Annotated in this window: 118 protein-coding genes, 3 tRNA genes, 1 pseudogene and 2 riboswitches; of the genes and pseudogenes, 74 read left to right on the plus strand and 48 right to left on the minus strand. The window is 44.3% G+C overall.

Annotated elements, in window-relative coordinates:
• Positions 1–29: 29 nt before the first annotated feature.
• The 7 genes and pseudogenes from BM056_RS10910 (at position 30) to panB (ending at position 6,635) form a co-directional block, all read left to right on the plus strand.
• On the plus strand, positions 30–1,019 hold the full coding sequence (locus BM056_RS10910; protein WP_092471443.1) for a tripartite tricarboxylate transporter substrate binding protein: 990 nt from the start codon (positions 30–32) through the stop codon (positions 1,017–1,019).
• Between the two features lie 107 nt (positions 1,020–1,126).
• Complete coding sequence (locus BM056_RS10915; protein WP_092471444.1) at positions 1,127–1,567, plus strand: tripartite tricarboxylate transporter TctB family protein; 441 nt, start codon at positions 1,127–1,129, stop codon at positions 1,565–1,567.
• A 111-nt stretch (positions 1,568–1,678) separates the two neighbouring features.
• Positions 1,679–3,093: pseudogene (locus tag BM056_RS10920) on the plus strand (tripartite tricarboxylate transporter permease).
• A gap of 87 nt (positions 3,094–3,180) precedes the next feature.
• Positions 3,181–3,903, plus strand: coding sequence for a DUF362 domain-containing protein (locus BM056_RS10925; protein WP_092471445.1), 723 nt, complete (start codon positions 3,181–3,183; stop codon positions 3,901–3,903).
• Between the two features lie 4 nt (positions 3,904–3,907).
• Entirely contained in the window at positions 3,908–4,543 is a 636-nt protein-coding gene (locus BM056_RS10930; RefSeq protein WP_092471446.1) for a hypothetical protein, read from the plus strand.
• Between the two features lie 109 nt (positions 4,544–4,652).
• Positions 4,653–5,600, plus strand: coding sequence for an AbrB family transcriptional regulator (locus BM056_RS10935; protein ID WP_092471447.1), 948 nt, complete (start codon positions 4,653–4,655; stop codon positions 5,598–5,600).
• A 180-nt stretch (positions 5,601–5,780) separates the two neighbouring features.
• A complete protein-coding gene (gene panB, locus BM056_RS10940) occupies positions 5,781–6,635 on the plus strand; it encodes a 3-methyl-2-oxobutanoate hydroxymethyltransferase (protein WP_092471448.1) in 855 nt (284 codons plus the stop codon).
• A gap of 125 nt (positions 6,636–6,760) precedes the next feature.
• Here panB and BM056_RS10945 read toward each other — a convergent pair whose 3' ends face one another.
• Entirely contained in the window at positions 6,761–7,900 is a 1,140-nt protein-coding gene (locus tag BM056_RS10945; protein ID WP_092471449.1) for an acyl-CoA dehydrogenase family protein, read from the minus strand.
• Positions 7,901–8,109: 209 nt separating this feature from the next.
• On the opposite strand from BM056_RS10945, the gene BM056_RS10950 reads away from it, so the two are divergent.
• The 12 genes from BM056_RS10950 to BM056_RS11005 all read left to right on the plus strand — a co-directional run bounded on the left by BM056_RS10950 (position 8,110) and on the right by BM056_RS11005 (position 20,161).
• Complete coding sequence (locus tag BM056_RS10950; protein ID WP_165613477.1) at positions 8,110–9,600, plus strand: sigma-54 interaction domain-containing protein; 1,491 nt, start codon at positions 8,110–8,112, stop codon at positions 9,598–9,600.
• Between the two features lie 392 nt (positions 9,601–9,992).
• Positions 9,993–10,175, plus strand: coding sequence for a hypothetical protein (locus BM056_RS10955; protein ID WP_092471451.1), 183 nt, complete (start codon positions 9,993–9,995; stop codon positions 10,173–10,175).
• Entirely contained in the window at positions 10,172–11,719 is a 1,548-nt protein-coding gene (locus tag BM056_RS10960; protein ID WP_092471452.1) for a sodium:solute symporter family protein, read from the plus strand. The genes BM056_RS10955 and BM056_RS10960 overlap by 4 nt, the downstream gene beginning before the upstream one ends.
• 124 nt (positions 11,720–11,843) lie before the next feature.
• A complete protein-coding gene (locus tag BM056_RS10965) occupies positions 11,844–12,635 on the plus strand; it encodes an enoyl-CoA hydratase-related protein (protein ID WP_238456419.1) in 792 nt (263 codons plus the stop codon).
• A 22-nt stretch (positions 12,636–12,657) separates the two neighbouring features.
• Positions 12,658–13,509 (plus strand): 3-hydroxyacyl-CoA dehydrogenase family protein, encoded by an 852-nt coding sequence (locus tag BM056_RS10970; RefSeq protein WP_092471453.1) that lies wholly within the window; start codon positions 12,658–12,660, stop codon positions 13,507–13,509.
• Between the two features lie 17 nt (positions 13,510–13,526).
• Positions 13,527–14,747 carry a thiolase family protein gene (locus tag BM056_RS10975; protein ID WP_092471454.1) on the plus strand — a complete coding sequence of 407 codons (1,221 nt, stop codon included), beginning with the start codon at positions 13,527–13,529 and terminating at the stop codon, positions 14,745–14,747.
• 43 nt (positions 14,748–14,790) lie between these two features.
• The gene (locus tag BM056_RS10980; RefSeq protein WP_092471455.1) at positions 14,791–15,552 is read left to right on the plus strand and encodes an SDR family NAD(P)-dependent oxidoreductase; all 762 of its coding nucleotides are present in this window, start codon (positions 14,791–14,793) and stop codon (positions 15,550–15,552) included.
• Positions 15,553–15,718: 166 nt separating this feature from the next.
• Positions 15,719–17,299: a long-chain-fatty-acid--CoA ligase gene (locus tag BM056_RS10985; protein ID WP_092471456.1), complete on the plus strand. Its 1,581-nt coding sequence runs from the start codon at positions 15,719–15,721 to the stop codon at positions 17,297–17,299.
• Between the two features lie 25 nt (positions 17,300–17,324).
• On the plus strand, positions 17,325–17,756 hold the full coding sequence (locus tag BM056_RS10990; RefSeq protein WP_092471457.1) for a MaoC family dehydratase: 432 nt from the start codon (positions 17,325–17,327) through the stop codon (positions 17,754–17,756).
• Positions 17,757–18,237: 481 nt separating this feature from the next.
• Complete coding sequence (locus BM056_RS10995) at positions 18,238–18,420, plus strand: hypothetical protein (RefSeq protein WP_092471458.1); 183 nt, start codon at positions 18,238–18,240, stop codon at positions 18,418–18,420.
• 5 nt (positions 18,421–18,425) lie between these two features.
• Entirely contained in the window at positions 18,426–18,923 is a 498-nt protein-coding gene (locus BM056_RS11000) for a cation:proton antiporter regulatory subunit (RefSeq protein ID WP_092471459.1), read from the plus strand.
• Positions 18,924–18,928: 5 nt separating this feature from the next.
• Positions 18,929–20,161: a cation:proton antiporter gene (locus tag BM056_RS11005; protein WP_092471460.1), complete on the plus strand. Its 1,233-nt coding sequence runs from the start codon at positions 18,929–18,931 to the stop codon at positions 20,159–20,161.
• Positions 20,162–20,235: 74 nt separating this feature from the next.
• On the opposite strand, the gene BM056_RS11010 is transcribed toward BM056_RS11005, so the two are convergent.
• The 3 genes from BM056_RS11010 to BM056_RS11020 are packed head-to-tail and all read right to left on the minus strand — an operon-like array spanning position 20,236 to position 22,095.
• Entirely contained in the window at positions 20,236–21,099 is an 864-nt protein-coding gene (locus tag BM056_RS11010) for a GGDEF domain-containing protein (protein WP_092471461.1), read from the minus strand.
• A complete protein-coding gene (locus tag BM056_RS11015) occupies positions 21,092–21,457 on the minus strand; it encodes a hypothetical protein (RefSeq protein WP_092471462.1) in 366 nt (121 codons plus the stop codon). Before BM056_RS11015 ends, BM056_RS11010 begins: the two co-directional genes overlap by 8 nt.
• Positions 21,458–21,483: 26 nt before the next feature.
• Positions 21,484–22,095: an HD-GYP domain-containing protein gene (locus BM056_RS11020; RefSeq protein ID WP_092471463.1), complete on the minus strand. Its 612-nt coding sequence runs from the start codon at positions 22,093–22,095 to the stop codon at positions 21,484–21,486.
• Positions 22,096–22,167: 72 nt separating this feature from the next.
• Positions 22,168–22,273, minus strand: a riboswitch (cyclic di-GMP riboswitch).
• A 94-nt stretch (positions 22,274–22,367) separates the two neighbouring features.
• On the opposite strand from BM056_RS11020, the gene BM056_RS11025 reads away from it, so the two are divergent.
• Positions 22,368–22,700, plus strand: coding sequence for a helix-turn-helix domain-containing protein (locus BM056_RS11025; protein ID WP_092471464.1), 333 nt, complete (start codon positions 22,368–22,370; stop codon positions 22,698–22,700).
• Between the two features lie 85 nt (positions 22,701–22,785).
• Here the strand turns inward: BM056_RS11025 and ribB are convergent, their stop codons facing one another.
• Positions 22,786–23,439: a 3,4-dihydroxy-2-butanone-4-phosphate synthase gene (gene ribB / locus BM056_RS11030; RefSeq protein WP_092471465.1), complete on the minus strand. Its 654-nt coding sequence runs from the start codon at positions 23,437–23,439 to the stop codon at positions 22,786–22,788.
• 119 nt (positions 23,440–23,558) lie between these two features.
• Positions 23,559–23,711: riboswitch (FMN riboswitch) on the minus strand.
• A gap of 127 nt (positions 23,712–23,838) precedes the next feature.
• Positions 23,839–24,963 (minus strand): FUSC family protein, encoded by a 1,125-nt coding sequence (locus BM056_RS11035; RefSeq protein WP_092471466.1) that lies wholly within the window; start codon positions 24,961–24,963, stop codon positions 23,839–23,841.
• A 176-nt stretch (positions 24,964–25,139) separates the two neighbouring features.
• Here BM056_RS11035 and BM056_RS11040 point away from each other — a divergent pair, with 176 nt between their 5' ends.
• The 4 genes from BM056_RS11040 to BM056_RS11055 all read left to right on the plus strand — a co-directional run bounded on the left by BM056_RS11040 (position 25,140) and on the right by BM056_RS11055 (position 27,318).
• Complete coding sequence (locus BM056_RS11040; RefSeq protein ID WP_131820757.1) at positions 25,140–25,616, plus strand: LysM peptidoglycan-binding domain-containing protein; 477 nt, start codon at positions 25,140–25,142, stop codon at positions 25,614–25,616.
• Between the two features lie 170 nt (positions 25,617–25,786).
• Positions 25,787–26,650, plus strand: coding sequence for a uroporphyrinogen decarboxylase family protein (locus BM056_RS11045; RefSeq protein WP_092471468.1), 864 nt, complete (start codon positions 25,787–25,789; stop codon positions 26,648–26,650).
• A 64-nt stretch (positions 26,651–26,714) separates the two neighbouring features.
• The gene (locus tag BM056_RS27245) at positions 26,715–26,963 is read left to right on the plus strand and encodes a YigZ family protein (protein ID WP_092471469.1); all 249 of its coding nucleotides are present in this window, start codon (positions 26,715–26,717) and stop codon (positions 26,961–26,963) included.
• A 4-nt stretch (positions 26,964–26,967) separates the two neighbouring features.
• Entirely contained in the window at positions 26,968–27,318 is a 351-nt protein-coding gene (locus tag BM056_RS11055; RefSeq protein WP_165613478.1) for a YigZ family protein, read from the plus strand.
• 122 nt (positions 27,319–27,440) lie between these two features.
• On the opposite strand, the gene BM056_RS11060 is transcribed toward BM056_RS11055, so the two are convergent.
• Together BM056_RS11060 and BM056_RS11065 are read right to left on the minus strand one after the other, a co-directional pair.
• Complete coding sequence (locus BM056_RS11060) at positions 27,441–28,607, minus strand: THUMP domain-containing class I SAM-dependent RNA methyltransferase (protein ID WP_092471471.1); 1,167 nt, start codon at positions 28,605–28,607, stop codon at positions 27,441–27,443.
• Positions 28,608–28,733: 126 nt separating this feature from the next.
• Positions 28,734–29,405: a glycoside hydrolase family 25 protein gene (locus BM056_RS11065; RefSeq protein ID WP_092471472.1), complete on the minus strand. Its 672-nt coding sequence runs from the start codon at positions 29,403–29,405 to the stop codon at positions 28,734–28,736.
• Between the two features lie 300 nt (positions 29,406–29,705).
• Between BM056_RS11065 and BM056_RS11070 the strand changes: the two genes are divergently transcribed.
• Entirely contained in the window at positions 29,706–31,556 is a 1,851-nt protein-coding gene (locus BM056_RS11070) for a [Fe-Fe] hydrogenase large subunit C-terminal domain-containing protein (RefSeq protein WP_165613479.1), read from the plus strand.
• A 23-nt stretch (positions 31,557–31,579) separates the two neighbouring features.
• Here the strand turns inward: BM056_RS11070 and BM056_RS11075 are convergent, their stop codons facing one another.
• The 4 genes from BM056_RS11075 to BM056_RS11090 all read right to left on the minus strand — a co-directional run bounded on the left by BM056_RS11075 (position 31,580) and on the right by BM056_RS11090 (position 35,121).
• Positions 31,580–32,332, minus strand: a complete 753-nt coding sequence (locus BM056_RS11075; RefSeq protein ID WP_238456420.1) for an ABC transporter permease — start codon at positions 32,330–32,332, stop codon at positions 31,580–31,582.
• A gap of 103 nt (positions 32,333–32,435) precedes the next feature.
• Positions 32,436–33,203, minus strand: a complete 768-nt coding sequence (locus BM056_RS11080) for an ABC transporter ATP-binding protein (protein ID WP_092471475.1) — start codon at positions 33,201–33,203, stop codon at positions 32,436–32,438.
• Positions 33,200–34,174 (minus strand): ABC transporter substrate-binding protein, encoded by a 975-nt coding sequence (locus BM056_RS11085; protein WP_238456421.1) that lies wholly within the window; start codon positions 34,172–34,174, stop codon positions 33,200–33,202. Before BM056_RS11085 ends, BM056_RS11080 begins: the two co-directional genes overlap by 4 nt.
• A gap of 89 nt (positions 34,175–34,263) precedes the next feature.
• Positions 34,264–35,121, minus strand: coding sequence for a damage-control phosphatase ARMT1 family protein (locus BM056_RS11090; protein ID WP_092471560.1), 858 nt, complete (start codon positions 35,119–35,121; stop codon positions 34,264–34,266).
• Between the two features lie 357 nt (positions 35,122–35,478).
• Here BM056_RS11090 and tnpA point away from each other — a divergent pair, with 357 nt between their 5' ends.
• Together tnpA and BM056_RS11100 are read left to right on the plus strand one after the other, a co-directional pair.
• Complete coding sequence (gene tnpA / locus BM056_RS11095) at positions 35,479–35,880, plus strand: IS200/IS605 family transposase (RefSeq protein ID WP_114319285.1); 402 nt, start codon at positions 35,479–35,481, stop codon at positions 35,878–35,880.
• Positions 35,877–36,947, plus strand: coding sequence for an RNA-guided endonuclease InsQ/TnpB family protein (locus BM056_RS11100; protein WP_092471477.1), 1,071 nt, complete (start codon positions 35,877–35,879; stop codon positions 36,945–36,947). Before tnpA ends, BM056_RS11100 begins: the two co-directional genes overlap by 4 nt.
• A 128-nt stretch (positions 36,948–37,075) precedes the next feature.
• On the opposite strand, the gene BM056_RS27500 is transcribed toward BM056_RS11100, so the two are convergent.
• From BM056_RS27500 to BM056_RS11120, 5 genes are read right to left on the minus strand one after another with little or no spacing between them, the layout of a single operon-like run.
• The gene (locus BM056_RS27500; protein ID WP_207648175.1) at positions 37,076–37,372 is read right to left on the minus strand and encodes a M20/M25/M40 family metallo-hydrolase; all 297 of its coding nucleotides are present in this window, start codon (positions 37,370–37,372) and stop codon (positions 37,076–37,078) included.
• Positions 37,338–37,835, minus strand: a complete 498-nt coding sequence (locus BM056_RS27505; protein ID WP_207648176.1) for a M20/M25/M40 family metallo-hydrolase — start codon at positions 37,833–37,835, stop codon at positions 37,338–37,340. Before BM056_RS27505 ends, BM056_RS27500 begins: the two co-directional genes overlap by 35 nt.
• 42 nt (positions 37,836–37,877) lie before the next feature.
• Complete coding sequence (locus BM056_RS11110; RefSeq protein ID WP_092471478.1) at positions 37,878–38,537, minus strand: 3-oxoacid CoA-transferase subunit B; 660 nt, start codon at positions 38,535–38,537, stop codon at positions 37,878–37,880.
• Complete coding sequence (locus BM056_RS11115) at positions 38,504–39,220, minus strand: CoA transferase subunit A (RefSeq protein ID WP_092471479.1); 717 nt, start codon at positions 39,218–39,220, stop codon at positions 38,504–38,506. The genes BM056_RS11110 and BM056_RS11115 overlap by 34 nt, the downstream gene beginning before the upstream one ends.
• Positions 39,221–39,239: 19 nt before the next feature.
• Positions 39,240–40,607 carry an aspartate aminotransferase family protein gene (locus tag BM056_RS11120; RefSeq protein ID WP_092471480.1) on the minus strand — a complete coding sequence of 456 codons (1,368 nt, stop codon included), beginning with the start codon at positions 40,605–40,607 and terminating at the stop codon, positions 39,240–39,242.
• Between the two features lie 477 nt (positions 40,608–41,084).
• Here BM056_RS11120 and BM056_RS11125 point away from each other — a divergent pair, with 477 nt between their 5' ends.
• The 21 genes from BM056_RS11125 (at position 41,085) to BM056_RS11225 (ending at position 61,353) form a co-directional block, all read left to right on the plus strand.
• On the plus strand, positions 41,085–42,731 hold the full coding sequence (locus BM056_RS11125) for a PucR family transcriptional regulator (RefSeq protein WP_165613480.1): 1,647 nt from the start codon (positions 41,085–41,087) through the stop codon (positions 42,729–42,731).
• Between the two features lie 197 nt (positions 42,732–42,928).
• Positions 42,929–43,543, plus strand: a complete 615-nt coding sequence (locus tag BM056_RS11130; protein ID WP_092471482.1) for a DUF47 domain-containing protein — start codon at positions 42,929–42,931, stop codon at positions 43,541–43,543.
• 13 nt (positions 43,544–43,556) lie between these two features.
• The gene (locus BM056_RS11135) at positions 43,557–44,552 is read left to right on the plus strand and encodes an inorganic phosphate transporter (RefSeq protein WP_092471483.1); all 996 of its coding nucleotides are present in this window, start codon (positions 43,557–43,559) and stop codon (positions 44,550–44,552) included.
• 89 nt (positions 44,553–44,641) lie between these two features.
• The gene (locus BM056_RS11140; protein ID WP_092471484.1) at positions 44,642–45,319 is read left to right on the plus strand and encodes a hypothetical protein; all 678 of its coding nucleotides are present in this window, start codon (positions 44,642–44,644) and stop codon (positions 45,317–45,319) included.
• A gap of 104 nt (positions 45,320–45,423) precedes the next feature.
• Positions 45,424–45,930, plus strand: a complete 507-nt coding sequence (locus BM056_RS11145; protein ID WP_092471485.1) for a mismatch-specific DNA-glycosylase — start codon at positions 45,424–45,426, stop codon at positions 45,928–45,930.
• 94 nt (positions 45,931–46,024) lie between these two features.
• Positions 46,025–48,193 (plus strand): SF1B family DNA helicase RecD2, encoded by a 2,169-nt coding sequence (gene recD2 / locus BM056_RS11150; protein WP_092471486.1) that lies wholly within the window; start codon positions 46,025–46,027, stop codon positions 48,191–48,193.
• 154 nt (positions 48,194–48,347) lie between these two features.
• On the plus strand, positions 48,348–48,542 hold the full coding sequence (locus BM056_RS11155) for a hypothetical protein (protein ID WP_092471487.1): 195 nt from the start codon (positions 48,348–48,350) through the stop codon (positions 48,540–48,542).
• A 167-nt stretch (positions 48,543–48,709) separates the two neighbouring features.
• Positions 48,710–49,045 (plus strand): cupin domain-containing protein, encoded by a 336-nt coding sequence (locus BM056_RS11160; RefSeq protein WP_092471488.1) that lies wholly within the window; start codon positions 48,710–48,712, stop codon positions 49,043–49,045.
• Positions 49,046–49,377: 332 nt separating this feature from the next.
• Positions 49,378–49,857: a 3D domain-containing protein gene (locus tag BM056_RS11165; RefSeq protein WP_092471489.1), complete on the plus strand. Its 480-nt coding sequence runs from the start codon at positions 49,378–49,380 to the stop codon at positions 49,855–49,857.
• A 220-nt stretch (positions 49,858–50,077) separates the two neighbouring features.
• Complete coding sequence (locus BM056_RS11170) at positions 50,078–50,317, plus strand: hypothetical protein (protein ID WP_092471490.1); 240 nt, start codon at positions 50,078–50,080, stop codon at positions 50,315–50,317.
• 185 nt (positions 50,318–50,502) lie between these two features.
• Positions 50,503–52,290: an adenine deaminase gene (gene ade / locus BM056_RS11175; RefSeq protein ID WP_092471491.1), complete on the plus strand. Its 1,788-nt coding sequence runs from the start codon at positions 50,503–50,505 to the stop codon at positions 52,288–52,290.
• A gap of 238 nt (positions 52,291–52,528) precedes the next feature.
• Positions 52,529–53,524 carry an HD domain-containing phosphohydrolase gene (locus tag BM056_RS11180; protein WP_092471492.1) on the plus strand — a complete coding sequence of 332 codons (996 nt, stop codon included), beginning with the start codon at positions 52,529–52,531 and terminating at the stop codon, positions 53,522–53,524.
• 80 nt (positions 53,525–53,604) lie between these two features.
• Positions 53,605–53,766, plus strand: a complete 162-nt coding sequence (locus BM056_RS26205; RefSeq protein WP_165613481.1) for a hypothetical protein — start codon at positions 53,605–53,607, stop codon at positions 53,764–53,766.
• Positions 53,767–53,790: 24 nt separating this feature from the next.
• Positions 53,791–54,051, plus strand: a complete 261-nt coding sequence (locus BM056_RS11185) for a hypothetical protein (RefSeq protein WP_092471493.1) — start codon at positions 53,791–53,793, stop codon at positions 54,049–54,051.
• 88 nt (positions 54,052–54,139) lie between these two features.
• Positions 54,140–54,967, plus strand: a complete 828-nt coding sequence (locus tag BM056_RS11190) for a YkgJ family cysteine cluster protein (protein WP_092471494.1) — start codon at positions 54,140–54,142, stop codon at positions 54,965–54,967.
• Positions 54,968–55,395: 428 nt separating this feature from the next.
• Entirely contained in the window at positions 55,396–55,659 is a 264-nt protein-coding gene (locus tag BM056_RS11200; RefSeq protein WP_092471496.1) for a hypothetical protein, read from the plus strand.
• Positions 55,660–55,663: 4 nt separating this feature from the next.
• Positions 55,664–56,767, plus strand: a complete 1,104-nt coding sequence (locus BM056_RS11205) for a sulfite exporter TauE/SafE family protein (protein ID WP_092471497.1) — start codon at positions 55,664–55,666, stop codon at positions 56,765–56,767.
• 264 nt (positions 56,768–57,031) lie between these two features.
• Positions 57,032–58,855, plus strand: a complete 1,824-nt coding sequence (atoS, locus tag BM056_RS11210; RefSeq protein WP_238456422.1) for a two-component system sensor histidine kinase AtoS — start codon at positions 57,032–57,034, stop codon at positions 58,853–58,855.
• A complete protein-coding gene (locus tag BM056_RS11215; RefSeq protein ID WP_092471498.1) occupies positions 58,848–60,218 on the plus strand; it encodes a sigma-54-dependent transcriptional regulator in 1,371 nt (456 codons plus the stop codon). Before atoS ends, BM056_RS11215 begins: the two co-directional genes overlap by 8 nt.
• A gap of 13 nt (positions 60,219–60,231) precedes the next feature.
• Positions 60,232–60,720, plus strand: a complete 489-nt coding sequence (locus tag BM056_RS11220) for a CBS domain-containing protein (protein WP_092471499.1) — start codon at positions 60,232–60,234, stop codon at positions 60,718–60,720.
• A 138-nt stretch (positions 60,721–60,858) separates the two neighbouring features.
• Positions 60,859–61,353, plus strand: coding sequence for a CBS domain-containing protein (locus BM056_RS11225; RefSeq protein WP_092471500.1), 495 nt, complete (start codon positions 60,859–60,861; stop codon positions 61,351–61,353).
• On the opposite strand, the gene BM056_RS11230 is transcribed toward BM056_RS11225, so the two are convergent.
• Together BM056_RS11230 and BM056_RS11235 are read right to left on the minus strand one after the other, a co-directional pair.
• Positions 61,350–61,991: a hypothetical protein gene (locus BM056_RS11230; protein WP_092471501.1), complete on the minus strand. Its 642-nt coding sequence runs from the start codon at positions 61,989–61,991 to the stop codon at positions 61,350–61,352. The two genes, BM056_RS11225 and BM056_RS11230, sit on opposite strands and share 4 nt — an antisense overlap.
• Positions 61,992–62,029: 38 nt before the next feature.
• A complete protein-coding gene (locus tag BM056_RS11235; protein WP_092471502.1) occupies positions 62,030–62,218 on the minus strand; it encodes a hypothetical protein in 189 nt (62 codons plus the stop codon).
• Between the two features lie 605 nt (positions 62,219–62,823).
• Here BM056_RS11235 and BM056_RS26210 point away from each other — a divergent pair.
• The 5 genes from BM056_RS26210 (at position 62,824) to BM056_RS11255 (ending at position 67,981) form a co-directional block, all read left to right on the plus strand.
• Positions 62,824–62,985 (plus strand): hypothetical protein, encoded by a 162-nt coding sequence (locus BM056_RS26210; RefSeq protein WP_165613482.1) that lies wholly within the window; start codon positions 62,824–62,826, stop codon positions 62,983–62,985.
• Positions 62,986–63,634: 649 nt separating this feature from the next.
• Complete coding sequence (locus BM056_RS11240) at positions 63,635–65,182, plus strand: acyl-CoA carboxylase subunit beta (RefSeq protein ID WP_092471503.1); 1,548 nt, start codon at positions 63,635–63,637, stop codon at positions 65,180–65,182.
• A 79-nt stretch (positions 65,183–65,261) separates the two neighbouring features.
• Positions 65,262–66,044 (plus strand): enoyl-CoA hydratase-related protein, encoded by a 783-nt coding sequence (locus BM056_RS11245; RefSeq protein ID WP_092471504.1) that lies wholly within the window; start codon positions 65,262–65,264, stop codon positions 66,042–66,044.
• 26 nt (positions 66,045–66,070) lie between these two features.
• On the plus strand, positions 66,071–67,087 hold the full coding sequence (locus tag BM056_RS11250; protein ID WP_092471505.1) for a hydroxymethylglutaryl-CoA lyase-like TIM-barrel protein: 1,017 nt from the start codon (positions 66,071–66,073) through the stop codon (positions 67,085–67,087).
• Between the two features lie 24 nt (positions 67,088–67,111).
• Positions 67,112–67,981 (plus strand): hydroxymethylglutaryl-CoA lyase, encoded by an 870-nt coding sequence (locus BM056_RS11255; RefSeq protein WP_092471506.1) that lies wholly within the window; start codon positions 67,112–67,114, stop codon positions 67,979–67,981.
• On the opposite strand, the gene BM056_RS11260 is transcribed toward BM056_RS11255, so the two are convergent.
• The 8 genes from BM056_RS11260 to BM056_RS11295 form a co-directional block, all read right to left on the minus strand.
• On the minus strand, positions 67,959–68,648 hold the full coding sequence (locus tag BM056_RS11260) for a response regulator (RefSeq protein ID WP_092471507.1): 690 nt from the start codon (positions 68,646–68,648) through the stop codon (positions 67,959–67,961). The genes BM056_RS11255 and BM056_RS11260 overlap by 23 nt on opposite strands.
• Positions 68,645–69,940 carry a sensor histidine kinase gene (locus BM056_RS11265; RefSeq protein WP_165613483.1) on the minus strand — a complete coding sequence of 432 codons (1,296 nt, stop codon included), beginning with the start codon at positions 69,938–69,940 and terminating at the stop codon, positions 68,645–68,647. The genes BM056_RS11260 and BM056_RS11265 overlap by 4 nt, the downstream gene beginning before the upstream one ends.
• Positions 69,941–70,014: 74 nt before the next feature.
• Positions 70,015–70,614, minus strand: coding sequence for a DUF6305 family protein (locus tag BM056_RS11270; protein WP_092471509.1), 600 nt, complete (start codon positions 70,612–70,614; stop codon positions 70,015–70,017).
• A gap of 233 nt (positions 70,615–70,847) precedes the next feature.
• Entirely contained in the window at positions 70,848–71,756 is a 909-nt protein-coding gene (gene nikC / locus BM056_RS11275; protein ID WP_207648177.1) for a nickel transporter permease, read from the minus strand.
• 10 nt (positions 71,757–71,766) lie between these two features.
• A complete protein-coding gene (locus tag BM056_RS11280; RefSeq protein WP_092471510.1) occupies positions 71,767–72,771 on the minus strand; it encodes an ABC transporter permease in 1,005 nt (334 codons plus the stop codon).
• Between the two features lie 83 nt (positions 72,772–72,854).
• Entirely contained in the window at positions 72,855–74,477 is a 1,623-nt protein-coding gene (locus BM056_RS11285; RefSeq protein WP_238456423.1) for an ABC transporter substrate-binding protein, read from the minus strand.
• Positions 74,478–74,565: 88 nt separating this feature from the next.
• Entirely contained in the window at positions 74,566–75,537 is a 972-nt protein-coding gene (locus BM056_RS11290; protein WP_092471511.1) for an ABC transporter ATP-binding protein, read from the minus strand.
• A gap of 373 nt (positions 75,538–75,910) precedes the next feature.
• Positions 75,911–76,882 carry an ABC transporter ATP-binding protein gene (locus BM056_RS11295; RefSeq protein WP_092471512.1) on the minus strand — a complete coding sequence of 324 codons (972 nt, stop codon included), beginning with the start codon at positions 76,880–76,882 and terminating at the stop codon, positions 75,911–75,913.
• 361 nt (positions 76,883–77,243) lie between these two features.
• On the opposite strand from BM056_RS11295, the gene BM056_RS11300 reads away from it, so the two are divergent.
• The 7 genes from BM056_RS11300 to BM056_RS11330 all read left to right on the plus strand — a co-directional run bounded on the left by BM056_RS11300 (position 77,244) and on the right by BM056_RS11330 (position 79,616).
• On the plus strand, positions 77,244–77,411 hold the full coding sequence (locus BM056_RS11300) for an alpha/beta-type small acid-soluble spore protein (protein ID WP_092471513.1): 168 nt from the start codon (positions 77,244–77,246) through the stop codon (positions 77,409–77,411).
• Positions 77,412–77,623: 212 nt separating this feature from the next.
• On the plus strand, positions 77,624–77,812 hold the full coding sequence (locus BM056_RS11305; protein WP_092471514.1) for a ferredoxin family protein: 189 nt from the start codon (positions 77,624–77,626) through the stop codon (positions 77,810–77,812).
• A 196-nt stretch (positions 77,813–78,008) separates the two neighbouring features.
• Complete coding sequence (locus BM056_RS11310) at positions 78,009–78,686, plus strand: hypothetical protein (RefSeq protein ID WP_092471515.1); 678 nt, start codon at positions 78,009–78,011, stop codon at positions 78,684–78,686.
• Between the two features lie 85 nt (positions 78,687–78,771).
• Positions 78,772–79,260 (plus strand): HIT family protein, encoded by a 489-nt coding sequence (locus tag BM056_RS11315; RefSeq protein WP_092471516.1) that lies wholly within the window; start codon positions 78,772–78,774, stop codon positions 79,258–79,260.
• 85 nt (positions 79,261–79,345) lie between these two features.
• Positions 79,346–79,422, plus strand: a tRNA-His gene (locus BM056_RS11320).
• Positions 79,423–79,428: 6 nt separating this feature from the next.
• Positions 79,429–79,503: transfer RNA gene (locus BM056_RS11325), tRNA-Gln, on the plus strand.
• A gap of 37 nt (positions 79,504–79,540) precedes the next feature.
• Positions 79,541–79,616 (plus strand) — tRNA-Lys (locus tag BM056_RS11330).
• A gap of 47 nt (positions 79,617–79,663) precedes the next feature.
• On the opposite strand, the gene BM056_RS11335 is transcribed toward BM056_RS11330, so the two are convergent.
• Both BM056_RS11335 and BM056_RS11340 read right to left on the minus strand, forming a co-directional pair.
• Complete coding sequence (locus tag BM056_RS11335; protein ID WP_165613484.1) at positions 79,664–80,116, minus strand: pyridoxamine 5'-phosphate oxidase family protein; 453 nt, start codon at positions 80,114–80,116, stop codon at positions 79,664–79,666.
• A 25-nt stretch (positions 80,117–80,141) separates the two neighbouring features.
• Positions 80,142–81,353, minus strand: a complete 1,212-nt coding sequence (locus tag BM056_RS11340; RefSeq protein ID WP_092471564.1) for a stalk domain-containing protein — start codon at positions 81,351–81,353, stop codon at positions 80,142–80,144.
• Positions 81,354–81,673: 320 nt separating this feature from the next.
• Here BM056_RS11340 and BM056_RS11345 point away from each other — a divergent pair, with 320 nt between their 5' ends.
• The 4 genes from BM056_RS11345 to pyrE all read left to right on the plus strand — a co-directional run bounded on the left by BM056_RS11345 (position 81,674) and on the right by pyrE (position 84,384).
• Positions 81,674–81,928, plus strand: a complete 255-nt coding sequence (locus tag BM056_RS11345; RefSeq protein ID WP_092471518.1) for an alpha/beta-type small acid-soluble spore protein — start codon at positions 81,674–81,676, stop codon at positions 81,926–81,928.
• Positions 81,929–82,307: 379 nt separating this feature from the next.
• On the plus strand, positions 82,308–82,619 hold the full coding sequence (locus BM056_RS11350) for a hypothetical protein (RefSeq protein WP_092471519.1): 312 nt from the start codon (positions 82,308–82,310) through the stop codon (positions 82,617–82,619).
• 107 nt (positions 82,620–82,726) lie between these two features.
• Positions 82,727–83,803: a DUF763 domain-containing protein gene (locus BM056_RS11355; RefSeq protein ID WP_435050962.1), complete on the plus strand. Its 1,077-nt coding sequence runs from the start codon at positions 82,727–82,729 to the stop codon at positions 83,801–83,803.
• A gap of 47 nt (positions 83,804–83,850) precedes the next feature.
• On the plus strand, positions 83,851–84,384 hold the full coding sequence (pyrE, locus tag BM056_RS11360; RefSeq protein WP_238456424.1) for an orotate phosphoribosyltransferase: 534 nt from the start codon (positions 83,851–83,853) through the stop codon (positions 84,382–84,384).
• Positions 84,385–84,580: 196 nt separating this feature from the next.
• Here pyrE and BM056_RS11365 read toward each other — a convergent pair whose 3' ends face one another.
• Positions 84,581–84,874 carry an AMP-binding enzyme gene (locus tag BM056_RS11365; RefSeq protein ID WP_092471522.1) on the minus strand — a complete coding sequence of 98 codons (294 nt, stop codon included), beginning with the start codon at positions 84,872–84,874 and terminating at the stop codon, positions 84,581–84,583.
• Positions 84,875–85,108: 234 nt separating this feature from the next.
• On the opposite strand from BM056_RS11365, the gene BM056_RS11370 reads away from it, so the two are divergent.
• Positions 85,109–86,800 (plus strand): nucleoside kinase, encoded by a 1,692-nt coding sequence (locus BM056_RS11370; RefSeq protein ID WP_092471523.1) that lies wholly within the window; start codon positions 85,109–85,111, stop codon positions 86,798–86,800.
• Between the two features lie 18 nt (positions 86,801–86,818).
• Entirely contained in the window at positions 86,819–87,172 is a 354-nt protein-coding gene (locus BM056_RS11375) for a hypothetical protein (RefSeq protein WP_092471524.1), read from the plus strand.
• 8 nt (positions 87,173–87,180) lie between these two features.
• On the opposite strand, the gene BM056_RS11380 is transcribed toward BM056_RS11375, so the two are convergent.
• Positions 87,181–87,492, minus strand: coding sequence for a hypothetical protein (locus tag BM056_RS11380; RefSeq protein WP_092471525.1), 312 nt, complete (start codon positions 87,490–87,492; stop codon positions 87,181–87,183).
• A 188-nt stretch (positions 87,493–87,680) separates the two neighbouring features.
• Positions 87,681–87,854: an FmdB family zinc ribbon protein gene (locus BM056_RS26215; protein WP_165613485.1), complete on the minus strand. Its 174-nt coding sequence runs from the start codon at positions 87,852–87,854 to the stop codon at positions 87,681–87,683.
• Positions 87,855–87,970: 116 nt separating this feature from the next.
• On the opposite strand from BM056_RS26215, the gene BM056_RS11385 reads away from it, so the two are divergent.
• From BM056_RS11385 to BM056_RS11395, 3 genes are all read left to right on the plus strand, one after another.
• Positions 87,971–88,225: a GIY-YIG nuclease family protein gene (locus BM056_RS11385; RefSeq protein ID WP_092471526.1), complete on the plus strand. Its 255-nt coding sequence runs from the start codon at positions 87,971–87,973 to the stop codon at positions 88,223–88,225.
• A 100-nt stretch (positions 88,226–88,325) separates the two neighbouring features.
• Complete coding sequence (locus tag BM056_RS11390; RefSeq protein WP_092471527.1) at positions 88,326–88,790, plus strand: 2-thiouracil desulfurase family protein; 465 nt, start codon at positions 88,326–88,328, stop codon at positions 88,788–88,790.
• Between the two features lie 209 nt (positions 88,791–88,999).
• Positions 89,000–89,209: a hypothetical protein gene (locus BM056_RS11395; protein WP_092471528.1), complete on the plus strand. Its 210-nt coding sequence runs from the start codon at positions 89,000–89,002 to the stop codon at positions 89,207–89,209.
• A gap of 1 nt (position 89,210) precedes the next feature.
• On the opposite strand, the gene BM056_RS11400 is transcribed toward BM056_RS11395, so the two are convergent.
• Positions 89,211–90,671: an amino acid permease gene (locus BM056_RS11400; RefSeq protein WP_238456425.1), complete on the minus strand. Its 1,461-nt coding sequence runs from the start codon at positions 90,669–90,671 to the stop codon at positions 89,211–89,213.
• 161 nt (positions 90,672–90,832) lie between these two features.
• Between BM056_RS11400 and BM056_RS11405 the strand changes: the two genes are divergently transcribed.
• A complete protein-coding gene (locus BM056_RS11405; RefSeq protein ID WP_092471530.1) occupies positions 90,833–91,579 on the plus strand; it encodes a hypothetical protein in 747 nt (248 codons plus the stop codon).
• Between the two features lie 226 nt (positions 91,580–91,805).
• On the opposite strand, the gene spoVT (BM056_RS11410) is transcribed toward BM056_RS11405, so the two are convergent.
• On the minus strand, positions 91,806–92,345 hold the full coding sequence (gene spoVT / locus BM056_RS11410; protein WP_092471531.1) for a stage V sporulation protein T: 540 nt from the start codon (positions 92,343–92,345) through the stop codon (positions 91,806–91,808).
• A gap of 213 nt (positions 92,346–92,558) precedes the next feature.
• On the opposite strand from spoVT (BM056_RS11410), the gene BM056_RS11415 reads away from it, so the two are divergent.
• The gene (locus tag BM056_RS11415; protein ID WP_092471532.1) at positions 92,559–93,896 is read left to right on the plus strand and encodes an aminotransferase family protein; all 1,338 of its coding nucleotides are present in this window, start codon (positions 92,559–92,561) and stop codon (positions 93,894–93,896) included.
• Between the two features lie 302 nt (positions 93,897–94,198).
• On the plus strand, positions 94,199–94,795 hold the full coding sequence (gene lexA, locus BM056_RS11420; protein ID WP_092471533.1) for a transcriptional repressor LexA: 597 nt from the start codon (positions 94,199–94,201) through the stop codon (positions 94,793–94,795).
• On the opposite strand, the gene rarD is transcribed toward lexA, so the two are convergent.
• The 9 genes from rarD to BM056_RS11465 form a co-directional block, all read right to left on the minus strand.
• Entirely contained in the window at positions 94,792–95,745 is a 954-nt protein-coding gene (gene rarD, locus BM056_RS11425; protein ID WP_092471534.1) for an EamA family transporter RarD, read from the minus strand. The genes lexA and rarD overlap by 4 nt on opposite strands.
• A gap of 17 nt (positions 95,746–95,762) precedes the next feature.
• Complete coding sequence (locus BM056_RS11430) at positions 95,763–96,068, minus strand: AzlD domain-containing protein (protein ID WP_092471535.1); 306 nt, start codon at positions 96,066–96,068, stop codon at positions 95,763–95,765.
• Positions 96,068–96,805: an AzlC family ABC transporter permease gene (locus tag BM056_RS11435; protein ID WP_092471536.1), complete on the minus strand. Its 738-nt coding sequence runs from the start codon at positions 96,803–96,805 to the stop codon at positions 96,068–96,070. The genes BM056_RS11430 and BM056_RS11435 overlap by 1 nt, the downstream gene beginning before the upstream one ends.
• A 118-nt stretch (positions 96,806–96,923) precedes the next feature.
• Positions 96,924–99,044 (minus strand): beta-propeller domain-containing protein, encoded by a 2,121-nt coding sequence (locus tag BM056_RS11440; RefSeq protein ID WP_092471537.1) that lies wholly within the window; start codon positions 99,042–99,044, stop codon positions 96,924–96,926.
• Between the two features lie 199 nt (positions 99,045–99,243).
• Positions 99,244–99,894, minus strand: coding sequence for a spore coat protein (locus tag BM056_RS11445; RefSeq protein ID WP_238456426.1), 651 nt, complete (start codon positions 99,892–99,894; stop codon positions 99,244–99,246).
• A 79-nt stretch (positions 99,895–99,973) separates the two neighbouring features.
• Entirely contained in the window at positions 99,974–100,309 is a 336-nt protein-coding gene (locus tag BM056_RS11450) for a hypothetical protein (protein ID WP_092471538.1), read from the minus strand.
• Positions 100,310–100,721: 412 nt separating this feature from the next.
• Positions 100,722–101,477 (minus strand): fumarate reductase iron-sulfur subunit, encoded by a 756-nt coding sequence (locus tag BM056_RS11455; protein ID WP_092471539.1) that lies wholly within the window; start codon positions 101,475–101,477, stop codon positions 100,722–100,724.
• Positions 101,477–103,300, minus strand: a complete 1,824-nt coding sequence (locus tag BM056_RS11460; protein ID WP_092471540.1) for a fumarate reductase flavoprotein subunit — start codon at positions 103,298–103,300, stop codon at positions 101,477–101,479. The genes BM056_RS11455 and BM056_RS11460 overlap by 1 nt, the downstream gene beginning before the upstream one ends.
• Positions 103,297–103,932 (minus strand): succinate dehydrogenase/fumarate reductase transmembrane subunit, encoded by a 636-nt coding sequence (locus BM056_RS11465; RefSeq protein WP_092471541.1) that lies wholly within the window; start codon positions 103,930–103,932, stop codon positions 103,297–103,299. The genes BM056_RS11460 and BM056_RS11465 overlap by 4 nt, the downstream gene beginning before the upstream one ends.
• A 698-nt stretch (positions 103,933–104,630) precedes the next feature.
• On the opposite strand from BM056_RS11465, the gene spoVT (BM056_RS11475) reads away from it, so the two are divergent.
• Positions 104,631–105,164 carry a stage V sporulation protein T gene (spoVT, locus tag BM056_RS11475; RefSeq protein WP_092471543.1) on the plus strand — a complete coding sequence of 178 codons (534 nt, stop codon included), beginning with the start codon at positions 104,631–104,633 and terminating at the stop codon, positions 105,162–105,164.
• Positions 105,165–105,563: 399 nt separating this feature from the next.
• Here spoVT (BM056_RS11475) and BM056_RS25870 read toward each other — a convergent pair whose 3' ends face one another.
• Positions 105,564–105,743, minus strand: coding sequence for a hypothetical protein (locus BM056_RS25870; protein ID WP_131820758.1), 180 nt, complete (start codon positions 105,741–105,743; stop codon positions 105,564–105,566).
• 124 nt (positions 105,744–105,867) lie between these two features.
• Here BM056_RS25870 and BM056_RS11480 point away from each other — a divergent pair, with 124 nt between their 5' ends.
• On the plus strand, positions 105,868–106,455 hold the full coding sequence (locus BM056_RS11480) for a uracil-DNA glycosylase (protein WP_092471544.1): 588 nt from the start codon (positions 105,868–105,870) through the stop codon (positions 106,453–106,455).
• On the opposite strand, the gene BM056_RS11485 is transcribed toward BM056_RS11480, so the two are convergent.
• From BM056_RS11485 to BM056_RS11500, 4 genes are all read right to left on the minus strand, one after another.
• A complete protein-coding gene (locus tag BM056_RS11485; RefSeq protein ID WP_092471545.1) occupies positions 106,445–107,200 on the minus strand; it encodes an acyl-CoA dehydratase activase in 756 nt (251 codons plus the stop codon). The two genes, BM056_RS11480 and BM056_RS11485, sit on opposite strands and share 11 nt — an antisense overlap.
• A 13-nt stretch (positions 107,201–107,213) precedes the next feature.
• The gene (locus BM056_RS11490; RefSeq protein ID WP_092471546.1) at positions 107,214–108,485 is read right to left on the minus strand and encodes a double-cubane-cluster-containing anaerobic reductase; all 1,272 of its coding nucleotides are present in this window, start codon (positions 108,483–108,485) and stop codon (positions 107,214–107,216) included.
• A gap of 292 nt (positions 108,486–108,777) precedes the next feature.
• Complete coding sequence (locus BM056_RS11495; RefSeq protein WP_092471547.1) at positions 108,778–109,191, minus strand: putative ABC transporter permease; 414 nt, start codon at positions 109,189–109,191, stop codon at positions 108,778–108,780.
• 135 nt (positions 109,192–109,326) lie between these two features.
• Entirely contained in the window at positions 109,327–109,509 is a 183-nt protein-coding gene (locus BM056_RS11500; protein ID WP_092471548.1) for a hypothetical protein, read from the minus strand.
• Positions 109,510–110,091 lie beyond the last annotated feature (582 nt).

A 110,091-nucleotide genomic window follows, 5' to 3' on the forward strand; every position in this document is an offset into this window, starting at 1 on the left:
AAAACATCTTAGGGGAGGTAGGTTAATTAATGGGCAAAAGACTTATGGTAGTACTGGTTTCCTTGCTGGCCCTTGTTTTAGCGGCGGGATGCGGCAAAACTACCGGCAACGAAAGCGAGCAAGTAAATTATCCGGAGAAACCAATTAATTTCGTGGTGCCCTGGAGCGCCGGCGGGGGCAGTGACCGGATGGCGCGCATGGTGGCAGATGTTATTCAGTCCGAGAAAATTTTACCCCAGCCTTTGGTTGTAGTAAACAAACCGGGCGGTAGTGCTGCTGTTGGCATGAACGAAGTAGCTACGAAGAAAGGCGACCCTTACACCATTATAGGCATTGTATCGGCTCAGATTAGCAACCCGCTTACTACCGGTGCTGAAGTAAAAGCTTCAACTTTTAAACCTATTGCCGCACTGGCTCTGGACGAGTACATGCTTTTTACCAAAGCTGATTCTGATCTGCAGAGTTTAAATGATGTTGTTGAATACGCCAAAGCCAATCCCGGCAAATTGACCGTGGGTGGTACGGGAACCGGAGCAGAAGACCAGATTTGTTTGGGACTGCTGCAAAAATCCGCCGGGATTAAAACAGAATATGTTCCTTTTGATAGCGGCGGCGAAGTAATGAGTTCTCTCTTGGGCGGACATATCCAGTTGGCCTGGGCCAACCCTTCGGAAGCAGCTTCTCAGCTCAAAGCAGGTATGGTTAAAGCGATAGGCATCATGGCTCCTGAACGCATCAGTGCTTACCCTGATGTACCTACTTTTAAAGAACAGGGAGTCGACGCGGAGTTTCGTCAAATCCGCGGTATCTCGGGAACTCCTGATATGCCGGATTACGCTGTAAAAGCACTGGCCGATGCAATGAAAAAAGTTTCAGAATCCGAGCGCTGGCAAACAGAATATATTGAGAAAAACGGCTTAACTTCCCAGTACATGGGGCCTGATGAGTTTGCGCAGGCTATCAACGATGCCGAGCAGGAGTACAAGGAAGTCCTTACCGATCTGGGACAAATTAAGTAAAAAAAGCTTTATATAAATCCTTCTGTTTTAAACCGCCTATGTCTAGGAGGGTGCTCTTAAATATCGTGTTCCCTCCTTGACACAGTTGCTGGAGGTGAAAATCAAGTATGTCGGGTGACAGAATTGCATCGCTTGTTGGCATTCCCGTTGGTCTCTACTGGGCTGCGATGGGATTTGTATATGGCTTTTGGAAAGATTTTGGCCCTGGAAGCGGCTTTATACCAGTAATCTTTGGTTTGCTTACTACTGTCTTGTGTTTAATCTTGTTCAGGCAATCTTTGCTCAAAAAAGATGGCGAAGGTTTCGACAGCAAAGAGCTGCGCACCGTTGGCTTGGTTATGGTAACAGTGGCGGCAGCCTTAATAGCCCTTAACATTCTTGGCACCATATTAACATTAACTGTCCTAATAATTGCCTGGCTCAGGGTTTTAGAACGTTATTCCTGGTTTTCAGCAGCTAAAGTTAGTGTAGGGACTGTTATTATTGCTTACTTGGTATTTGTGCAATGGCTCCGGGTGCCGCTACCCACAGGCTTACTAGGTTTTTAACGAAAGGTTGGATATTATATGGACATTTTTGGCCACTTAATGCAGGGTTTTAGCCAGGCATTATTACCTTTCAATATTTTGATGGCCTTTTTGGGAGGCGCCATGGGCGTCATGGTAGGTGCTTTGCCCGGGCTGGGCTCTGTAGCCGGGGTGGCGCTGCTGCTGCCGCTTACTTTTAAAATGGATCCTACGGCAGCAATCATTATGCTTGCCGGTATTTATTACGGTAACATGTTTGGTGGGTCCATCAGCGCTATTCTAATTAATATTCCTGGGGATTCGCCTTGCGTAATGACTGCTCTGGATGGAAACCAGTTAGCGAAAAAAGGTAGAGCGGGACATGCGTTATTCATGTCTTTTACCGCTTCATTTTTAGGAGGTTTACTGGGTATAATCACCCTTACCGTGGTTGGTCCCGCGCTGGCTAATCTTGGTCTGAAATTCGGACCGGCCGAGTTTACCGCCTTAATTATAATGGCTCTGACCAGCATTGGCTGGCTTCTTGGTGACAACCCCATAAAAGGTGTGATTTCCGCTACCATGGGACTGCTGATTGCCACGATCGGAACAGACTTAATTGATGGGGCGCCCCGGTTTACTTTCGGTCGGCTAATTTGGCCTCCGGAGTCCCGTTTATTCCAATGGTTATCGGGTTGTTTGGTCTTTCCCAGGTAATGATGATGATTGCCAAGCCAAATGAATTCCCTATTGAAAAAGCTCCTAAAGTGTCTTTGTTCAGCAGTATCCCTCCTGTTGGTGAATACTTGCGTGGCCTTTGGACTGCCATCCGCAGTGGTATATTAGGTTTTTATATCGGCCTGCTGCCCGGTTCGGGCGCAACCACAGCGGCATTTTTATCTTATATAGCGGAGAAGCGGCTAAACAGGCACCCCGAGAGACTTGGTAAAGGCGCTCTTGAAGGGGTGGCAGCCTCTGAAGCAGCCAATAACGCCGCCAGCATTGGTTCTTTCGCGCCATTGCTATCTCTAGGCATACCCGGTTCCGGTACGTCGGCTTTGCTGCTCGGCGGCTTGATGATGTTTGGTTTAATGCCGGGGCCACTGCTGTTTACTGAAGCGCCTGAATTCGTCTGGGGTCTTATAGCCAGTATGTATGTTGGTAATTTACTTGTTGCTCTAACCTGTATTTTAGCCATACCGTTGTTTGCATATATTTTAAAAGTGCCTCGCGCCGCTATGGCGCCGGTGATTGTAACTATCTGCATACTTGGCTCCTATAGTGTTAACAACAATATATTTGACCTTTGGGTAATGCTGTTTTTCGGCTTTATCGGGTATTTTATGAACCGTTTTCAATTTCCCATTCCGGCTTTAATTTTGTCGGTAGTGCTTGGACCGCGATTAATGACATCGATGCGTCAGGCTTTTATGATTTCCCATGGTAAGATTAGTATCTTTTTTACCAGTTCAATATCGCTCACCCTGATTCTTATTACGGTGGCGTTAATAGCGTATCCAACTGTAAGAGCCATGATCAAAAAGAGAAAAGCCGCAGCGATCGATTAGAATTTACTTGTTTCTATTTCTAATTGTCATTAAATAGTTGATTGGATAAATGATATTGGACATTGCAGAAGGAGAGGAAAAGGCAGTATGTTAATTAATAAAGAAACATGCAAAAACTGCGGTATCTGCGTAAATAGGTGCCCTGTCGGAGCAATTAAAAAAGACGCCGATAAAAAGGTCTACATTGAATTTGATGAGTGCGTTGAATGCGGAGTTTGTTTGCGTTGGAGAGTGTGCTCCACTGACTCCATTTACCAACAAGAACTGACCTGGCCGCGTACCATTCGCAGTATTATGAGTGACGTGTTAACAATCGCTGAAGAATCACAAATATCCGGTCGTGGTACGGAAGAAATGAAAACCAATGAAGTGACCGGGCGCTTCAAGCGTGGCTGGGTCGGTTTAGCCATGGAATTGGGTCGTCCCGGAGTTGCCACCAGGATGTATGACGTAGAAAAGGTAGCTATGGCGGTAGCTAAAGAAGACGTTGTGTTTGAAAAAGAAAACCCTGTTACAAGTATGATGTCCGATCCTAAGACGGGCAAGTTTAAGGAAGAACTGCTCAATGAGCGGGTATTGTCTGCCATCGTCGAGTTTGCTGTCCCCCTGGAAAAGGTGTCGATGATTATCAAACGATTGGAAGAAGTCGCCCCCACACTGGATACAGTATTTAGTTTGGATATTTGCTCCAAGGTTGAACCGGACGGAACAATTCCACACGTCAGGTTAGTAGAAGACCTGGGGCTTTGGATTTCGCCCAATGCAAAAACTAATGTAGGCCTGGGAAGGCCGCTGGCAAAGGAGGACTAAACTGATGACACACACATTGCACAGAATGGGCAACAGGGAAAGTCTGCGTGGTGACTGGGTATTTCTATGCATGCCAAGTAAGGACATTAATCACGAAGGTTCAGGACCTAAATTAAGAAGATTCTTGGAAATATGTTTGGAAAACGGCTGTGTTACTCTCGGTGATTGCCGCAAAGGAAACGCTTACCATCAGGGAAGTATGGAAAATATGTTGGCTAACGTGGAAGACCGGGCGGTAGTGACAGCTACTTTTAACAATAAGGATGCAGTTGTCAAAATGTTGAAAGCATTGAAGGATGAAGATCTGGGGCTTTCCATTGTGGTATCCGGGCTTGCGGATGAAGTGGCGGAGTGCTGTTCAAAAACCGGTTTAAAGCCCCATACTGTTGAGCATTCTTTGGGCCGGTGGGGTAAACAAGAAAAACTTCCTCCCAAAGAATATATGGAAATAGCCACCATGTGCGGACATGCCATGGTTTCCGTTAATTTTATACAAGAGATGATCGATAAAGTTAAAAGAGGCAAATTAACTCCTGAAAAAGCCGCTGAGGAACTTTTCAAACCATGTATGTGCGGGATCTTTAATACCGATCGTGCCGCCAAGCTAATAGCTGAAATTGTTAACAGTGAAAGTAATTAAAATGATAACTGGCGTGTAAGCATTATCATGGCCAATACTTCAGCTTTAGCGACTTGCAAGCACATGGTATTTATGCGTGTCGGGTAACTAAAAAAGAGGTGACCGGAATATGGCCCTTTTTATTGAAACGTTAATAGTTTCTTTAATTGGTGGATTTACTTTTAACTTTCTAAAGATTCCTTTACCGTGGCTGCTTGGGCCTTTGGTTTTTATTATGCTTTGGAAGTCGACAACAAAAAGGGCTTTATTTTGGCCGGTTTGGCTGCGTAATATCGGGTTGGTTGTTCTTGGTTTGACCATTGGAATTTCATTTACTGTGGAGACAGGATGGCAAATTCTGAAACAGCTTCCATCAATCGTGCTGGCCACAGTTTTTACCTTGTCATTTAGCTTGTTGGTTGGCTATTTTACTAGCCGTAAGACAGGTTTAACCCTTGCTACCAGTATTATGGGAAGCATACCGGGTGGCCTTCCCCAGATGGTTGCTCTTAGCGAAGAGATTAAGGATACAGATGTTACGGTCATTACTTTCATGCAAACAGTTAGGATTATGTCGGTCATTTTTATTGTGCCGTTTATTGTTATCCATGGATTGGCAAAGGATATTAGTCCAACAACCGGAGTCGGCAGCATAGCTGAGAGTGTTGGTTTATTATTAACCGGTATTTCGTGGCATACCTTATTATTTTTATCATTGATATTGATGGCTGTGTGGTTTTCGCTGCGTGTAAATCTACCTACTCCATACCTGATTGGTCCGATTCTGGGGTCTATTATTCTTGTTTTGGCCGGCTACCAGGTACCAACAGTACCGACGATGTTTGTCGTTGCCTCCCAGATATGTATAGGCTCATATATGGGCTTGACTACAAATATAAGAACTCTTGCGCATATGAGAAAAGTATTGTTATACGTTCTTGGTGGAAATCTGGCCATTGTTTTGTTTTCCTTTTCCATAGGCTATATTCTTACCTGTTTGTACCCCTTGAACTTAATTGATGCGTTTTTAGGCACGGCGCCCGGGGGCATAGCGGAAATGGGGATAACAGCACTGTAGGTCCATGCGGATATTTCGTTAATCACAGCTTATCAGATGTTCCGTTTGTTATTAATACTATTCTTAGTGCCCGTAGTACTGAAAAAATGGTTTGGCAGTGTTCCAAGAATTGTAAAGGGCAGTGATATTAACCCAAATTAGGTAGCCCTACAAAAAAAATTATAAGGAGATGTACTATTAGTGAATAAGAAAAATATTGGTGACTTTAATCGTATGGTCGAAGCCGGAGAAAAAATTGTTTATTTAACTGCCTATGACTATCTAACAGCAAAAATGCAGGAAAAAGCCGGAGTGGACATGATCCTTGTAGGAGACTCGCTTGGCATGGTATCCCTTGGCTACGACACCACTTTCCCCGTTACTTTGGATGATATGGTTCGCCATTGCCAGGCAGTACGACGGGGAGCCCCAAATACATTTATTATTGGAGATATGCCGTACATGTCTTATCAGGTATCCGATGAACAGGCTGTGGAAAGTGCCGGTAGATTAGTAAAAGAGGCTTTAGTTGATGCGGTTAAACTGGAAGGTGGCGGTCGGCGTATGCAAAGTCGGATAAAAGCTATCAATGAGGCAGGTATTCTAGTGATGGGCCACATTGGACTGACTCCGCAGTTTATGGGGCAGATCGGTGGCTATAAGGCGCAGGGGAAAAGCGCCAAAGCCGCTATGCAACTGATTGAACAGGCCAGACTTATTGAAGAAGCCGGTGCATTTTCCATCCTGGTAGAGGGCGTTCCGTCAGCGGTGGGACAGGCCATTACGGAAAGGGCCAACATTCCCATACTGGGTATCGGCGCTGGCCCCTATACTCACGGGCAACTGCTTATTTACGCTGACATGGTGGGTCTATATGATAACTTTACTCCCAAATTCGTTAAAAAGTATGCCAATGTCGGTCAGGTTCTGGTAAATGCTTTTGAAGAATATGCCCGGGAAGTGCGCGAAAATAAATTCCCCGTGGAGGCGGAACATACCTATAAGATGAGTGAAGAAGAGATTAAGGAACTGCAAAACCTGCTGCAAGAAGTATAATAGGTCTATAGCCCAAACGATACTTCTCCATATTTAAAACTTGAATGCAGTATGGGAGCCATTTTGGTGGCTCCCATACTGCATTTAAACCGGCAGCGCTTTCCCAGGAATATTGTGTGAGCTTCTTATTTTAACAGTTGACTGGCGATTACTATACGCTGAATTTGATTAGTACCTTCGTAAATCTGTGTGATTTTGGCATCTCGCATAAGCTTTTCCATAGGGTATTCCTTCATGTAGCCATAACCGCCGAATACCTGTAATGCATCGATTGTTACTTTCATTGCCGTGTCGCTGGCCTTACATTTTGCCGCTGCGCTGAGCATTGTATCAGGTTCCCCTTTTTCTATTTTAGCAGCTGCTTGCCATACAAGTGCTCTCGATGACATTATCTCCATCGCCATATCAGCTAGCATGAATTGGATTGCCTGCTGATCGGCAATGGGTTTACCAAATTGGATGCGCTCCTTGGCGTAATTCTTAGCTTCGTCCAGTGCGCGCCGGGCAACACCTACTGCACCAGCGGCGATGGTGGGTCGGGTAATATCCAATGTTTTCATAGCAATTTTAAAGCCTTCTCCTTCTCTACCCAATAAATTGTCAAGCGGCACTCTTACGTTTTCTAATATTACCTCTCCTATATGGGAAGCTCGGTCTCCCATTTTGTCTTCCTTTTTACCCATAGTCAATCCAGGAGTATCTCCTGGTACTAAAAATGCAGATAAACCTTTTATCCCCTTGCTGCGATCAGTGCTAGCAAAAACTGTGTAGAGGTTCGCGATACCACCGTGGGTAATGAAGCACTTTGTTCCATTAAGAATGTAGCCATTACTATCTTTTTTTGCAGTAGTTGAGACATTACTTGCATCAGAACCGGCATTTGGCTCGGTTAAGGCAAATGCAGCTAATTTTGGTTTCTCGCTAAATGGTTCAAGAAACTTTTTTTTCTGCTGGTCGGTACCGGCTATAAGCAAGGGTGTTAGTGCCAGACTGTTCCCTGCGAATGAGCCAAATATTCCCAAGCACCCGTATGCTAATTCTTCGTATATGAGTATTTCTGAAACTTGGTCTAAACCGGGTCCACCATACTCCTCCGGGATATTCAGGTTCCAAAGTCCAATTTCAAAGGCCTTTTTAATTATTGGCCAGGGCATTTCTGCTTTGGTATCATATTCTGCTGCAACTGGTATAATTTCGTTTTTAGTGAATTTACATGCTAATTCCATAATTTGTTTTTGTTCTTGACTGATTTCAAAGGAAATCATTAGTTAAAAACCTCCCTTAACAAAAATTTTGCTTGCTAGTACTAAACCTAACTTGGAGTAATAATTCGCAATATTTGTGCCTAAGATTTAAAATTTTGAGATTTTAAATGTAATAATGAGGAATTGAAACTTAATTTTAGAAAGGCGTTTTTGCATGAATGTGGAATCAATACGATGAAAAACTTAAATGCATAAGGAGAGAAAAACTTATGTCAGATCAATATCAAAAGTTTAAGAGGATTCTTGATAATAATAGTAAATTGCTGGATGAGGTGCAAGAAAAGGACTCATTTGGTTACAGGTATGATTTTACTAAAATTATAAACTTATTGCTTTATATCTTGGACCATTCATTTGACGGTTATCTTTTATCTGACGGTAAAGGAATCGTCTTTTATGGTAACAAAGCAGTAGAAAGAATCTCGGGGATACCGTTAAAACTAATAATTGGTAAAACCTCAAAAGATATGTTGGCGGAAGGTATAATTCTGACCAATTCTATTAAAATTTTAGGTAAAAATCCTTTGTCAATTATCCAGAAAGTTAAAACGGGTGTGGAAGTTTTTATTACAAGTATTCCCATATATGATATTCAAGGTAATGTGGTATTCTACATTGCCAATTACCGTGACATGCGTGAGCTGAATAAGTTAAAGAAGATCGTAGATGAGAATGCCCACTACAAACTTCCAGAAGCATTTTTAACTGAATTAAAAGAACTAAGGAATAGATTATTAGAAACAGATGACATTATTGTTAGAAGCCATGATATGAAGAAGACCCTCGAAAGTATGATTAAAGTTTCACAAGTAGATGTAAATGTATTGCTGACAGGTGAATCCGGTGTGGGTAAAGAAGTTCTCACTAAATTAATACATAAGTACAGCAGTAGAAAAGATGGGCCATTTATACAAATTAATTGTGGCGCTATACCCGAAAGTCTTTTGGAATCGGAATTATTTGGATATGAAAAGGGTGCATTTTCTGGAGCGCAAAAAGGGAAAATGGGTTTATTGGAAGTTGCAAACAAAGGCACCATTCTCTTGGACGAAATTGGTGACTTACCATTAAATCTTCAGGTTAAATTTTTAAGAGCCATTGAAAATCAGGAGTTTTATCGCTTGGGGGGAGTTAAACCAACTAAGTTGGATGTACGAATAATCTCAGCAACTCATAAGGATTTACAAGCAATGGTTGAAGCAGGGACCTTTCGTAGAGATCTTTTCTATCGTCTGCATGTTGTTAACATTTCAATTCCTAGTCTCAGGGATCGAAGGGATGATATAGTTCCGTTAGCTAGCCATTTCTTAAAGATCTTTAATAAAAAATATGGTACAAACAAAATTTTTGCCTCTGATGTATGTAATGCTTTAGAGAATTATAAATGGCCCGGCAATGTTCGAGAACTAAAAAATACAATTGAAAATTTGGTAATATTCAATGAAGACAGGATGATTAACAATAAATGCCTACCGAAGCACATCTTTCAGCATGAGAGTGAGTGTCATCAAGTGACTGGTAAAAGATCAATGGGATTAAAAGAGTCGATGGAAAACCTGGAAAAACAATTAATTATAAAATCTCTGAAGAAGCATGGTACTATTAGAAAAGCAGCTAGTGCTTTAAAAGTAAATCACTCAACCATTGTTCGAAAAATTAAGAAATACAACATTGGACTTCCTGATGTTCAAGATGATTAATGGAACCTCCCCTGGTGCAGTTTTAAACCAGGGGAGGTTTGATATTATTGAGGCTGGTGCAAAAACGAAACAAGAATGGTGCGTAAGCGCACCATTCTTGTAAGAATTTTCTGCAAACACCTTATATGTGCTAGCATGGTTCTCAAAAGTAATAATAATCTGACATCATTATTATGCCGTAAGAAACCTCCATAAGCTATAAAAATTAAAAATAATACTCAATTTTAAAATTCATGAAAAAAATAATCAATTATTTATTCAGAAAATATAAAATTGGCAAAAATATTGCACTAGTATAAAAACTAAAAAAACTTAAAAGGAGGTTTGACCACTTTTTAGAATTGGAGCTATTTTTCACACAAATTTAATTGTAATTAAAGGAGGAAGTGGTAATGCCAACTGGTGCACTAGTGTTTTGGTTATTAACGGGCGGGCTATGTTTTGTGATTGGTATTTTCTTAATGTGGCAGGTTGAACAATCAGGGGTAGAACGGTGGGGTGCTTGTGGCCACCTATTCAAGCTAGGTAATACAGTAGGTGATCTAAAAAAAGAAGATGGAGGTGCTAGTGTATGAACATGACAGTTTTAACCGCCGTACTTATTATTTATCTTATATTTTTGTATTGGTTTGGCCGCATGGGTTATAAGGTTTCAAAGACTCTTTCAGACTTTGTTGCCGGTGGTTGGAATATGAACCTGATGCTTTTGATCGGTACTTTTTCTGCTACCTGGGTGAGCGCTGTTTCAATTATGGGTTTCCCCGGAATGCTCTTTGGTATGGGACTAGCTGCATTGACGGCGGTTTATGGAGGCTATTTTATGGCCAATACACTGATGCCGTTTCTTGCTTTCAAAATACGTAGACCGGAAAACCCACCTTCTACAATACCTGAATATTTGCGTTTACGATTTGAACCTCACGCTGAAAAAAGTGGCCTTCAGGTGTTGGGTGGCCTTTCTATGGTTATCGGTTATGCGGTGTATGTAATGATTCAAGTCAGTGCTTTTGGGTATCTATTTTCTACAATTACTGGTTTGCCGTATGTAGTCTGCATATTTCTCTTTGGTGCGTTTATTTTATATGTTGCTGCCGGTGGAACTCTTTCAGTTGCTATCTCAGATCTTTTTAATACGGCCGTAATAGTAGTTGCTGTCTTTTTTGGCGCGTTAATTATCTATAACCAGGTAGGTGGCTGGAACGTAATGTGGGATCAGTACAGCACTATTACAGCCCCCGCCTTAGCTGGTGGCGAAAACATAAAAGAAGGTGCGTTATTATCCCTGTTAGGACCGTACCCATTATCAACAATTATTGGTTTATTTATTGCTTCGGCTATAGGCGGTTCTTTAGCACCACATTGGCCTTCACGAATGTTGTACGCTAAAAATACCAAGACAGCAATTGCTTTACCAATGGTATCCCAGTTGATTATCGCTTTTTTGGTATTTGGCTGCTTGCTTATTATGGGGGTAGGCGGTCGAGTTTTAGTAGGCACTCTTGATGCTAAAAGCACAGATTGGATTATGCCATATCTATTTATGAATACAATCCCTGGACTACTAGGCGCAGTTGGTATTGCTGGACTGTTAGCCGCTGCTATGTCAACTGCAAATTCAATGCTTTTCCATGGAGCTTTGGCATTAGTTTATGATGTTTTCCGTAATATGTCCAATAAACATTATAATGATGAATCATTGCGGAAATGGAGCAGAATTACTGTAGTTGTGCTGGGCGCTACTTCAATAATTTTGGCAATTAATCCACCTGTTTTTATTGGAATTGTGTCCGCTAAAGTATTTGGCTTTTGGGCGGCCTCATTTTTTGTTCCTCTATACGTGGGGCTTTACTGGAAACGACTTAACAAGCAATCGGTTTACTGGTCTATGGTAGTTGCCCCTATAACGTACATTCTTTTTGATTACCTAATAACAAAAGGGTTAATGTGGGGCACTATCCCTGCCATGGTTTGGGCATTATTAGTGGGGGTAGTTGGGGGATTTGTACTTTCATATGTTTACCCGTCTGCACCGAAAGAAGGATGGGAACCGTTCTTTGAACCGGAGATCAGTGCAGAAACACGACGGGTATGGGCTGATGCCAGACAGGAAATGGTTTAAATTAACTTAAGGGGGTGTGTTACGCCCCCTTTTTTACCGATAGCACCGTTAATTGGCATATATATTGCAAAATTTAATTGTACAAAATTCCTTGCATTTAAACGGTTACAAAGGAGGGATTCATTTGAGCTCCATATATGAAACATTATTGTATGAGGTTAAAGACAGGGTTGGTATTATTACCATTAATCGTCCCAAGCAGTTGAATGCTCTAAATAGCCAGGTTTACCGTGATTTGTATTGTATTTTAAAGCAAATTGAGAGAGATGATCAAGTAAGTGCGGTGATTATTACTGGAAGTGGGGAAAAAGCTTTTATTGCCGGGGCAGACATTACGGAAATGAAAAATATGACGGCAAATGAAGCTCGCTCCTTTGCGATATTGGGGAAAAAAGTCGGTATTGCTATTAAAGAGATGCCCCAACCGGTTATTGCGGCTGTAAATGGTTTTGCCTTGGGTGGTGGCTTAGAACTGGCTCTATCATGTGATCTAATACTGGCTGTTGAAAAGGCTAAGTTTGGTTTACCGGAAATCAACCTGGGGATCATTCCTGGTAACGGTGGTACTCAGCGGGTAACACGATTAACTAATATCATTATTGCAAAAGAACTGATCCTTTTCGGTGGAAGAATTAATGCCCAAAGAGCGTGCGAACTAGGATTAATAAATAAAGTAGTAACCAGTGAAGAGGGGTTGTTGGCAGAAGCAATGGAATGGGCTGGCAAGCTAGTGCAAAAAAGTGTTATTGCATTGAGTCTGGCAAAGAGTGCTATAAACAATGGTATTGATGCTAGCCTTGAAACTGCATTGAGCTATGAGTTGCAGTGCTTTGCCCAATGTTTTGCCAGTCGAGATCAAGAGGAAGGCATGACGGCTTTTTTAGAAAGACGTATACCGGTTTTTAAGGGACAATAAAAAATCTGCGGGGGGTAACTTCATGGAATTCAAAAAAATTGCTGTTATTGGGGCTGGAGTAATGGGTGCTGGTATTGCTCAGGTTTGCGCCCAAAAAGGTTGTTCCGTTTGGCTGCAAGATATATCTAAACCTGCTTTGGATAAGGCCCTTGAAAGTATCATCAAAAGCCTAAAAAAAGGGGTGGAAAAGAAAAAGTTAACACCGGCACAGAAGGAAGACACTTTGACCAGAATAGTAACTACAACTCATCTTCCTGAGGCTGTAGAGAGTGTTGACTTGATAATTGAAGCTGTATTTGAAAACCTGGAAGTTAAAAAGGATATTTTTAGGTTAGTTGATCAATATGCACTGCCTAATGCGGTGATTGCGTCAAATACATCGGCACTGCCTATTACCGCTATGGGAGCAGTGACAAACCGCCCTGAACGAGTTTTGGGATTACACTTTATGAATCCTGTTCCATTGATGAAAGGTGTTGAAGTAATTCCAGGACTGGATACAGCTAAGGAGGTATTAGAGGCTGGCGTTAAGTTTATTGAGGATTTGGGTAAGGAGCCGGTCAAGGCTGTGGATTATGCCGGGTTTATAGTGACTAGAATACTCGATGCTATGTTAAATGAGGCTGTCAATTGTGTTGCTGATGGTAATGACCCTGGTGAAGTTGATAGGGCTATGAAAATTTGCACTAATTTCCCAATGGGTCCTTGTGAACTTATTGATTTAGCAGGAGCCGATATTGTCTATCACGGGCTTAATACGTTGAAGGATGAGTTTGGAGAGCGTTTTCATGCTTCGCCTTTGCTGAAAAAGATGGTCCGGGCAGGGCATGTGGGTAGGAAGTCAGGTCAAGGCTTTTACGATTATAGCAAGTAATAGGGGGTTCAGACACAATGAACAACGATTTAGTAATAGTAAGTAGCGTCCGTACTCCTTTTGGGCGTTTTGGTGGTTCACTAAAGGAGTGGGACTGTATTGACCTCAGTGCCATTGTAATGAAAGAAGCAGTTAAAAGGGCCGGGGTTGAGTCTGGTATAGTGGATGAAGTTTTATGGGGAGTAGGCGATACAGCCTCCAGTAAGGATGTTTATACACCCGTAATAGCCAGACAGGCTTTGCTCAAAGCTGGGTTGCCACCAGAAACACCATCCTGTTCTTTTGATAAAGCATGTGTCTCGGGTATTTCTGCAATTCAATTAGGGATGCGTGCAATAAAATCGGGGGAAGCATCAGTGATAATGGCCGGAGGTGTTACTACCTTTAGCAAGATGCCTCTGTTACTTCGTGATATGCGCTGGAGTGGAAGCAGACTGGGATCAATTGAAATGGAGGACCCTCTCTTTGCACTTGGCTATAAGGATTATAACCCGGTTGCGGTGGATGCTGGAGAGGTCGCATTGGAAAACGGGATATCTAGGGAAGAACAGGATGAATGGGCATATCGCAGTCACCAACGTTATGGGCAAGCTCACCAAGAAGGAAAATTTAAAGATGAGATGTTGCCTTTGACTATAGAGAAAAAACTAGGTAAGAAAGTGACAAGCTTTGAATTGGATATAGACGAACAATATAGATCGCAGATAAGTATTGAAGGCTTAGCGAAACTAAAATGTATCTATGGCAGTCCAACAGTTACTGCCGGTAATTCACCGGGCCTAAATGATGGCGCTGCGGCAATGCTTGTGACTACTAGACAAAAAGCTAAGGAATTAGGGCTTATCCCTATTGCTAAGATAGAGACTGTGGTTTCCACTGCTATGGAGGCACGTTTATTGGCCATAGGCCCGTCCAAAGCTATGCAAATGGCATTACAGAAGGTCAATCTGACTGTTGATGATATAAGTTTATTTGAAATTAACGAGGCTTTTGCTGCAGTAACCTTGACCAGTAGTAAAATTCTAGCCAATAATGATGCTGCTAAGTGGGATGGAATAAAGAAAAAGTTAAATGTCAATGGGGGAGCAATTGCTATTGGCCATGCTAATACCTGTAGCGGTACACGGATTATAATGACTCTTATCCATGAATTGCAACGCCGGGGAGGCGGTTACGGGATAGCATCTATTTGTGGCGGTCTTGCCCAGGCTGACGCATGTATAGTTAAGGTTGATTGAAAAAATTGTTTTAGAATTTTTCTTGAGATATGGGGGTTAAGTTGTGAGTAAGTTTAACCTGAACAATAAGGTTGCCATTGTGACCGGTGCAGGAAGAGGAATTGGGAAAGCGATTGCATTGGGACTGGCAGAGGCGGGAGCCAATGTTGTCTTGGCAAGCAGGACCCGCGAACAGTTAGAAGAATTGGCAGAAGAGATTAAATATGTAAAAACTTTGGTTGTTCCTGCTGATGTTACCAAGGTAGCAGATGTCAAAAACTTATTGAATAAAACCTTGGAGGCATTTAGAAAAGTTGATATCCTTATTAACAATGCCGGAATTACCATTAAAAAGCCTGCCCTGGAAATGCAGGAGGAGGATTGGCAGAAAATTATGGATATTAATCTTAAAGGTGAGTTCCTTTGTGCTCGAATAATCGGGGAGCAAATGGTTAAACAGAAAAGCGGTAGTATTATTAATATGGCTTCGGTGGGGGGGCACTTGGGGTTAATTGGATCTCTAGGATACTGTGCTACTAAAGGTGGTATTCTGCAGATGACCCGTGTATTGGCTTCTGAATGGGCTAAAGATAACGTACGGGTAAATGCAGTTTCCCCAGGTTATGTAGAGACGGAATTAGTAGAAGGGGCTATGTCAGCAAGGCCGGAATTAAGAGAAAAAATAATTAACCGTACACCCATGGGGCGCTTGGCTAAACCCGAGGAGATAGTGGGGGCAAGTATATTTCTGGCATCTGACGCTTCGACTTATGTTACAGGGATATCATTAATAGTAGACGGGGGCATGTCTGCTTTTGGTGTTTGAATTATTGTTAATATTCTAGCTAGTGTGTATAAGATACAGAATTTATCCTGTTTATCCCAAAATTTATTAGCTAATTGCTTTTGTGTTTGTGAGAAGTACTACCTTACTAAAAACAGGCATTTTTAATGTTCTTGCTCCTTATAACGAATAGTGGAGGGATTCAGATATGTTTGTGCCGCTCTTTGTAAACCAAATAATTCGAAGAGCTGAAAAATTATATTATGATAAGCTGGCGGTGGTAGACGGAGAAAAACGTTATAATTATAAAGAATATGGACAAAGGGTAAATCGTCTATCCAATGCCCTGTTAGACTTTGGTATCAAACCTCAGGAGAAAGTAGCTATTCTCTGTTACAATACGCACCAACTTCTTGAAGCTTATTATGGCGTACCGCAAATTGGAGCAGTACTGACTACTATAAACATACGTTTTAGTCCCCAAGAAATAAGCTACGTGTTAAATGATTCTCAGGCAAGGGTTCTACTTTTCCATAAAGACTTTTTACCTACAATTAAGGAAATTAGCCCCCAATTAAGTGTGGAGAAATTTATTGTTATTGAAGGCGAAGCAGACCAAAAGTTTATGGATTACGAATCATTTATTTCATTAGGTTCAACAAAAACGCTTACCGACCCGCCTATCAAAGAGACTGATATTGCTGAATTATTTTATACTAGCGGTACTACAGGAAATCCAAAGGGCGTAACACTTTCACACAGAGGGCTTGTTATACACGCTTTGGGTTTTCTAGCGCATTATCATTATGATGACAGTGATGTTCAACTTCATGCTATACCGCTGTTCCATGTTAATGGATGGGGTACTCCGCAATTTTTAACATGGGTGGGCGGTACTCACGTGATGATGCGAAAGTTTGAACCAGAAACAGTATTAAGCACTATACAAACCTATAAAGTTACAAGAATATTTTTGGTTCCGACTATGATTAACATGTTGCTGAAATATCCTAAATTTGATAAGTACAACATTAGTTCATTGAAACTAATAATTATCGGTGGCGCACCTACCATACCGGAAAAGGTTAAGGAAGTTGAAGAAAGGTTTGGCTGTCGGGCTATTTCTGCTTATGGTATGACTGAAACATCACCGGTTATGCTTAATTCCCTTCCTAAGGCACACAAACACAAGAGGGAAGAAGATCGATTGACCTATCAGTCTAAGACTGGTCTTGAAATGATTGGTGTACAAATCAGAGTGGTGGACCCTGATGGCAATGATATAGATCAGGACGGTATACAGGTAGGAGAAATTATTTGTAGGGCGAACAGTGTATTAGAAGGTTACTTAAATTTACCCGAAGAAACGGGAAAATCCATAGTGGATGGATGGTTTCACACAGGAGATATGGCAGTTATTGATAATGACTATTATATAACTATTGTTGATCGAAAAAAAGACGTAATAATCAGTGGTGGGGAAAACATTGCTTCGGTGGAAGTAGAAAATACCATAAATTCTTGTCCGGTGGTTTTGGAAAGTGCTGTAATTGGCATCCCAGATGAAAGATGGGGGGAAATACCCAAGGCATATGTTGTACTAAAGCAAAACGCTAACCTTACAGATGAAGAGTTGATAAAATATTGTAAGGAGAAAATTGCTGGTTATAAAGTGCCGAGAAAAATTGAGTTTGTGGAAAATTTACCAAAGAGTGGGACTGGTAAGATACTCAAACGTAAATTAAGAGATAAGTATTGGGTAAGTAAAGAAAAAATGGTTCAGGGATGATTAGCTTTTTTGGAGGTGAATATAATTGGATACCGTTGGAAAAACAGTTTATGAATTAGAGCTTGGCGAAAAAGCTAGTTTTAGTAAAACTATCAGTGAAAGTGATGTATACTTATTTGCAGGAATTACCGGTGACCTGAACCCAATGCACGTGAATAGGGAATACGTTGCAAAGACATTTTTTAAAAAGCCAATAGCACATGGACCTCTAATTACGGGCTTGGTTGCTCCGGTTTTAGGAATGAAACTACCTGGTCTGGGTACTGTGTTGGTGGAATTACAGACCCGTTACTTGGCTCCAGTTTACTTTGGCGACACTGTATCCGTAAAAATCGAACTAGTAGCTAAAGATGAAAAGAAAAACCGTGCTAATTTTGATTGTCAGTGGGTAAATCAAGCCGGAAAGGTAATAGCTGATGGTAAAGCGATTGTTTCCCCACCAGTACGTAAAAAATAGAAATACTTTGAAAATTCCGAACTGAATCTTCTCTTATGTCGGCATAAGTGTCAGGGTGCGGATGCCAAACTACCTGTCTAAGTCAGGTGGGTCGGTCCGCACCTATTTTACGTGTGGTACACTGTCGTATTGGTATAATATATCCTGCTTGATCCTTAAAAATACGGGGTTGTATGGGATTGTAATAGTATATAATTAGTAGTAAAATAGTAGCTACAGAGATAAAAGGAAAATTCAGGAAAAGATGAAGCAAAATGGGAAAGCCCAATATTTCTAAAGTTGAAAAGGGAGATCCTGACATAAATACATTGTATGAACTTTTTACTTTACGCTATCTTAGCAAAAAAGAAATTAAGTATCGCTTACCTACTGGGATACAAATCAATGCAATGCCTTCCAGACACCAAGGATTACGACTATTACCGGGGTGGGTATGGTCTTTAGGACCATGCCCATTATTTATTTCGGGAGGTTACAACCTATGTCAGCAATCTTTTTCTTCAAAATGATGCATGACCGTCAGAAAAGAAAAGAGCATCAAGGACAAGGGTACTTAAGTTTAAATGATTTCAAAAAAGGAAAAAGACGTTCGATGGTCAAAAGAAGTATTAATTCCTTAAAAACTTTTTTTAGCTCAAAGAAAGATATTAAGTCAAGGAGTTGAGTTTTATGAGCACTATACGGGAAACAGACCTGCCGGGAATAGGAAGAAAGTTTCAAATTGATACACGGGGCGGAGATAAACTGGTAATTATAGTCCATGACGATGGAAAACGTGAAATGCACCACTTTGACTATAATGACCCGGACGAAAGCATATCTATGGTTACTCTTGATGATTCCGAGGCCCGCCGTGTGGGAGCTATCCTTGGGGGCATGGTTTATATGCCGAAAGCTTTGGAAAAGGTGGATGTGGCTTTTGATGAAATGGTTATTGAATGGTTCAAGGTTGAGCCTGAGGCTAGGAGTATTGGAAAAACGATAGGTGATCTTCATATCCGAAAGAGAACCGGGGCGGCTATAATCGCGGTTATTTTGAAGAATCAGGCGAAAGTTGTAAACCCCGGGCCCGAGCAGATTATTCATAAAGGGGCCACTCTTGTGGTTCTGGGCGAAAGGGGACAGGTTAAGGCGTGTAAACGACTGATCAACGATGGGAGTATGTGAATTAAATGGAACAGAATATTCTCTTTGAAATTGGGCTGGCAATTTGTATTATTGCCGCCGCGGGGCTTCTAGCTTCTCGCCTGCGGTTTTCCATAGTCCCATTGCTGATACTGGCCGGATTGGCCGTGGGACCGCATATGCCGCAATTGGGAATGATAGATTTAAGGTTTATCAAAAGTGCCTCTTTAATAGACTTTATGGGGCGGCTCGGTGTTCTTTACCTAATGTTTTACCTGGGCCTGGAATTTTCAGTCGGGAGGCTGTTAAAGGCAAGCCGTGCCATTCTGAAGACCGGATTAATATATATGGCCATCAACTTCACCATAGGAGTTATGTTTCCTTTTATATTGGGTTGGCCAATTAAAGAAATATTGGTTGTTGCCGGGATAATGACAATATCATCCAGCGCCATAGTAGCTAAGGTTCTGGTGGAACTGAAACGGGCTGTCAGACCAGAAACAGAAATGATTTTAGGCCTGATGATGTTTCAGGATGTTTTTGTAGCCATATACCTTTCTATAGTTTCCGGGCTCGTTTTAACCGGATCGACATCGCCCGTATTGGTGTTGAAGTCTGCACTGGTGGCTTTGGGGTTTATGATCGGGGTATTGCTTTTAGGTCGTAAATTAATAGCTTTGTTAAATCGCCTGCTTAATATTCCTTCGGATGAAGTGTTTATGCTGGCTTTATTTGGGGCTTTAATTTTAGTGGCAGGATTCTCTGAATCAATACATGTTGCCGAGGCCATAGGAGCATTACTGGTGGGACTTGTCCTGGCTGAAACTGAACATGTTGAACGGATAGCGCATTTGGTTGTACCTTTTAGGGATTTTTTTGGTGCCCTCTTTTTCTTTAGCTTTGGATTAAGCATCGACCCGCTAGCATTACCCGGTGCCGTATGGCCTGCAGTAATAGCTGTAATTTTGACGGTTATTGGCAATTTTGTTTCCGGGATGATTTCGGGTCGTATGTCGGGGTATTCACATCGGGCTTCGGTAAATATCGGGTTAACAATTACCTCCAGGGGAGAGTTCTCGATTATTTTGGCCGGTCTGGCCAAGGCTGGGGCTTTGTTACCTATTTTACAATCCTTTGCCGCCCTTTATGTATTGATATTAGCGGTATTGGGGCCGTTATTAACAAAAGAGTCCAAGTGGATTTATGCCAAATTAGGCCGTTTGTTTAAATGGCCTCCCATAGCAGGGAAAAGTAAAGGAAAACCAAGCTCTATTGCTTAATCTGCCCCGGGTAAATCAGCCCGGGGTATTTTTTAACAAACTCCCTATGGGCGAGAGAATAAATATGCTGCCAACTAATTTTTAATCTGCTGCGGATAACCTGCTTCTACAATATACCTTTGATGTGCTGTTTTTGCTTTTGTGGAGGCTAAGCTGGCCTTATTGATAAGATTTTCAATAACTTCATAACATTTTACTTCATTTCTGGCATACTTTCTTTGCCCACCACAGATACCGGCCGATACGGTAACGGGAACTCCAGTTTTAGAAGTCTCAATAATTATTGAATCAATGATATTTTTTACCATTTTTTCAGTGGTACCTATTTTTTTTAAAGATACGAGAACAAATTCATCACCACCATATCTGCAAACAAAATCACAGTCAACTTCTGAGTTATCTTTTAAAATTTTGGCTATTTGCTTTAAACAACGATCACCATATATATGACCATATTTTTTATTTAATTGCCCAAAGTTATCTATGTCAAATAAAACAACAGAAATTTCATGCCCTTCGGAAAGCAGCTTTGAAGCAACCTGGTAGATATAACCGGAATTATATATACCGGTTAATGAATCATATAGTTGGCCGATGCTTTTCATTAATGTGGATTTGGTTATCATCCCTACCACTTTGCCGTGTTCCATTACCGGCATGCGTTCTATTTTATACTCTTGTAATAGCTCCGCTGCTTCCCAAATTGTATCATCGGGTTCACAAGAAATAACCGGACTCGTCATTGAATCGGCCACAATCCGGTTGGGGTGGTGAAAACGTACATCTTTGGAGGTAATAATGCCAACTAAACTTTCACCTTCAATAACCGGCAGGCCGCCCACTTGGTGTTCTTGCATGTATTCAGCGGCCTGTGAAACACTTTTACCGGAGGTAATCGAAAAAACAGGACTACTCATGATGTATTTGACATTATACATTTATATCAACTTCTTTAAATACAGAAACTGAGATTTCCAATTTAGCCTTAATCAAAGATTGCGCGCTGGTAAATTTCATACCTTCTTCAAGTATGGTTTTGATCAGCATATCGCGCGGCATCCAATTAAATAAGCTGGTTTTTACTGCGATGGCCTCAATATCGCTATTTTCAATTAAAATAACCTCATATTGGCCCGGGGCAAGAGCCTCAATCATCCTGCGGGTGGCCTCGGGGCCGATAGGCGCGCGTCTGCCTATAATCAATAAATCCTGCATCGGGGGGAGATCAAATTCGGAAAAGCGTATTTGCAGATTGGCTGTTCGGTTGCTAAAACTTTTGTTATTTTCTGTAGTCATAGGTATAAACCTCTTTTTAAAATTGTTTAGACAATATTGCTAAATGCCTTATGCCAAAAGTCAATTTCAGACTTTTGGGAAGGCATTTTAATTAATTCCAACATACATAATTCAAAAATTTGGACCAAATCAGGAGCAAATTGAAGGCCTTTATTCATGTTTAGCTCAAGGAGAGCATCGTGTAAGGTTTTAGGTTTTTGATATGGCCTAGGGCTTGTCATGGCATCAAATGCATCAGCAATTGCCACAATTCGCGCCAATTTAGGTATGTTTTTTCCGGGCAAGCCCTCGTAACCATTGCCATCCCATCGCTCATGATGATAAAGAATAATTGGTAATAGGTTACTGCATTCTTCAAAATAAGATATCATTTTGGTGCCTAACACAGTATGTTTTTTGATTATTGAAAACTCTTCGTCTGATAGTTTTGCAGGTTTATTTATTATTTTTTCATCAATGCATAATTTGCCTATATCGTGAAGTAAAGCGCCTATGGTTATTGTTTTTACTTCTTGATAAGAGCAACCAGCATATTCAGCCGTTTTTGAAGCTAAATAACATACGTTTAGGGAATGCATCTTTAGGTCTTGAGGAAACCCTGATAGTATGGTGTTGACAAACTCTATGTTAAACTGCAAAGTGTTTTATCCCTCCACCATGACACAAGACATATTCATCGATAAGAGGGGAAACATATTAATAACATTTTCTCCCGCAACCTGGCAATCATAGCACCATTAACCATTAACCAGCTTAAGCGCTTTAGACCCATGGCTTTGCGCCCTAATCTTTCGATGTAGTTTGCCTGTGAAACAGTTATTAAACCAAGCATATTATATAACTATTAGATTACATATTTCAACAAAAATCAACCATGTGTATATATATAAAGGAAAATTGAGGCTTGGAAATGATTCAAAAGATTGTTGGCAAAAATATAAGGTATTACAGAATACAAAAAGGTTTTTCGCAAAAAAAAGCAGCCTCTCTGGTTGGGATTACGTCTTCCTATTGGGGGTACTTGGAAAGAGGGCAAAAAAATCCTTCTATAGAGCTTGTGGCGATGATATCAAAAGTTCTTGGCGTTAAAGCGTACTTACTGTTTATTGAATCTCCGGCAGAGAGCTTACCGGAAGAAATTGTGCATTACTTACATTTGCTAAATTGTATGGAAGATAAACATATTGATTTTATATTAACTGTAATTAAAGCGTACATTAACCTGCAAAAAATTCAAAAGTAATAAAATTAAGGCATCTTTGTGCCCCATAATTGGGCAAAAATGAAAAACCCCGTCGTTGTGACGGGGTTTTAAAAACCGGGTACGTTTAGCATGCTTTTTGTTCCAGTGCTTTACGGTATTTAACTAAGTCGTCAATTGTAAGCACTGACAGGTTATGTTTTTCAGCAAAAGTTATTATTTCAGGAAGACGGGCCATAGTGCCATCTGGATTGGTTAGTTCACACAGAACACCACAGGGTTTTAAACCGGCCAGACGCATCAGGTCGACTGTTGCCTCAGTATGTCCTTGGCGCTCCAGTACACCTCCGGGACAAGCTCTTAACGGAAATATGTGGCCTGGACAGTTGAGGTCTTCTGGTCCGGCATTATCTGCGATAGCTGCTCTTACTGTCGCAACTCGATCCGCAGCAGAAACGCCGGTGGTAACCCCCTTTGTTGCTTCGATTGATACAGTAAATGCAGTTTGGAAGCGGCTGGTATTATTTTGCACCATCATCGGCAGCGCAAGTGCCCTAACTTTTTCATCGGTCAGGCATAAGCAAACTATGCCGCTGCATTCACGGATTAACATGGCCATTTGGTCCCTGGTAAGGGACTCGGCGGGAAAAATCAAATCACCTTCATTTTCCCGTTGTTCATCATCTGTGACCAGTACTCCACGGCCGTCACGCAACGCGGATAACGCCTTTTTCACCCGTTCAAACGGGTTGCCGAATTGGGTAAGCAGAGTCTGATTCATGGTAAATCCCCCTTTGATTTTTAATCGACTTACCAGAATCAGGGCGCAGAGACAGACAGCTGTCTAAGAACACACGGACAGCCTCCATCAGACATGATGCCTGTGGGGGTTGCTGACTGCCTTATCCTCTTCCATCCGGACTATTACCGTCGGCTCTGGCTTGTTACCAGATCTGCTGACCTCCTGCCGGGAACGACAAGAGCGCTCGCGGGCTCCCCAGGATACTCTGGGATACCGCCGGTAGGGACTTTCACCCCGCCCTGAGAATAAGTCATAAATAATATACCACCTTTTGAATTATTGTCAATAATCTTTCACCAAATCATGAAACAGCCAGTTTTATTTTTTTAAACAACTACACTTTACTAACTTGGCGAACGGTACGTTAAAATGTGCACATTAATTAATTTCGTTATTTATTTGGTTTTTTAATGAAGTTGAATTTACATTAATTATCATATTAATAAACTTTTTACCTTCTCGGGATGCCCATTTTATTTCACTGGCTACTACACTAATCTCGATTAAAGCGTGCAGATAATAACTGCCGGAAAACCTGTCATGCCATTTATCTACTGCATCTGTGAGGCTTTCCCAATAAACTTCACTAATTTCTTCCGGCTTAACTAATGCTTTATCACAGACTAAGGTTTTGAGTTTGTCATTGACCCTGATTACAGTAGAACATCCACTTTCCAGTATATTGAGCATGGACTGGAATTCAGTACTTATTGGATTGGCCCCGTGTTTTAGCCGTCTCTCTAAACGGCCGGGCAGCAATTCGTAGATCCGGTCAGCCTTGACCATTAGCATTTCATTATGGTTTATGAGCTTTTCAGCCAAAGGAAGCCAATTGTTGGGGTCCAGGTACTCGTAATCATTAACTGTGTTATATCTTTCCCTTCGGGCATGTTCAGCCAATACCCGGCATTCGCTAATTAATCCGGAAACCTTTTCTTTCTCTGTATGGGGTGACGGAATCTGTTCATTTTCAAGACGAACAAAGTTTCTAACAGCTTGGCAAAAGTAATGAACGGCTGTATCGTTGCTTTCTCGTAACTTAATAGTAAGCTGCCGCCCATAACGAGGCGGCCATAATATAACATTAATCAGCATGGCTATAACAAGACCAATAAAAATAACTGCTGATCGGTCGAGAGCATGAGCAAGAAACTGGTCCGGTGAAGAACTTAAAATAAAAATGGTTGCGACTATACCCATTTGGAGACCGTTTTTTAAGTTTAATTTTACAAACAAGGAAATTACTAATATTGTTGCGAGTCCCATTGTGAGCGGAGAGCCACCGAAAACATAACCCAATACAAGGCCTGCACCTACACCTAGAACATGAGCAATAATCTGCCCTTTGGCTGCTTTGATGGTCAAATATACGGATGGCTGCACATTTACGACCGCTGATACAGCACCAAAGATAGCTGGTTCCAATTTAAGCAAATTGCAAATAAACATGGTTATGGTAACGGCAATACTGGTTTTTAATATACGTGCGCCTATTTTTGGCATGAGCATTCAATCCTTACAAATTTAGATATAGCCTTTAGTTTAAATCAGATTAGCAGTTTGTTCAAGAAGCTTTTTCTCTTTATTCGAGTGGGAAAACATACAAATTAGAATTGTTGATGTTTTTATGGTATAATTGTCTTATTAATATGTAGAAAGATGGAAATACATTGTTAAATATGAATGATTTTGAGAATACCAACGTAAATGAAGTAGAAGAAAAGAATTATAAAAGCAAACAACTTGGTTGGCGGATATTTGCTTTTTCTGCTTTTTTATTGGCAATTATAGCTTTATTTGGCGCGTGGTACATCAATAATGAAAGAATGTTTTTATTAATAGATAATAGCAAGCTAAAGCTTGAGGTAAAAACTCTGCAAGAAGAAATTGCCACCCTCAAAACTTTAGATAATGATTCTATTCCAAACAACACTGAAGAAAACAGCCAACAAACCGATAGCAACCAAGCAGAAAACAAACAAACTGACAACACCTACACGATGTATGAGGTAAAGCCCGGTGACTCCTTAACAACCATTTCATTATCGTTTTATGGCACGGAAATATACGCATCCCAAATAGCCGAGAAAAATGGAATTACTTCTGAATCAATATTGCAACTGGGTCAAAAACTTAAAATACCTAAAAAACCATAGGAAGCAAAGCCAAACTTATTGGCAATAAACAGAGCGGTCTACGGCATGCGCCGGAGACCGCTTTTTAGGCAGTTCGCTTTGGGGGTAGCTGTTTGGTTATAATGCAATAGAGAAAAGCCGTAATTATACTTTTAACGCCGGCTAGCAGTTTACATGGAGAGGGGCTAACTATGAAAGATTTACTGCGTAACCGCTTGTTTAGAGAAAAAAAGAAACCCGGAATTCCACGTGGTGAACTTTGGGTTTCCGGTACCATATTAGAAGTATTAGGGCTTGAACAAACGCAGAATTCCATAGTTGCGCTCAGCAGTGATATTAATGCTGACATATGTTTTTTTAGCTACACCAGTCAGGTTCAGCAGCTTTCGGTGGAGTCCGGGGAAATGGCATTTAACGTAAGCAGAGCACATGATTTAGGTCTGGTTTGCGGAGTTACGGTGGATGGACCCTTTGAACGAACGGTTAAAGAGTATGGTTTTATGGAAACAATGAAACTATTTTATAATGAAAAATTACTAAATAAGCAATTTGAAAAGTACACAGCAGTAGCTGCTGCAGAACTGGCCGCAGCTGAAAAGGCAGGCGCCGATCTGCTGATTTTATGTGACGATATCGCTTATACCAGGGATTTATATTTTTCGCCCCAAAAATTTAAAAGTAATCTGGTGCCGTTATATCAAAGGCTGAGAGATTTAGTAAAAGAAACAACTATTGGTTTCCATTCTGACGGAAACGTTGAATCAATAATGGATGATATGATGGATCTGGGATATTCTGTGTTTTCCCTGGAACCAGAGGCTATGGATTTAGTCACTTTGAGCCGCACTCTTCCAGAAAACATAACTTTAATGTCGGGTATTAAATCAGAGTGGTTAATGAATCCAAGTGATAATATTCATAAAAATAAAAAGGAAATACTGAATTACGTGGAAGACCTCTCTAAAGGTTGCGGTTTAATTTTATCTTCTCTATGCGGTCTTAGTAATGTTTCAAGTTTAAACAATTTAAAACTGCTATACAGTATGTTAAGTTAAGTATTTAAAGCATCGTTAATTAACATAAAACTGAGTTGGATAGCCAAAAGGTGGAAACTGTGCTGTGAAGGATAAAATTGTTACCATAAGGAAACCGGCCCAAAATGAGCTAACCATAAAAAAGTCACGCTTTATTGCTTCAGTTCTTCCGGTTGGCAATGAACAAGAAGCTATGAGTTTTATTAAACAGGTTAGAAAAGAAAACAATCAGGCCAACCATAATGTCTATGCATATTTAATTGATGAGCATACCCAACGATATAGTGATGACGGTGAACCTGGTGGTACAGCGGGAAGGCCGGTTTTGGATTAAAGGGTTGTCCGGAATAGCTTTAGTGGTAACCAGATATTTTGGGGGCATATTGCTTGGAACAGGTGGATTGGCACGTGCGTATGCAGATGCCGCAGTGAGTGTTATGGAAGTTGCGGGTATTGTTGAGAGGCGCTTATATCAGGAGCTAAATATAAATTTGGATTATCACTGGTTGGGATTAATTAAACATGAGTTAGAGAATGGTGGTGGGCGGCAAATTAATATTAAGTATGAACAACAAGTAAATATACAAGTTTATTTACGTCCGGAAACCTTGGATGATATTGTAAAGTTGCTTACAGACAAGACTGCGGCGCAGATTGTGGCAGAGAAAGGAAAATCCATCTACTTATAGATATAAATATAGTACTAAATAGGCTGTAAAAATACCCTCCCCGGGGGGAAGGTCCCGGCGTGGAGGGTATTTTGTCTTTGGTTACTGCATCGGCGGTTGAGAGCCCTGGTTTTGCTGCTGAATTATTCCCTGTCTGCCCTTGGCTCCCCATCCCTTCTTTTTGGAGGTCTTGGACCAAAGTATTGATAATAATCAACTTTAATATCACCGTTATAGAGTTTTCTTTTTTTAGTGGCCGGCTTGCCAAATAGGTTTTCGAATCTTGGATTGGAGCTCAAAATATAAAATGACCATGTATCTAATTTACTGAAGGCTTTGCCCATTTCCTGATACATTTTTTCAATTGCTCTTAATTCTCCCAGCCTTTCACCGTAAGGCGGGTTGCATATAATTTTACCGTATTTTTTCTTGGAACTGATTTCCGTAAAAGACATCCTTTGCAAATGGATATGTTCACCGACTTCTGCTTCCAGAGCATTATTTCGGGCGATTTTAACAACTTCATCATCTATATCGGTGCCCATGATCTCCAGGGGTTGATCATAATTGGCCAGGTCATGGGTTTCTTTGCGCGCCTGCCGCCATAGCTCCCTTGGTATGCTTGGCCATTTTTCCGAAACAAATTCACGATTCATTCCCGGTGCAATGTTTTGACCTATTAGTGCAGCCTCAATAGGAATTGTTCCTGAACCACAGAAAGGGTCCAGTAAGGTAGTGTCCGGGTGCCAGCGAGCTAGCAATATCATCGCTGCGGCAAGCGTTTCCTTTATCGGCGCCTTGCTGGCAAGGCGCCGGTATCCTCTTTTATGCAGGCCCGGCCCCGTGGTGTCAATGGTTAATGTTGCCATATCTTTCAGCAAGGCAACTTCTATTTTAAAAACCGGACCCTGCTCTTCAAACCACTGCTGGTTATATTTGTTTTTCATGCTTTCCACTACGGCTTTTTTAACAATGGCCTGGCAATCTGATACGCTGAAAAGTGTAGACTTGATGGATTTTCCTTCAACGGGAAAATTGGCGTTAGCCGGGATAAGCTCCGGCCACGGGAGCGCCTTGGTTTTTTCAAACAGCTCGTCAAAAGTAGTTGCTTTGAATTCACCAACTTTTAGGCGCACTCTATCTGCTGTGCGCAGCCAGAGATTGGCCCTGCAAATGGCGCTTAAATCAGCGGTAAAAGTAACTTTACCGTTCTCAACCAAAACATTCTGGTAACCTAGATCTTTAACCTCCTGCGCTACTATTGCTTCCAGTCCAAAAGTAGCTGTTGCAATTAATTCAACACCGGACATATATTGTTCACCTGCTCTGACTCCTTTTTGTTCAAATAATTCTATGACTGATTTAGCGCGGCCTTCCTTATAACAATTATAAATATAGCCGCATAAAATTAAACCTATTCTTATTAAACTCTGTTTTTATTTACGGCACAATAATTCTAATTCTTTAATACCTCCATTGAATTCATTTAAATCAACGTTGCTGTTAATTCCATTAACCTTGCCTTTATCTGTGAATTGAAAAAACAGCCATGATTTCCATGGCAGGGAAAATAGCTGCTGCTTTAAGTCGTAATGGGCCAGCCAGAGCGGTATTGCATTTAATCTTTGGTCTAAAAAATCTCTGATGAAGTGGGTGTAGGAATAGATAACCGGTTGTTTTCGGGTTTCTTGTTTTACAATATCTACCCAGGCTTCTACTATCTCTGTAATCTGCTCTTTCTTTAACCCCTGGTTTTTTTCAATGTCAAGCACAGGCGGTAAATCGAGCTCGTCAATGCCACCGTGTTTCCGGATAACGTTGTTAAAATGCATGGCTTCGTCTTGAGCGTCTTTTAAACTGCTCGGAGTGCAAAAATGATAAGCCCCTACAATAAGGCCTGCTTTTTTGGCTTCCTGTAAATTTATTGAGAATTTGGGGTCGATATAATCTACACCTTCCGTGGACTTAATATAAACAAAAGAAATACCGTCATTTTTAACCAGGTCCCATTTAATATCACCCTGCCAGTGTGATACATCTATTCCTTTCAGATTATTGGGGTTACCCAACTGCACTGGATCAACTCCCTTACTATTGGTTATGATCATATTCTTACATTTCAGATATGGCAAGACATCATTCCGCTAAACTGCTCCGGCTGATTATGAAAAAGTATGCCGGGAGCTACCGGACCATAACCATAAATATAGCAACTGTACCAACAATATTGGCCACGCTCAAATATTTTTATTTTCCGATAGGATAAGTGATAATTCTCAACATATTTCGCAAGGATTTAACAAATTTTAAGAGTAGATAATAATTATCATAAAGGAAATTTATTCATTATGTCGAAAATTCATTAAATTAATTTATGAAATTAGTTTATGTTTTTGGGAGGGTGCAGGGTGGATAGGACAAAAGGGGTAATGTATACAGTTGAAGATAGATGCGTCGGGTGTAACAAATGTATTCTGGAGTGCCCGGTTGAGTTCACTAATATTGCTTACCTTAAAGACGGTCAAAACAAAATAAAAGTTGATTCCGAACGATGCATCAATTGCGGCCATTGTATAGAGATTTGCGACCATGAAGCCAGGGATTACTATGACGATACCGAAGCTTTTTTTAAGGACTTAAAAAGTGGTCAAAAGATATCCGTCATTGCCGCGCCGGCAATAAGGTTCAATTTTAGTAATTACCAAAAGCTATTTGGCCTTTTAAAAAAGCTGGGTATCAATATGATTTATGATGTTTCATTTGGGGCGGATATTACCACCTGGGCGTATTTAAAAGTCATTAAGGAGAAGGGCTTGCGTTCTGTGGTTGCTCAACCTTGTCCACCCATCGTTAATTATGCGCAGAAAATAAATACAAGCTTGTTAAATTTTCTGGCGCCTATACATAGCCCGATGATGTGTTCGGCAGTATACATAAGAAAGTATTTAAAGATAAGCGATAAATTGGCTTTTTTGTCTCCCTGTATCGCCAAAATAAATGAAATTAGCGATAAAAACACAGCTGGTATTATCAGTTATAACATAACATATAAAAAATTGAAAAAATATTTGCAGCAAAATGGTTATGATCTGGATAAATGCGAAGAAAAGGATTTTGACGATAGCTGCGGCCTGGGCCTGGTTTACAGCAGGCCGGGGGGATTAAGGGAGAACGTGGGATACCATGTTGATAATGCCTGGGTTAAGCAAGTGGAAGGGGTTACCCATGCTTATCGCTATCTTGATGAATATAGCAACAGGGGAAATAGCGGCAAAAGCGTTCCGTTAATAGTAGACGTTTTAAACTGTATCAACGGATGTAACCTTGGCACAGGTACTGAAAGAGATATTTCCACAGATGATATTGATTATAAAATGAACGCATTGAAGCGGCAAAAGATATCTGAAAAATCCAAGAAAAGAATAACAGGACGTAAATCCTATGTGTTATTTGAAAAATTCAACAAAGAACTTAATTTAAGTGATTTTATCAGGAAATACGAGGACAAATCAGCCTCTATCAGGAGTAAGGAGCCTAATTCCGCGGATTTAAATCGAATTTTTTTAGAACTGTACAAGGAAACTGATGCTTCCAGAAATATCAACTGCTTTTCATGTGGATACGGCAGCTGCAAAGAATTTGCCAAAGCTATATTTAATCAAGTCAACCATTTGCATAATTGCATTTATTATAACCGCACCGGCATGGCAATGATGGCTAATGAAAAATCCCTGAGAGAAACTTTAAAGCAAAAAGTAGCTGAAATAATAAATTCCATGAGCCAGCTGGCGACTGCTAATGAGGACAATGTACGCGGGGCGAATAATGTAGAACAGCAAACCGATTCCGTGCTGGAAATGGCGGACATTCTGAAACAAACAATTGATGAGGTAAAAGACAAACTGCTGGGAATTGCCCATATTTCTCAAGATATAATTGGAATTGCAGAACAAACCAATCTGCTGGCATTAAACGCATCGATAGAAGCGGCCCGGGCCGGTGATCAAGGGCGGGGGTTTGCGGTGGTAGCCGAAGAAGTGAGAAAGTTATCAGATAACACCAAGCACACTGTTGATTCTGTCCGGTCCAACGAGCAGCTGGCAATCACAAATATTGAAAAGATTATTATCATGGCTGATGAACTTGATTCCAAAGTCAGGGTGGTTAATGAAGAAATCGGTAAGATTGTGGATAACGCTGAAAAGTGGTCGTTCAGAGAACAAGAGATTGTAAACTTGGCCCAATCTCTGCTGGAGTAAACGGTCAAAAAAACTGTCTGTACCTAAACGAATTTCCACGGGCAAATTAGATGTTCAATATAATCGAGGATAAAATAAATTACCAGGCCAAGCAGCCCCATGGCAATAATGCCGGCAAACATCTCATTATAGGCGAATCTGGACCATGCATCCAGCAAATAATACCCCAGTCCTTCCTGGCTGGATATGGTTTCGGAAAAAAACAAAATAGCAATGGCCGTACCCGATGCAACTCGTAAAGACGTAAGCATCTCCGGCAGCACGGCGGGCCAGACAACATGTTTGTATATGTCTAAACGAACCGCCCCCAACGATTTTACCGAATTGATCAGCGCCGCGTTGATGTTGCGGGAAGCATCCCTGATAGGAACCAGTATCTGAAAAAATACCACCAGCGTAATCAAAGTTATTTTGGATACATCTCCGTAACTTAACAAAGTGGCAAGTACCGGGAGAAAGACGATTTTAGGGATGGGATAAACCAGGTAAATAATCGGTGCTATAAAACGGTCCAGACTTTGTTCCCTGCCCAAAAGCATACCAATTGGCAAAGCCAGCACCAGTGACAGGGCAATACTGATGAACACGCGGTAGCTGCTGATTAAAAAATGCTGCCAGAGCCCCCGGGGGACTTCTTGAAGGAAAGTATTCAAAGCCGGTATGGGGCCCGGCAGGGCGGGGTTGTTGACGGCAAGGGCCAGCAATTCCCACCCGGCAAGTAAAGCAGCTATGGAACAAATTGTGCTTAAATATTTACGGTAGTTATTTTCTTCCAATTTAACACCTGCAAAATTAGTATTCAGGAGACAGGAGTCAGAAAGGAATGCCCAGGGCCGTTTTTTTATTCGGACTCCTGTCTCCTGAATTCTGACTCCTGATTTACCGGGACAGTTTGCTGCGAAGCATTGTTGATAGTTTATGGAATTCCGGTGTATTACGGTAATCGGCATTGCCTACTCCCGGGTTGCTTACGACTTCCAGAAGCCGGCCTGGACTACCGGATAATACGATGATCTGTTGTCCTAAATAAATTGCTTCTTCTATGCTGTGGGTCACCATGACAATGGTGATTCTTTTGTTTTTCCAGATATGCAGCAGCTGTTCCTGCAGTGTTTCACGGGTAAGGGCATCGAGAGAAGAAAAAGGCTCATCCATCAACAGCAGGTCCGGCTCCTGGGCCAGCGCCCGGGCTATGCCTACCCGCTGCCGCTGGCCGCCGCTCAACTGGGAGGGATAGCGGTTGCGCAGTTCCCACAAGCCCACCTCCTGCAGTATCCTCTTGACCCTGTCCAGTCTTGGCTCACGCTTGATACCCCTGATTTCAAGCCCCAGGCCTACGTTTTCCGCTACCTTTTTCCACGGCAGCAGTCCGTAATCCTGCAATATTAGAGCCGTTGACAGGCGGGGAGCAGTTAGTGTCTCCCCGTCCACCATTACGCTGCCGCCGCTTGGCCGCATTAAGCCCGATAGTACATACAAAAGTGATGACTTGCCGCAGCCCGAAGGTCCGATCAAGGCGCAGGTCGAACCGCGGGGAATGGCAAAACTTACTTCTTTTAGGGCCGGGACTTCCTTTTTATGCTGGAAATAGCTCACCGAGAGCCCCTGAACAATAACCTGGTTATCAGCACTGTTTAAACTGTTCATTTTTTAATGATACGCTCGTCCACCAGATCACCGTATTGAAAATCTTTTTGCAACAGCCCGTGGTCTTTCATCCAGCTGATTGTTTGTTCCACTCCCGCCTGATCAGGGGCCTGGGGCTCGGAAAAGTGCAGCTGTAAAGGGTGTTCCTGGCTGGACATTACTTCACCGGGAATCCTGGCTTTTTCCGCAATCAATTGTTCGTATTTTTCAGGATCGGCGGACAGGTCCTTAACTGCCCTGTCATAAGCCTGCATTAATTTTTTTACCCCTTCAATGTTCTGATCCAAAGTTTCCTGACGGACTATAACTACAGTTTGGGCAACGATGTTCTTGGAATTGTCGACAATTAAATGGGCACCTTTAATCTCAGCCAGTGTGGCAAAAGGGTCGGGCAGGGTTGCCGCTTTAACGCTGCCATTCAGCAAGGCCTCAAACCTGATGGGCAGCTTGACCATGTTGGTTGTTTTAATCTCATCCTGTTTCAGGCCTTCGGCGGTAAGCAGGTTGTCCGTTATATATTCATTGATAGTATTAAGAGAAAGAGCTATAGGCACGTTGGCCAGCTGTTCGGATTTGGTAATGCCGGAATCTGGTGCGGAGAGAATGGCAAACCTGTTTTCCCCCGGTGCCGCGCCCTGTCCGACTGAAACTGCTTTCACTGCGGTGCCGGAATTATTCATGGCTGCCACTGCCAGCAGATCTCCGATGCCGGCGTCTATTTGCCCGGCTGCGAAAGCGCTGTCTCTTTCAATGGCGCTGGGGAAAGGCACCAGTTCCACCTGGATGCCTTCATCTTTAAAATAACCCTGCTGTTCGGCAACCCAGAACGGTGAATTATCCGTAATGGGCATCATCCCCACCTTGACGGGGGCAATTTCGGGGGCGGCCTTGGGTGAACTGCAGCCGGTTAAGGTTAAGAACAGCCCCAGCGCAATTAAACATAAACATGTATTTTTTCGGCTTAAAGACAATTACTAATCCCTCCATATGCTTCATTCTTTATTTTCTTTCAATTTATTCTACTTTTGACGTGTTAAATCCTTGTACTTATTAACCGGTTCTATCTTACAAAAAAAACAACATCACCGAAATTCGCTCCGGCAGTTGTACCCACCCAGGGACATTTAATTTTTAGCAGAAAAAAGACTCTGTCTCTGGCCAGCTCTTCATGCTCCAGTGACTCAAAATTGGCCTGGCCTTTGGAAATAACCAGGCCGGAATCGGCTAACAAGGTTACTATTTTAGGAGCAACTTTGTTCAGCGGCACCCCTAAATAATTTGATCCGGTGGTAATGACCTCTGTTATTGTGTCCATCCCTACTTGAATGGCATCTTCCATGGTGGCATCATTTAATATCGGGCCGCCTTTGACGATGTAGATTACCTTTTTCCCCTTTTTATTTAACTCTTCCACCAACAATTTATCAAAAACGATCTCACCGGCGTTGTCGCCCACGATAACCACATGATCCACCCTGTTAAGCTTATCAATAAACCTGTCGTAATCGTCTTTGGAAAACCCTTCGCTTAAACTGTGTTCCAGACTGGCATTGATGTCAAAGTCTCTGCTAATGCCAAGGTCGATAATATTGCCCGAAGCGGCAATTTTTAAAGCGTCATAGAGTTTATTGTCAGACTTGTTGATGTACGCTTTCAGCTTGGGGTACAGATCCAGGCCAAGGGTGTTTAATCTTTGTTTAATTTCTTTATACGGGTCGTTGCTATTGATCATTTGATAAAGATTAATTAACATTTCTGTGGAATTTTCAGCCGGGGTTCTTTGGCGGTCCATGGTTTTAACGTTATCCATGATATTGAACAAAACCGGGTACTGTTTGTCCTCATCTATGCCGGCGATGCTCATACAGTTTACAGCCTGTTTAAGGTAACAGTGAACACAATCTATAGAAGCTTTCATTTTTAACCCCCTCATTAAAATCACCTTTATTAGTTTAACACACCTGGTGTTTTCAATAAGAAATTTTTTGATGAACGCTTTCGGAATTGGCTCGCACTGTTCCAGGTTTTTAAGATTTACAAATGCTGTCTTAAATAAAAAAATGCCCAATAATAAGGCAATTTGTAGCGATACTAATAAAAGGTCAAACCGGCTAAGGCCGGTTTTTTCTATCATCATCTGCCCAGAGGACTCCCGCCTCTAAGGCGGGGAGGTGAATGGGCGGCAGGGCTTAAAGCCCGGCAATTTTGTTGTAATTTACCAAAGATTACTGTAAAATAAGATCAGTAACTAATTAATGAAAGTCTTGGTGTAACTGTGAAATTAGATAGTAATTATCATTCAGTGTTCAAGCTGACTTATCACCTTGTTTTTGTGGTCAAGTACCGCAGGAAGGTAATCAACGACCAGATAGCTTTACGCATTAGGCAAATTGGCGAGTATATAGCGCCGAACTACAATATTGCATTTCTTGAATTCAACCACGACCGTGACCACGTGCACATACTCTTCAGCGCCCACCCCAAAAGCGCCTTGTCCAAGTACATTAACGCCTTCAAGAGCGCCTCGTCCCGACTTATTAAAAAGGAGTTTCCGGAAATCAGAAAATATCTCTGGAAAGAGTATTTCTGGTCCCGCAGTTTCTGCCTCTTGACCACTGGAGGAGCGCCAATTGAAGTGATTAAAAAATACATTGCATCCCAGGGTGAGAAAAAATGATTATCGTCCACCGTTTTCACATTGAGCCGACTAAAGAGCAGGAGCAAAAGTTGTTTCGGACACTTACGCTCTGCCGATGGCTTTACAACGCTGCCTTGGAACAGAAGGAAATTTGCTACCGGCAAAGAGGCAGATCGCCTTCCTGTATGCAACAAAAGAACGAGTTGCCGACGTTAAAAAAAGAATTGCCGGAATACAAACAGGTCAACGCTCAGGTTATGCAGGACTGCCTTCGGAGGTTAGATAACGCATTCCAGCGGCTTTTCAGTGGCCTGGCCGGATATCCCCACTATAAAGATCGGGATCATTACCGCTCTTTCACCTATCCGCAAGCAGATAAGCAAGACCAGTTTAAGAAACCCGGTTACATTTACCTGCCGAAAATAGGCTATATCAAAATGAATGCTCACTTTGCCTTTGACCCTTTAAAAGTTAGCCGGGTAAACGTCAAGTATCATAACGGCAAATGGTACGTCAACTTAACTTCGGAAATAGCAGAAGCCGAAGCCGTAGAAATTGTTAACAAAATTGGTATTGATGTTGGACTTTTAACTTTTGCCGCGCTTTCCGACGGCACTAAAATCGACAACCGAAAATACTTTCGTAAGTCTGAGAAGAAATTGGCCCGGTTACAGAGGCGACTTTCCCGCAAGAAAAAAGGTTCAAACAACCGGAGGAAAGCCAAAACCAAAGTAACCTGGCTTCACGATAAAATAGCCAACCAGCGCAAGGACTTTTTACACAAGGCTTCTTACGGTATAGTTAAAAAGTACGACTTGATAGCCGTTGAAGACTTGTCGGTCAAGAACATGATTAAAAATCATCATTTAAGCAAAAGCATTGCCGATGCCGGGTGGGGGAAGTTTGTTAACTACCTGGAATACAAATGTCTAAAATACGGCAAGACGTTCGTAAAAATCCCGCCAAGAGGAACGTCCCAGACTTGTGTCTGTGGCGCTCACGTGCCAAAAGACTTAAGCGTCCGGGTGCATAAGTGTCCTGAGTGCGGGCTGATTGCAGATCGGGATATAGTTTCGGCAATGGTGATATTACAAAGAGCAAGTTAAGTTTTTGCATTCTCAGTAGGGTTGGAAGCACCCAAACTTACGCCTGCGAAGATTGTGTAAGACCTTTAAGGCTACGGTCGATGAACCAGGAAGCTCCCCCTCTTAGCGAAGCGTAGGCGGGAGAGGCTTCACGCCACCCCGCACCATTCCATAATGATCAGGGCGATTATCTCTGCTGCTTCTAATATCCTCTTAATTTCGATATATTCGTTGGGGTAGTGGGCAACTTCAGTTACCCCCGCTCCGAAGACCACAACCGGTATATTGGCCAGCTGGCTCAAAAGCCCTCCATCGGTGCCCCAGGGGGATGCTTTGATCTCCGGGTCCCGGCCCAGCACTTGCCGGTAGGTGTTGCACAGTATGCCCATCAGTGGGTGATCCAGGGCTATATCACCCGGCAGCCAGCGTGCTCCAAACCACTCCACTCTGGGTGGATGCCCGCTGAACCACTAGTGCCTCAACGGCCAGGATGGCGGAAACGGTGCCCCCTTTCATATCGGTGGCCCCGCGCCCGTAAATCCTGCCGTCTTTGATCGTCCCGGACCAGGGTGAATCCGCCCATTGCCCGGGCTCGCCGGGCGGGACAACATCAATATGCCCGTTGACAATCAGCGACCGGCCGCCGCCGGTACCCTTTAAAACGCCCACCACATTCGGGCTGTCTTTAAAATCCGTCCGGGGTGAACAAAAACAAGGATGACTAATCAGGTCATTGCCCTGCTGCTCCCAGATATCTATCTCCATCCCCATTTGATTAAACCTGGCTGCCATTAGTTCCTGTGCTTGGCGTTCCCGGCCGGCCGTACTGGCGGCTTGAATCAGCCGGGATAAAAATTCCGCCGCCTCGCCGGCATGCTCCGCCAGCCACTGTTTGATTTGATTTTGCAATACCATCCCCCCGCTTTTGACTTCTGACTCCTGTCTCCTGCATCAATACACCCCAATTTCGTCAGGGATAATCAAAGGTGCTTCTGTTGCTTTAATTACATCGTCTATACTGTAATCTCCGGATACTTCCTTTAGCACCAGCCCGTTGCCGCTCACTTCGATAACAGCCATGTCGGTGATAATTAAATCAACCGACTTGGTCGTGGTCAGAGGGTAGGTGCACCGGCGAAGAATTTTGGGGGAACCGTCCTTGGCTACGTGATCGGTGGTTACGATAACCTTTTGGGCCTTTTGGGCCAGCTCTATGGCTCCACCCATGCCGGGGACCCTTTTGCCGGGCACGATCCAGTTGGCCAGATCCCCCTGCTCACTTACCTGCAGTGCGCCAAGCATGGTTATATCCAGCAGCCCCCGGCGAATCATGCCAAAGGCCACCGTGCTGTCAAAATAAGAAGATTCCGGCGCCAGGGTGATGGGCAATCCGCCGGCGTTGCAGAGAAAGGGATCTTCTTCACCCGGCCGGGGGGTTTGGCTGTAACCAAGAATGCCGTTCTCGGCTTGAAATACTATATGCACTCCATCCGGTACATAATCGGCCACCAGTGTCGGTATGCCAATGCCGAGATTGACGATCATGCCGTTTTTTAATTCCCGGGCGGCGCGCCGGGCTATTTGGTGTCTTTTTTCAATTCCCAGGCCCACTTCCAGTTCACCCCCTGGCTTGGTATTACCATATCCACGTAAACTCCCGGTGTCACAATGACCTCCGGGTCAAGGGAACCCAGCGGCACAATCTCGTCGGCCTCTGCGATGGTGAAAGTTGCGGCCATGGCCACAAGTGGGTTAAAGTTCCTGCCGCTGCGGATATAGGTGAGGTTCCCGAAGGTATCGGCCGTGGCTGCGTGTACTATGGCCACCTCCGCGGTAAGGGCGGATTCCAACAGGTATTCTTTGCCGTCAACCGTTATTTTTTGTTTGCCTTCTTCAACCACGGTGCCGATGCCAATGTCTGTGAGGATGCCGCCCAGTCCCATGCCTCCGGCTCTGATTCGTTCCGCCAGGGTGCCCTGGGGGCTGAACTCAACCTCCAGTTCACCTTTATGCATCAGTTCTCCGGCTACCGGGTTTGATCCAATATGGGAAGTTATTATTTTTTTAACGCGCCCGGCTGTTACCAGGCGTCCGATGCCCACATGGGGAAACCCGGTATCATTGCCGATTAGAAAAAGGTCTTTAACCCCTTTTTGCATCATGCCTTCAATCAGGGACGGAGGGTTGCCGATGCCTCCGAAACCACCGTACATCAAGACGGTGCCGTCGTTGATGTATGCCAGGGCTTCATCTAACGTTGCCACTTTGGAAAGGGCCTGTTCTCTTTCTCTCATACGGCACCACCTTTAATTTTTAACTGCCGCATCTTTGCAGCGAGGTATATTCAGCCAGCTTTATTTCAATTTGGCTCAGGGTTGTGTCAAGAAGGTCAGCCAGCAGGTTGATTTCTTTTTTGTTAATGGTCAGCGGCGGTGTTACCATAAATGCAGCTCCGGCCGGGCCGACAAAGCCACCGCTGGCGTTATAGATAAGTAAACCGTTTTCCATGGCCTGGTTGATGACCATTGCCGGTACTCTCAGCGCATCATTAAAAGGTTCCCCGGTAATATAATTGCCTATCAGTTCCAGACCCCACATCAGGCCCAGCCCCCGGATATTGCCGATGATCGGATGTTTTCGTCCTAATTCAGTTAGCTTTTTTTGCAGGTACCTGGAGTTGGTTTGAACTTTTTCAATAATGCGGTGGTCAAGCAAATATTTTATTACCGCCAGTGCTACAGAACAGGATAGCGGATTGGCACTGTAAGTATGGCCGCTCATTATATTGCCCGAGCCCCGGGTAATGGTCTCGATGATATGGTCAGCCACCACAGTGGCGGCAATGGGGGCATAACCGGCGCTTAGCCCTTTGCCGATTGCCATGATGTCGGGTTCAATACCCCAGTTCTTTACTGCAAACATTGGCCCGGTTCTGCCAAAGCCGGTCATGACCTCGTCAGCTATGAGCAAAATGTTGTGACGCCGGCATATTTCAACAATTCTGTCGTAATAGCCGTTCGGAGGAACAATGGCACCGCCGGATGCGCCGATGACAGGCTCAAATATGAAGCCCGCAATGTTTTCAGGGCCGATCAGGTTAATTGATCTTTCCAACTCGGCGGCGCATAATAAATTGCAGTTGGGGTAATTCTGTCCCATTGGGCAGCGGTAACAGTATGGCGGAGATGCCACGGGATAATCCTGTAATAACTGGGTAAATGGTTTTCTGCGGGCCGTATGACCGGACATGGAGAGGGCGCCCATGGTTATGCCGTGGTAGCTCATCCAGCGTGAAATAACCCTGTTTTTAGTTGGATAACCTTTTTCCTGCCAATACTGAATAGCAATCTTCATTGCTGTTTCCGTTGCTTCAGAGCCGCTGTTAACAAAAAACACCCAATTAAGATCACCGGGTGCAAGGTGGGCTACCATTTGGGCAAGATCCTCGGCAGGTTGGTTGGTAAACTGTGTCCTGTATGAAAATGCCACCTTCAGCGCCTGTTCCTTCATGGCCCTGGCAATGGTTATGTTCCCATGTCCGATATTGGCGGTGACAGCTCCCGAACAACCGTCGACATAGCATTTCCCTTCTGTGTCATAAAGGTAAATACCTTTGCCGTAGGATATTTTGGGATAGTCTTTCGAAAGATCGGGTTTAATTAAATGTGTGGTATGTTCCATACCATTCACCTGCCCTGCAAAGTTGTTCTTTAGTCAACTATATGAAATAGTCCCGGAATAATCTATAGGTCAAAGGCACTCATCTTTTTGACGAAAATTTATACGTTTTGTATAAAAACAGTCTCGTCAGGATAGTGAGGTAAATTGCGCAGTGCACGGAGGGAAACACCGGAGCGCCGGTTACAAGTAGCGTGAGAATTTTTCCGGTAGACCTTATAAAGGCTTCGCTGTTATAATATTTAAAATATTTTAACCAAACTTTTAATCTCGTTAACCGCCGCTAAGACTCCCGCCTCGCATAAGGAAAGGGGACACACCTGCTGAAGCTTGGGTACTTCTCTGGGGACAGGAATGTCCCCAACTAATGGAGTTAAGTGGCGATAAACTCGAAATAAGTGCGACTAAGGTTCAGATGGGGTCAAAACCCCACCTGAACCAAGTATTCTTTATAATGCTGATAAGATGGGGGCTGACGAGATGGCACTTTCCGTAAGGGAGGCGCTGGACAATACCGCTTTAAAGTATGGTAAGCTGTTGGCCGGCAAAGAAGGCCTGGATAAAAGAATTAAATGGGTAACCATTGTTGAAGTCCTTGAAGACATCAGCAGGCTGGCCGAAGGGGAATTGCTGATAACCACCGCTTATGGCATTGAATGGGAAACGGGTAAAAAATCAGAGTTTATTAAAAGACTCGCTGATAAGAAGCTTTCGGGTGTGGCAATAATGACCGGTTTTTACCTGCCGGAAATCAGTAATGAGTTTATTGAACAGGCGGATCAATTTAATTTGCCTTTGATTGAACTTCCCAGCTTTTTAAATTTCTCCGACATTACCCGTTCCATACTGCAAAAAATTGTTCAAAGCCAGTACGATTTGCTGGATTTCTCCGAAACTATTCACCAGGAGCTGCTGCAGTTGATGCTGCTAAACAAAAGTTTCCCTGCTATTGCCGAGCTCTTATCCAAATATTGCGGTGGAAACGCTGCTGTTTACGATGTCAATTGGGAGGCCACCGCCTTTGAAAACCCCTTGAAATATAATAGCCATTACCAGAGTGAGTTAATTAATTCCCTGACGGTGAAGGAGTTTAAAGACGTTCTTGACCAAAGGGAAATACTATGCTACGAGTCTTTAAGGAAAAATATGCCCATGATGAATATGGTGGCCCCCATCGCCGCCGATGAAAAAACATACGGTTATATTGTGATCTCAAAACCTTTGAAGCTCACGACGGAGGTTGATCGGATATCCATCAGGCACGCTGCCATGGTCTGTGCAATTGAATTTTTAAAGATCAATGCCGTTAAAGAAACGGAATGGCGGATGCAGGGGGACTTCCTGGAAGAAATACTGGCCAGGAAATGGATTAACACCTCAATGATTATGGAACGCGGCAAAATAATGGGTTTTGACTTTTCCGTGCCGCACAATGTTCTGATTATTAAACTATGCAACATTATTGCCGGACAAGGAGATACCGGGGTCGATCAAAACTTGATCATTCTTTGCGAAATGGCGGAGCAGGTTTTTAAAGCAAGCAATATTAAAATCTTTGTTAAGTTCCGGCATAATTCTTTGGTGCTGCTGTTGGAAGGGCAAACTTTATTCCGTGAAGAAATCAGCGCCGCGGCTGAGGCAATACAGGAAAGATGGTCAGCTGTGTCCCCTAATATCAAGATTGTTATCGGCATCGGCAGTAACCGCCGTTTAATTGAACACCTGGCGCGCTGTGCTGAAGAAGCTGAATTGTCTTTAAGGTTTGGACATTTTTTAAAATCACGCAACCAGATTTGTTTTTATGCCGACTTGGGGATTTTTCACTGGTTGATCGAACTTTATGAACAAAAAGTCGACCTGAGAGCCATGCGTGATAATATTCTGGGAGTATTGGTGGAATACGATCGCAAACACGGCAACCAGTTGATGGAAACCCTTGAAACCTATCTGGCCATGAATCAAAATATCCAGCAAACAGCAAGTGCGCTTTATATCCACAGGCATACCTTGAAATACAGGTTGAGCAGGATAGAATATAAAACGGGAATGAATTTGAAAAATCACCATCACCGAATTCAACTGCAGATGGCCATCTACATTCATAAATTTTTACAGGCGCTTGAATAAGACTAATTTGTATTTCACTTTACTTAAACCCCGGCTGGCCGGGGTTTTTGGTTATCTCAGCAATAAATGGGGAAAGCTGTGGGGAAAAATTAATCTGGATTTAATATTCATCTTACAGAAATAGTGATATAGTTCTAATTGGACAGGCTAAATTTAATATTCTTTACATATCCTTAATATTTTTAGGAGGATTAACCATGTTTTTCAAGAAAAAGGACATTTTTATTGAAACGCTTTCGCAAAGTGCTGATAATTTAATGGAGGCCTGCAGTCTTTTCCAGGAAGAAGTTAGCAACCTTAAGGATGTTGAATCCTATGCCGAAAGAATAAAAATTCTTGAGGATAAAGGGGACGAGCTTACTCATACTATTATTCACGCCTTGAATAAAACATTTATCACTCCGCTGGAAAGGGAAGATATACTGGGAATAGCTCTAAAATTAGATGATGTTGTAGACGGAATTGAAGCTGTTGCCGACCGGCTGGAAATCTACAAGGTAACAGAAGCCGATGAATATATTAAATTATTTGCCCAGATGATTGTTAATTGCGCTGAAGAAATAGTTACGGCCATCAATCTGTTGGCGCAGAAAAAAATGCAGCAGATGGAAAGACACATTTATAGAATAAATGAGCTGGAAAATGAAGCCGATCAGTTGGTAAGAGAATGCGTGATGACTTTATTTGAAGAACACAATGACCCCATCCTGATTATTAAGAAAAAAGAGATCTATGAAATGCTGGAAGGTGTTACCGATGCGTGTGAAGATGTGGCCAATATTCTTGAAGCTTTAATCATGCGGAACTCATAGAGGAGAATTGTTTATGGATACTACTCTTATTTTGATAGCTGTTGTAGTACTAATGGCCATTTCTTTTGACTTTATCAATGGGTTTCATGATACTGCCAATGCCATTGCAACATCTGTATCAACCAAGGCGCTTACCCCCCGGATGGCTATTTTGCTGGCTTCTTCCATGAACCTGCTGGGGGCGCTGGCGTTTACCGGGGTGGCCAAAACCATTGGCGGCAAAATCGCCGACCCCTTTGAACTTGAAAATGGGCTGGTCATTGTACTGGCAGCTCTGATTGCGGCTATTGCCTGGAACCTGATTACCTGGTATTTAGGCATCCCCAGCAGTTCATCCCACGCTCTTATCGGCGCTTTAACCGGTTCGGTACTTGTGGCCGCCGGTACGTCAGGTGTAAATTTTAAAGGGTTTTTAACTATTCTGCAGGCTTTGATCATTTCGCCATTTGCTGCTTTCGCAATTGGATACATAATAATGAATATCTTAAGATTCCTATTTAAAAACGCCAATCCCCGATCGGTAAACCGGGGGTTTAGATATATGCAGATTGTAACTGCGGCTTTTCAGGCATTTAGCCATGGTACCAATGATGCACAGAAATCCATGGGGATCATCACCTTTGCGCTGATTGCCGGGGGATTGCATCAAACAATGGAGATACCGGTTTGGGTAAAAATAGTATGCGCGCTTGCTATGGCTGCCGGAACATCTGCCGGTGGCTGGAAAATCATTAAGACCGTAGGATCGAAAATAATCAAGCTCCAGCCCATCAGTGGCTTTTCCTCTGATTTAACATCGGCATCAGTTATCATCAGCGCTACCCTGCTGGGACAACCGGTAAGTACTACCCACGTTATCTCTTCAGCAATTATGGGTGTGGGGTCGGCCAAAAGTGTCGCCTCGGTAAAATGGTTGACCGCACAAAGGATGATTACAGCCTGGGTGATAACTTTACCGGTAACCGCTATTATTGCCGCGCTATGCTACTCAATAATTTCAATTTTTTAGAGCTATTAGAGCTCTTTTTTAGTTTGGTTAAAGGGATCAAATAATTTTCTGTCGAAATAATTGGTATCAAATAACGGGAAGTGTTTATTTTGGCTAAGAAGAATAAGCAGGAAGTGATACTAACCCCTTCGGGTCATGAGGTAGACCGTGACCTGGCCAGGGTACCCATAAAGGTATCCCCTTCGTTACAGGCGTTAATAGCCAATCAGATCGAACTGATTGATATGATTGAGGGAAACAAACCATTAAATAAGATTTTTTTAGAGCAGCACAGAACTGAATTGTTACAGGTTGAAGGAGAAGTAGAAGTTTCCTTTTTAAAATACGCTAAAAAGAAGGAAGCAGCCAGAGAGCGACGCCTGTCCCAAAAGAAAGAAGTTAATGAGGTACCGGTTAAATTTGCAAATGGGCCGGATCAGTTGGAAGAGGAAAATAAAAAAATAGAATCCCGGTCGCATGATGAATGGCCGGAACGTGATTTTGAGACTCTAAACCCCATAGTTGACAGAGAAGAAACTGGTTTGGATCAAGAAGCCTATTTGGATGTTTTAGCAAATAAATTAAGCCCGGGTCTCCCGTCGTCGAAATACGATAATCAACCAAAACCCGTGGAAGAAAAGAAAACGGAAATTGATGTTCGAAGGGTTGCTTTAGGGGCGTCGATTAAAGTTTTACAAGATTTTTTAGACCGGGAGTTAACCGAAGAAGAGATGTTGACAATTGAAGCCCAGGTTGATCAGTACCTGCCGGCATCAGCAAAAGAATAGTTTTCCAAACCTCCCGGTGCAAATTCCGGGTTTTTGTTTTTTTGACGGCAATATTTTAAAATCGTGAAGTGTTATAATTTAAAACAATGAGCGGGGGGGTTGTTATGTTAAAGCCGATACCTGATCACCTGCAAGCAGGACTTGCAATTATTTTTGTCGGTTATAATCCAAGTATTCGCTCTGGCCAGGTCGGACATCATTACGCTAACCCCAATAATAGGTTCTGGAAGATTTTGTTCGAAGCAGGTCTGACGCCACGTAAGTATAAACCTGAGGAAGACAAGGAATTGTTGCAGCTTGGCTACGGGCTGACCAATATTGTGGCCCGCCCAACCGCTTCGGCTTCGGAAATAACCAAACAGGAGTATGCCGGGGGCAGGCTGGCGCTGCTCAATAAAATACTTCGTTATCAGCCTCAAGTAGTATGTTTTGTCGGCAAGGGAGTCTACCGTGAATATAGCGGGCGAAAAACCGTCCCCTGGGGTATCCAGCAGGAATCTGTGGTACCGGGAGTTGTAGATTTTGTTGCACCGTCCTCCAGCGGCCTTGTCCGTATGAAACCGGCCGATGTCGTAGAAATATATGCCCGGTTGAAAGAACTGTTGAATTAATGGTTTAATTAAGTTAAGGTTATTTGATGAGATCGCCTTGTTACTGTGCGCCTGCTGTTATTATGGATAAAAGATTTTTTAAGGGGTACCTTTGATGCAAATAATTTACGGGTACTTGGAGAGAATCACCTACTATAGCGAGGAAACCAGCTTTACCGTAGCCCGGCTGCAGGAAAAAGGAAAAACCGGTCTTACCACCATTGTGGGCAACATGACCGGTATTAACCCGGGGGAATCCTTGCGGCTTACCGGCAAGTGGGTCAATAACGCGAAATTTGGCGAACAGTTTCAAGTTGAAAAATATGAGACGGTTGTTCCGGCCACTGTAAATGGTATTGAAAAATACCTGGGTTCGGGCTTGATCAAAGGCATCGGTCCTGTAATGGCCAAACGGATAGTAAAGGTTTTCGGGCTTAACACACTGGATGTAATTGAAAATTCGCCTCATGACCTTTCCAGGGTGGAAGGCATCGGTTCCAAACGCATTGATATGATTGCCAGGGCCTGGCTGGATCAAAAAGAGGTTAAGGAAATAATGCTGTTTCTGCAAAGCCACGGGGTCAGCGCGGGATATTCGGCCAAAATTTTCAAGGAATACGGCAGCGATTCCATAGAAATAGTAAAAAACAATCCCTATCGTCTGGCGGCGGATATCTATGGAATTGGCTTTATTACTGCAGACCACATTGCTCAAAACATGGGTATAGACCCCAATTCTGTATTAAGGGTCAAAGAAGGTATTATTTATGTTTTAAATGAAACAACCAACGAGGGTCATGTTTTCTTCCCTTATGAACCCCTTGTGGCCAAGGCTTCCGAAATGCTGAAAGTTGACCGGGATGTTGTTGTTCAGGCTATTGCACTGCTGTTTGAAGAAAAGCGGGTAATCCTGGAGGATATGAATGATCTTAAGGAGGGCTTTACTCCCAATAATAAAGCGGTATATCTTGTGCCTTTTTATGTGGCGGAAACCGGGGCGGCTGCCAGGCTTCTGAAATTAATTGCCGAACAGCCGGTTATCCGGTCTATTGACACCAATAAAGCGATAACCTGGGTGGAAGAAAAACTGCAAACCAAACTGGCGGAAAAACAAATAGAAGCAATTAACCTGTCCGTTAAGCACAAGGTATTAGTAATTACCGGCGGTCCCGGGACCGGCAAAACTACTATCATTAAGGCGATTATGCGCGTGTTTATGGCCTTGCAATTAAAAGTGTTAATGGCTGCCCCCACAGGGAGGGCGGCAAAGCGCATGCAGGAGGCAACCGGCTTTGATGCCAGGACCATCCACCGGCTGCTGGAATATGCTCCCCGGAGAGGCGGGTTTCAAAAAAATCAGGATTATCCGCTGGATGCCGATGTTATTATTGTTGATGAGGCTTCGATGATTGATATTATTTTAATGCATCACCTGCTTAAAGCCGTTCCAACTCATGCCACCTTGATATTGGTGGGTGACATTAATCAACTGCCTTCGGTGGGACCGGGCAGCGTGTTGAGGGACATCATTGACTCGGGCAAATTTAAAGTTGTTGAATTAACTGAGATTTTCCGTCAGGCCGGGCAAAGCCGGATCGTGGTTAACGCGCACCTGGTTAATCAGGGCAGATTCCCCGATATCAGCTTGCCCAGCGGTGAGCTGACAGATTTTTATTTTATCGAAGGAGAAGAACCGCTTAATGTTTTGCATAAAATATTAATGCTTTGCGGAGAACGTATTCCCAAAAGATTTGGCTTTCACCCGGTGGATGATATTCAGGTTTTAACACCCATGCACAGGGGTGAACTGGGGGTGGCCAACCTTAACGCCAAACTCCAGGAACTGCTTAACCCCGGTGAGGGCGGCATTACCAGGGGGCAAAGACGCTATAAAGTTAATGATAAAGTAATGCAGTTAATCAACAATTATGATAAGGAAGTTTTTAATGGGGATGTTGGTAAGATTATAGCTATTGACCGTGAGAATCAGGAGTTAAAAGTTAATTTTGATGGCAGGGTGGCAACCTATGAATTTTCGGAACTGGACGAACTGGTTACCGCTTACGCCGTATCAATTCACAAATCCCAGGGCAGTGAATACCGGTCTGTGATTATTCCGGTTACAACGCAGCATTTTATGATGCTGCAGCGAAATTTAATTTATACCGCTATAACCAGAGGAAAGGCGCTGGTTGTTCTGGTCGGAAGCAGGCGGGCCTTAGCCATGGCGGTAAAAAACAATAAGCCGTTGAATCGTTATACCAGTTTGAAAGACCGGCTATAAGTTGGGGACATACCTCCGACTCCAAAGCCTTGACCCAATGAGGAGGTGTGTCCCCATTCCTTATTGTCCTCATGCCTGATTATCCATAAATTACACCGTAATAAATCAATACAAAAGTCAAACAATAAAAAAAATCACTTTCAGGGTGTGAACTATGGACAGAAAACTTGAAAGCCGGACTTATCATCTTTCACCAAACCAACTTAATGAATTATATCGAAAATATGGCCGTCCGGGGGAATTGTCCCCGGGACGCCCAGCTACAAGGAAACGCAGGCGCCTTGATGCTGCTCTGGCTGCTCTGGACCGAAAAAGCAATAGTGTATTAATGCCCAGTGATGAAGACTAATATGGAGTTAGAAGCCAGGAGTCGGTAGTCAGAATAAGAAAACCGGCGGAAACATTTCTCCGGGGCATTCTGATTACTGACTACTGAATTCTGACTGCCTGAGTAACTATATTTAGTTTATAATGTACTTGGCTTGATAACTGGATAATTAGGGAGGCGGGTGTCGTATGTTTGCCAAAAGAGATGATCAGGGCTATATTACGGTTATTGAAGGTATAAAAAGGAAGACTCTGGTTTACGGGGCTAAAACACTTCTGACGGAATTTATTTTGGAACAGGGAAAAATTTTGCCCAAACATTGCCATCCACAGGAGCAGACAGGATATCTTGTATCAGGGAAGATAATCCTTTATATCGGTGAGGAAATGTATGAAGTTCTCCCCGGCGACAGCTGGGTCATTCCGGGAGACGTGGATCACTGGGCTGAAATAATTGAAAATTCGGTGGCGGTAGAGGTTTTTGCCCCGGTTAGGGAGGATTATCTTCCGGATAACCAAGACTAAACGTCAGAAAGCTAATAACTTGCCCGCCATATAAATTCCGGTGATAAGCTTGGTCATATCGACATTGTATTGGATGGGCAGGGAAAAGCCGAGTATTTTTTTGGTGGAAAACATGATACGGGAAGCATAAACAAAATCTGAGTATTTTTAAAGCCGGGTGATTAACCCGGCTTTTTTTGTCGGGCAAAAAATTTTTTTCGACTAAAGATTACCTTTTTATGGAAGGATGCTTGTGGAAGAAAATTGAAAGCATCTTAAAATGATAGAAACATCTTTATTTTCAAAAACAATATGTTGCTTTTGAAAAGAGAGATGGTAAAAGGTGAGATTTGGTGAGAGCATTAAAAGTATTACTGATTTGCGCCCTGGTTGTAATTGCTGTTTTGAGCATGTTAAAATTAATCATTGATAATGACAATGAAGTTGAACTTAGTAATAAAAATCAAGCAATATCTAATGCAAGCCCTGAATTGCGCAGGCCGGTCTTGCGGTTGCCTTCGCGCAGCGATAAAGATTTGCCAAGGGAGACGGTACTGGAGGTTGAAGCTACCGCTTACAGCCATACCGGCAATCAAACGTTTTCCGGGACCTGGCCCAGTGCGGGTCGCACTATCGCCGTAGATCCGGAAACAATTCCCATAGGCAGCACAGTTTATATTAAAGGAATCGGCACGCGGGTAGCTGAAGATACAATTCCCCGGGTTAGCGTTAATAAAGGAGTTGCTGTAGATATCTTTATGGAAAGTAATGAAAAGTGCCTGGAATGGGGTAGGCGCAAAATTCAATTGGTAATAGAAAAAAATGATAGTTAGATTGTAACTACTCAGCGGTCCTCTTAAGCATGAATCAAAAGTCGAAAGTCCAAAGTCGAAGGTCAGTGAAAGAGTCTTGAGGCCTGATGAAAGTTCTTTGACTTTGGAACACAGACTTAAATAGCCATTCTGACTACTGGATTCTGACTCCTGAATACTGAATATTATATATTTTCCGCATCCGGGTAAACTAGGGAAAAAAAGGGGGGTTATGCTGTCGATGGGAAAAGTCAATTTAACCTTGCAGCCTGAGATTGATAATGATGCTGTTGACCGGGTGAGGAAAACGTTAGTTAAAATGGGGCCTTATGATGAACTAAGCATCAGTATTGAATCTGCGGATGCCCACCAGGCGGACCGGATCTTCAGTTGCCTGGACGAAAGCGGTTATCAATATCAATCCCGGGGGAGTCATGACGGTAAAACTTATCTTATTAACGCCAGGATGAAGCCTAACTGACCTCGATAATATGGGGACATTCCTCGAAGAGGTGTGTCCCCTTTTCGTGTGCGCCCGGGTTTTATTAATCCTTCCCGGAAAATTGTGGTTGAGGACCGGTTGTCGTAAATACCCCTTTTTCATTTTGCTGAGGGTTCAGCGTTAGCGGATGTTAGTTAACGTTAAATTGGTGATAGGAGTGTTTTATGGTTTTATTAAGGCGTCCGTTGTCGGACATTACCCGGGAACTGGTAGCAGTGGCCACCGGAAGAGCTTTTGCTGATAAGGTTATCCGTGGGGGAAAAGTAGTCAATGTTTTTACCGGTGAAATCCTTTTGTGGGATATAGCCATCAAGGGTGAGCGTATTGCCACCGTAGGAGACGTAGAGCACACTTTGGGCCCGCATACGGAAGTGATTAATGCGGCGGGTTGTTACCTGTGTCCCGGTTTTTTGGACGGCCACGTTCATGTGGAAAGCAGTATGGTAACTGTAACCCAGTTTGCCCGGGCCGTTCTTCCGGGGGGTACTACGGCTGTCTTTATGGACCCTCACGAAATAGCCAACGTTCTGGGAATGCGCGGGGTTAAAATGATGGTTGACGAGGGGCTTAATTTACCGCTTAAAGTGTTCACGACCATGCCTTCCTGCGTGCCGGCGGCACCGGGATTTGAAGATGCCGGCGCTCAATTCGGGCCGGAAGATATAGCCGAAGCCATGCAGTGGCCGGGCATTTGCGGCCTGGGTGAAATGATGAACTTCCCGGGTGTGTTGTCCGGGGATGATCTGGTGCACGGCGAACTAAAAGCCACTATGGAAGCCGGAAAAATTGTAACGGGGCACTATTCTATGCCGGGAGATTTTAAGGGTCTGGCTGCTTATGCCGCAGCAGGCATTGTTTCCTGTCACGAATCGGTTCTCGCCGGGGATGCACTGAACCGGATGCGGTTGGGGATGTACGCCAAGATGCGGGAAGGCTCGGCCTGGCATGATGTAAAAGAAACGGTTAAAAGCCTTACCGAAACCGGGGTGCAAAACCGCCGGGCAATTTTGGTAAGCGACGATTGCCATCCTGACACCCTTCTTACCGCCGGGCATTTAAATCATGTTGTGCGGCGGGCAGTCAGCGAGGGGTTGGACCCCATTCGGGCTATTCAGGCTGTTACCGTTAATACTGCCGAGTGTTTTGGTTTGGGTCAGGACCTTGGAGCAATTGCCCCCGGTCGTTTTGCAGATATAATTTTTCTCACTGATCTGGCCGGTGTGGAAATTGACAGGGTTATGGTGGACGGGCAGATAGTGGCGGCCTCGGGAGAAATGCTGGTAGAACTTCCCGGGTTCAGTTACCCGGAGAACGCATTAAATTCAGTGCATTTAAAAGAAAAACTCAAACCCGAAAACTTCAGAATCCCGGTTCAGACAGCATCAGAAAAGGTTAATGTTCGGATTATAGAAATTATTGAGGCCAGCGTAATTACAAAGCACCTTACCGCTGATATCACCGTAACAGGCGGAGAACTGCAGGCCACGGTTGCAGGGGACTTGGCCAAGGCAGCTGTTATAGAGCGGCACGGAGGTAACGGCAGTATGGGACTTGGTTTGGTCAAAGGCTTCGGATTTAAGGAGGGCGCGGTAGCCTCAACGGTTGCCCACGACAGTCATAATCTTTTAATTGTGGGGATGAATGATGCTGATATGGCCCTGGCTGGCAATACTTTAGCGGAATGCGGCGGCGGCATGGCAGTCGTGCGGGATGGCAGAGTGCTGGCGCTGCTTCCCCTTTCCATAGCCGGCCTCATGTCGAACAAGCCGGTGGAAGAAGTTGCCGCACAGGTGCATGCTGTTGAAAAAGCCTGGGTTGAACTGGGCTGCCGCCTGGTAGCTCCTTTTATGACCATGTCCCTGCTCTCTTTACCGGTTTTGCCCGAGTTGCGTCTGACCAACCGGGGATTGGTTGATACCCTGGAGTTTAAGCTGGTCGAGTTAATGGCGTAGGAGATAAATGCCAAGTTAAAAAAGTTAATTTTATGATTTAAAAACGGCTTGTAGCCGTTTTTTGTTGTATCGCACCAAAAATTTGGTAACTAATGTAAGCAATTTTTAATAACTTAGTTAAAATTTTTTAAAGTATTGAGCTTACTATAGAAGTGTCTCAACTCAATTTCTTGATACGCCAGGTGTGACACAGAAAAACTATTTCCGGTAGGTCAATAATAATTAGGGTGATAAATTAATGAAAGATTGTATCTTTTTCGAAAAAACAAAAGTAAAATACAGTAAAATAATGGTGGTTGAAGATAACCCCAGAGCCGCCAAATTAACTGAAGCCTTTTTAAGCGCTGAAGGCTATCAGGTTAATTTGTGTGTTGATGCCGCAAGCGCCCAAACAGCTATCCGGCGGGAACCGCCCGATTTGATTTTATTGGATGTTATGCTGCCTGGAATGGACGGCTTGCAGTTCTGCCGCTATTTAAAAAGTGACCACCGCACCAGATCGATTCCCATATTATTGCTATCGGCCCTTGAAGATATTAAAGATAAAGTGGCCGGGTTGGATGCTGGGGCCGAAGATTACTTATGTAAACCGTTTGATCATATGGAACTGCTGGCCAGAGTACGATCTTTGCTGCGCACGAAGAAAATACGCGATGAGATGGAAACGATAGAAAACATTTTTATCTTTTTAGCCCGAATAATTGATGCCCGGGATGCCTATACCAGAGGCCATTCCGAGCGCGTTGCCCGGGTTGCCGGCCGGATCGCGCAAAAAATGGGTCTGGACGAGAGTAGTATTGCTAATATAAAAAAAGGGGCTATTGTTCATGATATTGGCAAAGTAGGGCTCTCATCGGAATTAATTCGCAAGCCGGGGCTGCTTACGCGGGAGGAATATAGTATTGTTCAGCAGCACACGTTAGTTGGCGAAAAAATTATGGCTTCTCTATCTACCGCCCGGCACCTGCTGGTGTTTATTAGAAATCATCATGAAAAACTTGATGGCTCGGGTTATCCGGATGGGTTAAAAGCCGGAGAAATACCACTGGGAGTAAGAATTCTTTCAGTTGCTGACGTATTCGATGCCCTTATTTCCGACCGCCCTTACAGAAAAGCATTGAGCATTGATCAAGCAATTAGCCTTTTATGGGAAGAAGTGCACAAGGGGTGGTGGGACGGTGAAGCTGTAGATGCTTTGCAACGTATTATCAAGGACAATCAAACTTTCCTTTAGTTCCAGCCTTAATTTGATTTGTTTTGCCGGCAGGATAATAAGCCCCGGCCAGCAAATATTCATAGTGGAGGTAGTTAAAAATGTTACATGAATATATAATAGCCGCAGTGAACCGGGACCAGTTGGACGCTGCCTGCCGCATAGCAGCAGAGCATAGCATAGTTGTTTTTGGTACTATGGACGGGGAAAAATTAAAGCAAGCGGGTAATAATGTTCCCGTTTATTTTTACGAGCCTGGTTGAGACACTCCCCGCAGGGTGGTTGCCGTGGGCAACCTGCAAGCTGTTTGGACGGGGGTGCCGGATGACGATGAACAGTCATTTACGCTTGAATTTCTGCATTATTTTGGCTTGACCTGGGAAAAAGTTCTGGTAGGAGCGGAAAAAACCTATACCTATCACCGGTTCTGGGATGCCTGTTTCGCCGTGAATGCTCTGGAACGGGTTGATGGGATGACAATAGCGGATTTACCCGTGATCTTAGGAGGTTGCACAGCACAAACCCGCTGCAATATTATAGTGGGATAAACTCGAAATAAGTGCGACTAAGGTTCAGGTGGGGTCAAAACCTCACTGAACCAAGTCTTCTTTATTAATCTAAGGGAGGAACATAGCGATGGCGTTTGATTTTCAGCAGGGTATATTGGAAAAACTGGAGCTGGGGACACTTGAAGAGCTTAAGCCGGAAGACGGTTTTCAATTTTCCTGCGGTCAGGAATGTATGGGCCGGTGCTGTCAGAAAATAACCATTTTATTAGACCCCTGGGACATAGAGGTTATGGCCAGGCACCTTGGCATTTCCAACCGTGAATTTTTTAGCGATTACTGTATGATGGAAATCGATACAAGTACCGGATGGCCGGCTGTTTGGCTGGCTCACGCCGCAGAAGGACATTGTGCTTTTATGCTGGAGGACGGTAAATGCTCTATTTACCCGGCCAGGTCCAGGAACTGCCGCACCTATCCACTTGGCCGGGCAGTGCGATATATACAAGACAACGGCCAAAAAATTAAGGAAGAGCGGGTTTTCATGGTGGACCGGATGAAGTTCTGCCTGGGACATAAAGACGGGCAAAATTGGACGGTTCAGGAATGGTTTGATGATGCCGATGCCTACACCTACTACCGCATGTCGGACCAGTATACTGAATTGGTAGACTATGCCGTAACCGAGTTGAACAGCAGGGAATGGATGAGCCCAAAAGTAGTGCAAATGATTATTCCCTTTTTATTTGCTCCGGATATGCTTAGAGACAAGCTGGGATTACGTGTTGAGGAAATTGGGCACGAGGAATTTCACCGGCGCCGGATGAAAGCGGTCAAGCTGATTTTAACGGATATGGCCGCCGGCTTAGGTTACGGTCCCGGTATTGAAACGGCGGAGACAGCCTTTACCGGGAGCTTAATGGACCGGATGAAAAAAGTGCTTACCACGGGCGACTAAAACAATTATTTTAGGTAGTATTGGACTAAAAGCCGGGTGCTGAATACAGTGCCCGGCTTTTCCATGTTCCGCCCATGCAGCCAAAATGCGGCACCAACATAAAAAAAATAGTACTTTTATTGAAATACCGGAGCTGGGAATGAAACTGCGTTGATGCATATTCAGACAATCTGGGGATAAAAGAACTTGTTACAAACGGCACATTCATTCCGACATAGAGTTGATGTTGGGATTTAAATCACGGTTGACCAATTTCACAACAGTTTATGAAAATTTGTTTTTTCACAAAGTGCCTATAAATAAGGCTTTTCAGCCGCAACCCCTTTGGCATCCGGTTTGCACCTTAAATTACAAAAACATTAAGGGGGTGTTAAATACAAAACTTTGCTCCGGATGTTACAGATATAATGTGGAAGGGGGAAGTCTTTATGGCTAAAAAGCACGTACAGAATAAAAAAACAGCCATATCACAGGCATTCTTATGTTTAATCGGGACGGCGGTTTTGTATGTATTTGTTTTTACTAAAATTGACGCTATAAATAAACTTTTGCAGAGTCAAACCTACTACGCGCCGCTAACCGCAGTTGTAATCGTTCTTTTGGCCTCGTTCTTATACGGAACTGCAGCATCAAATATACTTAAATATACATTGCAGGAAAAACTTAAATCCCAGGAATTAAGAGAGGAGTGATAATATGTCGGGTGCAATAGAAATTCCGGCAACGGTAGAAGCGATTAAATTTATCGCGATGACTCCCAAAACAGTAATTTCCCTTTTCGGAGTCGGCCTTGTTGGTGGCGTGCTGAGCGGATTCCTTGGCAGCGGGGGGGCGTTTATCATGACTCCGGCCATGATGAGCCTGGGTGTTCCCGGCATTATGGCGGTGGCCGCTAACATTACCCATAAATTCGGCAAGGCTATTATGGGGTCCAAGAAACACAGTGAATTTGGCAATGTGGATATGCGCATGGGCCTGGTCATGTTTCTGGCGCTTTTCGCCGGGGTGCAGGTGGCAGTGTCCATGAGCCGGGGCATACTGGCAAAAATGGGCGAAGCCGGTTCAGATATGTATATTAGCGTTGTTTTTGTGATTATTCTCACCTGGGTTTCGTGGTTTATGTTCAGAGATATAATGAAGCAAAAAAAAGGTACGGCTCAGAATGACGGAAAGAGGCCGCTGGCTGAAAGGATTCGCAACCTGAATCTGCCGCCGATGATTAATTTCAAAGTGGCCGGCGTCAGGGCTTCCCTCTGGCTGGCTTTACTGGTTGGTTTTGCTACCGGCTTTTTGGCCGGGACTATTGGGGTGGGCGGTTTTATCGGAGTACCGGCAATGATTTATTTGCTGGGGATTCCCACTTATGTGGCTGCCGGAACCGAATTGTTTCTGGCGATATTCTCCGGCGCTCAGGGAGCATTTCTCTACTCGCTGCACGGCCTGGTTGACATCAGGATAACACTAATCCTTTATATCGGGTCGCTGATCGGCGTGAATCTGGGCGCTATCGGCACCAGGGTTGTGCGCGGCACACAAATGAGGATGGTAATGGTGGCCATTATTGCCATGGTGGCACTGAGCCGGTTGGTCATGATACCCGTTTACCTCGGCGAGATGGGCAGGATTGCTTTATCTGAGGGTACCGGTGCACTGGTGACAACTATCAGCAATGTTTTCTTATTCGGCAGCGGGATTGTTGGAGTCGGTATCATTTTATTCTGGATGCTTCAGGCGTATCGCCGGGCGGGACGCGCAGCTCTTGCCGGATCTGAAGCAACCAAAGCAGAAGTATCCAGTTAAAGGGTTGTTAAAAAAAACAGGTTATGTTACGCCGGTGAGTAATCGTCGGCGTCTGTTTTTTGTAACTTGATTTACGAATTACAAAAAAACTATAATTGTATCAGGAGTCAGGAGTCAGGAGTCAGGAGTCAGGAGTCAGGAGTCAGGAGTCAGGACTAAATTCTGACTAATGAATTGGAACCACCGGAGCGCCAGATACAAGTAACTTAAAAATATTTTTTAAGGGTAGTAACCAAACTGATATTTGGAGTATAAGTATTATCAATGATGAGCAATAAAAACATTTTTTTCGGCAATAGAATTTTACTGGTGGTCTCGCTGCTGCTTTTTCTCACGGTGATGCTTACAGTTTACCTGATGAGTATCATCCGTAACAGCGAGCTGTCTCTGCTGCACCACCAGAATGCCCGTTTGGACCAGGTCGCTTACCTGTTCGACCAAAATCTGGAGGGTAGCCTGAGGGATTACCTGGCCAAACAGAATCTTAACGGGGACGACCGGGAAAAGCAGGTTGTAGCCCTGGGTAATTATATTAACGGGGTCATTAATGAAGTACGCAGGGAATACCCCGATGTTCACATCGGACTTTGGTACACTGACCTGGATGTTTATTATGACGGTACGCAGCGTTTTGGCGAGAATTATTCACTGCGCCGCAAAAAGGTGTTTGAGGCTGTATTGGAGCAAAAATCGGCTGTGGAGCAAAATGTGGGTGAAGAAGAGGGCGGGATAGTTGAGGTTTACAAACCCTTTACCAGAAACGGCCAAGTGGAAGGCGTGATCAGGTCCGCCGAATACCTGGGTGAAACAACATATTACGCCAAACGCCGGGAAATTGAATATACGGTGTACTCCCTTATCGCCATGGTAGTAATAACAGGTACCACCGGGGCGGTACTGATTTTTAGACAGCTGGTCAGTCAGGTTGAGAGTATCAAAAATGGCGTAAAATTATTGGAAAATGACTTAAACCAGACGCTGGAGCCTGCCCCCGGCGAATTGGGTGTAATCGTGGAAGCTGTCAATGGTTTTGCCCACAAAATAGCTGATTTGAACATTTATAACGAAACAATGCTGGCATCCATAGACGACGCCATCCTGGTGGTTGATGTTGACGGTAAGATTATGATTGCCAATAACATGGCCCGCAGGCTCATGTTCCTGCCGGATGACTACAGGGATAAAGCTTACCATGAACTATTGCCTGCCGGCGGCCCTTTCGTTGAATTAATCAATAAAACCCTTGACGACAAAATTAATTATAAAGACCTTCACCTTTCCTGGGCCAATAACGGTGGCGGCAGTGTGGTGGAGCTTTTAATCAGCACCGCTGTGCTGGTTGGCGCCAAGGGCCGGGAAATTGGCGTGGTGCTGTTATGTCGTGATATAACAGAACGTATGCGTCTCAGGGAGAAGGCCCAAAGGCAGGAACGGTTGGCTTCCCTGGGTAAACTGGTGACAGGGGTGGCCCACGAAATTAGAAACCCCCTAACATCAATCAGCATTTACATGCAGCACTGGCAAAACCAGAGCACCCCCAGCCCCAAAGCGCTGGCTACAATTAACCGCGAGGTGGCAAGGCTTGACGCTATTGTTGACCAGCTGCTTTATTTTGCCAAGCCGGCCGAGGCTAAATTGGTACCCAAAGATATTAATTCCCTGATTGAAAGTGTATTAAGTTTCTTTAATGAAATTCACCATGGCAAATACAGCCTGATCAGAAATCTTGACCCCAATGTGCCGCAAGTATGGATCGATCCTGAACAAATTGAACGGGTTTTAGTCAATATGCTGTTTAACGCTATCCAGGCTATGCCTGAAGGAGGCACTATTACTGTTTCCACGGGAGATAATAAGGTCGACGGGATGGTTAATGTTTCAATAGCTGATACCGGGTGCGGGATTGCGAAGGAACACCACGGACATCTGTTTGATCCCTTTTATTCCACCCGTCCCAAAGGAACCGGGCTGGGTCTGGCCATAGCCCATGAAATAATTCAAGTGCATGGCGGGCATATAGAAGTGGATAGCGAGGTTGGGAAAGGCACAGAATTCACCTTTTACTTAAAGACCGGGGAGGATGTTTAATTTGGCCAAATTGGTGCTGGTGGTGGATGACGAACAAAGCGTGCGGGAAGCATTGAGCGATATACTGGGTGACAGCGGTTACCGGGTGGAATGCGCGTCCAACGGCAGGGAGGGGCTTGATTTAATTGAGCGCTTAAATCCGGATGCCGTGCTGCTGGATATCCGCATGCCGGAAATGGACGGAATCAAAGCGCTTGAAATCATCAACCAGCGCGGTCAGGATGTGCCGGTTATATTGATTACAGCATACGGGACCACCCAAACCACCATTGAGGCCATGAAGCTTGGCGCATTTGATTACGTAATGAAGCCGCTGAAAATTAATGAACTCCTGGGAACCCTGAAAAAAGCGGTGGAAGTTCGTGAAATGCTGCAAAAGGCCGGGCACCATAATAATAAAGCCAACCGGGTCGATAAGGATATTATGATCGGGCAATCTGCAGCAATGCAGAATATTTATAAAACCATAGGGAGAATTGCCAACAGCAACGCCACGGTAATGATCAGGGGGGAAAGCGGCACGGGCAAAGAGCTGGTTGCCAGGGCCATTCATTTTAACAGTGTGCGCAAAAATAAAAATTTTGTAAAAATTAATTGTGCCTCCATACCGGAAAACCTGCTGGAGAGTGAGCTATTCGGTCATGAAAAGGGTTCTTTTACCGGGGCCGTGGCATCTAAACAGGGAAAGTTTGAGCTGGCTCATCTGGGCACTATTTTCCTGGATGAAATTGGAGAAATGTCACTTTCAACCCAGGCCAAATTGCTGCGCGTTCTTCAGGAAAGGGAATTTGAGCGGGTGGGGGGCACGGAAACCATTCGGGTTGATGTGCGTATTGTTGCCGCCACTAATAAGGATTTGGAAAGGTCCATTGATGAGGGAACTTTCCGGGAGGACTTGTTTTACCGCATTAATGTTGTAGACATTGTTCTTCCCCCGTTAAGGGACCGCAAGGAAGATATTCCGGCGTTGATCGACCATATTATTAAAACCTGCTGCTTGGAGCACGGCAAGACAATTACGGGTTTTTCCGACGAAGCCATGAAGCTGCTTGAAGCTTACGATTGGCCCGGCAACATCAGGGAATTGAAAAACGTTTGTGAGAGGGCGGTTTTAATGTCCAACGGACCGCTCTTAACAGTATCGGATCTGCCCCTAAGTTTTAGAAAAGATGGCCGCCGCGTGGAGTGGCTTGGCGAAATCCAGGGAGATTCACTGAAAGAAATTGTTGCCGAAGTGGAAAGAGAAGTCATATTAAAAGCACTTGAGGAAAACAACTGGAATCGTTCGGCTACGGCTCAGGCGCTAAAAGTTAATAGAAGTTCGCTGTACGCAAAAATGAAGGAACTGGGGATTATTGAGTAATGGAGGTATTCCCATGCCGTACAAACAAACGGCGGAAAAAATTATGGTGCCGGTGGGAGAACTGCCGCAGGTAAAGGACCGGGACGTGGTGGCGGAAGCGGTAAATGAGATGCGTAATTTTTTCCACCAGCGGGACGGCACCTGGTATGGTTTTCAAGCAGCCCTTGTGCTGGACAGTAAAGATCGATTGGCTGGTATTTTAACCATTCGTGGTCTCTTAAGAGCGTTTAAACTCCAGGTAATTCAGGATCACCTTCTAAAAAACGATGCCACCGGACTGTTTTTTCTAAACAAATTTAATGAGAACATGGAAATAACCGTCAGGGATATCATGCGGCCGCTCAATTTGATTTCTGTTCAAAAAGACAGCAGTGTTTTCGAAGTAATCAGAAAAATGAACAATTATAAGATAGGACTGCTCCCGGTATTGGACGGAGACCTGTTGGTCGGGGTAATTCGGACAATAGATGTATTTTGGGTTATCGGTGAGTTGTTGGATTGATCTCGTTAACCGCCGCTAAGACTCCCGCCTCTACAGGCGGGAGTCTTAGCGGCGATAAACTCAAAATAAGTGCGACTAAGGCTCAGGTGGGGTCAAAACCCCACCTGAACCAAGTCTTCTTTAATGGGGGGCTGAAGAATGCGGGTAAAAACAAAAACAGCCGCAGATATTATGGTGCCGATTGATAGTTATGTTACTATTAATAAGGACGCCACCTTATACGAAGCCATTATAGCTTTAAGGGGAGCCATGCATAGCGAAGGGAAGGCCTGGCACGGCCACCGCAGTGTGCTGGTTTTGGGTGACGGCGGAAAACTGGTGGGAATATTAACCATGAGCGGTTTGCTGAGGGCAGCCGGTCTGAAGGAGATTGACGATGACCCGGAAATCAAAGCCGAGTCATGGGGTTGGTATTATGTCAATCAGCTGCGGGAGGAAACGAAAATGAGGGTGCGTGATTTCATGCGCCCTCTCGATCTCTATACTGTAGATGCGTCAGTTGCCGTCATAGATATTGCACTGACCTTGCTGAAATACCAGGTGAATTCTTTACCCGTGCTTAAACAGGGCAAGCCTGTGGGAATAGTACGATCGTTGGATGTTTTTATGGTTATCGATGAGTTTTTTCATTAATTATTATTATTTATTATCTGGTTAAGGTAATTCCAGGTTACCAGCATAAACTTGGCCATTGCCTCTCCCAACTGGCGAGCGATGGCTTTTTCTTCATATTCGTCCAAATCAAAAAGTATTTTAAACCGGTATTTGCCGGTGGCTTCAATGGTCTGCCTCTCCCGTTCAATTTCCATGCCGAGTTCTTTTTCCATGTTGGCTTTTTCAAAAAGCAACGGCAAAAATATATTGTTTTTATTGCCGTCCATGATCAGTTCTACTGCAAGCAGGTTTTTGCCGCTGTGCTTGCCTTTGCGGGGAGATGTTTTACATATGCGGTAATAAATGCTGTCTAAATGTTTGACCCTGATGCACCGGGAATTGCTTCTGTTGCCGGGTACAATGGAAGAAACACAACTGGCATAAATACCCTTACCGGCCAGCCGGGATTCAGCTTCTTTGACAATGCTGTCCAGCAGTAAACCAAATTCTTTTTTATTAACCTGAGATTTTTGTGGCTTTTTTTTATGTTCCAGCTTGCCTTTCAACCACTTTTCAAATAAATCCAACGCCTTACGGTTGTTGTCTCCGGGCATGACCTGCCTAATAAATAATTCTTTTCTCTGCTCAAAAGCAGACACAAAATCTCTTTCGGTCATAATTCTCCCCTTCCCCTGGCATAATAATTAAACAACAACTATAGGCTTCCAGCAACCAACAATATCACAGGTATCAGTGTGACCAACGATAAAACAATCAATTTGGGTTTCCCGGAGTTATGATTGTTTCTATCCTGTACCATATCAGCCCGGTGTAATTCCGCCTTATAAAAAGGTTCTTCAAGGTTATGAACCATCCAGTTGTGGAATTTGTTGCCGGTTGGCATACCACGCGCCTCCTTATTAACCCTTTACGATGTAACTTAATGTGCAAGGGATATGCCAGTCTGACCGGGTGCTAAAAGGCGCAATAATCAAGGGTTTGTGTATTGGGGCAGGGTGTGCGGCTGACCATAATTACACCATGCGTGATGTGTTTTTGTACAATGGGCCGTAAGGTGCCAATATGACAGGTTAAGCGGCGTATTATGATACTGGTCGGTTTGGTATAAGTTGTGCATTTTGTTCATGTGCATTTGGTTTAGTTGAAGGGCAAAGTAAGTGTGGACTTAATAAACAAAATTTAATTATTGCAATTTGTGAAGGTTAGAATAAGCCGAAGCTGATTAAATTATACTTTGTGAAATTTTTACTTTCAAAAAATGATCATTCAGCGTAAAAATGTTTTGTTTTTTTTCTGGGAGAGTAAAATATATGTAAGTATTCAGGAGTCAGAAGTCAGAATAATGTTGGGGTACAATTCAATGGTTTAAAAAACCATAAGGAATGCAAGGAATCCCTACTGAATTCTAATTAGTAATTTTTAGTTACCTATATAGTAAAAAATATATTATATAGGGAATCAAAGGAGTGCGAAAGAGGTATGGCATTAATGAGAAGCTTATTGAGATGGATGGAAAGAAATCTGGAGAAGCCATTTGTTGAGATTGAATTGAACCGGGCCCAGTTGGATTGCGAAAAGAAAGGTAATACCGGGCAGTCAAATCGCAACACCAAACCTGCGAAAATTATTCCCCTGAGGGCGACCAAATAAATGGGCGGCATGCTTATTCAATGGGGGAGTTTAATAAAGATACTTTTTAAACCTCTAGTTAAAGAATTAGCCCCACCGTTAATAAACAATAACGGCCGGGGCTTATTTTTGTGTATGGATATTCATATGGAAGTTACTACCTACTAGAAATTTTCACGTTACTTGTATCTGGCGCTCCGGTGGTTCCCTCCGCTGCTCAATTTTCCTTGTAGCTTTAATAGTTATTTATGGTTAACGCTTGCTCCGGGAAGCAACCGGATCGCCTTCCAACTGTATCTAATTTTCACCATATGATGGCACTGTGTTTATCCCCGTTCCTATATCTCCCCTTCCCTCTGTGTAAACATGGGCAACGTTTTTGTTAACGGGAGGCTATATATTTTACGCATTCTGTCAGGAATTTGGGGGGGGTAAGAGGCTGTAAGGCTTGGTGTTTACTGTTTTTTCGCTTTAAACTTTAACTGGCATTATTTTTGCTCAATTAAGAATTATACTCTCATCGAATTATGGAGGTGATTAATTTAGTTATAGTTTCATGAAATCACAACATATAAACTAAAAACTTTTAAATGAAGTTTCAAAAAATTCACTCAAAACTAAATGTGTAACAAAACATTTACACTAAATATAGAATTGGAGTTGAGTAAATATGGCAAATAAGGAACTAAAGGAACTTGACCTGGTGCTCAAAGAAAAAGAATCGGAAATTAAAAAGGGCGGAGCCAGGAAATACCACGAAAGCAACGCCAAAAAGGGCAAGCTCTTTGCCAGGGAAAGGATCGAGCTTTTATTGGATCCCGGGTCAATCATGGTGGAAGACGGCTTGTATGCCAATAACCTGGCGGACGGGCTGCCGGCAGACGGCGTTGTTACCGCGGTGGGCAAAATTCACGGCAGAACAGTGTGTTTGATGGCCAATGATTCTACGATTAAGGCGGGATCATGGGGCTGGCGTACAGTGGAGAAAATTATTCGGATTCAGGAAACGGCTATTAATATGAAAGTGCCGATGCTCTACCTGGTTGACTCAGCCGGGGCCAGGATAACCGACCAAATAGAGATGTTTCCCGGGCGCCGCGGGGCCGGCAAAATATTTTATAACGAAGTGAAAATGTCCGGCATGATTCCACAGATTTGTTTGCTTTTTGGCCCGTCAGCGGCTGGTGGGGCGTATATTCCCGCTTTTTGCGACGTTGTATTTATGGTGGACGGTAATGCCAGCATGTATCTTGGTTCGCCCAGAATGGCGGAAATGGTAATTTTCGAAAAGGTAACACTGGAGGAAATGGGCGGAGCCAGGATGCACTGCACTGTCAGCGGGTGTGGGGATCTACTGGTGGCAAAGGAACAGGAAGCCATTGAATCCTGCCGCCGTTATCTAACTTACATGCCACAAAATTATCGGGAAAAGACAGCTCCGGTGGATGCACAGCCTCCGGTTGAGGGGCGGGATATAGAAGAAATTGTGCCGGCTGAAGAGAATACCCCCTTTGATATGTACGAGGTAATTAATAGGATAATTGACAAGGACAGTTGGTTTGAAATCAAGAAACTGTTTGCTCCCGAATTAATTACGGGGCTGGCCCGTATTGACGGGCGTGTGGTTGGCATACTGGCCAACCAGTCTATGGAAAAAGGCGGTGTACTGTTTGTGGATTCGGCAGATAAAGCCGCCAAGTTTATGAATTTATGTGATGCATTCAATATACCTCTGTTGTTTTTGATGGATGTGCCAGGATTTATGATCGGTTCAGCCGTTGAACGCCAGGGCATTATCCGCCACGGGGCTAAAATGATTTCGGCCATGTCTCAGGCTACCGTGCCCAAAGTATCAGTAGTGGTCCGCAAAGCTTACGGAGCGGGGCTTTATGCCATGTGTGGCCCGGCCTTTGAACCGGATTGCTGCATGGCCCTGCCCACCGCAATGATTGCTGTGATGGGTCCCCAGGCGGCCGTGAATGCTGTTTATGAAAATAAGATTATGGCTCTGCCGCCGGAGGAAAGGCCTGCCTTTATCCAGCAAAAACGTGAGGAATATGCCAAAGATGTAGATAACTACCGACTGACTTCAGAACTGGTTGTGGATCATATGGTAAGCGGAACCGAATTGCGTGATGAATTAATTCGCAGATTTGCTCTCTATGAGTCCAAAGATAAACAGTTTGCCGAGCGTAAACACCCTGTGTACCCGGTTTAAAGGAGAGGGGATACACCTCCTCTTTGGGGAATCTGCGGGGTCCGTACCCTTAGTGACTTATAGAAGGGATGTGGTAATAATGCAATATGAGAATATCAAGCTGACCAGGGATGGTCACATAGCTGTTATGACGTTTAACCGTCCTCAGGCCATGAATGCCATCAGCACCCAGACCGCCAGGGAAATTCTGGCCGCATTGGAGGAACTTGAGCAGGACGACGAGGTGTTCGCCGCTGTTTTTACCGCTGCAGGGGACAGGGCCTTCTGTGTGGGAGCTGATTTAAAAGAAAGAAAAACTATGACACGCGAGGAAATGAAGAAACAGCGGGCATTATTCGTCAGGGCTTTTACCGCGGTGGCTGAGTTTCCCAAGCCCTTAATAGCTGCCGTTAACGGGTTTGCCCTGGGCGGGGGCTGTGAATTTGCCCTCTGCTGTGACTTTATCATTGCTTCGGAGCAGGCTGCTTTCGGACTGCCGGAGGTAGGGCTGGCAATAATTCCGGGCGGTGGCGGCACCCAGCTGATGCCTCGGGTGATTGGCCGCAATAAGGCTAAGGAATTAATATTTACCGGCCGTCGTATCAGTGCCGCTGAGGCTTATGATATCGGGTTGGCCAACCATGTTGTTCCGGCTGACAAGTTGATGGAAAAAACCATGGAAATTATGCGGGAAATCACCAAAAACGGGCCGGTGGCGCTGCGGCAGGCCAAACGGTCGATTAACCTGGGTGTGGAACTGGAACTGCATACCGCTCTGGCACTTGAGGCTGAATGTTATAATGTCTGCTTAACTACCGAGGACCGGGACGAGGGCCTGCTGGCATTCAATGAAAAGCGCAAACCGGTGTACAAGGGCAGATAACTAAAAAATCACAGGAGGACATTAGTATGTTTCAATTGAAATATCCCAATAAGGTTAGAATAGGTGATATTACCGTCCGGGACGGTTTCCAGCATGAAGAGTTTACTATCCCCACCCGGGCCAAGCTATGGGTTTTAGAGGAACTGATCCTGGCTGGTTTTAAAGAAATTGAAGTTACTAATCTGGGCAACCCCAGGGGGATGCCCCAGTTTGCCGACGCCGACGAACTGTTTAAAATGCTGTATAACTCTAGAAGGGTTAAGGAAAAACTGCCGGAGATAGAACTTACAGCTATAACCATCAGGGAGAAAGCTGTGGACCGCGCTATTGAGTTAAAACAAAAAGGTTATGGCCCTACTCGTATTTTGCAAATGGTGTCAACCTCGCCTTCTCATATGTATAAAAATTCCGGACTTGATCACAAAGGCTACTGGAAAATGACCGAAGAGTGCATCAAGAAGGCCCATGACGCGGGCATTAAAGTAAACGGCACCGTTAGCACCATCTGGGGCTGCCCCATTGAAGGCCCGACAGAATTGAAAAAGGCCGTTGAATTCACCAAAAGGTACCTGGATATAGGCGCTGACGACATAGAACACGCTGATCACGATGGTTCTGCACCGCCCAATAAAGTATACGAGTATTTTTCGATGATCCTTGATGCTATGCCCGACCCCAATTTGCACGTGGCTCACTTTCATGTAACCAGAGGTTGGGGCCTCGCCAATGTGCTGGCCGCGCTTCAGGCAGGTATTACCCGTTTTGAAAGCACAATGGGCGGCACCGGCGGTCAGCCGTCCAATTTTGTTGACGGGTCTCCTGTTACCGGAACCGGTGCTTATTACTACCAGGACCCCAATATTGTCGGGCTGGTTTCCACCGAGGACATGGTGGTAATGATGGATGAAATGGGCATTGACACCGGAGTTGATGTTGACAGGGTGTTGGAAATCGGACGGATGATGGAAAAAATTCTTAACCGCAAGCTGCGCAGCGAGTGCATCAGGACCGGTCGCATTCCCAAGGAAGCAACCGGGTTTTAAAAAAACAGTTAACCGGGGGTTTATATGCGTTGGCCGGATAAGGTTTTAGTCAGGGAAGTGGGTCCTCGAGACGGGCTGCAATATGAAAAAGCAATACTTGCTACGGATAGAAAGATTGCTTTAATCAATGGTTTAATTGGGGCAGGGGTTGTAGCCATAGAGGCTACTTCCTTTGTCCATCCCAGGGCGGTGCCGCAGTTGGGTGACGCGGAAAAATTACTGGAGGGGCTGGCTGAATACGGCTCTGAGGTTGTAATTAGTGCCCTGGTGGGCAACGCCAGGGGTATGGAACGGGCATTGGCCATGACCCACACACAGCTTAGTGAGGTGGTGGTGGTAGTATCGGCCAGTGAGGCACATAATCGCGCCAATTTAAACCGTTCAATTGACGAATCTTTGGCCGAGTTATATGAAATCAGCAATATGGCAATAGGGAAAATTAATGTTCGTGGTGCGGTAGCTACTGCTTTAGGCTGCCCTTACCAGGGAAATATAAGCTTTCACCAAGTCAACAGGGTTATTGACGGCATGTTGGCGGCAGGTATAGGGGAAATAACCCTTGCCGACACGGCAGGGATGGGCAATCCCAGACAGGTATATGAGCTTGTCACACAATTAAAAGGCATTTATCCCGGTGTAACTTGGTCTTTGCATTTGCATGACACTTGTGGCTTGGGTATGGCTAACATTGTTATGGGGATACTGGCGGGAATTTCGGTGCTTGAAAGCTCGGTGGGCGGGCTGGGAGGATGCCCGTTCATACCTGGTGCTGCCGGTAATGTGGCAACGGGGGAGACGATAAAACTGCTGCGGAAGATGGGGATTGATACAGGTATTGACCTTGAAAGGATTAACCAGTGCACCCGAAAGCTCAGTGGTTGGCTTGGCCGCTAAGATCTAAGGACATTGCTTCTCCTCTGTCTGTTAGGTAATACAGGTTGCGGGGACGGCCCCTTTTGCTGGCGCAGCCATAAAAAATATCAAAACCGGCATTGCCTGTTTCCACCAGGTACTGCAGGTAGCGATGAACAGTAGGGTAAGCCAGGCTAACTTCACGGCAGATATCTTCGATGGCCAGCGTGCTGTTGGTGGCTTTGAGACAGTTGACGATAAGTCTCAGGGTGGCGTTATTAATACCCTTATCCACAAATATTTCCTTTTGTTCTCTGGCCGAAGCTCTCAATAACTCACCTATTTTAATGTTTATATTAATTCTGCTGATCAAGTCCGGTGCTTTGATTGGTTTAAGGGCAAAATCAGTTGCTCCGGCGTCTAAAAAGGCATCAGCAATTTGCTGTCTTTCGTCCACCGTCAGCACTAGCACCGGAATTGTTGCATCAGTTTTTCTGATTCTTTTTACCGTTGCCAGTCCGTCTATTTTAGGCATGTGATAATCAACCAGGACAATGTCCGGTTTTTTTTCTATAAATAATTTCAGCCCCTTCTGGCCATCGGGTGCTGCTATTGCATTCAGGCCGGCCTGGGAACATATTTCCGTTATGGTAAAGCGGATATCCTCATCGTCATCAATAACCAGGACTAACTTTTTTTCCCCAGTCAAGTGTTTTCCCCCCGTAACCTTATGGTAAAGGTGGTTCCAATTTCGGAATCGCTTAAAACCTCGATTTCTCCTCCGTGGTCTTCAACGACTTTTTTTACAAAGGGCAGTCCCAGCCCCGAGGTGTTTTTGGTGCTAAAGCCTGTAATCCAAATTTTGTTCAAATTTTCCGCAGATATTCCTATTCCGTTGTCATAAACCGAAAAATATGTTTCTCCGGCTGCGTCTCCGGTTGAGATGCATATTTTGCCCTGTGGAACCCCCTTGGTTGCTTCCAAAGCGTTTTCCACCAGGTTGATCATTGCCCGGGCAAACCTGACCCGGTTGACCTTAATCATGGCAGAAGAGTTTTCCAGATTAAATTCTATTTGCTGTTCCAGTTTTTCAGGAATAAGTTGTGCTCTTACGTAGTTAATTAGATCGGATACTGCTATTTCCCTTTTTATTTTTTCATATAGTATTTCAGAAATCATTTCATTCATGTTTTGTACAGAGCGGTCAATTCGATTGAAATATTGCCGATTTTTGGCATCCTGCCCGTATTTCATCTCCAGTAATGAACAAAGGCCGTTGATCGTGGTCAGCGGTGTTTTTAAATCATGTACCAGTGAGTGCATTTCCTGAAGAGACCTGGCTTGAACCAGCTGCAGGCGATAGTGCTGCAGTTGGTTTTCCCTTTGCTTGTCCTTTTCCAATTGCTGCAATTGCTTATAGTGGTTATTAATTAAAATAGATGTTATAAAGGCTATAGTTACCAGCGGGATAAAAAAACACATACTGATAAAATCCATTACCGCTGTCGACTGAAGGAAATTTGCAGCCAGTTTCATGCTCACGGCCACTTCATCCTTGCCAACACCAATTGCTCCCAATGAGGGGGACAGGTCCAGCCAATAACAGCCTAAAAGGAGCTGCGCGGTGGTGGTGCACCTGTGAATAACCCAGAGTCTCTTATGTCCGGGGGTGGCGGTAAAAAATAAAAAACAGGTCATAATCAGCGGTACATATACATCGGGGTGATTTTCAGTAAACAATAGCACCAGGTAATAAATGGAAGCTATAATAATCAAATTAACTGCAAACTCTGTATATCTGTTAATTTTATCCGGAAAAAGTTTATTGACTGTTACGTTGCTAATAATCAGGCTGCCCATCAGCAGCGGTAATGATGCAGCGGTCCTGATCAGGGAATACAGACCGGCGGCCAGTATTAGCAGGCTGCTGTTCGTATTGTCAATACTGGCCTCTATTTGGTCGATAACCAGAAAAAGCCATGGTTCCGAAATGAAGATCATGGCAATTGATATATATATTAATATCAGGCCACTAAACGGGCTGAATAGGTTTTTCCCCGTCATTTTTTCACCTACTACCGGAAAGCGGAGTTAAGCGGCGGTTTTAGGTAGAGAATGTTTGGCGCAACGGTATACGGTGTTCCTCTTTCCGCCGCGATGCTGCTGAACAGTCCGTCAAAATCACTTTCTTTGACCACTACCAGGTAATTGGCCTGGGTTGCAAATTCGTTGATTAAAATATCATCTTTGGAGTTCCGGCGGTTTTTGCCTCCCAGGTGCACTACAATTACAGCCCCTCCTTTTTGTTGGGCTGCAGATACCAGGCCCTGTACCCGTTTAATTTCATCATCCAGGCTCATCCCAACCTTTTTTAGGCCTGTATCGCTATAACCCAAAACCAAAACCAGGCTTTCATACCATTGAGTTAAATCTTCACCAGTGGCTTCGCGGCGGAAGGAGTGGGAAATATTTAATTCTTTTAGCATTTCGGCCACGATCAGACCGTCAGTGCTTTGGCCGGCGGAAGTAACCAGGACCCTTTTTTTGGCAATGGGGTATGGAAGATGGGGCAGTGTCCACGCTGCTTCACCCCCGCATTGGGGTGCCGGCCCCGGGAGAAAAAGGGCTATGGATATTGTTATTAACAGCAATGAGGGTAAGATCAACTTGCGCAAGTGATTCGTCTCCTTAGAAGAGTTTTCACGTTACTGTTATCTGGCGCTCCGGTGGTTCCCTCCGTGCGCTGCGCAATTTTCCTGTATTCAATCATTCGTTGTCCGGCTTAAAAAACCTGCCCTGTTTGTCATATCCCAAATAATGCTTTGGTAAGGAGCTGCCATTGTGACATGCCCAAAAATTAAACACAGCGGTATGCTGTGTTTGAGGGGGATAATTATTTAACTGGCAGTTAATTGTTGTTTCTGAGCCTGGGATCCAGTGCGTCGCGCAGGCCGTCGCCCAGCAGGTTAAAGCCCAGAACCGTAAAAAGTATTGCTATGCCTGGAAACATAATCACCCAGGGAGCTATATTCATTACGTCTTTCCCTTTGTTTAGCATGATTCCCCATTCCGGTGTGGGCGGCTGGGCGCCAAGGCCAAGAAAACTCAGACCGGCAGCGTCCAGGATGGCTGTCCCGATACCAAGTGTGGCCTGCACAATCAGGGGGGCCAGGCAATTTGGCAGCACATGTTTCATGATAATGCGCAAACTGCCGCAGCCGCTGACTTTAGCGGCTTCAATGTACTCCATCTCTTTAACTGAAAGAACCGCGCCCCGCACCACTCTGGCATAGATAGGTATACCCACCACACCAATGGCAATCATGGCGTTATTGAGACCGGGTCCCAGCATGGCCGTAATGGCTATAGCCAGCAAGATGTAAGGAAAAGCCATGACAATGTCGATGACCCGCATTATGGCCATATCCAGCTTACCTCCGAAGTAACCTGATATCGCCCCCAGGAATGTTCCAAAAATTAAAGAAATGCCAACTGCCAGTAGGCCAACCTGGATGGAAATACGAGAGCCGTAAATAATTCTGCTTAATATATCCCGTCCCAACTCGTCGGTTCCTAAAAAATGTGTGGCCGAAGGAGCTTGCAGCCTGCTCGGTAGGTCCGGGGCGACAGGATCGTATGGCGCTAGAAGCGGGGCCAGAAGGGCGGTTAAAAGCAATATACAAACAATTATCAGGCCAAAAATGGCTGTTTTCTGGCGCAGCAGGCGCTGCATGCCTTCCATCCAGGGAGCTCTGATGGCCGGTTCTATAGCCATGCCGGCTTTCTCTGTTGTCACTTTTATTTCTTGTGCCGTCATGTTTAACCTCCTAGTCGAGTCGGATCCTGGGATCAACATAAGTATAAAGTATATCCACGATCAGGTTGATGATTACAAACACCAGAGCCACCATCAGTATACCGCCCTGGACAATCGGAATGTCCCTGGCGGAAATAGCCACAAACAGCCAGCGTCCAACACCGGGCCACGAAAAAATAGCCTCAGTCATTACGGCGCCGCCCAGCAGGTAACCAAATTGAAGGCCAATTACCGTCAGTACGGGCAAAAAAGCGTTTTTCAGGGCGTGGCGGAAAATAACCAGCCGGCCGGGCAAACCCTTGGCCCAAGCTGTGCGGATATAATCCTGCCCCAGAACTTCCATCATGCTTGAACGGGTAACCCGGGCAACCATAGCCATGGGGATGGTGGAAAGTGCAATGGACGGCATGATAATATGCGCCAGCACATCTTTAAATGCTTTCCAGTTCCCCGTAATAATGCTGTCAAGGAGGTACATGTTGGTGATTTTATGCAGCTCGACCCCCACACTAATCCTTCCGGATGGTGGCAAAATATGCAGGTTTACTCCAAAGAACCAGATCATCATCAGGCCGAGCCAGAAAATAGGGATAGAAACCCCGAAAAGGGCTGCCCCCATGGAGATATTATCAAAAAAGGAATACGGCTTAACCGAGGAAATTATTCCTGCCAGGCCACCGACTATAACTGCAATAAGCATGGCGAAAAAGGCCAGCTCTAAGGTTGCCGGGAATTTACTGGCCATTTCCTCGGTTACCGGCAGCTTGCTTCTTATCGAGCCGCCCAAATCTCCATGCAGAGCATGGTTGGCAAAACGGAGGTATTGAACCGGCAAAGGATCGTTTAGCCCCAATGTTTCTCTTAATTCCTCCATTGCCTTGGGCGTTGCCCTTTCGCCCAGCATCATCCGGGCCGGGTCACCGGGTACGAGGTGAATGAGCATAAAAGATAATATAGATACACCTATGATTACTGGAACGATCATTAATAATCTTTTAATTATATAATTAAGCATTGTTGTCCCCCTCAAAAAGAGGTTTGACCGGCAGCCGGCCGGGCCGCCGGTCAAAGCGTGTGATTACACGTTATTGGTTTCGGTTATTGAACACTTACGTTGTTGATTTTTTCCACACCGGTCGGGTGAGGTATATACCCCTTGACGTATTTCATTAAAACAATGGGGTCGGTAGAGTGATCAAGCGGCACCATGGGCGCGTCATTGTGAATAATTTCCTGGGCCTGCTTATAGAGATCAGCTCTCTTGTCCTGATCCATTTCGCGCTGAGCCTTGATGAACAGGTCATGCACCTGGTCGTTCTTATAGAAGGAATAGTTGGAGGAACTTCCTTTAACGGCATTGTCTTTGTCCAGCAATACATACAGGAAGTTGTCCGGGTCACCGTTGTCGCCGGTCCAGCCCAACAGAACCATGTCGTGTTCACCGTTTTCGGCTTTTTCCAGGTACTGGCCCCATTCGTAGCTGACAATTTCAGCTTTAATGCCTACAGCTGCCAGGTCGGCCTGAATGGCTTCGGCAATTTTCTGAGGCTGCTGCATATAAGGCCTGGGTACCGGCATGGCCCATAAAGTGGTTTCAAAACCGTCGGGGAAACCGGCTTCAGCCAGCAGCGCTTTAGCTTTGGCGGGATCATATTCGTAATCCGTGATATCGTCATTATAACCCCACAGTGAAGGAGGCATCGGGTTTTTGGCCGGCTTGGCCAGCCCGGCAAAGAATGCGTCGATAATAGCCTGTTTGTTAATGGCGTGGCTGATGGCCTGACGCACTTTAAGGTTGTCAAAAGGTTCCTTTTCCATATTCAGAGACAGGTAGCCTATGTTCATGCTGGGTCTTAAAATAATTTGGAAATTCTCATTGCTCTTGGCGGCTGCAACGTCATCGGGGTTGATGCCGTCCATCATATCGATGGTTCCCGCCTGCAGTTCCAGGAAGCGGGCTGCGTTATCGGGAATGGAGCGGAAAACAGCCTTGTCAACTTTGGCCTTTTCACCCCAGTATTCGTTGTTTTTCTCCAGCACAATTCTGTCGTCGGGAACCCATTCTACAAATTTGAACGGGCCGGTGCCCACAGGGTTTTTAAAGAAGTCGTTGCCGTATTTTTCCAGTGCGGTGGGGCTGGCTATACCGAAGGAGAACATGGCAATGTTTTGGATAAAGGGTGCTGAAGGCTCCCGCAGTGTAATCTTAACTTCGTAGTCGCCGGTTTTTTCGCAGGATTTGACGATGCTGTCTTCGTCATAACCATTGAACATATACATCCAGTACTTGCATTCGCCGTTATTCAGCGGGTTGTCCTTTTTCATCCAGCGGTTGAAGTTGTAGACAACAGCATCAGCGTTAAAAGGAGTTCCGTCGTGGAATTTTACATCGTCCCGCAGTTTGAAGGTCCAGACCAGGCCGTCTTCGGATACCGACCATTCTTTGGCCAGAGCGGGGCGAACCTCGGTGTTTTCAGGTTTGTATTCCACCAAAGTGTCGAAAACGTTGATGGTAACCTTGGCGGCTTCGCCATCGGTGGCTATGGCCGGGTCAAGCACGGGCGAGTCGCCGCCGCGGCCCCAAACCAGAACATTCTCCGATTTTTGCGCTCCGGTTGCGCCCCCGTCGTTGGATTCCTCTTTGGAACCGCCGCAGCCCGCAACCAGGAGCGACAATGCCAGCACCATCAGAGAGCAAAACAAAAATACTCTTCGTTTCACTAATTCAACCTCCTCATTTTTGTTAGCCTGAATAAAAATGCTACTCTTTCAATCGCGGTGGTAACCACCTCCTTAGTATGTACCTGAATTACCATAAATGACATGCAACATGATGTTCTGATCCTGCGTCTTTCAGCGGTGGTTCCTCAGCCCGGCATATTTCCATGGCTTCCGGGCAGCGTGTATGAAACCTGCAGCCTGAAGGAGGATTGATTGGACTGGGGACATCTCCCGTTAATAAAATTCTTTCCTTGACTTGGTTTGGTTTGGGAACCGGAATAGCGGACAGCAAAGCTTTGGTGTACGGGTGTCGGGGACTGGCGTAAAGCCGGCGGTAGCCCGCAAGCTCCATTATCTTGCCCAGGTACATTACTGCCACCCGGTTGCTGATATGTTTAACCACACTCAGGTCATGGGAAATGAAAATTAAGGTCAAACCAAAGTTTTTTTGTAGATCTTCCAGCAGGTTGATAACCTGGGCTTGAATTGATACATCCAGAGCTGAAACCGGTTCGTCGCAGATGATCAGTTTGGGGTTGACGGTCAGGGCTCTGGCAATGCCAATTCTCTGCCGCTGTCCGCCGCTGAATTCATGTGGGTACCTGGCGGCGTGGGAGGCATCCAGTCCAACTGTTTCCAGAAGTGATTTAACCCGGTCCCGCAAATCCTTTCCGGCAGCTATTTTGTTGACCAGCATGGGTTCTGCAATGATATCGCCCACAGACATGCGCGGATTTAGGGAAGCGTAAGGGTCTTGAAAAACCATTTGGATTTTGCTGCGCAGGGGACGAAAACCGGTCTGGCTCAAATGGGTGATATCTTGTCCCTGGAAGGTTATTTTGCCCTCTGTCGGTTCCAGCAAACGCACAATCAGCCTGCCTGCGGTTGATTTGCCGCATCCGCTTTCTCCCACCAGGCCAATGATCTCACCCTCCCGGACCTCCAGGTTGATCCCATCAACCGCTTTTACGTTGCCGGCGATTTTGGGGATGATACCCTTGGTAATGGGGAAATATTTTTTTAAATTTTCAATTTTTAGCAAGGGTTCTCCCGCTGACATCTATATCACACCTCGTTATTGTTCTGGAAAAGTTTTAAAGTTACTTGTATCTGGCGCCCTGGTGGTTCCCTCCGTGCGCTCTGCAATTTTCCTTATATCTTTTATAGTTATTTGTAGCTAACGCTTGCAACAGACAACCTGGCGAAACTTTACGCCCTTATAGGGCCAAGCTCTTGGGCTATGACGGGCTATGGACCGCATCCAGTGCGCCGCTTACTCCGGGAATCCACCGGATCACCTTGCCAACGGTATCTATTTCCCATCCTCATTGTGCCGTCAGCACCATGGGAGTATATTCAGGTAGTCAGATTTCAGAATAAATCGAGATGATACGTTCTTTTATTCTGACTCCTGTCTTCTGACTCCTGACTCCTTAATTATAACAATGACATGCTACCGTGTGGCCGGGTTTAATTTCCATTGGTGTTGGCCCGGTTTGCCGGCAGATGTCCCGTACTTCCCTGCAGCGGGAGGCAAAGCTGCAGCCCGGCGGTAGATTTTTTAAATCGGGGGGCACTCCGTCAATCGGTGTAAGCCTTATTTTATCGTCGGTTTCCAGCTCAGGCAAAGAGCTTAATAAACCACGGGTATAAGGATGGCAGGGGGTGTTGAAGATAGTTTCTACATCGCCCTGCTCCACTGGCTCGCCGGCGTACATAACCAGCACCTTTTGGCATAGCTCCGCTACTACACCCAGATCGTGGGTAATCATAATAATGGCGGTTCCGGTGCTGTCTTGAAGTTTTTGCATTAAATTCAGGATTTGCGCCTGAATTGTCACATCCAAGGCTGTTGTTGGCTCGTCTGCGATTAACAGGCTGGGGTTGCAGGCCAGGGCCATCGCAATCATGGCTCGCTGGCGCATTCCGCCGCTTAATTGATGCGGGTAACAGGCCGCTCTTTTTTCCGGCTCGGGAATGCCTACCTGCTTTAACATTTCGACAGCCCGGGCCAGGGCTTCTTTTTTATTGATTTTGCGGTGCATAATCAGCACTTCGGCAATTTGATATCCGATAGTTAAAACGGGGTTGAGGGAGGTCATGGGGTCTTGAAAAATCATGGATATCTGATCACCCCTTATTTCCCTCATGGCTGATTCTCTCATAGACACAATGTCGCTGCCTTTGTATAAAATCTTTCCTTCGACAATTTTGCCGGGCGGTGAGGGTACCAGACGCATTATCGACATAGCCGTGATGGTTTTGCCGGAGCCTGACTCTCCGACAATGCCCAGGGTTTCCCTTGCATCCAGGCTAAAACTAACTCCGTTAACGGCCTTAACTACCCCGGCTCTGGTAAAGAAATGAGTTTTTAAATTATTAACCTCAAGCAGTTGTGGACTCATAGGGCTCCTCCCCCGGGTTGAATGACAAAACATTTATAACTTATCCATTAAAGCTGCAGATCCTATTATTTATTTTTTTTCTCTAAAAGATTTTGTTTATATCTTCTGTAAAACGAAAAAATTAAGCAGTATTTTTTATTTTTAAGCACAGATAATACAGGTAATATAGAAGCGAAAGATTAGAATTAATTCGGAAACTCGATTTCAAAAATGCTGCTTTGTCATCGCGCGGGTCGATAGCGACCTGGCGATCTCACAAGAAAAAGTGGGGGTAACAGTCGGAGATTGCTTCGTTGACGCTCGCAATGACAATCCTTTGAAGTTTCCGAAATTACTCGATTATTAAAAGGGGGTATGTAAAATGGCAAGATATCTTTCCGATCAGACGAAATTCGAATTTGCACAGGAGTTGGGAGTTGCTGATAAAGTTACCCAGGGTGGAAGCTTGTATTTTGGACATGTCAGCTCAAAAAACTGTGGTAATTTTGTTAAGCTGGCCATTCAGAGGGTTGAACAAAACATGCTGTAAATCCGCCCGTCGGGCGGTTTTTTTTGCCTTTTATTCAAAAAGGGCGGACAAAGTCGCTCGTGTCGAAGCGGGCGGACAGAGTCGTTTGCCCTTACAATGCAAAAAATTACTATAGACGAAGCTCTTAGGGTTTTGTAAAATTAAACTAACCGGTTAATTGATATCGGTAATCAGGGGACAACCCCAAAATTGAGGGAGAGGGAGGAAATAAAATGTTCATGGTACAGATTGATGCTGATAAGTGTGAAGGCTGCGGAGAATGCACAGCTTCTTGCCCGGCGGACATTCTTGAAATGGATGGCGACAAAGCTTCTGTTGCCGGTGACCCTAATGACTGTCTTGGCTGTGAAACCTGTGTCAGCGTTTGTCCTAATGAAGCTATTACTTTAACCGAAAATTAATTTTAATTTACAAGCATTAACTATTTATTCGCCCATGTCCGCTAAGGATGTGGGTTTTTATTTATATTTTTTACATGGTCTGCTGACTTGCGAATTTTGTCTTGGTCACCCCTATATGAAGTCAGGAAGCGACATTATTAAGCCGTTGTTGGCCGGGCCTAAAGCATTTATCATAATTATTGTGGAGGTGAAGAGTTTGTATTACATCGCAGGGGTGGCCGAAGACGGCAGCGAGGTGAGCTGTGACTTTGGTTTTGACATGATTGAGCGCATAATTTTGGACGACATTTTAATTGACTTGCCGGAACGCATTATGGAAAGTCTGGTTACGGAAAAACGGTTTTCTTATTTTGGCAGTAGCCCCGGGTTTGTAATAGAAGATTTAAAGGGCAAAAAGATTTATAATTTGCTCAAATATAATCTGGACATATCCCGGGAGGTCTGTCTGGCCACGGTGGTTGCAAGGGAAAACTTAATAATAGCCCTCAGGAGGGCCATGATCAAGGTTATCAACCAACCTCTTTGGCGATGCGGCAGAGGTTTGGAACAACCGGATTTGTTTAATAATGTAGTTGTATATAATCCCCAGTTATTGCGCAGTATGCTCGGTCGTGAAAAATACGGTATTTGGGACCATGGTGAAGACAGAACACGGGCTCTAAGAGTTTTATATAAATTGCTAGATTTTTTGTATGAAAAAGATAATCTAGTACAAATTATTTTTTATAATGAATTGATTTGTCCCCATTGGGAGGCTTCCGGAGAAATTTGCTTTAATAACAAGGGGGAACTGACAGCTTTTAAATATTTTGGTGAGGGCAATGGTCAATCTTATAAATACTACCCTGAAATGGAGATTTGGCACCGTAAATAGCAGGGGTGGAATTGTGCTTTATGGGCAGGATTGCCCCTGGTGACATAGAATTGATCATAAAACAAACTTTCGGGGGGCAAACAAAATGGACAGGCTATGGGCGCCGTGGCGCAGTGTTTACGTTGGTAAAGATCAGGGATCGCAATGTATTTTTTGTGAAAAATTAAATGCTTCTGCGGATCAGGACCGTGAAGATTATGTTTTGTATCGCGGTAACCAAGTATTTGTAATCTTAAACATCTTTCCCTATAATAGCGGGCATCTGCTGGTTGCGCCCAAACGGCATGTGGGAGATATAGAGGATTTGGACCCTGAAGAGATGCGGGAACTCTTCTCAACAACTCAGTACATGGTAAAAGTATTGCGCAGTGCCTTTAAGCCGGACGGCTTTAATGTGGGTATCAATCTGGGCAAGGTTGCCGGTGCCGGCATTCCGGGACACCTGCACATTCATGTTGTGCCGCGGTGGAATGGAGACAATAACTTTATGCCGGTTTTAGGAGATGTGCGGGTTATTTCAGAGGCTCTTGATACTACATTGCAGAAATTAAAAGAAACTATGGACAAGGAGTAATTTTTCCATTAAACTATTTCTTGACTTGTGGTTACTGATATGTTAAGATAAATCTTGCGTCGGGCAAACCCGGCAGTTTAATACGGTGGGTGTAGCTCAGGTGGTTAGAGTACCAGATTGTGGCTCTGGGGGCCGTGGGTTCAAGTCCCATCACCCACCCCATTATTTTGGGGCGTAGCCAAGTGGTAAGGCAACGGGCTTTGGACTCGTCATTCGTTGGTTCGAATCCAGCCGCCCCAGCCAAGAAAAAAAATTAAGGCCCTCCAACGGCCTGCATTATGACCCATTAGCTCAGTCGGTAGAGCACCTGACTTTTAATCAGGGTGTCCCGCGTTCGAGTCGCGGATGGGTCACCATAAAAAACCCCTGCGGTAAATTATACCGCAGGGGTTTTACTATTCAATCAATCTTTTGACTCCCTGGCTGAGATGCGTTCAATATGCAGAGCAATGACCGCTACTTTAGAGGCTTGTTCATCGTAAACCGGAGCAAACTCGCCTTTAACAAATCTTTTGACCAGTAAATTTAAAGCAGCTAATTTTTCTTCCATTTCTTGGACTAAATAGGCCTTGCCGAAAACTTGAACGCTGATAAATCTTGTGGAAAATTTACATGGATTATCGTGTTCCAAAATATCAATTAATTGGGATACCTCAAAACAAACCCTGCTGTCAGCTGCAATATTAGCTATCTTTTTTCCTTTGGGTGATGAATGAAAATATATTTTGTCATTGTCTAAAGCATAATGAAGAGGCGTTATGTATGGTCCTTCCGGCCCTATAGTGGCCAGTCTGCCCCAGGTTTGGCCGGCAAGAAACGCGTTTGCCTCGCTATCCGTTAAAAGATCTTTTTTCATTGATACATATACCTCCAGTTTTTTGTTACATGGGATGAACATTTGCTTTAATAACATCCCACATAGGTTCTGAAATTAAGCCCAGTCGCCATAGGGCAATACCTTGCAGATTATACCGCTTGGCAATGCCAATTTTCGCTGCCAGGCTCCGGGGCGTTTCATTGGGCAGGGAAATGCCAAGCACCAGTTTATCTGCGGGCACAGAGTTTAATGCTAATTCTACCGCCTGGATAACCATGTTTTCCGGTTCCGGTTTGACACCGTAATCGTAAGCCATGATAATTATACTGTCGGCAGCTTCTCCCAGCGCATGATAATCATAGCCTTGGTAAACGCTGTTTAAAGGATGTAAAGAAAGAGTAAGGTTTAACCCTTCCGGTTTTAATTCATTAGACAGTTCACTGACGAAGGCAGTGAACTCATTATTGATGCCGGAAGATTGACCATTTTCCCAGCCAAGACCTTCAAAATCAAGGTTTACACCCTGGTATGACCTGGCCTCGTTTTTGATGGAATTTACGGCTTTGGTTCTTACTGCGGGGTCTTTCAGTAAATTGGTGATCATGGAACCGGAATCGGTTAGATGAACTACCATTTCTGTATTAAGTTTAAAAGCTGCCGCTTGCTGCAGTACAATCTCCCAGCCTTCCGGTCTTTGCCAGCCCGTTGTACTAACGGTGGTAAGATTTCCCTGTTCATCTAGGCTATACCACCCGAGAGCAAGTCCCCCTACCGCATCGGTGTTACCCGGACTGGTTTCCGGGTAGGGTTTGGCAAATAGGTTTTGCCAACTGCTTGTTTTTTCGTCCCCCAGAGCATAAAATCCTACTACTGTCATGTCCTTACGTGGAGAATTAATACTAACTTCTCTGCTTTCATTGTTCCAACTTACCTGGCAGCTAAATGCTTCACCAAAAAAACGCAGTGGCAGTAATGTTCGGTTGTTAAGTATTATCGGGGGTGCTTCCAGATTAACCGTGCTATGATTACCTGCAATGCCATCAACGACAGCAGTTTTATTATTGATTTGTAATATAACTTTAGTCTCTTGGTTCCATGCAGTTATGGTGTTTGTGCCGCCATCCCAGTCAACATTGACATTGAGTGCTTCAGCAATGGATCTAAATGGCAACAACGTATAACCATTCATAATTACGGGCTCGGCATCAGATTGAAGCGGTAAACCATCAATTAAAACTGATACATTGCTTTGAGCAGCAGCAGCGTTTTGAATCATAGGTAAGATTGTGAGGGCTATAATTAATGATAAAACGAATATAAATATTTTTTTGTTCAAAGTTTTCAGACCTTTCCTTTTGATATAATTTGATTTTCGACAAAAAAGTGTTTATTACCTTTAATTAAATTAAATGATAGGTTTTTAATTAAAATGAAATTATAGCCGGAATCAAATCAAAATGATTGTCTTGATTGATTATTCCTACACGACTATTTTTTAAAACGTTCGTTAAAAAGTGTCACACATACTGAACTATTTTGGGGGAATCATACTAGTGAAAGTCAACTTAATCAATTAAAAAAAAGGAGGAAATTAACATGGCAACCGGACAAAGAACAAACAGAAAACTGATTCCTCAGGCTTCACAGGCAATGGATCAATTTAAATATGAGACAGCTGCAGAACTGGGCATCCAAAACTATCAGGGTTATCTTGGTGACATTCCTTCCAGGGTGAACGGCGCTGTTGGGGGTAACATGGTCAAGAAAATGATAGCCGCTTATGAGCAAAGCTTGGCCCAGGGAAATAAACCTGCTACCCCGAACGTTACTAATCAACAGCCGACTCCTTAACAATAAACCGGCCAAACGGGCCGGTTTATTTTTTGTTTTTTTGGTATTTTCAATAACCAAGCTTAGTAATATATATGATAAGCAAAGGGGGGTGAATACATGCTGAAAAAACACTATCTGTTAAGACCGGTGGCCCACTGCAAGGGTGGATGCCCGAGATGGTCCCGGGCAAGACAATAAACTGCCTCAAAAATAAAATGCAATAAGAATTTTAGGAGATTCTGTTGATTTGCGGGAATCTCCTTTATTTTCTCTTGCTTTGCATGTAAGTTGCTAATAAAATATGGTTATCATTATTATTATAATTACATAGTTTTTTCTTTTATAAAGTATCTTTTTTATTGTATAATGCTTAAAACAAAAAATAGGAGGAATTAATATGCCATTTGAAGTATATAGGCCCAGATCATCAAGAGAAAACGTTGTTGCCCTAACTAAGCATCATATTAGAATTGGCGGGAAACTGGTGGATAAGTTGGGTGGCAATCGCGTTGAGGTTGCGTTTGATAGGGAAAAGAATAGGTTGCGTATTAAAGGTGTTGAAGATGGTGGCATGATGTTAAATAAAAATAAAATCGGAGCGAGGGGTATTTTTAGGTACTTCGATATAGACAATAAAAAAGGAAGTTACGCTGCGGAATACAATGAAAAAGAAAATGCTGTATTTGTTGATTTAAACCAGTCCAAGTAAGTCCTTTTAAACCCTTTAAAAGGATTGACACGCCGCCCCGCCTAATTTAAAATTAAGCAAACAACTGTTTGGATGGGGAATTTAATATGCGTACAGGTATTGCCAACCTGCCTTTGCATGGGCATCATTGCCCGCGCTGGTTATTTGATCGGATGGTGCGTCTCAGTGCGGTAATTATTGAGGCTGTGGTTGAAGAGTTTGGGCCGCAGGAAGTGCTGCGACGGATGGCCGACCCATTCTGGTTTCAGGCGCTAGGCTGCGTGGTGGGGTTTGACTGGCACTCTTCCGGCCTGACAACTGTGCTTTGTGGCGCGATGAAACAGGGTTTAATGGACAGACAGCAAAATCTTGGAGTATTTTTTGCCGGTGGCAAGGCTATGACTTCGCGCAAGACGCCATTAGAAATTGCAAGATACACTGAAAAATATGCTCTGCCGGATCACGTTCAAGAGCTTCAATATGCCAGCAGGCTATCGGCTAAAGTTGACTCGGCAGCTATTCAGGATGGTTATCAAATCTATCACCATTTTTTTGTCTTTACAGGTAATGGAAATTGGGCTGTGGTGCAGCAGGGCATGAATGGGGAAAGAGGATGGGCCAGGCGTTATCACTGGATTAGCGATAGTTTAAATAGTTTTGTGGAAGAACCTCATCAGGCTGTTTGTGGCCGTCAAGCTGACAACGTGCTGAATATGGTGGCTAAAAATAGCTCGAAAGCCAGGGATGTGACCGTATACCTGGCTGGTGAGCAGCCGGAAAAAGTTATTTCCGGTCTTAGAAAAATAGCTGATTTGCCCGGTGATAAGCTGCTGCAGCTGCCCGGCGCCCACCCTGTCCCGCAAGCCGGCAGAATAGAAAAGACATTAAGGCGGCTCTATGACCTGGCACCTCAAAATTACGAGCAGTTAATCGGTACGGAAGGGGTGGGCCCTGCAACCGTCAGGGCCTTTGCCCTGGTAGGAGAGGTTATTTACGGGGTTAAGGCAAGTTACCGGGATCCTGCAAGGTATTCTTTTGCCCATGGGGGCAAAGACGGTCACCCTTATCCGGTAGATAAAAAAGTTTATGACAGCTCTATTATGATGCTGGAAACGGCGGTTAGAAGGGCCAGAGCAGGTGACCGTGACAAAGTTGAAGCCCTGAGGCGCTTGGCGGCACTTCAGAAAGGGTTTTTTAAAAAATAAAAAAGTTGGGGTGATTTCGCATTAATAAACCTGATTTGCCTAATTTATTGAAAGAGCTCAAGGAACTTTTAGATAGCCGGGCTTTCGAGCGCAGGCAGGTTGTGCTCTCCTCCGGCAAGACCAGCAATTATTATTTTGATGGTAGAAAGGTATCATTAAATCCTAAAGGCGCTTACTTAATTGCCAATATTATTTGTGACATGATCCGTAATGACAACGTGAATGCTATAGGTGGTCTTACGATGGGGGCGGATCCAATTGTGGGCGCCGTAGGAGTAGCGGCTTTCGAACAAGGAATGAATATGTCTTTGTTTATTGTCCGTAAGGAGGCTAAAAAGCACGGAACAATGCGTTTGATTGAAGGGCCCGCTTTACAGGCAGGACAGCGGGTGGTTGTGGTGGACGATGTAATTACCACCGGAGGTTCGATTATCAAGGCTGTGCAGGCAGTTAGAGAAGTTGGTTGTGAGGTGGTGAAAGCCATTGCCCTCGTTGACAGGCAAGAAGGCGGCGCTGAGGCTCTGCTGGAGATGGGGGTAAAGGTTGAAGCTATTTTTACGGCAGCTGATTTTGGATTATAGTAAAGATACGCCGTTATAACCTCTTGGGGATAGACCACCATGCCGCTAACGCGGTACCAGCAGAAGAATGAAAAAGGTACGTAGGGGCGGACGGACGACCCTGTCCGCCCGCCAATGTGTTTGAGTTTAAGCATAATTTTTCTGGATAGAACAAAAGGGAACCGGGTGCAGGTTCCCTTTTGTTTAGGATAGGGTTTTAAGATAAGAGCTGCTGTCTGATAACTTTACCTGACGCAGTTCTGGGAATTGCTTTAAACACTATCTCTATAGGCAGTGTCGGGTCATCGAAATTTTTGCGGCAAAATTCAATAATGTTTTCAGGTGAAGGAGGAGGACTGCCGGGTTCTACAAAAGCTTTTATTACCTGTTCGCCGTTAGGCGTGTTATAGGTTGTAATTACCACATCCTCCACCGCTGGATGATTGACGATGGTTTTTTCCATTTTACGTATTTTTAATACCAGATCATTTGAAAATGCCAGACCTTCCATGATAATCCCCCTTAGATCTCCCTTTTATAAAACAGAATATTTATAATATTTATATAATTTTTACGGTTAAAATGCAACTATCTTTTGCTGAGCGGTTATTATAAAAAGTTAGGTGGTAAAATATCAGTTTTCAGTTAGCGCTAATAATATAGAATAGGAATTGTGAATTATAAAGCAAGGATTTTGGATTAAATAGTCGAATAATTATTTAATAAATATTATGGGGTGTTAATAATGACTGGAGATAGAGCTACTGCAGAAAATACCCAGACCATCAAAGTTAATCTGGTAGGCGCTGGCGTATTAAATGTAAGAAAAGGTATTTCAGTGCTGGATCTGGTTCAATATGACGAATATCAAAGGAAATCACCCATTGTTGCCGTGATGGTTGATAACGCTTTATACGGTTTGCTCTGGGAACTGGAGCAGGACTGTACTGTAGAATTTATTGATATGGAAAGCTCCGACGGCATGCGTGTATATACCAGAAGCATGGTTATGCTGCTGGCTCGCGCCGCCAGTGAGGTGCTGCCCGGATGCAAGCTTAGAATGGAGCATACCCTGGGTAATGGCGTCTACGGGGAAATAGATTATGTCAGGCCGTTAAGAAAAACAGACGTGGATAATATTGAAAAAAGAATGCACGAAATAGTAAAGGCTGACGAGCCGATAATTGTGCATAATGTGCAAAGGGAAGATGTAGAAAATTTGTTTAAAAAATCCGGTCAGACTGAAAAACTGAATTTAATGCGCTATCGTAAGAATCCGGGTGTGTATGTTCATACCTGCGGTTGGTTTAATGACTTTACTTACGGCAATATGGTTCCCAGCACAGGGTACCTGGGCATCTTCAGGCTTCGCTATTATATGCCCGGATTCATTTTGGAACTGCCGCGGAAAGAAAACCCCCAGGTTGTTCCAATTTATGTTGAACAGGGTAAGCTGGCCAATATTTATTATGAATCTGTAAAATGGAGCAAAATCCTTGGTGTAAGCAATCTGATTGATCTTAATGATCTGGTTGAAAAGGGCAAGGCCGGTGATTTAATAAGGGTTGCCGAGGCCTTCCAGGAAAAGAAAATTTCAGAAATCGCCGATCAAATTGCCAGGAACATTGACTTAATCCGGGTAGTATTAATTGCCGGCCCATCTTCTTCAGGTAAAACCACTTTTGCCCAGCGCCTTGGCGTGCAGCTGCGAATTCATGGTATTAAGCCGGTACCGGTATCAATGGATGATTACTTTGTTGACCGGGAAAAGACTCCCCGGGACGAAAAAGGTGAATATGACTTTGAATGCTTGGAGGCAATCGACAGCGAACTGTTTAATGAACATATTATTAGTTTAATCCAGGGTGAAGAAATAGAATTGCCGTCATATGATTTTATAACAGGCAGCAGGCAAAAAAGCAACAAGACTTTGAAACTCGGTGACAGGGATTTACTGATCATTGAAGGTATCCACGGTCTTAATGATAAACTGACTTCTTCTATACCCAAAGGTCGTAAGTTTAAAATTTATGTCAGCGCTTTAACCCAGATCAACCTTGATAATCATAACTGGGTTCCTACTACCTATCTGCGCATATTAAGACGCATAGTCCGTGATTATAACAGCCGCGGCAATAATGCCACTGATACCATCCGCCGTTGGCCGTCTGTGCGCCGGGGTGAGGAAAAGCATATTTTTCCGTTTCAAGAAAGTGCCGATATAATGTTTAACTCGGCGTTAATATATGAGATAGCGGTGTTAAAGGGTTATGCAGAACCTTTGTTAAAAGAAGTCAGCCGTGATAATCCCGAGTATGCAATGGCGCGCCGTTTACGCCGTTTCCTGGGTTATTTTGTGCCCATATCCTGCGAGGACATTCCATATAATTCTATTATCAGGGAATTTATCGGCGACTCTTGTTTTGCAGTGAAATAAAAAAGGGGGAGAAGCCTAATGTCCGGTGAAATTGCTGATTTGCTTAAAGAAGGCATGGAAAAAACAGGTGAGATTAGTTTTGAACTGAATGATGGGAAAATTTTAGATGCTGATGTTAAAGATGTTACAGTCTTTTATAAGCTTTTAGGAGAATCCCGGTTTAAATTTTTCCGCAGTAACGATTTTAAGTTGGTTTTTGTGCACCTAACAGAGGATTGGATGCGTCAGGCCAAAATTGATCTTAAAGACCTTAATTGCAGTGACATCCCTATTGAAGTGACCATTGCCTGGGGAGAAAAAGAAGACACCATGTCGGTAAGGTGTCCGGGAGGTATAAATTTTAGCACGACTGCCATGCATATAGATAATTAGTGCATAAGCTAGATTGTTTGTCTTATGGGTATTTTAATTTCCCTGATCGTTCTTGGTTGTGGGTCGCTAATATATACTTCGACAATAAAGTAGGAATAGTACTTTTTGATGGCGGTAGCCAGCCCAAAGGTTCTTAATCCGTGCCGGTCCAAAATCTGCACCAACTCACCGTAAACTCTGGCTTCGATGAAAAGTTTTTCAGTCAGGTCCTCATGGGCAGTGCCAACCAGAGTTTTGCTGACCGCCATTTCAAATTCATCCAATGCCGGTATGAGCGGAGATATTTCATATTTATTGTAATCTTCTATTAAATCAATCATCATAAATACCTCCTGACGGGCGGACAGGGTAGTCCGTCCCTGCCGCTATTTATCTTGGAATATATTAACATTAATGCTTTAAAATGTCTATATATAACAAGTTGTCTTTATCCCTAAAAATAAGACAATAACCCCCGCAGAAGTATCGCGGGGGTTGGTTTTGGAAGCTCCGCTTCCCATCATTAGCCTCATGTGAAAAATCCTTTTTTATTACTGCTGCTGCAGCCACACCGGGAATCTGTTGCCAGTTTGACGTTGCTGCTGCCGCAGTGCGGGCAGGTTGTTTTGACCGGCTTGATAAACATGTATTTGATAATAAAGTCTTTGGAACATTGATGGCACTTGTAATTAACTTGCGGCATTGTTATCCCTCCTTTATCTAGATATTAGTATATTAAAAATAAAAAATCAATATTAAAAATCGGCTCCTTTGCTTTATGAAATAAATCAGTGGTGAGGGCTTTGGGGGAATGGTTCTTTGAAAACATTTTACGTGTATGTTCTAATTTGCAGTGACGGGACATTATATACTGGTTACACCACATCTATTGAGGATAGATTAAAGAAGCATAACCTCGGGCTTGCCAGTAAATACACCCGGACCAGGCTGCCGGTTAAATTAGTTTATTACGAAACAACAGCTTCAAAAAGTTTAGCTATGCAAAGGGAATACGTTATTAAAAGGATGTCTCGCACTGAAAAACTAGCACTTATCAGTCAGGAGTCAGAATGAGAGAACTGTTTATCGTCTCGAAGTATTCTGAGCACCTGAATAGTAACAAATATTTAACCCTTAAACGGGAAAACGTAAGTTTAAAATGGAGTGGATTGGTATGATTATTATTAGCGCCTGTTTGGCCGGCGAACGCTGCAGGTATACCGGTGATGGCTTTGATTTTCCTCACTTGCGTCAATTGGTGGAAGAAGGAAAGGCCCTTCCGGTTTGCCCGGAGGTGTTGGGTGGGCTGCAAACACCGCGGGAGCCAAATGAAATTGTGGGTGGCTCCGGCTTTGCTGTGCTGGATGGCAAAGCCAGGGTATTGACAAGTGCAGGCAGCGATAAAACAAGAGAATTTATACGTGGGGCCAGGGCGGTTTTGCGAACGGCCCTGGACAGCGGTGTCAAAACAGCAATTCTAAAAGAACGCAGCCCTTCTTGCGGAAGCAGTATGATTTATGACGGCAGTTTTAACGGAAAGAGAATTCCCGGCTGTGGCTGTACTGCCGCGCTGCTGATTAGAAATGGCATCAGTGTTTTTTCTGAAGAGAACTATAACAAGAATATATGTTTTGATTGATGTTGGGTGTTGACACGAAATAAGTGAGAATATATAATAAACCAAACAAATGTTCATTGATCTCGTTAACCGCCGCTAAGACTCCCGCCTCTATAGGCGGAAGTTAAGCGGCGATAAACTCGAAATAAGTGCGACTAAGGTTCAGGTGGGGTCAGAACCCACCTGAACCAAGTCTTTTTTATTAGTTTATTGTTTGGTGGTGATTAATTTTGCAGGGAAATACAGCTGCAATCCATAGAACATATGAGCGAAAAGCTGTTGTTTTGGAAAAGCCAAAACAAAGAGAAAAGCCGTTTATAGATAGGGTCATGCACTGGCTGGAAAGCGAGGAACCTGCAGGCCAGCACATGGCAGGTTACGGCTTTTTGGCGCTGACGGCACTTTATTTTATTGGTGCCATTTTGCGGGCTGTTTTTTAAATTAATCATCATTATCTTTTGGCGGTACGGGCTTTCGTGCTGCTTCCGGTACGGCAGCCGCAGAAAAGCTTGTTTCTGAATTCCCGGCCAGATTGCTTCTTTTGTAGCCGTAATAAGCGTACACCAGTAATCCTAAACCTATCCAGACAGCAAACCTGACCCATGTAAGCGGCGGAAGATTAATGGCCAGATACGCGGCTGATATTATGGTCAGGATTGGGATCACGGGCATAAACGGCAGGCGGAACGGACGGTGCAGGTCCGGTTTGGTTCTGCGCAGGATTATGGCGCCGATAGAAACGGCAATAAAGGCGGTTAACGTACCTATATTTGCTAATTCCGCTACCAGGCCGATGGGTAGAAAGGCCCCAATAGCGGCGACTACTATACCGATAATAATGCTGTCCCACACAGGTGTTTTTAGTCTGGGATGCAGCCAGTCAAATATCGGTGGCAATAAATTATCCCGGGCCATCGCAAAAAATATCCTGCTTTGACCGTACATGGACACCAACAGCACACTGGTCAGGCCGGCCAGCGCACCTACGGATACAACCGCGGAGGCCCAGGGTATTCCCACCCTTAACAGAGCGGTTGTCACCGGCGATGCCGTATTTAAAGCGGTGTACTTTACCATGGCGGTAAGTATGCCGGCCACGATCACATACAAAGTGGTTGAGATAACCAGGGTTAAAATAATGCTGCGGGGCAAATCTTTTTGGGGTTTTTTTACTTCTTCTGAGGCTGTAGCTACGGCATCAAACCCAATGTAAGCAAAAAAGACAATGGCTGCCCCGTGAAACACACCTGAAATCCCGTACGGGAGCAAAGGTTGCCAATTGGCAGGGTTTATGTGCTGAATGCCCAGGGCGATAAAAAGTGCAATGGCGGCAAGCTTGGCAATTACGATAATTTTATTGGCGGTGGCGCTGTGCTGCGTCCCGGTGATAATGAGGCCGGTAATCGCCAAGACGATAAAAACTGCAGGCAGGTTTATAATGCCCCCGTCAAATGGTGAAGTTGTATAAGCTGTCGGCAATGTAAAGCCCAGGGATTGCACAAGGTCTTTTACATAAGAACTCCACCCGATGGATACTGCCCCTGCAGCCACAAGGTATTCCAGGATTAAATTCCAGCCAACCAACCAGGCAATCATTTCACCCAGCGAAACATATGAAAATGTATATGCGCTGCCGGCAGACGGGATTGCCGCAGCCAATTCGGCATAAACCATGGCAGCTAAACCAGCGGCAATGCCTGAGAGAATAAATGAAAAAACAACTCCGGGACCTGCGTAGTTTGCTGCCGCCACCCCGGTAAGAACGAAAATGCCGGTGCCAATCACGGCGCCGACCCCCAGCGCTGTAAGATCGGCAACTCCCAATGTCTTTACCAACCCGCGTTTGTTTTCTTCCCTTTCAGCCAGCATATTTTCAATGGATTTCTTGCGCCATATATCCAAATCTGCAACCCTCCCCGGATTTATTTTTCCATAGCTTAAATATTTTATGTAATTCATTGCATGCTTTGGGGAGAGGATTGCTATATTTTATCAAACAATTGACATCCTGCTTTATTTTATATTATTTTTAAAAGAAAAATTTGCGCAAAGGGGCCATTATTATGCAAGCTGAACAATTTTTAAACTTAAGCACAAAAGATTATTTGGAACAACCATGGCTGATCAGGCAAGCCGCAGGATTTGTTGAGGCGCCGGGAGATATTAAAGTGCGTGCAGCAATACTCCCCGCGCTCTCTGCCTTACCGCTGAAAAAGCAAGCTGTAAACATGGCAAACTGTGCGGAACGTGATAAATTGGTTAAAATGCTATTAGAAGTGGAAGAACATGGTTCGGCAATTTCCCTGCTGCACAGCGGTTTGGCCAGGTGGCTTCCCGAAACAGGGGAATTTGACGACCTTGTGTGGTTGATAAAAAATTTGATTTTGATCAAAAGACAGGCTAGAGGTAAAAAGACACGGGTAGTGCTGCAAACAAAAGCGGGACTTGTAATTAATGAAAGCGCAGCTATGCTGGAAGCACTTGTTGACGAAGCTGTATCCGCTGCAGCAGGCGCGTGGGTGTGCTGCCTCAATGGCCCGGGCGGCGACCACCGTGTTTGGGAAATACCCGGAGCGCTTGAAGATATTGAAATAGCCGAACACATTTTCATTATCTTATCCAGTGATCCGCGGGCATTAGCGCTGCTTTTGGAGGATGACCGGCCGGAATTATCCAAGATTGCTTTGGAACTAAATGCGCAAATTGAGTATTTAAAAAAGGGTGCCGCAACTGCAGCCTTCTGCATTGAAACTATCACAGGCAGGCTTAAAAAAATGACCGGTTCGGCTGGTGGGATTGGTACATACTAAAGCGCACCATCATGGCAGGGAAGTGGTTGTTGCTAATATTCACGTTCCAGGGCATGCAAAACACAGGTTTGACGCAGAGATTCAGGAACTAGAGGAGAAAATAAAAATAATAAAGGTGCAATTGGAAAAGTTATAACCCGGTAAATTATACATATAAACTAAAAGGCCGTAACCTCATGGAGTTAAAGCCTTTTAGTTTCAGACTTTAATATGGTTTTAGCAGTTGTTAGCTCTTTGCTCCCATTTGCTTTGCTAAGAATGATGCTGCCGTATCAGCCAGCTTTTTTTCCAGATCACCAAGATTAGTTTGATCTTTAGAAGTTATAATGACTGCTCCAATAGCTTCATTATTTACAATAATGGGGGAGGCAGCACTATTTTTAACTGATATACGTCCGTCATTATCGAGGCTGTGATCGTGGTTTATCAAGATTGATTTTTTGCTGGAAACAACTTCTTCTAATTCGCTGCTTAAACCCTTTCTTAGCAGGTCCTTTTTGGCAATGCCGGACACAGCTATAATTTCATCATGGTCGGCAATGCATACAGCAAGCCCCAGTGCTTCGTTTAATGAATCGGCATATTCTTGCGCGTAGTTGCTCAGCTCGCTAATGGGAGCATACTTTTTAAGTATGACTTCTCCCTCTCTATCAACATATATCTCCAAAGGCTCTCCGTTTCTTATTCTCATGGTACGGCGTATTTCCTTTGGTATAACTACTCTTCCTAAATCATCTATGCGTCTTACTACTCCTGTGGCTTTCAAAAAAACCCCTCCTTATGTTTTTCTAAGTCGACATTCTTATCATTTACCTATTTGGGATAATCTCATTACTAGTAAATTTAGTTATTAGCTATTGTTAAAAATTAATTTATATTCAAATTTATCAACTATATTTCTAATTGCAAAACCTGTATTATTAATAATAAAATAATCTAAGGATTTCATAGCTAGTATTAAAAAAGGAGCATCGAACAAATGTATCAGAGTGGAGAAAAATTAGCTGCGGCCACCAATTTAATTTTGCATCGGACCGGTCAAAAAGAAATCCAAGAAGGGATTACGGTCATAGTTAAAGGCGAAGGTGTTTGGGTTTATGATCAGGATGGCACACAATACCTGGACATGGATTCCGGTGTGACCAGACCGGTTCACGCGGGTTATGGCAGGGAGGAATTGGCCAGGGCAGCTTACGATCAGATGTGTCAGTTGGCTTATTTTACTCCAATGCAATTTGCTAATGTTCCGGCTATCAAGCTTTCTGAAAAGTTAGCCCAAATTGCGCCAGGAGAAATCAACAATTTTACTTTCGAGTGTGATGGCTCAGAAGCGGTGGAAACTGCAATGAAACTAGCCAGGCATTATCATTATTACCGGGGGGACAAGGCCCGGTTTAAGATCATATCGCGACGGGGAGCCTACCATGGTGTTAACGGAATTGGTATCCGGGCTCTGGGAACGGTAATGCCAATGAGGCAGATGATGGAACCTTTGACGCCTGGATCAGTTTTTATTGAGTCACCATATTGCTACCGCTGTCCCTGCAACCTAAAATATCCGGAGTGTGAGATTGCCTGCGCCAGAGATCTGTCCCGTATCATCGAATTTGAGGGCCCGGAATATATTTCTGTTTTTATAGGTGAGCCTATTCAGCAGGGGTTTGGAGCTTTTAAGCCACCAAAGGAGTACTGGCAGATCATTCGGGAGATCTGTGACAAGTATGGGATTTTGTTAATCATGGACGAGGTTATTTGTGGTTTTGGCCGGACCGGAAAGATGTTTGCCACCGAGCATTTTAACATCCAACCGGACCTGATAACCATGGCCAAAGGGATAACCAGCGGGTATGTTCCTCTTGGCGCCGTGGGCTGCACGGGTAAGGTATTGGAACCAATTGATATTTTTAATCACCTGCACACGTATGGTAATCACCCGGTACCCTGCGCAGTTGGTCTGGAAAATATAGACATCATTATTAGGGAAAAGCTTGTTGAAAATAGCGCTGAAATGGGAAAATATTTTCTGGAGGCATTAAAACCCTTGGAGCAGCACCCATCTGTAGGGGAGGTGCGGGGTACCGGCTTATGGTTGGCAGTCGATTTTACTATGGATAAGAAGACTCGGGCTCCTTATCCGGTGGCTAATTTATTAAATATGGTTGCCCGGGCCAAACAAAAGGGTGCCATTATTAAGATGATGGGTATGGCTTTGGAATTTGCTCCTCCTTTGATCATTAAAAAAGAGGAGATTGATTTGGCGGTTAAGGTTATTGAACAATGTATCACCGAAGAGGAAAAAGCTTTAAACTTGACTTAAAATTTTAAAAAGGTATCGGTTTTGATCGTCAATTATGGCCCGCCAATTTTTGGCGGGTTATTTTTTATATGGCATATTACCAAAGAAGCTGCTATATGCTTAAAAAATAATCGAACAAGTGTTTTATTTAATTAATACTGGTGTTATAATAATAAAGAAGACTTGGTTCAGGTGGGGTTTTGACCCCACCTGAACCTTAGTCGCACTTATTTCGAGTTTATCGCCGCTTAACTCCCGCCTATAGAGGCGGGAGTCTTAGCGGCGGTTAACGAGATAAAAAAGATGGAAAGGCAGGCAGTTTTATGGCATTAAACCAGCAGGAAAAAGATATATTGAATTTTATCAAACAGTACATCAAGGAAAGCGGATATCCGCCAACCGTAAGGGAAATTGGCAAGGCTGTTGGATTCAGATCCAGTTCAACTGTACATGGGTATCTGCACAGACTACACGAAAAAGGGGCAATAAAACTGGACCCGACAAAGCCCAGGGCATTGGTTGTAATTGAAGATGAGTACACAAAAGAAATTATTACAGTGCCGGTGCTTGGTCAGGTAGCGGCCGGACTTCCCCTGCTGGCGGAAGAAAATTATGAAGATGTATTTCCGCTGCCCGCAGATTTTACAGGCAGCGGGGATCTGTTTATACTCCGAATTAAAGGTGACAGCATGATCGAAGCAGGGATTTTGGAGGGTGACCTGGTTGTGGTGAGGAAACAGCCTAAAGTTGAAAACGGCGAAATTGCTGTGGCTATGATTGAAGGTGAAGCTACAGTAAAAAGGTTTTTTAAAGAAAAAGATCATATCCTGCTGCAGCCGGAAAACAGCTTATATGCGCCGATTATCGCCCGTGAAGTTGAAATTTTAGGCAAAGTGGTCGGCTTGGTCAGAAGATATTAATTGTTAAGTGTATCAAATGAATCTTTCTTTTTCCAAAACGCAGGCTCCACATGACTAAACCACTTTGTTTTAGATAATGAAAAAATAGCCAGCGCCGTCCAAATAAAAATAAATGATGTCAACCGGCTGGATGTAAAAGGTTCGTGATAAAGAAATATACCCAGAAATAACGTTATGGTAGGGGCAATATATTGTAAAAACCCGACTATAGATAAAGGAAGCCGTTTAGCTCCGTTGGCAAATAAAATTAGCGGCACTGCCGTTACAACACCGGCACCCATTAATAAAGCTGCCACAATGGGTGTATTAAAGCTAAATGCCCCGGTTCCGTTTATCTGAACATAAAACACAAACGTTAATGCTATGGGGGTAATAAACAAGGTTTCCAGGGTGATTCCGGTAATGGCGCCAATGTCAATCATTTTCTTGAATAAGCCGTAGAAACCAAAGCTAAAAGCCAAAGTTAAGGCAACCCAGGGAAATGCTCCATAATGAAAAGTCATATTTAAAACGCCAATGATTGCGAGCAGAAACGAAACTGCTTCCCAAAATGATAATTTTTCTTTTAGTATAATGATTCCCAGCATAACACTAACCAATGGATTGATGTAATAACCAAGGCTGGTTTCCAGTACATGGTTATGATTAACTGCCCAAATATAGGTAAACCAGTTTACACTAATAAGTATGGATGCCAGCATAACGCAAATTAGTTCTTTGGGTTTGTGAACGATGTCGTGCACTTCGCTTAAAAATATGCGTGTCTTTCTGGTAAAAAGAATAATTGCAAGCAAAAATACAAAAGACCATATAAATCTGTGGGCAAGAATTTGTTGAGACGGCACCTGCTGAATGAGTTTCCAGTAAACCGGTAAAATTCCCCACAGTGTATATGCTCCTGCGGCTGAAGCGACTCCGACTGCCTGAGGGTTTGTTCGATCAGTATTCATTTAAGTTCTCCATTCAATTATTTTAAAAACAATTCCCAGCAAAAAGCGCCTAAAATTCCTCCAAAAACTACTACTATAAGATTTACTTTCAGGTAAGCGAGAATTACCGCAACAATTCCACCCGCTACTGCAGATCCGGTGCTTGAAGTTGAAGATAATATGCCCGGGAATATCAGCGCGCCGATAGCTGAATAAGGTATGTACCTTAAGAAGCGTTTCCAAAAGGGCGGGAGTTGGATGTTTTGTAATAAGACCATGGGCAGCATTCTGGGTATATAGGTAACTACGCCCATACCTATTACTAAAAGCAGCAGGTTATCCACTAATCCTCACCGTCCTTGCAGAATAGTGCTCCGGCAGTTGATGCAATCACAGTTGAAATGATTATGGCCCAGCCGGCGGACAGGCCCTTAAAAACAGGAAGCCAGTACAGCAATGAGTTGACGGTAACTGCCATTAAGGAGATAATAAGAACCGTTTTTGATTCTCTGGTAGAAGGAACGATCAGCCCGATAAACATGGCGTAAAGAGCTATGCCCATGCTTGATTGCACTATTTCCGGCAAACCGGCGCCAAGAAAAATTCCCAGCCAGGTTCCTACATTCCAGGCGCTAAAAGCAAGTAGGTTTAATCCGAATATGAATTTAGGCTCCAACTGCTGCTCCTTGCGCAACGACGCCACGGTAAAAGTTTCATCCGTTACGCCAAAGGCTAAAAGCGCCAGCCACTGCTTTGATGTGCCTGCTTTTACCCGTCGTGAAATCGAGGCTGTCATCAGGAAATGCCTTAAATTAAGAATGAAGGTGGTTAGAATAATTTCCCAGTTGGTGGCCCCCAGGACCAGCAGGTTGATCCCCACAAACTGACTTGCCCCGGCGAAGATCAAAAGTGACATTAAAGCGGTTATATAATTGGGTACGCCGGCGGATTGCGCCAGCAGGCCGAAAGCTATGGCGATGGGCAGATAGCCTACGGCGATTGGTATGCCGGCTTTTATCCCACCGGTAAAAGCCGCCGGAGTATACTTTTCATTTACTGCTTCCCGGGTAAATGCTTTCATCTCCATACCTCCGATATTCTATTATACATTATTAACAAGTTAAATGAGTTAAAAATTAAAGCGGCCTTTATTCTCGGCGCCCCGAGGTTTTAAAGGCCGCTTGCTTATTTTTTTAGGGTTAGTTCAGGTTGATCGTTTTTAATTCCTGTAGATTTTCCAGGCTGTTTAATTTGATCATCCGGTCGGATATAGTATATAGAACTTCGTTGATATACAGCGAACGCTTTACAGGGTTTTGCTCCCACATTGCTCTGGCATTACTGGCGAGGTGTTCCACCATGCCCTGATATTTAATGCCGTTGTCGGTAGAGATATCAAAGATGAAAGCCCCTTGCCACCCTTGGTAATCAGGTAAAATATTGCTTTGCGGCCCAGACTCCATGATTCTAAAGGGTGACCTATAAGTCATTGGTATAACCAGCAGATTTTTATCTTTGCTAAACAGTACCGCCCGGTGGTCCCGCAGCGCCAGTGAATCTGAATCATCACGTTCCACTACATATTTGGAGATTTCCTTCGGGGTTGCCGGGTTAGATACGTCAAACAGGGCTATCTTGACTCCACGCTCCCGGGTGGGGGCGGGCGGCGGCATAATTTTTAATTGTTGTTTAGGGTCTACAAGTGGTTGGGGTTCGGCCGATATTTCCCTGCCTATGCCAATTAAATGGTTTTCATCATAAGGCTGCAGGTAATTGGAATAGCCGGGAATTTTCAACTCGCCCATAACCTTGGGCTTAGACGGGTCTTTTAAATCAATAACAAACAACGGGTCTACTTGTCTGAACGTAACAAGATAGGCCCTGTCTCCCATAAACCTGGCGGAATAAATCCTCTCAGAAGGGGCCAGTCCCCGAATGTCGCCTTTAACCCGCAGTTGATCATCCAGCACATAGAGGTTGTTTCGATTTTCAGAGGGTCCGGTGAATAAAAAGCCCTGAGATGTGGTGGCGATTCGGAAATACCCGTTGTACTCATCCATCGAAAACTGGTTAAGTAGTTGGCCCCCTACCGTGCCGCTACATTTGTAGTTTACCTGACCATGTGTTATGGCCAATTTATATATGGCTGTATTATTTTGCTCACGGGCAATATCTCTTTGCCATTTATCTTTGAGCTCCATAACTTTTTCTTCAAGAGCGGCGGACTTTACGTAATCAAGGCTGTTCAAACAATCATCAATTATAAACTCAACCTGCTGCAGCTTTTCCCAATAGCTGTCACCTGAATTGATAACAGTCCGGATCTTTTCACCGGTTGTTTCAGGCACGACTGATGCCAGCCCGTCCCAAAGCCGCTGGGTATGCAGCGACAGGTCCGGCATTTTGTTGCCGGTAAGATAGAGGTTTTCGGTGGAAGCGTATACATTTTGGGAAGTACCCGTTAAAAAGGTTTTGGTCTGTAATTCCGCTTGGTTATTTTGAAGGTTAATGGCAAGAACCGTGGTGTAACGATAGGAGTAATCCTGACAATCAAAATAGTAGATTTCCTGGGGAGTTATAATGCGCTGTTTACCGTCGGTAAAGATTCTTGGCAAACGTAATTGATCGTTTTCGCCGCTGGAACTACTGTTAAAGACAGGCGCGTTGTTCACAGCGTAAATAAAGTTACCGATCATCCGGGCTGTAACATAGTACCCGTCACTGGTAATGTCTTTCTGCAGTACCGGCTTATTACGGTTGGTGATGTCATAAACACGGGTAAACATTTGATTGGGTTCAGGCCCGTTACCGAAAACCACTAAGCAGTCACCGTTGATAAATACCTCAACAGGATTACCCTTAAATAGGATTTCGGATAGCTGCCGGGCTTGATCAGCCGGGTAAGCCAAGAGTATATTTAATTTCTGGCCGTTAATTATGTAAAGGTAGGTGCCGTCTGTTTTTACCAGGTCTGCTTCGTCCACGCCGGTTACTTGGTTGTTTGTGCCGGAAAAACCTGGCGCTGAGTCCTGGCCGGCAGTAGAATGTGCTTTGTCTTCCTGTATCATTACCGTCTCGGGCAGAGCTTCTTTCCGGGCTGGTTCAAGCGCCCCGCCAAGGTCTACTATTCCATAATGGATACCTAATAGCCGGACCATTTCAGTACTGTCTTTGATATATTTTGACAATTCTTCAAGGGAAGCAAAAGTAGCCGGTTCCCCGGCCGCCGACTCCTCCGGCCTGGCTGTGGTTCCCATTGCCACCGCGGCAAAAAAAACACATATCACCGCTATTGCGCAGATAAGTTTTCCTCTGAACAATTATAACCGCCCCTTTCACCGATTTAATAGGGCTGACGAAAGGGACGGAAAAAAAGTTCCGCTTGCATATAAATTAGTTTTCGGCAATTTCCTTAATTCTTGCTGCAGTTGTAGTTATGCAAGAAGAAAAGCGCGCAAATTAATTCTCTTAGCGCGCTTTTCAGTAATTATTAAAGATAAACACTATGTTAAATTCCGCTTATTGCGGAGGGTATTGCTGTTGTGTTGCTGAGTGCGAAATGAAATTCTGAGGTGTTTCCGGTAGTTGGTACCAGCCTCTCTGAGACATATAATTATAGATTTCATAGGACATCTCAATGCAGTTTCTGGCCATGTTGGTGAGTGCGTTGCGCAGGTGCGGCTCGGAACTTTCCAGGGCGGCCCTGGTGGTAGTGTCGGCACCGCACTTATGGAATAAAAGTGCTCCCTCGGCAATCATCTTATCGTTAATTGCAGTGGTCTGCATTCCGGTTTGACCGGTCATCTGCGGATTCATCGAGGTACTCATTCCGGCAGTCCCGGTGGTGTACATTGAGCCCGAGGCATATTGCCCCGTGCTGTATGGCTGCGCTGTCATCTGGGCTCCCGTGGTGAATTGAGTGCTTTGGCCGCCGGTGGCCATGGTCAGTGCGGTGGGCATTGGTATTTTGCTGGTATCCATGCCATGAGACTGCATCATCTGAACCATTCTTTGGAAACTATCCAAAGTATGTCTTTGTTGCCTTTCCAAGATTGAACGTAGTTGCTGGTCCTGGCAGGAATTCAGGTACAGGTTGTTATGGTCTACCATGCATGCGTTGGTTCTCAGTACTTCGCTAAGTACCATGGCCTCTCTGGTTCCGGTTTTCATTATATTCCTCCTTGAAAAAAGTAATTACACCGGTTTATTATGCAAAAATTTACCGGAAATTATTCAAAATAAACGTTATTTAATCCTGAATTATTTCAATTGCGCCAGATTGTTTCATCATGGACCTGACTCTGTCTGCTTCATGTTTGGGGGTCTCTACGGCGACGATAATACCGCCCCTGCCTTTAAGGCCTGCTATCCCTTCGGCGAAAGCCTCTGCTTCCCACAGTCCCTCGCGCTCCGTTTTTACAAAGGCTTGAACTTCCGCCATTTCCCACGGGTCCTCTTGCCGCCGGTCGGTTGCTTTATCCGCACTGCTGATAATCATGTCTTTGCGGTCAAACCCGCCTTTTTGAAGAGAATCCACCAGGGCCCCAACCTGCTGTTGATCCGGCATTCTTGCAATAATCCTCATGCATTATCACCTCCGGGGTTAGTATATGTAGCTTTGGAAGGGTATACACTGTGTTTCGCGGTAAAAACCAACGTTGCGCTCCCTTATTAAGGAGCGCAACGTTTATCTCGTTAACCGCCGCTAAGACTCCCGCCTATAGAGGCGGGAGTCTTAGCGGCGATAAACTCGAAATAAGTGCGACTAAGGTTCAGGTGGGGTCAAAACCCCACCTGAACCAAGTCTTCTTTATGGGAAGGAGGTGATGCAATTTTGTTGGCTTGTTGTATTTATATATATAATTTAAACGATAAAGATAATTAAATCTGTCAGCTACACGACAAAAAATAGATAAAAAGAGAGGAGAAGCTCCTGATTAAGAGCTTCTCCTCTCTTTGGTATACGTTAAAAGTATCCTTAACCGTTTGGTTGCTTATTAGGCCAGTTTGATACCCTGTTTGGGTTTGTAGCCCAACCCGATGGCGGCAATCTTGCGGCGGACAAAGGCCAACTGCATTTGCAGCGGGAGTTCCATGGGGCAGTTATCGTCACAGGCCATTAAACCCATACAGCCGAAGGCGCCTTCTTCCGAGCCCACAACTTCAAAGTATTCTGCCGGGGTCCGTTCGTCCCTTGGGTCAACCATAAACCTGGCTACACGGTTGATCCCGGCAGCGCCCAGAAATTCATCGCGGATATTGGCGGTGGCACAGCCTGCTATACAGCAGCCGCACTCGATGCAGCGCTCGGCTTCGTATATCTTATTAGCCGTTTCGTTGTCCATGCGGTCTTCCTGGGCCTTGGGGTCAAAGGTTTTACTGGTATGCACCCATGATTCTGTTTTTAGCGACATGTGTCTGAACCAGGTGCCGGTATCAACGGATAAATCGCCGATCAATTTGAATACCGGCAGTGGGAACAGCTTAATTTTATTGGGCAAAGTGTTGGTTAACGTTTTGCACGCCAGCCTGGGGCGCCCGTTAATGATCATGGCGCAAGAGCCGCAAATGGCTGCCCGGCAGACGAAATCAAACATCAGAGAAGGGTCCTGCTCTTCCCTGATCTGGTTCAGGGCGATGAATATGGTCATACCCATTGTTTCTTTAAGCTTATAAGTCTGCATATATGGTTGGATTTCCGGTTTTTGCGGGTTGAAGCGGAATACTTCAATAGTAAGTTCTCGATCAGCCATTATTTGCCTCCTTTAGATTGAGCCGAGGATTCGCCGTAACCGCGGTCACCCGGCGGCAGCTCGGTAATCTTAACGGGTTCGTATTTCAGCTCGGGCAAATCGGCGCCTTCCGGCCAATAGGCCAGGGTGCGCTTGAGCCAGTTAACGTCGTCCCGCTTGGGGTAATCTTCCCGGGCGTGGCTGCCGCGACTTTCGGTGCGCGTCAGCGCTCCGTAGGAGATACAAAGCGCAAGCTTAATCATGCCGGGAAGTCTAAGTGCCTGAGCCAGTTCGGGATTGGCCCCTTCACCGTTGGAGCGCAGGCCGAGTTTCAGAGACCGGTGATAAACTTCCCGCAGGTTGGAAACTGCTTTTTCCAGATCCGGCCCTTTGCGGAAAATACCCACGTAATCCATCAGGTTCTTTTCCATTTCGTTGCGCAGCTCGTATACGTTTTCCTTGCCGTTCCAACCGTTAACAAGTGCTTTAATCCTGCTTTCCTGCTCTTTGACCGCGCTGTCCACCAGCTGGTAATTGTATGATATGGTAGCGTCTTTGGTGTATTCAGCTACCTTTTTACCAATAATCCGGCCGGCGGTAATAGTTTCGGCCAGTGAGTTGCCGCCCAGGCGATTAAAGCCGTGCAGGTCCCAGCAGGCTGATTCGCCGGCTGCAAATAAACCTTTGAGCCCGTAGGCATAACCGTCGGAATTGGTCCTGATGCCGCCCATGCTGTAGTGCTGGGTGGGCCGCACCGGAATCAGGTCTTTAACCGGGTCTACACCGGCGAAATTGCGGGCAATGTTGGCGATTTCCCGCAGGTTGGTGTTGATGTGTTTGGCCCCGAGGTGCCGAATATCCAGCCACAGGTGAGGGCCGTAAGGACTGTCCACGCCGTTGCCGGCTCGAATATGCTGGATCATGCGCCGGGATACCACGTCGCGGGAGGCCAGTTCTTTTTTCTTGGGCTCGTAGTCCGGCATAAACCGGTATTTATTTTTATCCAACAGGTAGCCGCCGTCACCCCTGGCACCTTCAGTAATCAGAATCCATACCGGAACCATTCCCGTGGGGTGGAACTGAACGGCTTCCATGTTGCCCAGCGGGACAACGCCGCTATTCAGGGCGACAAACATGCCGTTGCCCTCGTTAATTACCGCGTTGGTTGATGCGCTGTATAACCTGCCGTAGCCGCCGGTGCAAATAACCGTTGATTTGGCGATATAAACGCGGAGGTCGCCGGTACGCAGGCAGCGGGCCACCACACCAAAACAATTTTCACCGTCATGAATCAATGAAATTGCTTCGGTACGGTCGTGTACCGTTATACCCAGTTTGATCACAATGGTGTCCATGGTGTATTGCAGGGTATGACCGGTGCCGTCGGCGGTATAGCAGGTGCGCCATTTGGCTGTGCCGCCGAAGTCACGGGCGGTGATCAGACCTTCTTTTTCTTTTTTCTCCTCAAGCTCACGTCCATCAGGCAGGGTTCGCTTGCCTGCTACAATGCGGTTCCAGGGCACGCCCCAAACGGCCATTTCCCTTACTGCCACAGGTGCGGTTTCCACGAACATTCTGGCCACATCCTGCTCGCAGCCCCAGTCAGAACCTTTAACTGTATCTGCAAAGTGAACATCGGGGTTGTCTCCTTCGCCCATGGCGCAGTTGCCTAAAGAGGCCTGCATGCCGCCCTGGGCGGCTGTACTGTGAGAGCGGCGCGGGGGTACCAGGCTCAAAAGTATTACATCCTGTCCCTGGGAAGCTGCTTCCACGGCAATTCTCTCCCCCGCCAGGCCGGCGCCTACGACTAAACAATCTGTGATAAAGGTTTGGTATACGCTCATAGGGCACCTCCTAACTGGACAAAGACAAACATGGCGGCCAAGCCTAAAATGAGTATGATAGCAGTAATAGCCTTGGAAACGTAACCTACAGGCTTGCGTGGGAACCAGCCCCATTTAACGAACTGGCGGTAGATGCCAAATCCGGCATGATACTCGCCTACAATCAGCAGTATCAAGTAAAACCACCAAAAAGCTTCCATGCGTTCGGCGCTGTTGACGGCCCTAATCGGCCAGCCGGTGGTAACCAGCCAAACGTGAATGCCTGCCAGCACCAGAATGGCCATACCGGTGATAGTTTGAAACACCCAGGTCCAGGTGTCGGTATGGCGCAGCATTTTGGCATGCTGCCAGACTATTCTTTGTTCCTGCATCCGGGTTGGTATTCTGCGACCCGCAATAACAAAATGGAAAAGTGCGACAACTACAATAAAGGGAATACCGACGTATGAGAGATAATATTTATCGAGGAATTCTGACAACATGTCAAATGTGCCCTGGGAGATTAGTATGGTAGACACAAAAAGCATGTGTGTCCATAAAAATCCCACCAGGAGAAGACCGCTGGTCAATTCTACCAAATCCAGATACAGGTCGGTTTTGTTGCTTTTAGTCAGGGTTTTTTGTAGCAACATTTCTTCTCCTTTCCGCTAAATCGTCATAGTTTTCAACGCTTAACAATAAAAATAATTAAAGGTTCTTGTTTTTACCGGCTATCCCTCCTTTGTATAATACAGTTAATAAATTAAAAATTATTAGAAAATTTTAGAAAAGAGAATCTAAAATTTAAAAATAGATTATGCATTATTATTTTGACGCGGGCAGCCTTAGTTCCTTTAAAGGTATTTATTTTTACATGCTGTACCAAAAGGTTGCTAAATTTGCGTTAGTATTTTGGCCGGCTTTGGGCTTACATCTTAACGCTTGTATAATGCAAAATTCATGCCTTAATAGAAAAGGGGCAATTTACTGGACTAAATCACTGCTGTCAACCTTTATTTTTTAAAATTTAGAAATTATATTTAAAAACTTTAAAAGAATGGGAAATATAATAACACTAAACTTTTAAAAATTAGAAATCGAGGTGAATATGTAATTTGCATTATTATGGCATAAAGTTTCATTTATCAGCTTTGGGGAATTTTTGGTATATAAAAAAAGTTTAGGTAAGCAACAAATTACTTTCTTTAAGAATTCCTTAAAACATTAGCATTCGCTTGCTTTAATGAATTCAGAATGACAGAAATGGATTTAATTTGAAATGGTTTCCTGTAATGGTTTAGTCAAATTTAGGATATTACTAAAACAACTCTCAATTAAAGGAGGACTTAAAATGAAAGCAACCGGGATTGTCAGAAGGATTGATGATTTAGGGCGCGTCGTGATTCCTAAGGAGATCAGACGTACTATGCGTATTAGAGAAGGCGAGCCTCTGGAGATATATGTAGATAGAGAAGGAGAAGTAATCCTTAAAAAATACTCGCCAATAAATGAACTGGGTGAATTCGCCAAGGAATACGCCGATTCTCTGCATGACGCCCTGGGACACGTAGTTTGTATTGCAGACCGTGATGAAATTATTGCTGTTTCCGGTGGATTTAAAAAAGATTTGCTGAAAAAGCCCATTAGTAACATGTTGGAAGAAACAATTAACAACCGGCAAACTAAAATTGTTGAAGAAGATCACAGCCTCGGGACAGATGAGCGGGTGCAATTTAAAAACAGCGTGATTTCACCTATTATTGCCAACGGGGATGCCATCGGAGCTGTTATCATAACTTCAGCTGAAGAAGCCAAAATGGCAGATCTGGAAAGAAAGTTGGCGGAAACAGCGGCATCTTTTTTAGCAAAACAAATGGAGGAATAAACTGGACGCCTCAATCAGGGGCGTTCTTTTTTGACGCGCTTATTTAAATGCAATAATTACCATTAAATACCACTTATATTGTGTGGATCAAAGAGGCAATATAATAGCGTAAGGTTCGTAATGGCCGAGCCAAGATTGTTACAGGGTCGTAAAGGCTCTGTAATAGTCGGCCAAAGGTTGGTATCGGGTCATCAAGGCTCGGTATTAGCCGGCGGGCAGATCGGTAAATGTTCTGGCAGGCTATATTGCAGTCCGAACGATTGCAATATGGTCGTAAGGGATGTTTATCGGTCGAGCTAAGATTATTATGGGTTCCGATAATTTTAACAATTTAACATGGTCCAGTGTTTTTTGTTGAAGTTGCTCTGGGTTTGCAGCAGTCGAGAGATTGCTGCAGGCTCATAAGGTATCCATAATAGTCGAGCAAAGATCATTATGGGTGTCGTAATGGTCTTTGGCAGCCGAAAGGTTGTCAGGGGCTACGCAGATACTCATAGTGGTTGTAGCGTAGGTCATTACGGGCTTGAACTGAAATCCCCTTTCTTTGTTAGGAAGGGGATTTCTATTGTATCTTGTCAAATATTTGGCAAGAGCTAAGGAATAAAGTATTAAAACGCGCGCATTAAGGGAACTGATTCGGCGCGCGTTTTATACCGGTGTGTTATAATTATCATATTGAAATAATAATTATTTCGGAGGTTGCATGAAGTCTAAAGCTTTGCAAGAATTATATGCCAGGATGGCTAATTGTAAGTGTGAGTGCCCGGGAGAAAGGGAAGGGGCCGGTTTGGTTAAAGACCGGTACAGCAGCCGGGATACAGGGATTGTTTTTTTAGGGGAAGCTCCCGGCGGTGAAGAAATAAAGCAGGGAGTTCCTTTTGTAGGTCAGGCCGGGCGCAAGCTGGATACTTACCTTGAACTGGCGGGTTTAAGCCGCAAAGATGTTTTCATTATTAATTCCGTCAAGTGCCGGCCTACCAAAAACGAAGGCCGGGCCAACCGCAAACCCGGCGGGTGCGAGGTTAAAGCATGCGCCCATTGGCTGGAACAGGAGTTGGAAATTCTGTCACCCAGGGTAATAGTAACCCTGGGTGATGTGGCCTTAAAGAAATTTGGTGGAAGTAAGGTAAGAATCGGTAATTACCACGGTCAGCCGCTAGTATGGAATCAAATTACCGTTTTCCCTTTATACCACCCGGCAGCGGCTATTTATCGCCGTGCGTTAGAAGATATTATTCAAGAAGATTTCATTAAGTTGGGCAGCTGGTTAAAAAATAACCTTAAGCCGTAAAATCATTTTGGGCTGCGGCTAGCGCCGCGCCCAGAGCCCCCACCAGCTGAGGCTCCTCCGGGATGAGTACTTTAATTCCCAGCTTTGTGGATAGTAATGAGTTGATGCAACGGTTTTTAGCGACGCCGCCGGTAAACACCAGTGGTGCTTTAAAACCGGCTCTTTGGAGCATTCCGGCCGTCCGCTCAACCACCGAAGCATGTAATGCCAGGGCGATGTCCTTTTGGGGCGCTCCCCTGTGGAGTAAGGTTACCGCTTCTGATTCGGCAAAGACAGTGCACATATTGCTGATTTTAATTGTTGCTTTACCGGTTAGCGCTTCCTGGCCAAATAAGCTGACGGAACTGTAGCCCAGTGCACCGGACATTATTTCCAAAAACTTACCCGTGCCTGCCGAACACCTGTCGTTCATCAGGAAATCAACAACTGCGCCCTGTTCATTTAAAATTATCACTTTGGTATCCTGCCCGCCAATGTCCAATACAGTTCGAACTCCGGGAAAAAGCCGGGCGGCGCCAAGTGCATGCGCTTTAATTTCAGTAATTACATCATGGGCGAATTCGGTTTTGGCCGAATGCCTTCCATAACCGGTTGCTACGATTCGGCTGTAAGTTCCATCAAGGATTCTTTTGGCAGTGTCGGTAGGTTCAAAACCGGTATCTTCCAGGCGAACCTGTTTTATCTGCCCTGCTGCTATAGCCACCAGACCTATGGTTCTGGAGCCGATGTCAATTCCGGCAAACACGTTCCAAACCCCTTTATCTCAACATTTCTATAAAAGCTTCCACCCTGGTTTTAAGCTGGCCCGCGTCTTCCTGGTCATACCCGGTTTCGATTTTCAAGAAAGGAATTTCCTTTTGTTTCATCATTTTTTCCACCCGATTGGCTTCTACAGCGTAAGGGTCGCAAAACGACAGGGTGCAGTGGATGACGCCGTCGGCGTGATAATCTCTGACCAAATTCTCCAGCTGTTCCAGACGACCGGTATTGGGTGTAAATACAGCGCAGTTAATGCCCAGATACCTGGCTGCGATATTTTCCAGCATGCTGTCTAAGCCGTCTGCTTCGGCCACTTCGTTTTCAAAATAGCGCAGACCTGTACACATTTCCTCGGCCACGATAACAGCGCCGCTGGTTTCAATGATATGAGGCACCTTCCAGTTGGGAATGGCCATGGGGGTACCGGTAACTATTACCCTGGGCGTTCTCCCGGGGAAAACACCTGCTCCCGTACTGATTTTTTGCTCCAGTTCATCACAAAGTTCGTTAACCTTGGCGGTAAATCTGGCAACATCGTCGTACATGGCTATTTGTTCAATTAGCAGGCTATCCTTGCCGCTAATGGGGACAGGGTTATTTTTGCGTAGATTGGACAGGCGCCTGAGCGCCTGCCGTTTGCCATTAACTTCCTGAATAGCTTGGGCCAGGCTTACATCGGTTATTTCAGTTCCTGTGGTTTTTTGGGCCAGTTCGGCAAAATCCTGAACTTCTTCCAGCCAGAGCTGCTTATCGCGGCTTTTCTTCATTTGGGGTGTTTCCATAACGTGGACAGGCACATAATCATTCAATATTTCGAAGGCTTTCTTTTTCCCGTCACAGGTTGTCTCTCCGACCACCATATCGCACGATTCAAAATAAGGGCATACTTTAGCCAGTTTAAAGCCCATAAATGATTTAATTAACGGGCAGATGCTTCTGGGCAATACTTGCTCAGCTTCGGCCGCCCCTATGTCGATACCGGAACAAAGGCCGATACAGATGCCTCCGGCGGCCCTTACAATTTCCTCCGGAACAAAAACGCAGAAAGCGCCAATTACCTTGCCGCCGTTTTTCTTGTGCTCTTGAAGCTCCTGAATGCGCAGCCCGTGGATTTCATTAACCACAAAATCAAAATATTCCATGCTTTTGGGTCTATTTGTTTGAGTTAGGTAAACATCGTGATATGTGGGGGGTAAAGCTTGTAAGAGTTGATCGTGGGCTTCCAGGTTAACTCCCAGTGACCGCCACATATCATTATAATTATTGCTCATTAAGATCCCTTCTTTTACTGTTAATATTAATTACTAATTATATATAAAACAAATTAATCACTCAAATAAATAAAATTTATAATAATTAGTTTATTATAAATTTATTAAATTAATATGGAAACTGTGCAGCATGGGGAGGGAGCCACCGGAAAGCCAGTTACAGGTAACGTGAGAATTTTTAAGATAGACGCTCATGCTGCCGGCAATAGGATGGAAAAGGTGGAGGGGCGGACGAGCCTGTCCGCCCGGTCCGGTACTCAATGTCCGGGGTCGTATAGCAGGACAGTTATTGTTACTTATTGCCTATCGGTAAGCCGGATTTGGTTAGACGGTCATGTATTCGCTCAAACAAGAGCCCCGCGGCAAACCATAATGGCGCCATATCTAAACGGATCAGTCCGTATATCTGCCAGCCTTCGCGGTAGATCCAGGGGCTTGTTCCCACTATCATTCTAAGCAATCCTCCGGTTGTAAATTCCACCGCCCAGATTACCAGTACCCAGATCATGCCGCGGAGGTACCAGGGTAAGAAGCGGATTTTTTCGTGCAGTGGTTCCAGCAAAACAGCCAGACCATAAATGGGAAACATCCAGAGGTAGGTATGAGCGGCCAGGCGCGGGTTGCCGTTTAGCCCGGACATTAACCCCGTCCAAAACACTTCCATATTCCAACCCAAAAGGCCATAGATTACGAATCTTGTAAGCATAATCTTATTTTTTACTTAAATAAATTAAATATAGCTATTCTTGCAAAAATAACGTAAGCCGGCATGGGTTACCCGTGCCGGCTTACGTTATTAATAATACTTATAAGTGCAAAATCAAGGCAATTTGAGTTAATGTTAATGGTTTTCTAAAGGCTCTGATTTGACTGCGGGTCGAAACATATCCAGGACGCCTAAAAGGATATTGGCAAGCCCAAATCCAAGTAAGCCTGCTCCCCACAACCCGCCCAGGTACCAGCCAATCAACGCAACAATTACGCCCAGGCCGGCAACAACCCAACTGGTAGTGTTACCTTGCAACTACAACGCCTCCTATCTATGGATTTAGGTATAGTTTTTGCTAATATTTGCCTTTTTATACATCATTTTTTTATATCCTTTACAATTGAATAGGCAACTGGTACAACCAGCGGAGTTAGGAGGGTAGGGGGCTGTTACGCGCACATCAAATCACCCCGGGAATAAATTCGCCGGGGCGACAAAAACCTTTTATAGGCAATTATCTATCATGCAGCATCAACATGGCTGAAAATGACGGGTTATTTTAACGTTTGCAAGGTTTGGTAACGCTTAATTAGAGCCAATTGCAGAATTCAAAATTTTAAACTGACATAAAAAAGAGAATATCATACTAAAGCATAGGTTTACCAAAATTAACCTATTTATTTGAAGTAAAGATGGAATTGAACAAATTAACTCTAAAAAAGAGTAGAAATCACCCCAATTAACAGACACAAAAAAGCAAAGCAAATATTAAATCATTGCTACTAAGCTACATTTGGTAATGCTTTATCTTTAAGCTGAACAATGGTTCCAGCAAGAAACGTAATCAGACAAATCATGATATCGTTAAAAGCTTTGTCAATCCCCCGTTTAGTAAGG

The sequence above is a fragment of the Desulfotruncus arcticus DSM 17038 genome (assembly GCF_900113335.1).
Taxonomy (GTDB): domain Bacteria; phylum Bacillota; class Desulfotomaculia; order Desulfotomaculales; family Desulfallaceae; genus Desulfotruncus; species Desulfotruncus arcticus.

What these genes read in the sequence shown, in the direction of transcription:
- BM056_RS11170 (WP_092471490.1), top strand. Translation starts at nt 50,078, where the DNA reads ATGGGAAAAGTCAATTTAACCTTGCAGCCTGAGATTGATAATGATGCT.
- BM056_RS11120 (WP_092471480.1), bottom strand. Translation starts at nt 40,607, where the DNA reads ATGGAACATACCACACATTTAATTAAACCCGATCTTTCGAAAGACTAT.
- BM056_RS11350 (WP_092471519.1), top strand. Translation starts at nt 82,308, where the DNA reads ATGCCATTTGAAGTATATAGGCCCAGATCATCAAGAGAAAACGTTGTT.
- BM056_RS11445 (WP_238456426.1), bottom strand. Translation starts at nt 99,894, where the DNA reads ATGAAAACCGGAACCAGAGAGGCCATGGTACTTAGCGAAGTACTGAGA.
- BM056_RS11235 (WP_092471502.1), bottom strand. Translation starts at nt 62,218, where the DNA reads ATGCCAACCGGCAACAAATTCCACAACTGGATGGTTCATAACCTTGAA.
- BM056_RS11015 (WP_092471462.1), bottom strand. Translation starts at nt 21,457, where the DNA reads ATGACTACAGAAAATAACAAAAGTTTTAGCAACCGAACAGCCAATCTG.
- BM056_RS11415 (WP_092471532.1), top strand. Translation starts at nt 92,559, where the DNA reads ATGTATCAGAGTGGAGAAAAATTAGCTGCGGCCACCAATTTAATTTTG.
- BM056_RS11155 (WP_092471487.1), top strand. Translation starts at nt 48,348, where the DNA reads ATGGACAGAAAACTTGAAAGCCGGACTTATCATCTTTCACCAAACCAA.
- BM056_RS10970 (WP_092471453.1), top strand. Translation starts at nt 12,658, where the DNA reads ATGGAATTCAAAAAAATTGCTGTTATTGGGGCTGGAGTAATGGGTGCT.
- BM056_RS11100 (WP_092471477.1), top strand. Translation starts at nt 35,877, where the DNA reads ATGATTATCGTCCACCGTTTTCACATTGAGCCGACTAAAGAGCAGGAG.
- BM056_RS11295 (WP_092471512.1), bottom strand. Translation starts at nt 76,882, where the DNA reads ATGAGTCCACAACTGCTTGAGGTTAATAATTTAAAAACTCATTTCTTT.
- BM056_RS26210 (WP_165613482.1), top strand. Translation starts at nt 62,824, where the DNA reads ATGAGAAGCTTATTGAGATGGATGGAAAGAAATCTGGAGAAGCCATTT.
- BM056_RS10960 (WP_092471452.1), top strand. Translation starts at nt 10,172, where the DNA reads ATGAACATGACAGTTTTAACCGCCGTACTTATTATTTATCTTATATTT.
- BM056_RS11265 (WP_165613483.1), bottom strand. Translation starts at nt 69,940, where the DNA reads ATGATCTTCATTTCGGAACCATGGCTTTTTCTGGTTATCGACCAAATA.
- BM056_RS11045 (WP_092471468.1), top strand. Translation starts at nt 25,787, where the DNA reads ATGAAAGATTTACTGCGTAACCGCTTGTTTAGAGAAAAAAAGAAACCC.
- BM056_RS10995 (WP_092471458.1), top strand. Translation starts at nt 18,238, where the DNA reads ATGTCAGCAATCTTTTTCTTCAAAATGATGCATGACCGTCAGAAAAGA.
- BM056_RS11240 (WP_092471503.1), top strand. Translation starts at nt 63,635, where the DNA reads ATGGCAAATAAGGAACTAAAGGAACTTGACCTGGTGCTCAAAGAAAAA.
- BM056_RS10955 (WP_092471451.1), top strand. Translation starts at nt 9,993, where the DNA reads ATGCCAACTGGTGCACTAGTGTTTTGGTTATTAACGGGCGGGCTATGT.
- BM056_RS11005 (WP_092471460.1), top strand. Translation starts at nt 18,929, where the DNA reads ATGGAACAGAATATTCTCTTTGAAATTGGGCTGGCAATTTGTATTATT.
- BM056_RS11220 (WP_092471499.1), top strand. Translation starts at nt 60,232, where the DNA reads ATGCCGTACAAACAAACGGCGGAAAAAATTATGGTGCCGGTGGGAGAA.
- BM056_RS11215 (WP_092471498.1), top strand. Translation starts at nt 58,848, where the DNA reads ATGTTTAATTTGGCCAAATTGGTGCTGGTGGTGGATGACGAACAAAGC.
- BM056_RS11460 (WP_092471540.1), bottom strand. Translation starts at nt 103,300, where the DNA reads ATGAGCGTATACCAAACCTTTATCACAGATTGTTTAGTCGTAGGCGCC.
- BM056_RS11305 (WP_092471514.1), top strand. Translation starts at nt 77,624, where the DNA reads ATGTTCATGGTACAGATTGATGCTGATAAGTGTGAAGGCTGCGGAGAA.
- BM056_RS11160 (WP_092471488.1), top strand. Translation starts at nt 48,710, where the DNA reads ATGTTTGCCAAAAGAGATGATCAGGGCTATATTACGGTTATTGAAGGT.
- BM056_RS11335 (WP_165613484.1), bottom strand. Translation starts at nt 80,116, where the DNA reads ATGAAAAAAGATCTTTTAACGGATAGCGAGGCAAACGCGTTTCTTGCC.
- BM056_RS11035 (WP_092471466.1), bottom strand. Translation starts at nt 24,963, where the DNA reads ATGCCAAAAATAGGCGCACGTATATTAAAAACCAGTATTGCCGTTACC.
- BM056_RS11125 (WP_165613480.1), top strand. Translation starts at nt 41,085, where the DNA reads ATGGCACTTTCCGTAAGGGAGGCGCTGGACAATACCGCTTTAAAGTAT.
- BM056_RS11300 (WP_092471513.1), top strand. Translation starts at nt 77,244, where the DNA reads ATGGCAAGATATCTTTCCGATCAGACGAAATTCGAATTTGCACAGGAG.
- BM056_RS11010 (WP_092471461.1), bottom strand. Translation starts at nt 21,099, where the DNA reads ATGTATAATGTCAAATACATCATGAGTAGTCCTGTTTTTTCGATTACC.
- BM056_RS11245 (WP_092471504.1), top strand. Translation starts at nt 65,262, where the DNA reads ATGCAATATGAGAATATCAAGCTGACCAGGGATGGTCACATAGCTGTT.
- lexA (WP_092471533.1), top strand. Translation starts at nt 94,199, where the DNA reads ATGGCATTAAACCAGCAGGAAAAAGATATATTGAATTTTATCAAACAG.
- nikC (WP_207648177.1), bottom strand. Translation starts at nt 71,756, where the DNA reads ATGACGGCACAAGAAATAAAAGTGACAACAGAGAAAGCCGGCATGGCT.
- BM056_RS11000 (WP_092471459.1), top strand. Translation starts at nt 18,426, where the DNA reads ATGAGCACTATACGGGAAACAGACCTGCCGGGAATAGGAAGAAAGTTT.
- BM056_RS10930 (WP_092471446.1), top strand. Translation starts at nt 3,908, where the DNA reads ATGACACACACATTGCACAGAATGGGCAACAGGGAAAGTCTGCGTGGT.
- BM056_RS11130 (WP_092471482.1), top strand. Translation starts at nt 42,929, where the DNA reads ATGTTTTTCAAGAAAAAGGACATTTTTATTGAAACGCTTTCGCAAAGT.
- BM056_RS11230 (WP_092471501.1), bottom strand. Translation starts at nt 61,991, where the DNA reads ATGACCGAAAGAGATTTTGTGTCTGCTTTTGAGCAGAGAAAAGAATTA.
- BM056_RS11380 (WP_092471525.1), bottom strand. Translation starts at nt 87,492, where the DNA reads ATGATTGATTTAATAGAAGATTACAATAAATATGAAATATCTCCGCTC.
- BM056_RS11205 (WP_092471497.1), top strand. Translation starts at nt 55,664, where the DNA reads ATGTCGGGTGCAATAGAAATTCCGGCAACGGTAGAAGCGATTAAATTT.
- spoVT (WP_092471543.1), top strand. Translation starts at nt 104,631, where the DNA reads ATGAAAGCAACCGGGATTGTCAGAAGGATTGATGATTTAGGGCGCGTC.
- BM056_RS11290 (WP_092471511.1), bottom strand. Translation starts at nt 75,537, where the DNA reads ATGTCAGCGGGAGAACCCTTGCTAAAAATTGAAAATTTAAAAAAATAT.
- BM056_RS11390 (WP_092471527.1), top strand. Translation starts at nt 88,326, where the DNA reads ATGATTATTATTAGCGCCTGTTTGGCCGGCGAACGCTGCAGGTATACC.
- BM056_RS11200 (WP_092471496.1), top strand. Translation starts at nt 55,396, where the DNA reads ATGGCTAAAAAGCACGTACAGAATAAAAAAACAGCCATATCACAGGCA.
- BM056_RS11190 (WP_092471494.1), top strand. Translation starts at nt 54,140, where the DNA reads ATGGCGTTTGATTTTCAGCAGGGTATATTGGAAAAACTGGAGCTGGGG.
- BM056_RS10985 (WP_092471456.1), top strand. Translation starts at nt 15,719, where the DNA reads ATGTTTGTGCCGCTCTTTGTAAACCAAATAATTCGAAGAGCTGAAAAA.
- BM056_RS10935 (WP_092471447.1), top strand. Translation starts at nt 4,653, where the DNA reads ATGGCCCTTTTTATTGAAACGTTAATAGTTTCTTTAATTGGTGGATTT.
- BM056_RS11495 (WP_092471547.1), bottom strand. Translation starts at nt 109,191, where the DNA reads ATGCTTACAAGATTCGTAATCTATGGCCTTTTGGGTTGGAATATGGAA.
- BM056_RS11340 (WP_092471564.1), bottom strand. Translation starts at nt 81,353, where the DNA reads ATGATTCAAAACGCTGCTGCTGCTCAAAGCAATGTATCAGTTTTAATT.
- BM056_RS11365 (WP_092471522.1), bottom strand. Translation starts at nt 84,874, where the DNA reads ATGGAAGGTCTGGCATTTTCAAATGATCTGGTATTAAAAATACGTAAA.
- BM056_RS11345 (WP_092471518.1), top strand. Translation starts at nt 81,674, where the DNA reads ATGGCAACCGGACAAAGAACAAACAGAAAACTGATTCCTCAGGCTTCA.
- BM056_RS10925 (WP_092471445.1), top strand. Translation starts at nt 3,181, where the DNA reads ATGTTAATTAATAAAGAAACATGCAAAAACTGCGGTATCTGCGTAAAT.
- BM056_RS11375 (WP_092471524.1), top strand. Translation starts at nt 86,819, where the DNA reads ATGTCCGGTGAAATTGCTGATTTGCTTAAAGAAGGCATGGAAAAAACA.
- BM056_RS11135 (WP_092471483.1), top strand. Translation starts at nt 43,557, where the DNA reads ATGGATACTACTCTTATTTTGATAGCTGTTGTAGTACTAATGGCCATT.
- BM056_RS11145 (WP_092471485.1), top strand. Translation starts at nt 45,424, where the DNA reads ATGTTAAAGCCGATACCTGATCACCTGCAAGCAGGACTTGCAATTATT.
- BM056_RS11490 (WP_092471546.1), bottom strand. Translation starts at nt 108,485, where the DNA reads ATGAGCAATAATTATAATGATATGTGGCGGTCACTGGGAGTTAACCTG.
- BM056_RS11250 (WP_092471505.1), top strand. Translation starts at nt 66,071, where the DNA reads ATGTTTCAATTGAAATATCCCAATAAGGTTAGAATAGGTGATATTACC.
- BM056_RS11455 (WP_092471539.1), bottom strand. Translation starts at nt 101,477, where the DNA reads ATGGCTGATCGAGAACTTACTATTGAAGTATTCCGCTTCAACCCGCAA.
- BM056_RS11450 (WP_092471538.1), bottom strand. Translation starts at nt 100,309, where the DNA reads ATGAGGATTATTGCAAGAATGCCGGATCAACAGCAGGTTGGGGCCCTG.
- BM056_RS11405 (WP_092471530.1), top strand. Translation starts at nt 90,833, where the DNA reads ATGCAAGCTGAACAATTTTTAAACTTAAGCACAAAAGATTATTTGGAA.
- atoS (WP_238456422.1), top strand. Translation starts at nt 57,032, where the DNA reads ATGATGAGCAATAAAAACATTTTTTTCGGCAATAGAATTTTACTGGTG.
- BM056_RS11465 (WP_092471541.1), bottom strand. Translation starts at nt 103,932, where the DNA reads ATGTTGCTACAAAAAACCCTGACTAAAAGCAACAAAACCGACCTGTAT.
- BM056_RS11435 (WP_092471536.1), bottom strand. Translation starts at nt 96,805, where the DNA reads ATGAAAGCATTTACCCGGGAAGCAGTAAATGAAAAGTATACTCCGGCG.
- BM056_RS10945 (WP_092471449.1), bottom strand. Translation starts at nt 7,900, where the DNA reads ATGATTTCCTTTGAAATCAGTCAAGAACAAAAACAAATTATGGAATTA.
- BM056_RS10915 (WP_092471444.1), top strand. Translation starts at nt 1,127, where the DNA reads ATGTCGGGTGACAGAATTGCATCGCTTGTTGGCATTCCCGTTGGTCTC.
- BM056_RS11115 (WP_092471479.1), bottom strand. Translation starts at nt 39,220, where the DNA reads ATGAGAGAAAGAGAACAGGCCCTTTCCAAAGTGGCAACGTTAGATGAA.
- BM056_RS11480 (WP_092471544.1), top strand. Translation starts at nt 105,868, where the DNA reads ATGAAGTCTAAAGCTTTGCAAGAATTATATGCCAGGATGGCTAATTGT.
- BM056_RS11255 (WP_092471506.1), top strand. Translation starts at nt 67,112, where the DNA reads ATGCGTTGGCCGGATAAGGTTTTAGTCAGGGAAGTGGGTCCTCGAGAC.
- BM056_RS11090 (WP_092471560.1), bottom strand. Translation starts at nt 35,121, where the DNA reads ATGAAAGCTTCTATAGATTGTGTTCACTGTTACCTTAAACAGGCTGTA.
- BM056_RS11025 (WP_092471464.1), top strand. Translation starts at nt 22,368, where the DNA reads ATGATTCAAAAGATTGTTGGCAAAAATATAAGGTATTACAGAATACAA.
- BM056_RS11280 (WP_092471510.1), bottom strand. Translation starts at nt 72,771, where the DNA reads ATGCTTAATTATATAATTAAAAGATTATTAATGATCGTTCCAGTAATC.
- BM056_RS11225 (WP_092471500.1), top strand. Translation starts at nt 60,859, where the DNA reads ATGCGGGTAAAAACAAAAACAGCCGCAGATATTATGGTGCCGATTGAT.
- recD2 (WP_092471486.1), top strand. Translation starts at nt 46,025, where the DNA reads ATGCAAATAATTTACGGGTACTTGGAGAGAATCACCTACTATAGCGAG.
- BM056_RS10910 (WP_092471443.1), top strand. Translation starts at nt 30, where the DNA reads ATGGGCAAAAGACTTATGGTAGTACTGGTTTCCTTGCTGGCCCTTGTT.
- rarD (WP_092471534.1), bottom strand. Translation starts at nt 95,745, where the DNA reads ATGAATACTGATCGAACAAACCCTCAGGCAGTCGGAGTCGCTTCAGCC.
- BM056_RS11060 (WP_092471471.1), bottom strand. Translation starts at nt 28,607, where the DNA reads ATGTCCGGTGTTGAATTAATTGCAACAGCTACTTTTGGACTGGAAGCA.
- BM056_RS10975 (WP_092471454.1), top strand. Translation starts at nt 13,527, where the DNA reads ATGAACAACGATTTAGTAATAGTAAGTAGCGTCCGTACTCCTTTTGGG.
- BM056_RS11065 (WP_092471472.1), bottom strand. Translation starts at nt 29,405, where the DNA reads ATGATCATAACCAATAGTAAGGGAGTTGATCCAGTGCAGTTGGGTAAC.
- ade (WP_092471491.1), top strand. Translation starts at nt 50,503, where the DNA reads ATGGTTTTATTAAGGCGTCCGTTGTCGGACATTACCCGGGAACTGGTA.
- BM056_RS11180 (WP_092471492.1), top strand. Translation starts at nt 52,529, where the DNA reads ATGAAAGATTGTATCTTTTTCGAAAAAACAAAAGTAAAATACAGTAAA.
- BM056_RS11370 (WP_092471523.1), top strand. Translation starts at nt 85,109, where the DNA reads ATGACTGGAGATAGAGCTACTGCAGAAAATACCCAGACCATCAAAGTT.
- BM056_RS26215 (WP_165613485.1), bottom strand. Translation starts at nt 87,854, where the DNA reads ATGCCGCAAGTTAATTACAAGTGCCATCAATGTTCCAAAGACTTTATT.
- ribB (WP_092471465.1), bottom strand. Translation starts at nt 23,439, where the DNA reads ATGAATCAGACTCTGCTTACCCAATTCGGCAACCCGTTTGAACGGGTG.
- BM056_RS11315 (WP_092471516.1), top strand. Translation starts at nt 78,772, where the DNA reads ATGGACAGGCTATGGGCGCCGTGGCGCAGTGTTTACGTTGGTAAAGAT.
- BM056_RS26205 (WP_165613481.1), top strand. Translation starts at nt 53,605, where the DNA reads ATGTTACATGAATATATAATAGCCGCAGTGAACCGGGACCAGTTGGAC.
- BM056_RS11080 (WP_092471475.1), bottom strand. Translation starts at nt 33,203, where the DNA reads ATGAACAGTTTAAACAGTGCTGATAACCAGGTTATTGTTCAGGGGCTC.
- BM056_RS10950 (WP_165613477.1), top strand. Translation starts at nt 8,110, where the DNA reads ATGTCAGATCAATATCAAAAGTTTAAGAGGATTCTTGATAATAATAGT.
- BM056_RS11040 (WP_131820757.1), top strand. Translation starts at nt 25,140, where the DNA reads ATGAATGATTTTGAGAATACCAACGTAAATGAAGTAGAAGAAAAGAAT.